A 115,343-nucleotide genomic window follows, 5' to 3' on the forward strand; every position below is an offset into this window, starting at 1 on the left:
CTGCCATGAAGGAACGAGCATCTTTGCTCAATCCAAGCTCATCGGACTCATCTACGAACGCATTTTCTTGTCCATTGAACAAGGAAATGTTGCAGTGCATACCAGAACCATTTACACCGAATAGCGGCTTAGCCATAAACGTTGCATGCAAGCCATGCTGACGAGCAATCGTCTTAACAACTAGCTTGAACGTTTGAATTTGGTCTGCTGCTTTAATTGCATTTGCATATTTGAAGTCAATCTCATGCTGTCCAGGAGCAACTTCATGGTGGGATGCTTCGATCTCGAAGCCCATCTCTTCAAGCTTCAATACGATCTCACGGCGACAGTTCTCACCAAGATCAGTAGGTGCAAGGTCGAAGTAACCACCTTGGTCATTCAGTTCCATCGTTGGATTGCCTTTTTCATCTGTCTTGAACAAGAAGAATTCTGGCTCAGGGCCAACGTTCATAGCTGTGTATCCTAATTGTTCTGCTTCTTTAAGCGCACGCTTCAAAATACCACGCGGACAACCAGCAAATGGCGTTCCATCTGGCATATAAACGTCACAAATTAGACGCGCTACACGATCTTCTTGTACCCAAGGGAAGATAACCCAAGTATCCAAATCTGGTACGAGATACATATCGGATTCTTCGATACGTACATAACCTTCGATAGAAGAACCATCGAACATCATCTTATTATCCAATGCTTTTGGAAGCTGGCTTACTGGGATCTCAACGTTCTTGATAGTCCCAAGCAAGTCTGTGAATTGAAGACGAATGAAACGAACATTTTGTTCTTTAGCAATCTGCAAAATATCTTCTCTTGAATAACCCACGTGGAACCTCTCCTTCACCTATACATTTTATTTCCTAAAGAAACGGGACAACTCGCCTTGAATAAGTGATACCTGCCCCGGTCTCTTGCCGGCTAATAATTGCTGTTTTAGCATCCGATGCAATTGAAGATCTGACAATTCTTTGCGTTTCGACTCGGAATCTTCACTTAGTACAGTTGCTTCAACTGAGCCCTTCGACATCGGATTCAAAACTTGTTTAATTCCTGCTATATTGACGCCTTTCTCTATCAATGCCTTAATTTCAAGCAAACGCTCTACATCATTAAACGAAAAAAGACGTTGGTTGCCTGAAGTTCTTGCTGGCAAGATCAACTCATGTTGTTCATAGTAACGAACCTGACGAGCCGTCAAATCCGTCAATTTCATGACGATACCGATTGGGAACAACGCCATATTTCTGCGAATTTCATCGCCCATCGCTCATCAACCTTCCTCATTCATTCATCACGAATTACCTTTATTTTACCGCTGGGAAACAAATGTGTCAACAGATGTTAGCAAAACTAACAAAGAAATTTCTTACATATGTTCCCGCCTCTATTTTAGCCGTTCAAAAATGCTATTAACAACTACTCGATTGTGAGCAAGTTACGGTCAATCATCGTTTGTACCGCGATCAAAGCACCGAGCTTGGCATGTGCATAAGTCAAGCCACCTTGCATGTACGCTGTATAAGGTTCACGAATCGGTGCGTCCGCTGACAATTCAAGACTTCCACCTTGCATAAATGTCCCCGCTGCCATGATAACTGGATGCTCATAACCTGGCATGTCCCATGGCTCCGGCACGACATGAGCATCTACTGCGGAAGCTTTTTGGATACCTTGTACAAATGCAATCAAGTGCTCTGCAGAATGGAAGCGAATCGCTTGAATGAGATCCGTGCGAGGAGCAGTCCACTTTGGCGATGTAAGGAATCCAAGCTTCTCAAATAATGCCGCCGCAAATACACTCCCGCGCACTGCTTGTCCAACAATACTTGGTGCAAGGAACAAGCCTTGATAAAGAGAACGAGTTGTTCCAAGCATTGCGCCGACCTCACTGCCGATACCCGGTGCAGTTAAGCGCTGTGCTGCTTTATCAACATAACACTTCTTGCCTACAATGTAGCCCCCTGTTGCAACGATACCGCCGCCAGGGTTTTTAATTAATGAACCTGCCATGATATCGACACCATGCTCAGTTGGCTCTGATTGCTCGGTAAATTCACCATAGCAGTTATCAACAAATACAATGACATCTGATTTGATTTGCTTGACTCGCCTCACCATTTCAGCAATTTGCTCTACTGTAAATGAGGCTCTCCATCCGTACCCACGAGAACGTTGAATCCCGATCACTTTCGTTTCAGGGCAAATTGCTTTCTCTACCGCTTCCCAATCAATATCATCTTGTTCATTAAGTGCTACTTCATCATAGAGAATGCCCCAGTCACGCAGTGAACCAGTGCCATCTCCTTCTTTGCCAATTACTTTGTGCAGTGTATCGTACGGCGTGCCGCTAATATATAATAACTGCTCACCTGGTCTAAGCACGGCAAATAGCGCCGTAGCAATGGTATGCGTTCCCGACACAAAGTGCGGCCGCACCAATCCTGCCTCAGCGCCAAAGACATCAGCATATACTTCATCCAACACTTCTCTGCCTCGATCATTGTATCCATAGCCTGTTGAGCCCGCGAAATGATAATCACTCACTCGATGCTTTTGAAACGCCTGAATGACTTTCCATTGATTGCGCTCAGCAATCTTCTCTATCCCGCGAACTTCTACTGCTATTTGATCTTCTACTAACTGTTCATAATGTTGTAACTGTGATGACAATTGCATAACATTAATTTCCCCTTGTTATCATTTAAACTTATTCATATATAAACATAATACGGAGCACATTGCGCTGTGCACCGTACACCAGGCGTTACAATTTCTCATCATATTTCAGATATATGTTATACATGAGCTATCGCAAGTTTACCTATGAATAACATAAGATGCAAGCTTATGTCCCTGAACTTCTGATTCTACTTTGTCTAATCGAACACGGAGATAAACTCCATCTTCATCGTGGTCCTGCTCCAGCACTTCACCTATACGGTAAACAAGAGCTATCAAATCACCGCGTTCCTCAGGGATGCAATAGGTAACTGTCTTCCCTACGAGCTGCTCTTGAACAGCTAATGTTACACGTTCCAAATCCTGCTTATCAAGCGCACTAATCAGCATATGCGTGCGGTCTTGGTGTAATAATTGCAGTCCTTCCTCCGAACAGAGATCCCGCTTATTATATAAAATAATTTCTTGTTTAGAGCCAGCGCCTAGCTGCTGTAAAATATCATTTACAACGCTCATTTGATCTTCTCTCATTTGACTAGAGGCATCTACAACATGCAAAATCAAATCCGCCTCGTTCACTTCCTCCAAAGTCGCTCGGAACGCTGCGACCAGATCATGCGGAAGATTTTGAATGAAACCAACGGTATCTGTCAGTACAATTTCCTTCCCATTGGACAGCCGCCAATTCCTCGAAGTCGGATCTAACGTAGCGAACAACTGATTCTCTACATACACATCAGCCGCTGTCAATTCACGCAGAAGAGTTGACTTACCAGCATTCGTATACCCGACCAAAGCCACTTGAATCACACCATTCTTCTTCCTACGCTCACGATGAAGAGTTCGATGCCGTACAACTTCTTTGAGCTGGCGCTTCAAATCGGTAATGCGATTACGGATATGTCTGCGATCGGTTTCCAACTTCGATTCACCGGGCCCTCTCGTACCGATTCCACCACCGAGGCGCGAGAGATTTTTTCCATGTCCAGATAGACGAGGCAATAAGTAAGATAGCTGTGCCAATTCAACTTGAATGATACCTTCCCTTGTTTTCGCGCGCTGGGCAAAAATATCTAATATGAGCTGGGTACGATCAATAATTTTTGCATCTAGCGTTTCTTCCAAGTTCCGTACTTGGGCACCCGATAAATCTTGATCGAAAATAGCGGTGTTGGCGCCAAGTTCATCCATAACTGCCCTTAGCTCTTGTACTTTCCCTTTGCCGATGAACCACTTCGGATCTCTCGTGTCTCTCGATTGCGTCATCGTCGTAAGTACGTCTACATCAGCTGTCTCTGCCAATTGCACAAGCTCTTCTAGTGAATAATATGGATCAATGCCACTTCGCTTCACTTCGTCTGTTATAAGACTTACAAGTACAGCGCGATGTATAGTCGTCGTTTGCGTATCATGAGTCGTTGTTCGCATTCGTATAAGGAATCTCCTTTTGAAGTCAATATCGATTCGTTATCAGTATACCTTATTTTCGCTCAACCATTAAATCATCGATCCTTAACGTCATTAGTTCTTGCTTGCTAGGCGACTGAACCGGGTACTGGTGCAGCAATCTTACCGCTTGATTGCGCATCGCCTTTTCCATCACGTTTCGTACATAACGAGCATTGCTAAAAATATGAGACGATTGTATTTTCTCTGTAATTATCATTTCCTTCAACTGTTCCAATGCTTGCGGCATGAGTACATAGTCCTGTTCTTTCGAAATGGACTCCGCAATTTGAATTAATTGATCAACCTGATAATCTGGGAAATCGATTTGAATGGGAAAGCGAGAAGGCAAACCTGAGTTTGTTTGCATAAACCAATCCATTTCATCGCGGTAACCAGCTAATATAAGCACGAACTGATTTTTATGATCTTCCATCGCTTTTACAAGACAATCAATACACTCTTTGCCAAAATCTTTTTCCCCACCGCGAGCTAAACTATATGCTTCATCAATAAACAATACGCCACCCATCGCCTTTTTAATTAAATCCCTTGTCTTTTGTGCGGAATGGCCTATATATTCCCCTACCAAGTCAGCTCGCTCGACCTCAAGCAGATGACCCTTGCTCAATATACCAAGCTTTTGGAACATCTTTGCCATTATACGCGCAACCGAAGTCTTACCTGTTCCTGGATTTCCTTTAAAAAGCATGTGGTAGACATGGGACGGGCTTAGCAGCCCTGCTTCCTGCCGTCTTTGATTCATTTGAATTACAGCGTACAACTCGAATGCAATATCTTTAATATGCTGCAATCCGATCAGACGATCGAACTCCTGACGCACCTCGCCAAAAGCACTGTGTTGAGACTGAGTAAGCATTGCCGCTTCAGCAAGTTCTGTTGTTGCAGGCGTCGACTCTGTTCGAGGTGCTGAAGTCTGCTCGTTCGGTCGCAGTACAATATTAATTTGGCGTGAAGGACGCGACTTAGCCATCGCCATCTGAGACGCTGAAGATACGTTACGCATCTGCACCCTATTCACCTCATTGTTATATGTTCAATTCGGGATCGACCACCATTTGTATGTATACAAGCGGTCACGTACTCAGCTTATTCGGCTAGACATGTCCATATGTTTATCACTACAGCCACAACCTGTCCCATTTCCATTTCGTATAAGCTAGACTTTCTCGCAAAGGGTGCCATATCGGTGATAACACCTTACTTTGAACCGTTTCCACTTCTATTGCAGCATACTGCAGCGACTCTGCTATTTCACGCGCTCTCGTTCCATGAAAATCATGAGTAATAATCGTGATACTATCCCACTGGTTATTCGAAAGGATTGTCTTGGAATATAATAAATTTTCTAAAGTGCTGGTGGACTGGTCCTCTTCTAACACACGTTCTTCAGGTATCCCTTGTTCGACCAAATATCGCTTACTACCTTCTGCCTCAGAATACATATCTTGCGATCCGCCTTTCCCGCCTGTAACGAGAATATATTCGAATCGCCCCTCTTGATACAATTTTACAGCTAAATCCAGTCTTTCTCTTAGCCCAGGGCTAGGGTTGGCTCCCCACATAGACGCACCAAGGACGATACCTACATCCGTTTTCTCGCCTGTCGACTCTCCACCTGCTTGCGCAATTTTATATTGCGTATACCCAAACCATACACAACCTACTAGTAAAAAAGTTGCGAGTAGAATCATCATTCGTTTAAACGTTTTTCTCCACAGATTTGGCCGATTACTCGAGTGTCTTGATTTCATCTTACGTCCTCCTGTTAGATCATCAGTTAAAGGTGTAGACAAAAAAGAGACACGCAGTCTTTCACTTATGCGTGCCTCTGTAAGCTTACTCATTTCAATTATTGTACTTTCAATAACATGCAAGGAAGTAGTTGCTGTTAAGCAACGAATCGTTGATTCATTCTATTCATCCCTGTTGTACCGGGAATAGATTGATTTCCTTCAGCAGGCGGTTGTTCCGGAATGATTTGCCCATCGGTAGCATTAGTACTTGGTGTTCCTTCGCCTTCTATAGGGTCAGTAACCTCACTGGAGCCACCGTTTGAACTACCATTTCCATTTCCGTTTCCATTATTGCCTTGGCCATTTCCATTGTTGCCGTCGTTATGACCATTGCCGTTCCCATTTCCATTGTTCTGTCCGTTGTTATTTCCACTATTGTTGCCATTGTTATTGCCATTGCCTTCGCCTGTTCCGGGTTCTTCACCTTCTCCACCAGTACCTGGCTGCTCTGGAACGATTGGCACTGTTGGATCAACAGGCGGCTGTTCTGGATCAACAGGTGGTACTACAGGCTGCTCTTCTGCCTCAATCGTGACAGATACTTCGCCGGACTTAGCCTCACCTTCAATGCTGCCTGAAGTGGCCACTACGTAGTACGTGTACGATTCACCAGGGAACACACCGATATCCTCTACACTGGTTAACTTAAGATCACCAAGCAACTTCACAAATTGCTGCTCTTTACTGGACTTGCGATACAATTGATAAACAACATCGTTTCCTGGGATTGCGCTCCAATTTAACGATACCGTCTTTGTATTTTCCGAGTAAGAAGCAGTTAGGCCAGATACAGTCGTTGGCTGCTTAGGTGGTTCTGGACGCTTCACATTGTCAGGTCTATGGAAAGAACCTGATTCTGTTCCTTTAAGCGCCTTGCTCATTACTTCTGAATATAGTTTAGCAGGTTGAGAAGAACTTCCTCTCAGCACATGATCACGGTCTGTACGGTCATAACCCATCCATACTGATGCTGTCCACTGAGGGGTATAGCCAACGAACCAGTAGTCACGAGCACCTGGTCCATCATAGCCTGGAATACCATGCTGAGCAGACCCTGTCTTACCAGCTACAGGTCGATCCATTTGCGCTGCTGTACCTGTACCACTGTTCACAACTTCCTGCATCATTTGTGTCATATAGTAAGATGTTTGTTCACTCATTACCTGTTCGGATTGAACCTTAAGCTTATAAACATCTTTACCTTTGCTATCCTTAACGAGCTTAATTGTATAGGCATCATAGTATTTACCGCCATTTGCAAACGCGTTGTATGCCCGCGCCATTTCAAGCGGGGATGTACCATGCGTCATTCCACCTAACGTCAAGGCCAAAGAATAATCATCTTTATGCAAATCAATACCTAGTTTTTGAGCGAACTCAAAGCCTTGCTTTAGGCCGATTTCATTCAACAACCAGACAGAAGGCAAGTTCGTTGAACGCTTCACCGCTGTCGTCATATCAATTGCACCAACATATTTGTTGCGACCGAGGTCAGTTGGGCAATAGTTGCCGAAGCATTGTTTGTCATCACGCAATATTGACCAAGGATACCAGTCCCCTGTATCAACAGCAGGGCCATATGTCGCAATTGGCTTCATCGTCGAACCTGGTTGACGTTTATCCGTAACACGGTTGCGACCTTTCTTCTCGTAATCACGACCACCCATCATCGCCATAATAGCACCATTGGAATGATCCGTAATAATCATAGAAGCTTGCGATTGAATTTCATCCTTACTCTTTTCAAAGTTGCTATCATCATTGAATTCATCATACATGACTTGCTGTGCATGAGCGTCCATCGTTGTGTAAATCGTATAGCCACCGCGATACAATTGATCCTCTGTAAGACCAGTCACCGTTTCCGCTTCTTGAACCATGTAATCAAGATAAGATTGGTACGCCGGATTCGTCTTGGATTTCTCTTGATTTTGCTTACCCACACTCGGATCATAATCAACTGCCGCAGCTTCCTTCATCTGTTCGTCCGTGATGTAGTTCTCATCTCGCATCAATTTCAAGACGACTTGTCTGCGCTGTTTCGATTGCTCCGGCTTCGAAATTGGATTGTAATGGGATGGCGCCTTAGGTATTGCCGCTAAGGTAGCAATTTCCCATAGCTTGAGATCATCTAGATTATCTTTACCAAAGTACGTCTTGGCCGCTGACTTGACACCATATGCACCTTTACCGAAGTAAATTCGGTTCAAATACATCGTCAAAATTTCTTCCTTCGTGTAATGATTCTCCAAAGATACTGCTATCGATACTTCCGTTGCTTTACGGAAGAACGTTTTGTCACTTGTTAAGAACATATTTTTAGCGAGCTGCTGAGTTATCGTACTACCACCCTCAACGAGACTGCCTGCCATAACATCTCGAACCATCGCACGACCGATCGACCACAAATCCACACCTTGGTGATTCATAAATCGCTTATCTTCCGTTGCAATAAAAGCTTGGGCCAGCAGGTCAGGAATATCCTTGCTCTCCACTACTTCACGGTTACTTACCTGATGGCCTAACTTAGCAATCTGTTTCCCGTTACGGTCTAATACAACAGAAGCTTCTGCCATTTTAAACAAGTCAGCTTCTTTATATTCTTTCATTAGCCGTTCACCATTTAACATGATAAACAAATATCCACCAACCGCACAAAAGATCGCGAAAGCAGTCGTGAAGAAGAACAACCACCACGTTTTCTTCCACGTCCACGATTTCTTTTTGCTAGCTGTCGGTTTTGGCTTTCTCGGTGATTGCGTTCGAGATAGCTTATCTTTATCTTGATTTGCCATTTCTTCCGACTCCCCTTACATCATTCTTGCGTCTCCAGCATATAGCAGCTCTGAAGCGCAACTTTATGTCTTTACCCTAGCAATGATTGTCTAGAAACATCTTGCACAACGGACAACGATTGGACGACAGACGAATAAAAGTTCCCTTCAATGAAACATGATACACGAAAATAAATATACTGTATAATCACGTACAAATGAAAAGTGCTGCTTTATCGTTCACCCACAGTCCATGCGCCCACATTCGCCCCAGTAATGAAAAGAACAACCCGTTGGGGTTGTTCTTAAGCACCACTATACATTTGACGTACTGTGCCTTTAAAAAGTTTCATTCCAAATGCTAGATCCATTTACTGTAAACAACATTAGTTGTCATTTTGTTGATCTTGCATTAGGGATACGTTACGCAGCGGCGTAAATGTTGAGATCGCATGCTTGTATACCATCTGCTGGCGACCGTCACTGTCAATAACGATTGTAAAGTTGTCAAATGCACGGATTACACCGCGAATTTGGAACCCGTTCGTTAAATAAACCGTTACAGGTATGCTTTCTTTACGAAGTTGATTTAGGAATGTATCTTGGATATTGATGGATTTGTTCATCGTCCGTACCCCCATATCATGAGATTGATTGTGTTGAAATATATTCAACCTGTTATCGAAACTTTCCTGCTAACAAACTGCAAATTTGTAAGAAATGTTCTTCTGCTTTATTTCCATCTGTCACATCTACCCAATGAATATCTTTCATACGGCGGAACCATGACAATTGGCGTTTAGCGAAGTGGCGCGTGTCTCTCTTTAACAATTCAACTGCCAATTCGTAGGATCGTTCACCAGCTAAATACGAGGCTATTTCTTTGTAGCCTAAGCCTTGCATAGCAACAAGTGAACGCTCATAGCCCGCATCCAGCAAACTTTCTACTTCTTGGACCAGTCCTTGTTCCAGCATTTCATCAACACGGGCCTCTATACGTTTATATAGCAGTGCCCTATCCATTGTCAAACCTATTATACATAATTCATAAGGAGAAACACGTTGCTGCCCCTCCAATTGCTCGGACATTGTGCGCCCAGTCATGTGAAATACTTCCAAAGATCTTATCACTCTTCGCGTATCGTTTGGGTGCAGACGCGCAGCAGAAGAAGGATCAATTGCTGCTAAACGGTCATGCAGTGCTTGTGCGCCAACCTGTTCGGCATACGCCGCCATTTCTGTCCGAAACGACTCATCTCCGCCACTTTCCGAAAATTCAAAGCCATACGCGACAGATTCGACATACAATCCAGTTCCACCAACGATAAACGGAAGCTTATTTCGTGATGAAATATCTTCGATCAAAGAAGTGCATCGTGTTTGGAATTCAGCAACAGAGAAGGAGTCATCAGGATTGTGAATATCCATCATATGATGTGGAATTCCTTCACGATCTTTCACTGCCAGTTTCGCCGTTCCGATGTCCATCCCTCGATATACCTGCATGCTGTCTCCAGATATAATCTCTGCATCAAACTTCTTTGCGATATCCAAGCTCAATCGTGTTTTACCAACAGCTGTTGGCCCGACCAATACAAGGAGAGGTGTTCGAGTATTACTTGTCGTTGTCAATTGCAATCACTCCATACGCTAGTTTAGAGCCCGTTTGTACCGTTTCTTCGAACCCGAGTCGCTTGAATTCTCCGCTATACTTTAACTCTTTCAAGACAATAGAGCGGCGAGCTACTCGTTTCGCCTCTTCGATAACGTCCTCCTGAAGAGCCTCGTGATTCGCTACATTTCGTAGCGGATCAATAGCTGCCGAAGTACGAACAGGTTTCCGGAACATCGGATCAAAGTATACGACGTCCACTGAACGATCAGGTAGGGACTTAAGTAAGTCCAAGTGATTGCTATGAATCATTTCAATACGACGCATCGCTTCGTTGACTACTTCCAACTCCGTCGTATAAGTTTGCAAACCCTCTCTCACAAGTGCATACATGGCCAACTCACTCTCACAAGCGATTACTCGGCCCGAAGCACCTGCTGCGACTGCAAATACAAGCGCGTCTGAGCCTAGCCCAGCCGTACAATCAAGAATGGTATCACCTGCTTGTACCTTCGCCGCTCGAATCATGACATCCTCTATCCCACTAAGATGTCGCTTAATTCGTAAATACGCCATGCTCGGATGATAGAATAAATCTGTTTTGCCAACCTGTGTGAAACGCACTTCATCATCGGTAAGGACAATGAATTGATCATCGCCAAGCCTCTTCATCATGCGAGGCAAAGACTGTTTTCTGCGTTCGACAAATGGGACTTCAATATGCTTCGCCAACTGCCGTGCCCGTTCTATCAAGGCATCCGAAGTCATATCCCCTGTCGTAATAATCATAGGTTCCTCCTCATTATAAACGGTTTTGAAACATAAACACAAATGATCATGCTGTTTGAAGAACCTAACTTCAACGTTATTACATAATTCGCTTGAACATTTTTTCCAAATCCGTAGTTGTAAATTTAACAATTATTGGTCGTCCGTGTGGACATGTATATGGTTGTATACATGCGCCAAGTTGGGCTAACAGGGCATTTACTTCAAGCTCTGTAATACGCTGATTAGCCTTAATCGAAGCTTTACAAGAACACATGATAGCTGCAGCTTCACGAATTTTCCCAATGTCAATAGCCTTCTCTTCAAGTACCCAATCGATCATTTCTTGAATAATAGCTTCCTCTTCCCCTTGCGGGAACCAGTAAGGGTGCGAACGCACTAAGAAGGTTTGTTGGCCGAAGGGCTCAAGGCCTATTCCGACTTGTTCTAACATGGGCATTCTTTCGAGAATCCGTTTGGCCTCATTCGGCGTAAACTCAATCGTTAAGGGAATTAACAATTCTTGTGATGCATCCTCCGGCTTCGCGAATTTCTCACGGAAACGCTCATAGTTCACACGTTCATGAGCAGCATGCTGATCAATAATATATAAACCCTCTTCATTACTGCATAATAAATACGTACCGTGTACTTGTCCAATATATTGAAGCGCCGGGACTGCTGGCAAAGACACCTCATCAGCCGGTAGTTGTGAGATGGCCTGATTCCAGCTAGCAGTCTGCGTACTAGGCTTACGATAAGCCTCTTTCGAACCTAGCGATGTTCCATCCCGATTAGACAGCTTATTTGAAGGATGAGCGGCGTTTCGCTTATACTCCGAACTGTCCCGTGACTCTCGCCACGTTTCGGACGAAGACGGTATATGCGAGCCGTTCGCTGCTGATCGCGAGCGCTGCTCATCATAATAGGACTTATTCACACCCAGATGCGCAGATGCTCCCTCATTCGCACTACCTGTATGACTCTTCGTGCCATTTTCCCTATCTCTTTTAGCCGCCTGCTGCAAATGTTCTTCGGCAGCTCTTGCACTTGCAGTATCGGGCAGTGTTCCTGTATATGATGCGTTTTTTAAAGCTTCAGGATGTGCAGCTTCATGGAAACTCCGCCGTATTTCCTGCATGCTACCCTGCTCATTGGCCGCAACAGGTTCACTACCCATTTGAGCATCAGCCACCAGTGATGCTTGCTGGGTCCCTTGCACTTGCATCTTCACCGTCGGCTCTGGCGGAGTAGACAAAGCTCCCATGCCTATCTGAGACTCATTGCCGTTCACATTCGAAGCAGTCCAATCCAAGCTAACTTGCTCAACCATCGTGCGAACTTTTGCCTTTGGAGGTGCTGCTAAAGGTATCAAGGGCTGTCCAAGCAACTGATCACGAATCTCTTGTTCAACGAATTGGACGAGCTCTGCTTCCTTACTGAAACGAACTTCCATTTTCGAAGGGTGAACATTGACATCAACCAATGTAGGATGCATCGCCACCTGCATCACGAGCAACGGGTAGCGATTAATGGGTAGCAAGGTGTGATAAGCACGAAGAACAGCCTGATTTAATGGAAAACTGCGTACATAGCGACCATTAACAAACCAAGACATTGCATTCCGATTAGATCTAGTAAGCTCAGGTTTACCTACATAACCCTCAAGTCGATAATCCAAATGTTCGGCTTCAATGCGAACCATTTGCTTAGCGGTATGCACCCCATAGATCGCGGCAATCACTTGCAGCAAGTCACCGTTCCCAACCGTCTGTAATAGCGAATTTCCATTATGTTTTAATGTAAATCCGATATTTGGATATGCAAGCGCCATTCGATACAAATAATCAGAAATATGACCAAGCTCAGTCTGGATCGATTTCATATATTTCAATCGTGCAGGGGTATTGTAGAACAGCTCTCGAATCGTAAACACGGTTCCTTGCATCGATTGCATATCCTCATTTACAATGCGCTGGCCGCCCTCAATCACGAAGCGTCGACCCAAGCCCGTCGTTTCAGACGACGTGACAACTTCCACTTTGGACACTGCCGCGATACTTGGCAATGCTTCTCCACGGAAGCCAAGACTGCGGATTGCAAACAGGTCCCGATTCGTACGGATTTTACTGGTTGCATGGCGCTCAAACGCCGTCTCCACATCTTCCGCTTGAATACCTGAGCCGTTATCCTTTACTTGAATAAGTTGAAGTCCGCCTTCCTCGACATTTACATCGATATGTTTTGCGCCAGCATCAATTGCATTTTCAACGAGCTCTTTGACAACGGATGCCGGACGCTCAACAACTTCCCCAGCTGCAATTTGGTTGGCCAATTGCTCGTCCATCACTTGGATAATACCCATATTTGTTCCCTCCCCGCAGTCTTATACTTTCATTACTCATATAACTAGCTACATATAACTACAAAGCACATCATCAGCATAAATGTACACATCATGCATTCGCGCTATTTACTATCGTTTAATCGCCTGACGTGCCTCACGCATAAGGGCATGCAGTTGATTCATCGCTTCAAGCGGTGTCAACTCCAGCACATCGACCTCACTCAATTTCTCAATAAGCTGACGATATTCGTGGTTATCTGACGATAGGGCAACTTCCTTGGAAACCGCAGATTCTCTTTCGAACGAAACAGTAGATTCATGTATTCTGTAAGCTTCATTCTTCGCCGTTGTCGCTGTCGAAACCGAAACTCCCTTAGATGAAGTAGAACGAACCGCCTCACTTCTTTCGCCAAACAAATCAAGCTGCTCAATAGCTGCTGCTTCATGATGAATAGGCACCTGCTGTTCCTTTTGCTCCTGCTCAGCGGTTTGATCATGATATTCAAAAACAGCATGATTTTCCTTAACCAAATGAGCCTGATTCGGCACATCTGATTCATAATCTGTTAGCAAATCATACGCCCGATCAATAATAGATTCAGGCAATCCTGCCAATTTGGCACAATAAATACCGTAACTTGTGCTCGCAGCTCCATCTACTAATTTGCGCAAAAATGTAACATCACTGCCACTCTCTTGTACAGCCATCGATACATTGCGCAGCTTGTCCAAATGGTCTGCAAGATGTGCGAGCTCATGGAAATGAGTCGATACAAGCGCTTTGCATCCAATATGATGATGAACATATTCAATAACCGCTTGCGCGATAGACATCCCTTCACTTGTTGAAGTTCCACGCCCAAGCTCATCAATAATGACAAGGCTGCGCTTCGTCGCCTTTGCAGTCATGACCTGAATGTCCATCATTTCAACCATGAACGTACTTTGACCGCCGATCAAATCATCTGCTGCACCAATACGGGTAAAGATACGGTCAACCAACGGTATCACCGCATATTCCGCTGGCACGAAGCATCCGATCTGAGCCATCACATGCAACAAAGCCACTTGACGCATATACGTACTCTTACCTGCCATGTTAGGTCCAGTAATAAGCAGCATAGAAGCTGTTTCATCACTTAATTGAGCATCATTCGCCATAAAGCCGCCTTGCTGCATGACTGCCTCAACGACAGGATGGCGGCCGTTCTTCACATCAAGATTATAGCCCTCATGAACTTGTGGCTTCACAAAACGCTGCTTCGCACTAACCGCCGCTAACGATTGATACACATCAAGTCGCGCAATCGCTTCAGCTAGATGCTGCAGTCTGCGAACATGACTATTGATTCGTTGGCGAAGCTCGCTGAATAGCTCATATTCCAAGCCAACCATTTTATCTTCCGCCTCAAGGATGAGCGCTTCCCGCTCCTTGAGCTCAGGAGTAACATATCTCTCGGCATTAGCTAACGTCTGCTTACGCTCATATCGCCCTTCTGGCAAAGAGGATAGATTGGACTTGGTCACCTCAATAAAGTAACCAAACACTTTATTGAAGCCTACTTTGAGTGACTTAATCCCTGTCACTTCACGCTCTTTGCGTTCCAGTTCGGCAATCCAGCGCTTGCCGTTAACACTAGCTTCACGAAGCTTGTCCAAGTAATCGTGATAACCATCTTTAATAAGGTTACCTTCACGAACGGAGATCGGAGGCTCGTCTTTAATCGCAGTCTCAATCCATTCCTTAATATCCGAACAAGGATCCATCGATTGAGCTAGCTGCTGCAATGTGTCCGAAGACGTCGTCATACAACGCTCCATCAAAGAGGGCACCCGTTCCAACGAAACCTTTAATGCCGTTAAATCTCTGCCATTTGCCGTACCGAATGCAATACGACCTACGAGGCGCTCCAAGTCGTAAACGGACGATAACTGCTCCCTTAGCTCTTCACGTGCAATAAAATCATTGTATAACGTCTCTACAGCTTCAAGACGTTGATCAATCGATTTTCGATTCAATAACGGCTTATCAATCCAGCGACGAAGCATACGACCGCCCATGGACGTTTCTGTGTGGTCGAGGAGCCATAGCAGTGACCCTTTCTTCGCTCTTTCTCGCACCGTCTCGGTTAATTCCAAATTACGTCGAGTAAATGGATCCAGAACGAGATATTGATCAGGCTCCAGTTCTTGAATCGTTGTAAATTGGCTCAAAGAACGCTTTTGTGTCTCATGCAAATACGACATCAGCAAACTTACAACCTTCTGTCGCTCTTTGTCCAAACGCGTCCACGCAGCTTCTCCAAACTGCTGCCGTGTCAATGTTTCATTCGTATCTTTCCATGCCGTGAACAACACTTGACGATTCCAAGTCATCGTCAGCGGCTTTACCGTTTCCAGCAAATGCTCATCGCCTATCATTTCACTAGGCACATATACGTTGACCTCATCAAGCAACCAATTGCCTTCCATAGGCGCAGAAGATACCGTAAGCTCACCTGTAGACAAGTCGCATGCAGCCCAAGCATGCTTGCCTTCCAATTCCGTAACGGCCAGCAAATAGCGATTGGCCTTCTCTTCAATCGTCTTGCCATCCATCACCGTACCCGGGGTCACAATACGAACAATCTCGCGACGTACAACTCCTTTCGCTTCGGATGGATCCTCTACCTGCTCGCATATTGCAACTTTGTAGCCTTTCTCAATCAAACGCTGAATATAGTTCTCTGCAGCATGATGAGGCACGCCGCACATCGGAATCTTCTCAGCAGATCCTCCTTCACGGCCAGTCAATGTTATCTCCAACTCTCTTGATGCCAGTAATGCATCATCAAAGAAGAGTTCATAAAAATCTCCTAGACGGAAAAATAAAAAGGCGTCTTTCGCCTGTTCCTTAACTTTTAAATATTGTTGAATCATTGGCGTGTATGTGGCCATCGTCAACCCCCATTGCCATTCTTAAAGTACTTTTTCTCATATAACAGTTATTGAATAATCTCTTTAACTTATCTAGTATAACAAAAAAAGCACAGGACCTCACCCCGTACTTTTCATCGTTTCGTCTATGACTTAAGCATGTATCCAACCAATCCTTACATCCGTATGTTCTTTCCAGGTCCATTCTTCCCGCAATCGTTGGATCAATTGAGACAACAATAATTGCTGCTTATCATCTGCGAACATTTTCAACTCAGTTATTCGATTAATGGCAAGATCTTTATAAACATGCCGCGAATCCTCGGTATAAGCAGCGACAATAGGATCACGCGCAGCTTCTCGGCCTGGCAGTTTCCAATAATGACGTACGATGACCTCAAATACATTCAGCAGCTCCGCACCTAAGGATGGATCAACAAGAAAGTTCCATAATGTTCGATATTCAAAGCCACCTGCGCCATTATGAGGGTGCTGACGAACATCGCCTAGTGTGCCATAACCCGTTCTTCGCCTATGTTCGCTCTTCTCCCGCCTCTGCTCTAGAAGAGAGCAAGGCAATGCTAAATAGGTGTCCAACGCACGAATAAGCTCTGAGGTGCACATTTTTCCTGCTACATGCAAGTGAGCCCCAATGGCAAATCGATTTAAGGGCTTCGATCCTGCCAAACATGCAATCTTTGAGCCATTCTCACGATCCATATTATTTAATGAACTCGAAGCTGTCCTCATCAATTTGCGGATCGCAGGCACTAACGCTGCAGCATAATCGACCGGCTGCGGACGAAGCTCCAAAATTGGATACATAACCTTTCCATCTATCCGTACTGCATCACATCCAATTTCACCAGCCAGATCAAAAAATCGAGAAGCTGGTATAATTTTTCGGCGTTCAGCATGGTACAAAATAAACTCTGCATCTAATCCAAATGATAAATCTAGTCTTTGCTGATTTTCATTGCCGCGCTCTTCACCTAATATCCGTGCATCTAATTGAATTCGCTCCTCATACGTCCTCCACACCCACTCAGGATCCCTCCGAGTAACTGGGGCTGCTCGTACAATAGAGTCACCCTCCTGCGGCTCATCCAATGCATAGCATCGCTGAATCGAGCTCGGGTCATTCTGCATAGATACCACACTTGCATCGCTTGTACTTTGAATGGTAACAGAGCACGTATCCCAACCAAGTGCATAGGCAGCCCGCTCTGCCATCCGTGCCAGCCTGCGATAAGGAGGATCAGACCATTTTGCGATAGGCCGATGCATGCCAATCATCTGCGGCATGCTGTGGCAGTGGGCTGCTGCTATAACCTCGCACTGATACACCCAAAATGTAACGGTGCGGATGTATTGAGAATCTTTAGTGCGGCACGAGTCATTCCACACCGCATCATAAGAAGTTGGCAAAGCAAATTGCCGCAGCCTTCTGACCATCGTTCCACTTTGCCATGGACGTGCATAGCGATTCAGCACGAGCGTTCTGCCCTGCGGATGAGCTGCATCCAATTGTTTCGAAATATCCGTATAGTTCCCTACAGTTCCTATAAGCCAATGGATTTCCATCTGATGCGCACGATCTTCCAAGCAGCTGAGCCTTTTGATGTTAATGCTAGAAGATCGATTAAGCTCCCACGGCAGCCAATTTGTTCGAAAAGTGGTCGTCTTCGCCACCGAATGAACCTCCTTTTCCTCCATACCTGAAAAAAAGCAGCTAATGCATCACATATTTAGAAAAAAAGAGGGCTCCCGCCCTCGTCGAACATGCTGCCTATGCATATAGTGATGTTGTACAGGAAACAAGAAGCCGCCGCATACGGCTGCGGCGAGCTTATGTTTCTTCATCCGGCAAATATGGCTCTAAATCTTCATAGTCATCACTTGAACTCGAACTACTAAAATCTAAATATTTGTCTTCCAGTTCGGATGCACCGTTTGGATTGACAACGACCCACACTTTCGTTTCAGCGACCATTTCTACAAGAAATTCCCGCTCGACACGAATAACAACACTTGTTCCACTTGAAGAAACTGTCGCTTCCACACAACTAGGTTCTTGTGTTGCTTCTGCCGCCACTTCTACCGTAGCTGCACGGTGATGTGGATCAACATAAGCTAACGATACAAGATCAGCATAAGATACCGTCTCTTTAGCAACATCGGTTTGTGAGTTATTATTGTAGGAATACCAGATGTTGATATCGTAAGTACCAATTACCTCAATGCCATCCCCCGCCCGCACCGCCTCATATTGATGGTTTATAATCCAAGCCCCCAATATGCTGGTCGGATTGTGAGGCGGAGTGACCGTATGTGTGACGACGGAGAACTTGCGACCTTTACCGCAAATCGCTTTCGTAATGATTTCACGGCTGTGGTTCTTATCTCGAATTGCCATCCTATGGACCTCCTCCATACAATCATTCTTTTAAAGTGTATGCAGGACATAGGCGAATGTTGATAAAATGACGCACACTAAAATTATTTTCCTTGTCCATCGCGGTCATCAGCCTTGTTGTTCAGGTCGTTACGCATGGTTGAACCATTGGTGAACTCCCTATTTTTCTATACACTTCCTTACACATAATATGATTTTCCCGCTCGTCACATGCAATCGAAATACCCTCACAGAGAAGCATATAACAGCATAAACAGTAAAAAAACCGATCCCTCAGGATCGGCATTTCTTTGTTTGCAAAATGAGCACCAACAGCCTGTTACCCTTCAACTGTCAGCTCTTTCTTATCTTTCTTTGCCACCTTTAAATACACCCTCAGTTCCCGGAATACTTGAAGAATTGCTGCACTAACTTCCAACTCCTCACGTGTCGTAGGCAATGGAAGTTCCCGAAATTGCGGTTCAAGGTCATTAAGCAAGCGTTCCGTCGTTCCCGTATATAAGGGATGCTTCACATCTTCGCTTAATTGCTCAAATAAGTTTGCTATGAGTTGATTGTATGGCATCGTCTGATAAATTTGCGACAGCAGCTGCATCAAGTTTTGAATACTGTCCAGCTGTGTCTTCCTCATATAGAAATACAGCAGCCATTTTTCTTCAATCATCTCTTCTTCTGAAGGCAGCAGTCGATTCTCCAGCGCCTTAGAGGCCGTTGCGATACCGCTCTCAATATTGGCAGCTGTATCGATCATTTCTTTGCCATCCCATACATAAGAAGCATCCCTTAAATTGCGGCTTATCTGCAAAAAGATAGCGGAGAAGCAGGCATCGACTTCTTTGCGAATTTCCCACAGTTTTTCGTGCTCTTTTGGCATGTAAGCCAAATTCACTAGTGTGGCCGCACCTAGACCGCAGCTAAGCAGCAGCACTTCATTCCAAAGAATATCAAGTGTCACTTGTCCTTCTGCAAAAAGATGAAATACAACGACAGCGCTCGTAACAATGCCTTGCTTGAAATTCAAACGCGCCACCAGTGGAAACGTTAACAATATGTACGCCGCCAGCACCCACAAGTGGAAGCCAAATATCCAAAATAAGCACGATGCAACGGCAAGGCTAACAATTGAAGCGAAAAACCTGGCAGAGGTTGAGCTGATACTTTTTTTACGAGTAACTTCAACAGCAAGTATGGCTAACGTCCCTGCACCAAGATGATTATCCAATCCAAGCAGATCAGCTACGATAATAGAGAGAATTGCTGCAATAGCAGTCTTAATGACGCGAAATCCTACGAATCCAAATAACATGATGTTCACCCTCTATCGCTTGGATCGTTTATGGTTAGTATGTGACTACACTTCATCATCATACCATGATAGTTAACAGGCTGTCCGCATCTAATAGCCCTTACATTCGCTTGCCATCATACTTATATTAGATAAATATAAGCACAAAATCATATAACTCACGAAATTTCCCAATCCTATATCTGCACAGTTCTTGCAAAGATTACTTACAAAATAGGCAAAACAAAAGCGTCCCTTTTCAGGAACGCCCATGCTGTATGTTAATTGTTAATTTGCCTCATTTAAGAAATAACTTCTGTTTCTTGAGACACCGCTTGGCTGCCAGCGCCATCATTCGCTTCCAACGTACTTGGCATGACAACTGAAGCAAGAATAATATCTTCTTGTGCGAGCAATGATACATGTTCAGGCCACGACACATCCTTCACAATTAACTTCCCGCTGATATCAAGCGTAGACACGTCTATTTCGATAGAAGCTGGTATGTGGTCAGGCAACCCTTCCACTTCCACACTTGTTTCTTGGATGTCCAGTATTCCGCCATTTTTGGTCCCTGGAGCAGTACCTATATATTCGAGCGGCACGCGTACTTTAATCGGCTTATTCTTATCTATCTTAATCAAATCCACATGCAGCCATTTCGTATCTTGCCGCTGTACCTCTTTTATCATAACAGGAATCGATTTATTGCCATCTACAGCTAAATGAATGACATCGGTTAAGCCCTTGCAGCGAACATAATTGATAAATTCTCTAGCATCAACACTAAGGGACGCGTTGTCTATTCCTTGCCCATATACAACTGCAGGCAATCGCCCTTGTTTCCGCAACCTGTTAGAGGATGAACCACCCTCAACTTTTCTGCATTCCGCTTTTAGTTGGAAAGACGTGCTTGTCGTGCTCATCATTAACAACCTCCTCGTCGGCAGTTCCTCACGTTCGACCATCTTATCGAGATCTACTATCGTGAGTGAAAATTGGTATACAAATATTTACCCAGTTCTATTGCGCTTATAACCGAACAAGAAGAAAATATTTCATTTACGATGAGCACGGTTCTATTTAAACATGTTTCATTCCATTTGCTACGCCGTACTCTTACTTATAATTCGCATTGCCAATAAGCCTTCGCTCCAAATAGGAAACAGCTTCATACATAATCGTAGCGACGATTGCAATCAGCACAAGAGAAGAGAGGACAAGCGTAAAGTTAAACACTTGGAATCCGTAAATGATTAAATAGCCAAGCCCTACTTTGGAGACGAGAAATTCGCCGACGATGACGCCAACCCAAGCAAGACCTACGTTTACCTTTAATGTAGATACAATGGAAGGAATCGTTGCGGGGAAAATAACTTTACGAAACACAACACTTTTACTGCCGCCAAATACTTTTACAACTTTCACATAGTTCGAATCAACCTCGCGGAATGCATTATATACAACCAGCGTCGTAATCAGTACGGTGATAGACAGTGTCGTGGCGACAATTGCCGTGAAACCAGGTCCGAAACCGACGATGAATAAAGGGCCTAAGGCAACTTTAGGCATACTATTGAACACGACCATATAAGGATCAAGTACATTCGCTAAGTACCGTGACCACCAAATGGCAACCGCCAACAAAGTACCGAATACAGTACCAAGTACAAAACCTACCAAAGTCTCTCCAACTGTCATCAATAAATGGGGCCATATACTGCCGTCCGCAAAGTCTTTCCACAGCTGTGCGCCTACTTTGGATGGATAACTGAATAGAAGCACATCAATCCACTTGAAACGACCAGCCAGTTCCCAACATACGAGCATCGCCGCCAGCAAACTAAACTGCGTGACCGTGACACGTGTTCGATGTGAGCGTTCTGATTTTTGATATTTGGCATACGTATCCTCCATCAATGCCTTTGCTTCCGGAGAATAGTTGATAGCTGATGTTTCCGCTCGCTCCCTTCTCATTTTCACATCCCTCCCGTCTGATTATCAGAGGCTTCAAGTTCCTTCCACAGCTCGTGGAACCAATCATTGAAACCTGCTTGCTCACGGGCAAAAAATGGTGTTGCAGAGCGAATCGGTTCCGGCACATCAAATACGCACCGAATGCTGCCTGGATTGCGATTCATCACAAATACACGATCACTGACAGCCAACGCCTCGGATAAATCATGCGTCACGAGAATTGCGGTCTTTTCATGCGCCTTTAACGTGTCTACAACAAGATCTTCAAGCTGCAGCTTCGTCTGATAATCAAGCGCCGAGAATGGTTCATCGAGCAGAAACAACTCTGGCTCGGTCGCCATCGTCCGAATAAGCGCGACACGTTGACGCATTCCGCCTGATAATTGATGCGGATAAAGTCGTTCGGTCCCTTCCAATCCCATGCCTTCAAGCATTCGCACAACGCGTGATCGACTAGCCTCATTCAGCTGATTTGTTAGCTCTAGACCCATACATGCATTGTCCAAAATGGTTCGCCATGGGAACAAGTAATCTTGCTGCAGCATGTAGCCTACTCGCGAGGAACTGCCCACGACAACTTCTCCATCTACAAATACTTTACCTCTAGTAGGAAATACGAGCCCCGCAATCAACGATAACAAGCTGGTTTTCCCGCATCCACTCGGACCTACAATGCTTACAAACTCACCAGGATATATTTTTAATGATACATCTTCTAATGCAAGCTGAGCCTCTCTCCCTGTTACATAAACATGCGAAACGTCTTTTATTTCTACCATTGCGTGCATGCAGCTGCCTCCTTTCGACTCATACTAAAAGTACACGGTCTCATTTCACTGTTTGCTTCGCCTGCTTTGCGAAACGGTTATTTACTAGGCTCTCAAGTGGAACATCCTGCTTCAATTCGCCAGCAGTCCGCAGCACATCATGCAAGTTGTTCCATTCCTCTTGTTCAATCACGCCATCTATAGCATAAGAGCCTTGCTCTTTATATCGCTTAACTGCATCGATAACGATTGTACGATCTGCATCTTTAAAATAAGGAAGAATCGTATCGGCAATATTCTCAGCAGAGTTATCAGCTACCCACCGTTGAGCCTGTTGCAATGCATTTGCGAACTTCTGCACTACGTCAGACTTCTCATCCAAATAACTGCCTTTAGCCATATATGCCGTATATGGTAAACGACCGCTTTCTACACCGAAGGAGGCGACAACCGTACCGCGCCCTTCTCGTTCGAATATCGAAGCTTGAGGCTCAAACAACTGTACATATTGCCCTGTACCCGATGCATACGCGGAGGCAATATTCGCAAAATCAACATTTTGTATCAAGTCTAAGTCCTTCTGAGGATCGATACCATGCTTGCGTAATGTAAACTCTCCAGCCATTTGCGGCATGCCGCCTTTACGCTGGCCAAGGAACTCACTTCCTTTTAACTCATTCCAGTCGAACGTCCCATCATGCTCTCTCGCCATTAAAAAGGTGCCATCTGTCTGCGTCAGCTGAGCAAAGTTGATAACTGGATTGTCTGCTCCCTGCTGATATACGTATATAGAAGTTTCCGAACCTACCAAAGCAATATCAATACCCCCGGACAGCAATGCCGTCATCGTCTTGTCTCCGCCGGCAGTCGTCTGCAGATCCACATCAATGCCCTGTTCAGCAAAAAAACCTTTAGCTAGTGCGACATACTGCGGAGCGTAAAAGATCGTGCGAGCTACTTCGCCTACTCGGACTTTTGGCTTACCGCTGTCATTGCCGCAAGCGGCAGCAAAGATGGACAGCATAAAAATGACAATCAAAGCACATGTATAGAATCGAAAGCGCAGCCGCATTGTCATAACCTCCTTCATCAGTTGCTTTATATAGTCATACAGCTTATGCAACTGCCGAAGTGATGGTTAATGCCTATAACATTTATCAGTCTCTAGGTCGCCTCGTCATATCACATAGCAAAAAGCCGTTCTGCTCGCATAACCCAAGCAGAACGGCTTCACTATAAACATCTACTTTCTACTTTCCATTATCAAATACGTCAAGAATTATCGTTTTATCGTTATGTTAACGACTCTTTACTAACATCGAAATAGCCTCTTGAATCACTTCATCTGGGTTCTCACCAGCTTCAAGCTGCTCTTGTACACACTTTGCCAAGTTTGCACCGATAACGAGTCCAATCGTTCTGTCCACAGCTGTACGTACCGCTGACAGTTGAGTAACAACATCGCGGCAATCCTCACCACGCTCTAACATACTAAGGACCCCTCGGATCTGACCTTCCACCCGCTTCAGTCGATTGCGTATCGCATCTTGATGTTCCATGTTCCAACACCTCCTGCTACCATTCATCTATATACATCAAATAAACAAATTCAGTCCAGCATCTTCCGCATCCCCTAGATAGGTAGCAACTCCGCCAAGTTCAACACCATCAATAAGCTCTTGACGGTCAATGCCCATCAATTCCATGCTCATCGTACAGGCTACGAACTTGACGCCTAGCTGTTGTGCATTGTGAATCATCGTCTCCAAATCATCCACATTGTTGCGCTTCATCACATTTTGAATCATTTTTGGTCCAATGCCAGCAAAATTCATTTTCGATAATGGAAGGCTGTCCGCACTTTTCGGCATCATCATGCCAAACATTTTACCAAACATATCTTTGTCCGTTTGAGCAGCGTGCTTCCGTTTCAGCATATTTAAACCCCAGAACGTAAAGAACATCGTCACTTGCTTGCCCATCGCCGCTGCTCCAGTAGCGATAATGAAGCTAGCGATTGCTTTATCCAGATCACCACTGAATACGACTAATGTGGCATTATTTTTCTCAGCAAGTTGTCCAGAGCTTGTTGCAAGGTGGTTTGGATTTATTGCCGCTGAGTCTGGCCTGGGACTTTGCCCTTTTTGTACATATACAACAAGTTCATGATTTGAATTTTCAGCATGCAGCATCGTATTTCCGGTCTTCTCCGTCCATTGTTTCACATCCGAAGCGAACCCTGGGTCAGTTGCTTTAATTTCAATCACATCACCCTCGTTCGCCCGCTCTACCGCCTGATAAAGCTGCACAATTGGCCCTGGACATTGTAAGCCTCTTGCGTCAATCATTTGCTTAGGTTCAGCAAATTGTCTAGATACAACAGCATTCTCTTCTTTTGGAGAGGAAACTTCCGAATTCGATCCTGATTGGTTCGATTGGTTTGCTTCTTTTTCTTTTCGCATATAACTATAGGTCTTATAGCCCCCATCGACGTTAAACACCTTGAAACCGTACTGCTCAAGCATTCTTGACGCGATATATCCTCGCAAACCCACTTGGCACGATACGTAAATCGGCTGATCTTTTGGCAACGTGTTATGAGCTTGACGCAGATCATTCAGCGGAATGTTCGTGGAACCCGGGATATTCCCTGCTTGTACTTCCAATGGCTCACGCACGTCAATAAGCATTGCTCCCGATGCTATCAAATCATCCACTTCATGCCATTGAACGGTATCCACGAGCTCGTCCATCATATTCGATGCGATATAACCCAACATATTAACAGGGTCTTTTGCAGAAGAATATGGTGGCGCATAGCACAACTCCAGATCAGAAAGATCATACACAGTTAGTCCACCGCGAATCGCTGTTGCCAAAACATCAATACGTTTATCTACACCATCTGCTCCGACACCTTGAGCGCCTAGTATACGACCATCTTCAGGCGAGAATATGAGCTTCAATGAAATAGCCGCTGCGCCTGGATAGTAGCCAGCATGTGATACAGGGTGAGTATGAACGACGCGATATGGAATGGAAAGGCGTTTCAGCGTCTTCTCATTGTTGCCTGTTGAAGCAACTGTAAGCTGGAATACTTTTGCAATGGAAGAACCATAAGCGCCCTCGTATCGAGCTGGACGACCTTGAATAATATCCGCCACAAGTCGTCCTTGGCGATTCGCCCCCCAAGCAAGCGGTACATAAGTCGGCTGTCCGTTCACACGGTCTTTTACTTCAATCGCATCCCCGAGTGCATAAATAGACGGATCGCTTGTTTGCAACTGCTCATTTACACGAATAGCACCGCGTTGTCCAAGCTCTAAGCCCGCTTCCTTAGCAAGGGCATTTTCTGGTTGAACACCAATTGCCAGTACAATCATGTCTGTGTCAACTCGTAGACCACTTTCGCAAACAACGGTCTTGCCTTCGTTTTCAAACGCGGAAACACCTTCGCCTAGCAACAGTTCTACTCCATGTGTGCGCATATGCTGATGTACAATCGCAGCCATTTCCTCATCGATTGGATTCATCACTTGATTGCCACGTTCAATCATCGTGACTTCCAATCCACGCTCACGCAGGTTTTCTGCCATCTCTACACCGATAAAACCACCGCCAATAACGACTGCTCTTTTCGGTTGTTGTTCATCCACATAAGCTTTAATTCGATCCGTATCTGGAATATTTCGCAGTGTAAACAACGCCTTGGTGTCCTCAATACCTGGAATATCCGGTCGAATCGGCTTCGCCCCTGGTGACAAAATAAGAATGTCATAAGGCTGTTCATAAACAGTACCATCTTGTACACGGCGTATTTGCAGCACTTTGCGATCACGATCAGTGCGCACAGCTTCGCTCCAATTTCGAATGTCCATCTGGAAGCGCTCGGACATGCCTTTTACAGTCTGAACGAGCAACTTGCTGCGCTGCTGAATCGCACCGCCTATATAATAAGGAAGCCCGCAGTTGGCAAAAGAAATATGCTCACCGCGTTCCAACAAAATGATATTGTCATTCTCATTCAAGCGTCGCAATCGTGCAGCTGCTGAAGCTCCTCCCGCTACTCCACCAACGATAACGATCGTACGTGCTTGATTCCTTTGTGGCTGATTCATAATTAAATCTCCTCTCACTACTACTCGATTTAATAAGCTTCATACCCCTAGGGGTATGTTTGTGTGTAAAAAAATATCTAGATACCTATAGGGGTATCCTAGCATCATTCACAGGCCATGTCAAATGCTGCGATTTGTTACATCCTGTTCACACACGTTACACCGCATTTCCTCGATTTTGTGATACGCTTTGAACAAGATAGTTAGACTAATCATGTACATGTACACGAGGAAGTGATTCCATGAGCATCATTCAAACCAATCAGCTGCGTCCTGAACTGCAATACGTATGGGAAGAAGCCCAATCTTTTGTAGATAGCAGTTACCCTGAATTAGGACATTCCGCTGATAGGATACAACAACGACTAGGGAGCATCATCACAGAACTTCATGAAACAGGCACGTACACACATACAACCGAAGAGCTTGAATATGGTGCAAAGATAGCTTGGCGTAACAGCAATCGCTGTATCGGAAGGCTGTTCTGGCAGTCCTTGACTGTATTTGATGCCCGACATCTTAATACACCAGAACAGTATGCCGAGGCTATGCTTACACATATCCGCTATGCTACAAATGAAGGCCGTATTCGCCCAACCGTGACTATTTTCCGACCTTCAAAGCCTAACAAGCCAGCTCCGATGCGCATCTTAAATTATCAGCTTATCCGCTATGCTGGATATGAGACAAATACAGGTGTTATCGGTGATCCTCACTCTGTCGCCTTAACGAAACAGTGTGAAGATCTCGGATGGGTCGGCAAGCAGACCAACTTCGATCTCTTGCCGATCGTACTGCAACAAGCAGGTGAATCACCAAAGTGGTTCGAGCTACCCGAGCAGGAGATTAAACAAGTGAAACTGCGCCATCCGTCCTATGATTGGTTCGCTGATCTTGAACTGCAATGGTATGGCGTTCCTCTTGTATCCAATATGCGGCTAGAAATCGGAGGTATTTCTTACGAAGCAGCTCCATTCAATGGGTGGTATATGGGAACCGAAATTGGCGCTCGTAATCTAGCTGATACGGATAGGTACAATATGCTGCCCGTTATTGCTGATTGCATGGGTCTGGATATGTCCTCACTTGCTACACTTTGGAAAGATCGAGCGCTTGTGGAGCTTAATGCCGCCGTACTCCACTCCTTCAAGGAAGATGGTGTTAGTATTGTAGATCATCATACAGCAGCATTGCAGTTCGCTCAGTTTGAGAAACGTGAGCAGGAACAAGGTCGGAACGTTACGGGAGACTGGACATGGCTCATCCCTCCCGTATCGCCCGCAACGACGCATATTTTCCATAAATCCTATGACAACACAAACATCCGTCCGAACTTCTTCTACATGGATGAAATAAATTAGGCCTGTGACAAGTGAGGATTCCAACTTTATGCTGAAAGGCATTGGAAGTTGGAATCCTCTTTATGTAAAAATGATCTTGATAAATCTTCCATCATTTTCTAAAATATAGAATGAAGGAGTGATTATATATTGTTGATTCCACGGCATCATCATGGCTCTGCTTTACTGAATCCGGACGATAATCAGTTGGTAGAAGCGTGCTTCCAACCCCTTATTCAGGCTTTCAAACAAGTACGGATTACCAATGGGGATGAAGCAGCATTTTATGAAGAGCTGACATTAGGTCAGCAAACTTTGTTTATGTTTCGAGTTTATTATGATCACGCAATTGTATCACGGGAAGATTTATACTGGTGGAGCGCTTATTTCTATGCTCAGCCTCGCAAATGGTCTGCACTGAAGCAAGGAATCGAATATTTCGATGCAAAGGAAATATTACGTATTTTCACAAACATCGAGAGCCTGCTTGCCACTAAAGCATATCCTCGACACCTAGATGACTTCATCTATACAATGAAAGATCTTGAGCTAGACTCTTCATTAATGACAGCCTTTGATGCCTACTACATTGATTTCCAACACTACGCTGTTTTGGCAATCCAACATGCAGCTCAATATATTCGCAGCAACCAGAACGACTTTGTACAACTTACATCTGATTGATATATTGCTTGGTACCAGTATAATTAAAAAACGCCATGACCGTGTTGGTCATGGCGTATTGATTTATATGAAATGCGATGCAATTGTCCATTCGCAACCTATCAAACGATTGGATTACAATTACAGCTTATAGATATCTTTTGTCTTAGCTGTTAAATAATCAACAAGATATTGCGGATTTAATGGCTCACCTGTCATTTTCTCAATTATTTCTGCAGGCGTCAGTAAGGAACCATATTGATACACATGCTCTGTGAACCAATCTTTAATCGGCAGCAGATCACCTGCTTCAATCTTCGCATCTACATCTGGCATTTCTTGACGCAGCGTGTTCATCATTTGCGCGCCGTACATGTTGCCAAGGGAATAGGATGGGAAATAACCCAATCCACCGAACGACCAGTGCACATCTTGCAGCACCCCTTCTCCATCATGAGAAGGACGAATGCCCAAGTAGCTCTCATACTTGCTGTTCCAAGCTTCTGGAAGATCATCTACCGACAAGTTGTCGTTGATTAGCATTTTCTCAAGCTCATAGCGAATGATAATATGTACATTGTACGTAACCTCATCCGCTTCAATACGAATTAAAGATGGTTCAACACGATTGATCGCGCAATAGAACTGCTCAACATCAACATTGCCTAGCTGCTCAGGGTATCTGCGCTGCAACTCGCCATAGTAGCGTTTCCAGAACTCACGGCTGCGGCCCACGATATTTTCCCATAGACGGGATTGAGACTCGTGGATACCCATGGAGGTACCTGTAGCCAATGAAGTACGAGCCAGTTCAGGGCTGATATTCTGCTCATACAATGCGTGTCCGCCTTCATGCAAGGAACTAAATACCGCACTTGTCACATCATTTTCCAAATATTTAGTCGTGATACGAATATCCTGAGTGTTCAGTCCGATCATAAATGGATGTGCACTCTCATCTAGTCTGCCTGCCTCGAAATCGTATCCAATTTCTCCAAGTAAATACGAACTGAAATCCTTCTGTGTTTCGATGTCATAAGCCACTTGCAGGAAGCTCGCATCTGGTTTGTTATTCGATTGCTGTACTTCATGTACTAGCGGTACAAGCTTATCCTTGAGTTGACCAAAAATGCTATCCAGCTGAGCTGTCGTCAAATTCGGCTCGTACATATCAAGAAGCGTGTCATAGCGAGTATCTTTGACTCCCCAATAATCGATGAACTGCTGCGTCATGGAAATAATATTTTTCAAGTACGGCTTAAACAGCTCAAAGTCACCTTTGTCCTTTGCTTCTTCCCAGATCGTTTCTGCTTTGGATGTCAGGACAACATATTCTTCATACAACGCTGGCGGTATCAGCTTGCTGCGGTTATATTCTTTACGAGCGTCTTTGACCATCTTCTTCATCGGTGCATCAAGGGAATCGAACTGCGCTTCCAATTGATCCAAGCACGCACCCATCTCCTCGGAAACAGAGAGTTTGAACACTTCAGATGAAATCTTACCTATTGCTTCTGAACGAAGCTCTGCACCTTTGCGAGGCGCTCCTGTGCGCAAATCCCATTGCATGAGTGAAACAGCCTCACTATATGCTTTCATCTTCGAAATGATATCCAAAAATTGCTGTTCTACTACTGATAGCGTTGTCATTTCCATCCACTCCCTGTTGTAATTGGCTACCTCTTGATGATACGCCCTACACCATATATAATCAACAAGCAAAAGGACAAGAACAACATCATTCATTCGTCTATGTAGGATGTTACATTTACATAGCTATATGATTTAGAAAGGAGCGTTTGTCGCTATGGACTTGCAATTTACTGAACCAGCGCTCCAAGCCATCAAGAATCGCGGAGTCGACGAACACGCAGTCATCAAGCTAGCCTATGATACCGAGGGCTGTGGTTGTGCAGTCAATGGTGTGCCGGCCCTATGGATTATGAAAGAGGAAGACGTAAGCTCCTCTGATGAGCTTATTAGCTCCAATGCACCGTACCGGATTATCATCCATCGTCAGCATGCTGTATTTTATGAAGATTACTTAACTCTGGATTTAACAGCTGACAAGTCATTCCGCCTGTTTGGCAGAGGACAAACCTATTCGAACCATGTACGCTGCGAAGACAAACGTCTTCGCTGAATAAAAGGGGGAATTGATTTGACAAACCAACAACCACTTACTAACACATCTCAGGAATCATCTGCTACGAACTTAACCAATATCTTGGCTTATAATGAAGAGTTCGTTAACCGACATGAGTATGAGCAGTATTTGACGGACAAGTATCCTGACAAGAAAATGGTCATTTTCACATGTATGGATACTCGCCTGGTTGAATTGCTGCCAAAGGCAATGAATCTACGCAACGGCGATGTCAAAATCATTAAAAATGCAGGGGCTATTATTTCTCAGCCGTTCGGCTCTGTCGTGCGCAGTGTACTCGTTGCGATTTATGAGCTAGAAGCAAACGAAGTCGTTGTAGTTGGACATTATGAGTGTGGTATGACAGGCTTGAATTCAGAGCGTATCGTGGAAAAAGCGAAGCAACGCGGTGTAGATGATCTGGTTCTAGATACACTCACCAATTCCGGAATTAAGCTGCATCACTGGCTGCGTGGCTTTGATAATGTGCAAGAAGGCGTATTGAACAGTGTTCGCATTTTGCGTAACCATCCACTGCTGCCTGGCGATATTCCTGTACATGGAATGATCATTGATCCGACAACAGGAAAGCTAGATCTCGTTGCAGATGGATATGAATATTTAGAGCAGAAATCCAAAGGATTCCATTCCAATCACGACTTGGACGACACTACTTGCACTACACGCTAATATACTTTCAAAGCATGAACTGGTAAGGGGTTGTTCGCAGCCCCTTTTTCTGGTACTCTTAATCGTAATTATTACTCTTAATATCTTCTCGAAAAGGAGGCCATATCGGTTGATATCATCCACAAAGCAAAATGATAGCCCTGCCGCCCATCCTTCTCATACCTTGCCACAACTACCGCTACTACTCCCATTTCTACTATTGCTCACTCTAGCAGGTGTACTGGCTGCACAGCCGCTCGCAGCAAATACCGAACTTTGGCGCACATTTACAACCGTGTTCGTCAGCATTTTACTTGAAGCAATGCCATTTCTTCTATTGGGTATCATTATATCCTCACTCGTCCATGTATTTATCGCTCCAGACTTCTTTCGTAACATTGCTGTCAAGTGGCCACGGCCACTACTTATTATATTCGCCGCACTAGGCGGTATCCTGCTCCCAATCTGTGAATGCGGAATGATTCCTGTCGTACGAAAATTTATGCAAAAAGGCCTTCCTCCCGCAGCTGCCGTAACTTATATGTGCGCAGCACCAATCCTGAATCCGATTGTATACGCTTCAACAGCCACTGCATTTCCAAGTGCCCCCTGGATGGCCGTCGGACGTATGGCTGTAGCTTTTTTCGTCGTCCTAACAATAGGATGGATCGTATCCCTGATCGTACGCCGCAGTCATTCTTTTTTGCTCTTACAAATAGATTCATATAGAGAGACAAGCACTCATCATACTGGGAATCAACCTTTCCTCCCACTCTCTATCAAATTAAGACACGCAACTGAGCATATGGGCAAAGAGTGGATGGAGACTACTGTCTATTTAACGTTCGGCGCATGTATAACAGCCTTGTTTCAGACCTCATTTCCACGCAGCTTACTTGTTGATGCACCATGGATGAATCCCGCTCTAGAACACGTTGGGCTAATAACCCTTGCTTATTTGCTATCACTCTGTTCTACGTCAGACGCCTTTATCGCTGCTTCGTTTACAAGCGTGCTTGCACCAGCTTCCTTACTAACTTTTCTTGTGTTTGGTCCCATGATGGATCTAAAAACAACACTCATGATGATGACCGTGTTTCGGAAACGCTTTATTTTATTGCTCGCGTTCGTATTGCTCATCTTTGTACCGTTGTTTGCAACTTTGTTTATCTCCATCGTTTTGTAGCGCACTGAAATGTTATTAACCAATGTATAAACCTTTTTGGAATTTTAATTAGGAACATAAAGGAGTGACAACGATTGAATGAGGATCGCACTTCACGGACAGATGAGCGCATGATGAGGCTGTTTTGTGCATGTTTGTTACTTGGATGGAGTCTTATGATCGTATACATGACAAGACAACAACTCATGCCGCTGTATGTAGCACCGAGGATGGAATGGCTCGTAAAAGGCTCAGCACTCGTCTGCTACATCCTTGGCATTTTTCAAGTATATATGGCTGTCGTTCCAACCAAACATAACGATCCAACTGCCTGTAATTGCGCATCTATAGAAACAAAGCATAATCGCGGATTTGCAAGCTCCTTGTCCTCTTGTTCAGCTGCAATTACGCTGTTGCTGCCTTTCATCTTGACCGTTGTTTGGCCGCCAATGCCACTGTCTAGCCAGACTGCTGCTCTTAAAGGTGTTCAATTCACACCATCTACCTCACTTAAGCAATGGACTTCTGGCCCTACCTCATCGCTTCCAGCGTCGGAGGAGAACACAACACCTTCGGATCAAACATCCGAGTCACCGCCATCAAGCTCTAAAGTTCCTATATTTGAAGCGGATGAATTCACGCAAATGTATGCAGATTTAGCTAAACAGTTATACAACAAAGATGTAATTGTTGTCACTGAAGAAAAATATATGGAAATTATTTTGACGTTAGATTTATATAAAGAGCAATTCGCAGGCAAGCGTATCCGAATACCTGGATTCGTATATCAAGACAAAGAAATGGAAAAAGGAAGATTTGCTATCGCCCGCTTCTCCATGCAATGCTGTACCGCTGATGCGTCACCATTCGGCATATTATCTGTCAACAACACGAAACAAACGATCAAAGCGGATAATTGGGTGGAGGGAGAAGGCGTGCTCACGATAGCGAAGCATGAAAATAATCAAGTTATGCTGCTAAATGTTGATTCACTTCGTTCGATACCAGCCAAAGAAGATCCTTACGTTTATCCAGATTTCAATTTTGGTTCGTAAATTAATTGAAAAAGGGTGCTCCCGTCAACCTAGACGAGATCGCACCCTTTTCTATTGCCGTCTATAATCGAAGCATCTCCTGCAGCTCAACATACAATTGTTCAGCATCCATCTGCTCACCGATTAAGACGATGACATCGTCGATATCTCCTTGCGGTCTGATAGGGATAAACTCTGTCTGCCTATACGCAAATTGAAACATGTACCGCTTCGTGGTATCACTAAACGTTACAATTCCTTTAGCCCGATAGACATGCTGCGGCAGTCCCTTCAGCCATTGTTCAAATGTATGACTGTCAACAGCAGATGGCAGTGCACGTGTCCAAACGGTTACATGCGCATGTGAAGATTGATGATGCGTATGTGCTTCACAACCAACATCGTGACCATTATCTTCTTGGCAGGAACAAGGTTGAGGAGTCGCAACAGTCTGTTCTGATTGGTCAGAAATGTTACGCAACTCATCACTCAACGCCATGCTGCGCTGCCACAACTCGGGCTTCACTTGTGCTTGTTCTGCATAAACAATCGTCGCTTCCTTGTTCCATTGCTTTAATTGCTGCTCTACTCGCTGAATATCATGTTCTTGTACGAGATCGCATTTGTTCACAATTAGCAAATTCGCAGCCCGAATCTGCTCTTGCAGCAAATGCATCATCTTGCGGCTTGGTTTGCTAACCGAAGCAGCATCGTCTATCCAATGTGACAGTTGCAGTACATCTACCAATGTCACAATATGTGTCAGTTGAACTGGAGCGTAGAGAGAAACATCCGTTAACGCATCTACTAGCTCCATAGGCTCCGCAATGCCTGTACATTCCACGTAAACCACATCAGGCTGATGCTCCTGAACAAGCTCCAGCAACTTCATGCCAAAGTCGCCGCGAATTGAGCAGCATATGCAGCCACCAAGCAACTCTTCCATGTTTACTTCCTCGGGAAGCAGTTGTCCATCCAAATTCACATCCCCGGCTTCATTCATAATGACCGCAGGTTTCATCCCTTGCTGCAAACATTGCTGTGTCCACTGCTGCAGAAGCGTCGTCTTGCCGCTTCCTAAAAATCCAGCCAAAATAACAACCGGTATATCATGACGCTCACTAGAGGAAGTCATTAAGTCCATTATTGAATGATTATGTGTCATATAACTCTCTCTTTCTCTATTGCAGTCTTCAACTTATAGTTGTGCCGCTGTCCACCGTTCATCATGGGCGGTGATGAAGGAATTTGTCTCCAATTGTTACGTAATAGCCACCATATCGGAACTAACATCAGTATAAATACAATAGAAACCCAAAAAGCTGCTTGAATGCGGTTTACCGTCACTACAGTTCCTTCAACGGAAGTATACCCCAACATGACAATTGCGGAATAAATAGCTATGGAACAAGCACTTAACAGTTGTTTCAGCCAACTGGACAGGGCAGATCCTTGAGCAACATTTTCATTTGCCAGACACACCATATTCATATGATTGCCCGGCGTCGTTACGAAGCTTATACCAACGCTGCGAATGAACATCGCACCGATAATCGAAACTACCGAGGCAGAACCATCCATGTAAGCTAATAATATTGATCCACAGAGCATCAGCAAAAATCCTGTGAACAGGAGCCTCAATGGCCCTACCACATCATACAATCTCCCTACTATTGGTGCAAGCAAGACCATCACGAATGAGGGGAACAACATAATCCATCCGCTCTCTGCCGCATTCCGTCCTTGTACATCCATCAAATAGAACGGCATCAAGTATGTGCCTGCATATAGCGCTAGCGTTACGACTCCATTCCATAACATCGTAAGCATCCATAGCCGATACTTGAATAATGGCCAATGAAGTAAAGGTCGCTTATCCACTGCACTAATATGTACAAGCCGTACTAACATTCCTCCTCCTGCCACAGCAACCATACCATAAATCCATCCTCCCCCAAACCAATGATGTATTTGGCTTAAACCAATGATTACACATGCGCTTCCCGTGCCAGCCAGAACGAATTGTCGCAATGGGAAAGGAGCATGAGAGATGGTTACAGACGGTCGTGAGATCTGGCTAAGGCAACATAGCATAAAAACACTGAGCAATCCCGAGAACATAAATAAACTTGACCAACCAAACTGTACGTACAACCATCCACTTATAACAGGCCCAACAGCAGGGCCCAGCATTGCCGCCATTGACCACCAGCCCATAGCTAATGCTCTTTTTTCCTCTGAGATATATTGATAGATCATTGAAACCGTTAACGGCGTAATCACGCCCGCACATAGTCCCGACACAATACGGATGACCACAATGGATCCCCAATCCGTTAACATACTGCCAATTGCTGAAGCAATCGCAGATAGAGTGGTTGCAATCACCAGTACTCCGCGTATTCCCCACCGTTCTATTGCGTAGCCAGACAACGTCATCGATACTCCGGCAGCTGCCATAAATCCAATTAAGGACCACTGAGCATGATCGACGGTTAAGCCCCAATGGGCCTTCCAGATCGGAATCATGATCGTATATCCGCTTATCCCATACATCGACATGAACACGCCCAGTAGAGAACATAACAAAAGAGAAATTTCTAATATTTTTCTGTTATGTATAAAAATCCGCCCCTTTTCAACTTAATCTCTACTTTTATGATTAAAATACTTGCCTATTAGATTTTTTTTCTTATAATGTAGTTGTTCCCATCTCGCACGGCACGTTCAGTGAGGTACATGTATGGATGAACGATATCAACTTCGAATTAGGAAGGAGTTCCTGATATGTTAAATACGTTATCCTATGGTTTGTTGGGCTTGTTAGCCAAAGAGCCGTGTTCTGGGTATGATTTAATGCTACGTATTCAACCATTCTGGCAAGCGAAACATAGTCAAATCTATCCATTGCTCGCCAAGCTGGAACGTGAGAACTACGTACAATATGAACGCATTGAGCAAAGAGACAAGCCTGATAAGAAAGTGTACACGATAACCGATTTGGGACGTGAAGCTGTTATGGAGTGGCTTGGCGAACCGCCAGCCGAAACCGCTTTCCGTGACGAACTAAGCCTAAAAGCCAATTGCATCTGGATGACTGACCGCAATACAGCAGCCCCTCTATTCCTCGCTCGCATGAAGCAGCTAGAGACCAAGATTGCCTATTACGAAAAGTTATTGACTCGCATCCCTGAAGAAGAGCGTCATATTCGTTCCAAACATTTTGGAGATTATATTTTGTTGAATCGTGCGATTTCTCTCGCAGAAGGTCAAATCGAGTGGTGTAAATGGGTTATTCAAATGCTTGAGGACGGACAAGAAGTGTAAACAAGCGAATAGCTGAAGTAAGATACAACCGCAGATTATCCCACCGGACGCTGCGGTTGTTATTATTGCTGTCTTTGTTGCATCGCAGCGTGTCGAGCTGCAATAACTTCAGAACGATCTCTAAGACTGTGTCGATGAATGAGTTCTTCACTCCAGATAGGAGGTTCCAACTTCCATTCGAGCGATTCGCTGAGGCACTGTACTTTACACTGCTTCAAAAGACGTTCATCTGAGATAGGTAGATTCATCACTTCAAAAACTTCGGTATGATCCGATAGTTTACTTTGCTCAGCAGCTTTCTTAACTTTCTCGACGCGTTGATCAATTTGCAACAATAGCCTTTCCTTATCCAAGCCGATGGAACTCCAATTTAAATCTTTGGCATCACTTTGAACGAGAGTCAGCATTTTAAGAGCCCCTCTGCTATTTCCTCTTCGCTCATGGTATAGGCCAACGGCTATTCTTACGAGTGCTAGCCATAATGTTCGTTTATCAGCAGCTGTCTCGGCCTTCCACATTTCTTCCATAATTTCATGGCACTCGAACCAATCACGTGTAACGTGAAACTCTATTAAATAACGAACATAATTGTGATTATACATGCGGCACCAGCTTCCTACAGAGCATTATTTCTACCTATATTCAACTTCCATGATTATTGTAACAATTACTTATGTTTTTTGAAACCTTTCGTGACTTCATCCGTAAACAATCAATAGGGAAAATAAAATTATATTATTCATCTTTCGAGGAGGCAATTATGCGTAAATTAATGGTAGCTTTCATGGCTATTACACTTCTATTCGCCGTAACGGCACCTGGCATCGTTGACGCTAAGAAACGTGGTGGCGGTTTCAGCTCTGGGGTTAAGAAATATAACCCAGCGCCTACGAAGAACGATTCTGGCGTATCTTCTACGAACAAAGCAAATCAGCCAACCAACAAAGCAACAACGACAACTCCACCTAAGACATCTAAGCCTAGCTTTGGCGGCAGCTTCCTTAAAGGGATGATGATCGGTGGACTCGCAGGGATGTTGTTCGGTGGATTGTTCGGTGACTTGGGAATGTTGGGTAACATTCTAGGTCTTATGGTCAACGTATTTGCAATCGTGCTTCTATTCATGGTTGCATCCATCATATTCCGCAAGTGGCGCGACCAGCGTAAAGCTCGTTCTTCACACGGAGGATACAACTAATGACACTACGATTGTCTATGGACGAACTTGTTAATGCAGTGTGTCTCAATATGGCAATGCGCCGACAAGTTCAACCTTCAGATGTCGAGGTAGAATTATGCTGGGATGAAGAATACGGCTTTACCGCTCAAGTATGGATTCAAGGACGGCAGCAATATTTAGTAGAAATGAATCTACTAGAAGCAATTGAGCAGTATGCGCATCAGCATTACGGTCATCGCGTATTTCGTTCTGACATTCAGCTAAATGTCAATGATGAAGAGATGTGGGCTGACGTTAACGTCTCCGCTTAATTATCACTACAACAACTGCATTTTATGAATCACAAAGCGGCTTTCTACGATGTTACCATCGATAGAAAGCCGCTTTTTTCATTGCTGTTTTATGGCAAGAATGACGTAAAATCCGCTTCTATTAAATATTTTTAATCAAAAACGGTAATTTTGTTACAACATTGTCTTCTCTTTTTAAGGTTGGTTTAATGTTGACTGTTTATTATAAAGTCATAGGTAACATATACGTTGTAATGGAGGTACATTCTATGTTGAAGAAAACCGTATATATTGAATTTCAAGATCGCCAAATCCCAGTGTTTTGCACAACTATTTCACATAAGAACACATTCTCTCTACTTAAAGATGCATTGAATCGTAAGCTATTCACAGGCAAACGTGCCATTAAGAAATGTCTTGATTCACTTATCAGTATTGAGATTGTTGGCTCAGAAGCTATCTTACACTCCAAGTGGGAAAATGACACACTTGCTTTATCTTTGTACTAAGTAGAACTAATCAGTATTTAACTAACGGCCCCGACTAATGAGTCTGTCACACTCTGAAGCTCACTTTCCATTGAGTGCAACGACACGGAGTGGTTTGCCCGGCAACAGCGTAATAACCGAGATTGTTTCGCTATCTATGTTCCACCAAGCGATGTACGGGTCTTTATTTACGCCTGACAGAAGAATGTAATTGTTAACCCAACTATGAATACGAATAGAAGAATGGCGCATTGCTCCTTCAAGAGTGATGCGCTTTCTTATTTGACCGTCTACCATCCCTCGTATCTCAAGCGCACTATCATCTGCACAGTGGATGAGCAATTGCTCAGGATAATCTCGTGAAGTTACGATTTGATCAGGCCCTTCCCCAGTATGAATGAGTCGAGAAGGAACGTGCAGTGAATTTAAGTTCCACATACGCAATGAATTTTCCATCGCACTGCATGCATACAGTAATCTATTATCAACACTTATACCTGTGTCTGCCACTAATGCTCCAGCTGGAATCGTATGTGTGATCTCTCCAGTTGCAATATCTAATATTTTCATCGTCGACGATGTATGGCTCGTAAATAGTATCCTTCTTCCATCTCGTAGCGAGCACATTTGATGAGGTATAAAGCCGATACCAAATGGTCCGCTGACATGTACCTTTTTTTCTCTTAAAGCAATTAAACGTAATTGTTGTGAGGATGCTACCATTCCTGCAAAGCAACTTTCCTCAGATTGTGTTGTAAATGGTATAATGCTATCAAAGGGATAGCTCTCGTCTGCTGACACATATCGTTCAACCTGTTTAGTTGAAAGTAATAATTGTATCCACTGCCTCCCACCCTGCTCCATTAGCGTTAACGTATTTCCTCGGTCCTCTCTTACTAAACCAATTAGTCTGCCTTGCTTCCATTCCCAGCGCCAAACTTGTTTTAAGTTCTCGTCTAAGAGAACAACAACATTAGGCTCGCATAATACAGCGAATTGAGCCATACGAATCACCTGTATCATCAAAGTAGCTGTGCACGATCATTCCAACCCTAATTTACTTCCTGACTCCTCTATCTTCAGCACTTCGCAAGCTAGTTTTACCCAAGCGTCGTCATTTCCATACCATGATGGACCATTCGGCATAAGATATTGCAACGTGCTTTTATGCTTTGCAATCAACTCTGGTTGTTTACATGCATGTGACTCATTTATCAACAACAAGTCGAACGGATATTGGCGTATAACCGATATTGCCTCTTCCAATAATGGTATGTCTCTCTGTATATACCCCATCCTTATAAGGATAACTGGCTTATCCTTCCTTAAATCATCTGAAAATCTATGAATGCGTTTCTGCAATGTTTGATAATAGAGCTCATAGTTATACAAAGGAGGCTCTCCCTCAACAACAGGAAAGTCATGAAAGGAATGGCAATCCCATTTTCGATCTACTACATGGTAATAAAGTCCATTATCAGTGATGCCGAGAATATCCAAGTTGTCTCTTTCCATAAACGAAGAGAAATTGGACTGAATAAGTGAAGCTGTCAAACTTGCATCAGGCATTCCGAACCAATCTAGTGGATAAGAAGCTTGCCGCAAACCTAAACGTCTTATTTGATAAGCTACCGAACAACTTCCTCCTAAACCGATTACAACGCGATTATAACTAGATAAGTCTCTCAATATCCGTCCCTCTTCCTCTGTACTGTATACGCAATTCGAACGACAAGCGAATGTGTACAACGTGGCCATATTAGAAAAGGGGATGAGCCTAATGCCCCTCCCCTCTCCAAGCTTACTAAAATAAATCTATCGATTAGTTAGAAACAGCTACAGCACTAAAACTTTCTGGACCTGTGCGAGTGGCGAGATTTATGCCACTTCCAAGTACGTAAGCAGTATAGATTGGGAAGCTAGGAGTGGTTGGTACGTTGAAGTCAGTAGCTGAAACTGTAAATGTAAGTGTATCTAGAGCGTTGACTGGCAAAGCAGTAGTTGCCGAATAGATTTGAGTTGTATCCCGGAAAATTAGAATTGTGACAGTACCTAATACAGCAAGCAAAGTTGTTACTGCAACAGTTGCGCTTAACTCTACTCGAGTACCAGTAGTAGCAGTTGCTAAGTTGATCCCCAATGTTCCAAACAAGGCAGGAGCAGCAGTTAGCGGAACTGCAATCGAACCTGCATAACTCGCATTTTGCGAAATTTGACCATCTACAAAGGTAGACATTGGCTTCACCTCCACTATTACTATATGTAAATCTTCAACTCTCGCTTGGACCAATGATAGATTCTTCAAAATTAGACGGCAAAATATTCTTGACACGATACATTTTGTATCATAAAGTACAACTATCAGCTACATAATTCCCCATATCTGACTAATCTAATAAACGAAGGAGTATCCCATATGACGATCGGAGAAAGATTGCGACGCCTGCGTATTTCTCGCAAGCTATCGCAAGAGGAAGTAGCAAGATATATTGGCGTGACTCGCTCGGCCTACAGCCATTACGAAATTAATAGCCGACAGCCCGTCTATGATACAGTTCGTAAACTATCGACTTTATTTGACGTATCGATTGATTATCTTATAAATTCTGACCTGCAAGACCACGAGCCTCAAGAAACAAAAAGACTGCTTCAACTATGGCAAGCCATGGATGAGCAGTCACGCGAGCAAACTCTTCATATGATGCATGCTATGAAACAATCAAATTCAAAATTATAAGTCGTACACAGGAAGTTCAATATGAAACGTACTTCCTTGACCATATGCACTTTGCGCCCATATCCGACCATGATGAAGCTCTACAATTTCTTTGGCAATTGACAGACCTAATCCACTACCGCCTACTGCTGAATTTCGAGACTTATCTCTTTTGTAAAAGCGATCAAAAATATAGGGCAAGTCTTCCGCATCAATCCCAACCCCTGTATCGTTAATTGAAATATGGATACAAGATTTAGATACCACATATTGAAAGCGTATGCTTATCTTTCCTCCGGTTGGGGTAAATTTGACAGCATTGTATATTATATTATCAAATACTTGTGTCATTCTGTCTAAGTCCATTCTAAGATTTAAACTTACCGGAGGGGCATCTCGATACGTCAGATTGTAACAAGCAAACAGCAGTCCCCTTGCACGCAATTCTAATTCATACTGTTCTTCAATATGGGAAATAAAACGCTCCAAACGCACATCTACCATTTCTACGTTGACCTGACGAGCCTCCAACTTAGATAATTCGAATAAATCCTCAATCAAATGATTTAAGCTATTCACTTTGTTAAGCATCAGTTTCATATATTTTTTTTGTTCGTCAGGCTCAACAATAACATCGTCGTAGAGTGCCTCCAAATATCCTCTAATTAATGTCATAGGGGTTCGCAAGTCATGAGATATATTCGATAACAAATGTCTACGTGAACGTTCCATACGTTCTAGCTCTTCATTTTTGGATTCTAAACTTTCATTCATCCGCACTAATTCTGAAGTACGATGTTCAATCCTCGTTTCAAGTCCAGCATTAAGCTCTCGTAATTCATAGTAGAGAGATTCCACATCCCCCATTGCCTTGGATATGCGTCTAGACAGCATTATAGATTGCATAAATACGCAAACAACAAGTCCAAATGGAGCCAGATCACGAATAGGAGCAATCCCTTGGTAGTATAAAATATCATTAAAAATAAGAACCGCAAAAATGATAAATCCTAATAATGTAATCGTGGCCCCCGTACGCTGACTCTGAATTGCGCGAACCGTAACGATAATTGAAAAAACAACCGCGAAAACAATATAGATTTGGTACATAATAAGAATCGATGTGAAGAATAATGGAGATAGAGTCAAGGTGATGAGTAAAAATACAAAACCAAACCCAATCAATGTGTAGTAGTATTTTTGAAGTGTTTCTTCCTTAAATAAATAATGGACAAAGCTGACACCTGCCATTACAGCAATCGTCATTAGACAATAATCCAGTCTAATGACACCCGTCCATCGATACCATGAGGTCCAATACATAAGCATTACATCACCTAAAGTGAGCATTCTTACAGCAATAGCGATGCAAAGCAGACCAAAAAAGAATGTAAACTTTTCTCTACGCCGTCCCATAAACATTCCAAACTGATACAAACCAATAATAAGTAAACATCCGAAAATAAGCGAATCCTTCGCTGTCTCTAGCTTGCTTTTACGGGTCATTTGATTCACAGTTCCAATCTCTGGCGCAACAGAGATCCCACCCTTATGATGAGCAAAATTTGCTACCTGTATGACGATGTCCAATTTTTCTTTTGGCGCAGGAATCATAATTAATCGATTTCTAAAAGAAGGAACTGCTTCTTCAGCGTTATTTGCCACTACACCTTCTTTTATGTACAGCTTACCGTTGATCCAAATATTATAGGAGCTGAATGTGCCTGGCATCCATAAGCCAAGAAGCACTTCAGATGGGTTCTTAAATATTTGTATTCGATATGATGCGTAGCCTGCACCACTTAGCGGCACTCCGTTCAGTTCAACTTGATTCCACAACTTGGGGACAGAGACATAGTGCTGGTCACTCCCTGCAGCAAACATTTCTGGTGTACGCAGCTCATTCCAATTAAACTCCCATTTCCCATTAAGAGTTACGGACCCGTCTCTTTCAAAATTCCAAGCTTTCAAATTCAATACACCATATTGTACTTGTGGTGCAATTTTGGAATGCGAGATATCTCCTATAAGTTGAAGCACAATGACAACCAATACCGCTAAAGCTACAAATGCATGAAAGGATAGCTTTTTAATGCGGAAACACCCCCAGTACACTTACTCGCTGCAATATATATCAATGCTTGGCTTATTCGACAACTGCACTCACTTACTGTGTTGTCATCTTCTACCATTGTTCGCTATAATATGAGATGTGGAGGTGAATAGCCAAGATGAGTGATGCTAAAATACTTGTAGTAGATGATGAAGCTGAGATTACAGAGCTAATATCCTTGTATTTAAGGCGGGAAGGATTCCAAGTCGTAATTGCTGATAATGGCTATGACGCACTACAGCTCGCCGCTGAAATGAAGCCCGATCTTATTATACTTGATATTTTGCTAAAATCGTTAGATGGGATTGAAGTTTGTAAAGAAATTAGAAAGACTTCAAACGTCCCGATCCTCTTCATCAGTTGTAAAAGCGATGATGTTGATATTATTTTAGGTCTGACCATTGGCGGAGATGACTACATAACGAAACCATTTAGTCCAAGCCAATTAGTTGCGCGAGTAAAGGCCCATCTTCGACGTACGACTTTGCATAAATCAGCAGAAAGCAACAGCACCCTGCTTGCCTACCCCGGCTTAGAAATCGATCTCAATAGTCATACTGTCAAAACAAATGGACGTCTCATCTCTCTGTCATCCAAAGAGTTTGATCTGCTTTCTCACTTAGCTCAAACCCCAAATAAGGTTTTTCGTTTGGAACAATTGTACCAGCTAATTTGGAATTCAGAAAGCTTTGGCGATACAAGAACGTTAATGGTTCATATCAGCAATCTTCGTAAAAAAATAGAACCCGATCCCACCAACCCGCGATATATTGTAACGGTTAGAGGTGTAGGCTACAAATTCCTTGCGAATGAGTAGCTTTTTTATCTATGTTTCACCTTTCCTTATCTCACAGTAGAATGAACCCCTTCTTTTGTAGTACAATAAGATTTAGTGATTTTTTTGATGACAAGGAAGGAAGACTGGATATGCTATACATGGAGCAAAATTGGAAAGACTACGAGTTAATAGATACTGGAAACGGTGAGAAATTGGAGCGTTGGGGCGATGTCGTCCTGCGTCGTCCTGACCCTCAAATTATTTGGCCAATCTCAAATGAGAATCATCAGTGGAAAAATGTACACGGACACTATTATCGCAGCTCAGCCGGTGGTGGACAGTGGGATATGAAAAAACCAGTCCCTGAGCGCTGGTCGATTCAATACCGTGATTTGAAATTCCATATTAAGCCGACTAGCTTTAAACACACAGGACTATTCCCTGAACAAGCGGTAAACTGGGCATGGATGATGGATAAAATAGCAAATGCGAACCGTCCCATTAAAGTACTTAATTTGTTCGCCTATACAGGCGGAGCTACTTTAGCGTGCGCTTCTGCCGGAGCAGAAGTATGTCATGTCGACGCCGCTAAAGGTATGGTTCAGTGGGCAAAAGAAAATGCTCAGCTTTCTGGCCTTGCCGACCGTCCTATTCGCTTTATTACTGATGATGTATTTAAATTCGTACAACGCGAGCAGCGTCGTGGTAATAAATACGATGCGATTATTATGGACCCGCCTTCTTATGGGCGCGGACCTAATGGGGAAACTTGGAAACTAGAAGAAAGCCTCTATCCATTCTTGGAATTCTGTACGACAATTATGTCTGACAATCCTTTGTTCATGTTGATTAACTCCTATACGACAGGTCTTTCCCCTACTGTATTGGATAATTTGTTAACAATGACGATGAAAAAGCGTTATGAAGGAAAAATTACATGTGGTGAGATTGGTTTGCCGATTACGAACTCCGGCATGGTGCTGCCTTGCGGTATATTAGGACGTTGGGAGTCATCATAATGAGTGACTCCTACCCATCTGTCCCAGTTCTATTTGAGGATAATCATATTCTTGTTGTAGAAAAGCCTGTGAACATACTGTCACAGGCTGACTCTACTCAAGATGTAGATATGCTCACCATACTTAAACATGATGTGAAAACTCGCTATAACAAGCCTGGCAATGTGTATATGGGGCTCGTTCATCGACTAGATCGTCCTGTGGGCGGAGCAATGGTATTTGCCAAAACGTCCAAAGCAGCTTCTCGCCTGTCCGATACCGTGCGCAAGCATGAATTAGACAAGCAGTATGTGACGGTCGTACATGGCCGTCCTGCCTCTCCATTTGGGAGCCTAACACACTATTTGTTGAAGGACACTCGCACCAACAACGTACGTGCTGTATCCGCTCATACACCAGGTGCCAAAGAAGCTCGTTTAGACTACGAAGTGCTAGAACACCAAAAAGGCTTGTCCCTGATACGCATTCAGCTTCATACAGGCAGATCGCATCAAATTCGAGTTCAAATGCAAACAATTGGCTGTCCGCTATACGGAGATCAACGATATGGCGCTAGTGTGAACAAGCCTGGCCAACAAATTGCCTTGTGGTCCTACAAATTAGCGTTTACTCATCCAACATTGAAAGAACAGATGAGCTTCACTTGCAGTCCTCCACAAGTTTATCCGTGGGATATGTGGGGATGTTTGCAGCGCTAGTACACAATTACGCGTCATACTTTGTACAAATAATAGGTTGCGGCGGCTGTGCTTATATCACAGCTACTGCAACCTATTATTTGTTTCTTTGAAGTTGAAGAAATATCATAATGTTAATGAAGTGTACCTGCTTGCTTACAAAAAGCATTGTATATACTAGATTTGAATATAAGGCATGATAGTAAATGTATAAGGGACAGAGCTTCAAGCTGCTATTCTCAGGATGTCAAAATTACTTATGGGCGGATTCCGGCAAAGTAGAAGCTAGTACGCTAGTCAACTCCGCTGGTTGTTTCTTCGTTGAATTCGTGAGCTGATCGATCGGTGATTGAGTGAGCTTATGGAGTAGTAGCAATAATAGTTGTTGATTGTGTGATGAAATTCGACTTAATAGTTCATTCCAGTAAGATTCACGGGCAGCCAAACCTCTGTCCATCTCTTGTTCCCCGAACGAAGTTAAACTGACCCATACGATACGTCGATCTTCTTGATCGCGTTCGCGGCTGATTAATGCATTCTTCTCCATACGGTCTAACAATGTCGTTACTGCTGCTGCTGTCGTTTCTAGATAAGGAATTAAAGCAGAGGGCTTTAGCCGCTTATGCTCCGCTACCTTTTCCAATACAATAAGTTGACTGTCCGTCAAACTAGGGGCTAACGCCTCGTCCATAACGTTGCGATAATCTTTTGTTAATTTAGACCATACTTTCGCAAAATCGTGAGCATGCATTCGACCACCCTCTCCAACACTGTCCCGTTCCTCCAAAAACAACTAAATTATACCACAGTTGTCATTCATGGTCACGTTCCCTTTCACATATGTTTACAAATGCAATAAATCACAACCATACTTTACAATGTCAAACTTGTCATATCGTTCACACTGTGCCTAATACCTTCATACAATAAAGTAGGCAATCTCATTTCTCAAAATGAAAGGAGCATGAGGATGGATACGTGGAAACTGGACTTATTTAACCGCGCAGTACGTGCCGGAATTATAAAAGACCCACAATGGCAAGACCGATTGGATGAACCGGTACCACTGTGGGTCGTGTTGGAGTTAACTATGAAATTGAATGAACTGTTAGACCCGCCTCATAAACCATATGACTGATCCAGAGCCGTTCTATTCATGCTGGGGAGGATGGAGTGCAAATACATCGATCACCTGCTCATCCTTCTCCAATGGTAGCAGTACTTTACCTATAGACTTTCGATCCATTAGCGGAGCCCGCTCAGTTAACACCGATAGCGTACGACCACTATTGGTTAATGCTATGATCGGATAAGCATCTTTGCTGAAGAAAGCGCCCATAACAACTGAACCATTTGGTTTTACACGTTTGCCTTCCTTGAACTCAAAGCTAGCCATCCCTTTGCCGCCTCGACCTTGTTGGACATAATCCAGCAGCAAAGAGCGCTTGCCCCAACCCAAATCGGTTAAGACCGTAATTTCCCCTTCATCTCCATGCACACTAAGCGCAGTTGCAACACAATCATCATCCTTCAGTTGGATGCCACGCACACCAGCAGCAGCTCGACCCATTGGATTGATTTCATTTTCTGCAAAACGAATGGACATGCCTTGCTTCGTAACAAGAAGCAAATCATTGGACATATCTGAGCCATAAACATGAATAATCTCATCATGGTCGGCCACTTTACATGCAACGACAGCAGCACTTCGATTTGTTTCATACTCTTTTATTAGCGTACGCTTTACTTGACCTCGCTTCGTAACGAATACGAGAGATTGCGATTCATCTTCGAACGACTTGACAGGAATCACACCGACTACTCGATCCTCTTTGGCAATTGGAATCACGTTGACAATGGCTGTTCCATTATCTTTCCACTTAAACTCAGGCACAAGGTGTACGGGAAGTGAGAAGTACTGGCCACGTTGTGTAAACAACAATAATCGGTCAAGTGTGTTCACTTCAAACACATGCCTGATTTGGTCCCCTTCCTTCACACCAGAAGCGTTCCATTCTCCGCCAGAACGATTAAATGAAAGCATATTTGTACGCTTTACATATCCATCATTAGAAACCGTTACGATTACATCTTCGGAATTAACCATAACTTCAAGATTGACTTTTATCTCCTCAATTTCGCCTTGTACAACTGAACGACGATCGATGCCGAAGCGATTGCGGATATCCGTCATTTCTTTCTTAATGACTTGCAGCAGCTTGCGCTCGTTACTTAAAATAAGTTGGAGCTCTGCTGCCTTTTTCTTAATTTCATCAAGTTCTTTCGTTAATGACGTTAATTCTAAATTCGTTAAACGATACAACTGAAGGGTTAGGATTGCATCTGCTTGACGTTCTGTGAATCCGAATTGGTTAACGAGATTAAGTTGCGCATCCTGACGATTTTTCGATGCTTTAATCGTTGCGATGACTTCGTCTAAAATGTTTAGCGCCTTAACTAAACCTTCTAATACGTGCGAACGATCTAACGCTTTATTCAAATCATATTGTGTTCGTGCGGTTACCACTTCACGCTGATGTTGAATATAAGCTTTCAATATTTGAATAATGCCAAGCTGCTGTGGTGCTTTATTCACGATCGCAACCATATTGAAGTTATAAGTCACTTGTAGATCCGTCTTCTTGAACAAATAGTTCAGAATACCTTGCGCATCCGCTTCTTTCTTCAGCTCAACCACAATCTTCAATCCATCGCGGCCACTCTCGTCCCGAACTTCAGCGATCCCATCTACTTTCTTTTCCAAGCGAATGTTTTCCATCGCTGTAACAAGACGAGACTTTACAACTTGATATGGAATTTCCGTGATAACGATTTGTTGCTTTCCGCCACGCAAATCTTCGATTTCGGTCTTCGAGCGAATGTAAATCCGCCCTTTACCAGTCCGATATGCTTCACGTATTCCTTCTTCGCCCATAATAATGCCACCGGTAGGGAAATCAGGACCTTGAACGATCTGCATGACTTCATCTAGTTCCATGAAGGGCTTATCTATAAGGGCAACACAAGCATCGATAATTTCACGCAAACTATGCGTAGGTATCTCGGTAGCAAATCCTGATGAAATACCGCTGACACCATTTACGAGCAAGTTCGGAAAGCGTGCCGGCAGAACGGACGGTTCTTCCGTCGTATTGTCAAAATTCGGTCGGAAAGGAACCGTATCTTTATCAAGATCACGAAGCAATTCATTCGCAATTGGTGACAGCCTAGCCTCTGTATAACGCATTGCTGCTGCAGGATCATCATCTAGTGAACCCCAGTTACCATGTCCGTCTACAAGCACATGCGACATCTTCCAAGGCTGTGCCATGCGAACCATGCCGTCATAAATGGAGGAATCTCCGTGTGGGTGATAATTACCCATTACATCACCGACGGTTTTCGCAGATTTGCGATAAGGCTTATCAGACGTGTTTCCAGACTCATACATAGAAAATAAAATACGCCGTTGAACTGGCTTCAAGCCATCCCGAACATCTGGAATGGCTCTGTCTTGAATAATGTATTTGGAGTATCTACCGAATCGGTCACCGACTACGTCTTCAAGAAACGCAGGCTTAAACTGTTCCGATACGCTCATCTATAATCACCCTTCTATTCTTCGAACTCTGTAAAGTCCACGTTCTCTACAATCCAACGCTTTCGCGGCTCGACCTTATCTCCCATTAGCGTCGACACACGACGCTCCGCCTTAGCAGCATCCTCAATCTGTACCTGTAACAACGTGCGTGTTTCCGGATCCATCGTCGTTTCCCACAGTTGATCGGGATTCATCTCACCGAGTCCTTTATAGCGCTGAATTTCAGCTTGTGAACCTAACTGTTTCAAGTAATTGTTCAGTTGTACATCTGTCCATGCGTATCTAACAGAAGTGTGCTTCCCTTTTTTGTGAGTTATCTTGAACAGTGGCGGTTGAGCAATGTAAACTCGTCCCGCGTCAATTAATGGTTTCATATAACGATAGAAGAATGTCAGCAGCAATACTTGGATATGCGCCCCATCCGTATCAGCATCGGTCATAATGATGATTTTGGAATAGTTGCATTCGTCCAGCTCAAACTCTGAACCAACGCCTGCGCCGATTGCGTGAATGATAGTCCGGTACTCGTCATTTTTAAGAATATCCGCGAGCTTGGACTTCTCTGGGTTCATCGGCTTACCTTTAAGCGGCAGGATTGCTTGCGTCTTGGAATCACGCCCTTGCTTCGCAGATCCACCTGCTGAATCACCCTCGACGATAAACAACTCATTACGAGTAGAGTCTTTGGATTGTGCTGGTGTTAGCTTGCCATTTAAATTCGTGCTCTCGCTGCGCTTCCTGCCAGATCGTACTTCTTCTCTCGCTTTGCGCGCAGCTTCTCTAGCCTTAGAAGCTTGAACAGCCTTCTTAACTAACGATTGAGCAATTTGAGGATTCTCTTCCAAGAAGATTTGCATCTGCTCCGTTACGACCGCATCTACGACGCCACGTGCAGAAGCACTGCCTAGTTGGTCTTTTGTCTGCCCGACAAATTCCACATCGGACATTTTCACGCTAACGACTGCCATCATGCCTTCACGCAAATCATTACCCTCGAGATTTTTATCTTTTTCCTTCAACATGCTGATTTTACGAGCATATTCATTCATTACCCGCGTATATGCCGTTTTGAAGCCAGTCTCGTGTGTACCGCCACCTCTTGTTGAAATGGAGTTAACGAACGACGCAATCGTTTCTGTATATCCATCATTGTATTGCATCGCGATTTCGACTTCGATCTCGTCTCTTTCACCTGTGAAGTGAATCACTTCGTGAAGTACACTTTTGTTCTCATTTAAGTACTGTACGAATTCACTTGCACCGCCAGCATAACGGAACTGCTCCTGCTTACCAGAACGCTCATCCTTCACATTGACTTCCAAACCAGAATTCAGGAAGGCTATTTCCTGCAAACGCTCGCTCAATGTATCAAAATTCAGATGGATATTACCATGAAACACTTTCGTATCAGGCTTAAAAGTTACCTTCGTACCTGTGCGATTCGTGTTACCACCGACTTCCAATCCTGTAACAGGTTCACCCACATGCTCAATTCCAGCGGCATCCGTCCATGACTCGAAGCGTTGGCGATGAATCTTGCCGTCTCGATAAATTTCTACTTGCAACCATTCTGATAAAGCATTCGTAACCGAGGCACCAACCCCGTGCAAGCCCCCGGATTTCTTATATCCTGCTCCACCGAACTTTCCACCTGCATGCAAGATTGTAAATACGACCTGTGGAGTCGGTACACCTGTCTTATGTATTCCCGTTGGAATACCACGTCCATTGTCTCGTACAGTCACGGAATTATCCGCGTGTATGGTGACATCTATAACAGAGCAGTATTTGGCAAGATGCTCATCGACGGCATTGTCCACGATTTCCCAAATAAGATGATGAAGACCCGAGGAGCTTGTACTTCCAATGTACATCCCCGGTCTCTTACGTACCGCTACAAGCCCTTCGAGCACTTGAATGTCGTCAGCGCCATATTCCATTATCGTGCCTGCACCTTGCTGCTCAGGCTTTCCGCCGAACATATCGACTTGGTCGACCATTCATGCTCCCCCTTTGTTTAAACTAATGATGATTATCGAATTTCCGAAATCAAAAGAAAATCTGTCGCACCCAGACGTCTACGACAACGTCTCCAGCCTCTCGGCAGCCGTCAGGATGCAAACAGATGTTTCGCTTTCTTAACTATTTTAATTCATCATGTCCTGTTTCGTAAAGACACGGAAAGCAATAAACAGTGCACAAATCGCCCATATGCTTAGTACAGCCAATGAAAACGGAAGTGTCATGCCGTCTACTGGCGTTGGAGTTCCTGCCAAATAATCCGTTAATTTCAAATTAATCATAAACAAATATTTTGCAGTTGGCCACGACGAGGCCATGTTATACAAGATTGTACCTGCAATAAGTGTCGCCATTAACGTCACAATACTGGCAGCCGTGCTGCGGACCAGTACAGATATCATAAATCCAAGTGCAGCAACAACAATGCTAGCAAACCAGATCAGGCCGCATTGCATTAGAACATATAGCCATGCTGGCACGATATGAACATCATTGTAATCCACGCTCGTCCCCGATACATCAAAACCTGTAAATAATGGTGTCGTCCAGCCTCCATATCCAAAGACAGCGCCTGAAATGACATAAGAGAGCAGTGCTGTCACAAATACAATGATGCCCGTGAACATCATGAGCACTAGCCATTTACTCATTAGTATTTTCCATCTTCTCACAGGCCTAGTAAGCAGCATCTTAATCGTGCCTGTAGAACGCTCGGAAGATACGATATCACTGGCAATTGCCATGACAAGCAGCGGTATAAATAGGTTCACCGAATTGTCCATAAATGTACGTGTAAACGTTACACCATTGGGCTCTTTCGGATTAACATCATGATCTAGATAATATTGAAGCTGCTGCAATATTATTTTTCTGAACTTTTTCCATTCTTCAGGTATTCGGTCACTGCCCAGTGAGTTCTGCAAATCTGTAATTTGCTGCGTAAGTTCTCTACGCCAGTCCTGATCGAATTTCTCAAGGCTATTTTGAGCCACTTTCATTTGCGCATATGTAAAAACAGGTATAAGTATAAGTAGGATGAGAAGAACGACATAGAAGCGTCGTTTTTTCAATACTTTTATCGTTTCATTTTGAATAAGCGCCAACATATTATTCGATGTGCCCCCCTTCTGTCATTTCTAAGAAGAGCTGCTCCAACGTAGGCATTACACGCTGAATGCCACTCACATGAACACCATGCTCCAGCAACAGTCGATTCAAGTCAGCAATATGATCAGGGTGCGTATCTGTCAAAACACGACTCTCTGGTAAACCTATCAAAATAGACTCATCGATGATTGCATCTTTTTCATTTACGATACGAGTGAATCCACTCTGCTCCAAAATCGTTGTAGCCTGTCCTATATCTGATACAAACCATATCACATATTGATTTCTACCATGTAGAAGATTATCAACATCATCTACCGCGAGTACTTTTCCATTGCTAATAATGGCAACACGATCACACATTAACTGAATTTCACTAAGCAAATGACTTGATACAAATACAGCCATTCCACTTTCGGCTAACACTCGGATAAATTGGCGCAACTCCTTAATACCTAGAGGATCCAATCCATTTGTCGGCTCATCGAGAATAAGCAACTTCGGTCTAACTAGCAATGCTTGAGCTATCCCGAGACGCTGACGCATACCTAGGGAGTAGGTCTTTACTTTGTCATGGATTCGTTTGGACATTCCCACGATAGCTACTACTTCTTCAATCCGCTTTTCATCTACATCAGGTACCATCCGTGCAAACTGCTCTAAATTTTCCCAACCCGTTAAAAAGTTATACATTTCAGGGTTTTCAACAATGGCTCCAACGAAGCGAAGTGCTTTCTCAGGCTCTTTATTTACATCGTAGCCGCATACTTGAATTCTTCCTTCTGTCGGTTTAATGAGATCCACCAACATACGTATCGTTGTTGTCTTCCCCGCACCGTTCGGACCAAGAAAGCCAAATATTTCGCCTTCGTGTACGTCAAACGACACATTATGTATAATCCACTTCTTGCCCACACGCTTCTTCAATTGCTGTACGGACAAGACAGGAATGGACTGCTCCGTCATATGACCACCTCCTGTTTACATGACTAATGAGTCACTACGCTCAAATCGTTACCTTATTTGATACTTTGCACCACTCGTGTAGCAATCGCCTCGTATCCTGCTCCATTCGGATGAAAATGATCAGAAGCCAAATATTTTCCTATATTCCGCTCAAATAAATCTTGTGTCGGAATCATAATCATATTTGCATCTTTATTTATGGCATTAAACATCGTTTCATTCCATTGCTGCACGACTTCATTGCCATCTTGATGCATTTCTTTCAAATCAGAAAATGGATTGTACAATCCCACATATACGATAAGCGCCGATTCATTCCATTTTCGAATCTGTTGAAGCACTTGAATCGCATCATTGGTTCCCTTCTCTACTTTTGCCTTAAGAGATTCTGCGGTCAACGGATTGTTGCTTGCCTGATCATCACGTGCACTCTGAAATAAATCATTGCCGCCTATCGTTAGAAAAATAACGTTCGCTTGCTTCAATGTATTACCGACAGACTGCTGTTTCAAACGTTCAACAAGCTGATCCGCACGCTGTCCATTAATAGCTAAATTATTGACGAGTGTAACAGGCTTGCTTTGTTCCTTAGACAGCTGAGCGATAGCACGACGAACATAACCTTGACCCGTCTCATCTCCTGTTCCACGCGTTAAAGAGTCACCTAAGGAGACAATGTTTATTTCTTTTTCCACACGCTCTGTTTCAACAACTGGTACCTGAGACTCAGGTTTCTCCGTAAATGGTATGGATGCAGGAGCAACGATATCTGCGACCCCCAAACCAAAGCCTAGGAGAAATAACAACGTCGTCGCTATCCCCCCTGCCATAATAACCGACCAAAGCCGAGATTGTTTTCGTTTCAAAAATACCCCTCGTTTCTTCGTTCAAATCAAACCCGATATGCAAGCATATAAGCACTGAATAACAACTCCGAATACGATTACAACGCTTCATATCGATATTTTTCCAATCAATATCTTTACATTACCTATTTCCTTGAAACAATGCAAACATAACCAGTTCGTTCCATTTGACAAAAAGCATGCTTTTTCTGCATTTTTCGTCTAATATGTCGAGCGAAATTCAGGACTTTTTTCTATATAAATAGGAATATAATCCATGTACACTGGTCAATTCTCACATTAAAATAGGAAGTATTACCTCATAGACATGCACATCTTAGAATCGTACTCAGTTAGATGCAGTTCACTTCATCCTGGAAAGGAGGTTCTGCGCTTTCCTTCATGCCTCACTGTTTTAACTCTATCATCGAACTATAACCCCATAATTGAAGGAGGATTTTATTTGAGTACAACTTCCTACCGCAAAACATTAGCCACATTTATGAGCTTAACGCTAACTGCAAGTCTTTTGTTTCCAACTTTTGCAGCAGCTGAGCAAGCAGGGCAACCTTCCAAGCAGTCAGAAATTGATATTATTAAAAACTTAAAAGTAACGTCCAAGCTACCAAAGGATACTAAGTTCTCAAAATTAGAACCCCAAAACTATTTGCCTCATGCATATTCCGAAAGCAATCAACCAATCACTGTTATCGTAGAACTTCATACAGAACCATTAAAAGTTCAACAAACTCAACAAAATCCTGGGATTTTATCGAGTGGCGAAGAAACAATTCAACAATTGCAACTTGAACAAACACAATTTAAATATGCGCTCCAATCCGAGTTAAACGGTAAAATTAATCGACAATTCACACAAGTTTTCAATGGCTTTGCAGTCGAGATCAATGGCCAGCAAGTGAATGACTTGCTTAAACTACCAGGTGTAAAAGCTATCTATCCAAACCAGACCTTCTATTCTTTGCCAATCCAAGATGACGCGAACGTGAACCCATTTATGGATGATTCGTCTAAGCATATTGGTGCCCCAGTGTATTGGAATGCTGGTGTGACAGGTAAAAACATTAAGGTCGGCGTACTTGATACCGGGGTTGATTACAATCACCCAAGTTTAAAAGATGCCTATAAAGGCGGATATGATACTATCGACAATGATAACGATCCTTACGAAACAAAACCTAATCCGGCGAAACCACCAAGAAACGGTAGAAACGTGGAAACCTCTCATGGTACACATGTCGCTGGAACGATTGTAGGCCGAGGAAATCCAGATGTCCCTAACTTTAATAAAGGTTGGGTACGAGGTGTTGCTCCAGAAGCCGATCTTTATGCTTATCGCGTACTTGGTGAATATGGTAGCGGTACAACTGCTTCTGTTATTGCGGGGATTGAGCGAGCAGTACAAGATGGTATGGACGTTCTGAATCTATCCTTAGGCTCACCTACTAACTTCGAATATACAGCAGATTCCGTAGCGGCTAACAATGCTGCTATTGTAGGAGTCCCTGTCGTTATTTCGAACGGAAACTCAGGTCCTAACGGTTATACCGTTGGTAGCCCAGGTGGTGCACATCAAGCAATATCTGTAGGTGCTTCCACTCCTCCATTACCAGCTGCTAATTTCCATGGAGTTGGTACAACCGCTATTCACGGTAATATTGCTACATATGAGAAGTTCTTACAAGAGAATCAAGAACTTGAAGTCGTATTCGCTGGCCTTGGTAAAGTTTCTGATTTTAAAGATAAGGATGTAAAAGGCAAATTGGTTCTCATCTCCCGTGGAGAGATTACATTTGCTGAAAAAGCGCTTAATGCTACAGCTGCGGGTGCTGCTGCCGTTCTTATTCATAACAATACTGATGGAGAGCTGAGCCCATCTGTACCTGATCCAAAAGCGGCTCCTACATTCGGTATTACTAAGAAAGATGGAGAAGCGATTAAAGCCAAGCTCTCTGCTGGAACAACAAAGCTAAAATACCAAACGATCACGGAACAGGACCTAGTCGCTGGCTTTAGTTCACGCGGCCCTGCTTTGCCGGGATATGCTATTAAACCTGATATTCTCGCACCTGGCGTAGCGATTCGTTCCTCTGTCCCAGCCTTTGACGGCAAATACGAAAAAGCTTATGAAGATAACAACGGCACAAGTATGGCTGCTCCTCACATCGCTGGTGTCGTAGCTCTATTACAGGAAAAAGCCAAGAAGGAACAAAAAGAATTAAATCCAGATCTGATCAAGTCACTCATTACGAATAATGCAGTTTCTGTCAAAACGCGCGAAGGCCAAACCTATGATATTGCCTCTCAAGGTGCAGGTCGTGTGGACCTTCCTAGAATATTAAAAGCAGAAGCTGTTGCTTTAGTAGGCTACACAACAGATGCAACAAAAGATTATATACCTGATGATTATTCCACTGGTAGTGTTTCATTTGGCCAAATAAATATCAGTGCAACATCTGAAAAGCAAGTTACCCTTAAAGATATTGCCAAAAAAAATCAAGTCTATGATGTTTCTGTGGAAAAAATTAGCGGTTCTCCAGATGTTACAGTAACTCCCGACCAAACACAGGTGAACCTTTCAGCTGGCGATCAAGCTTCATTTAAACTTACGCTGAATGTGCCTGCTAAGGCTGCTAAAGGTGTATATGAAGGGGCCATATTACTAAAAGAGACAACAAGTAATCATACCCTACGTCTTCCATACAGCGCTTATGTTGGTGACGATTATGTTCTGCCGTCAGTACCAAGTGTCACTCCTTCTAACCTGTTCTTCTCTCCAAATGGAGATGGATTGCAAGATTTTATTGATGTTGAATATGGAGTTAAAGAAAAAGTAAATCAATTAGCCATCAGTGTAGTTGATGGTGTTTACAAAGAGCTAGGTACGGTACTAGAGTCAAATGGCAGCGTCAATAAAGGATATTATGAATTCAGCAAATGGAATGGAACAGTGAAGAAAGACAATGCATCCATTTCACTTCAAGATGGTTTCTATTATTTGGTACCTAAAGTCGATTCCAAGCTTTTACTCAATGCTAGAAATGGAATTATTGTCGATAATACAGCACCAGACTATACATTAAAAAAGGAAATCGGAATAATTCAAGGAAAACCAACTCATGGTACGATTAGTGGTACAATCGACAACGATTTACTAATCGATCTGCTGTCTGCAACACAACCACTCGATAAGATCATAGGTGTACAAGTAGCAGCAATAAATCCAGATGGTAGTGCGAGCTTTATTACTGGCAAGGTTTTAAACAATGGTGATTTCACTGTAGATGTTCCATTAAAGTATGGCGAGAATGTGCTTGGGTTATTTGTACATGATATAGCTGGAAACGGACAGACTGAACCACAAATTATTGAATTTGATTATGAGCCTAACTCACCAGCTGTAGGAGCCGTTTCATCTGCTTCTGAAGTTAAGCTTGGAGATACTTTCCGTGTAGATGTAAAGGTTACAGCTACAGAAGCTGTTTATGCTGCTAACTTTAGCGTCTTGTACGATAAAAAGTTTGAGTTGGAACTTAGTAATATTCAGCAAAGTGTAACGTTGGCTACCTACCAACAGCAACATAATCCTGGTGTTCCGTTAGCGATTAATTCAAACATAGTTGATTTTGGTCCTAATAAGAAGAGACTCGATTATGCAGTAAGCCTTTCTAATGGGGCTGCTAAAGGCGTCGATAATCTAGTCAGCCTAACTTTCAAAGCAAAAGAAGCTGGCACTTATTTATTTGATGTCCAAAACATTAAGTTGTTAAGTTCAGCTAATAAAGTAGAGACTGTTGTGCCTTATGCACCTATCTTAATAAAAGTAGTCAAACCTGCCCCTCCTGTTACCAACCCTGGCGGCTATTGGGGAGTCCCTGCTGGACCATCAGGCATTAAACTTAAAGCAGGTACTTTAACAGAATCAACCAAAGACAGCAAGAAAAACGGTGTCTTAGCGGTAGAAGATAACGTAATTAAAGCTCAATTGGACAACAAAGATGTGAAGCAAGTTCAACTAGATGTATCTGACTTAGACTTCACGAAATATGAGCAAGTTGAGCTTCAACTCTCTAGCTCGATTGCTAAAGCGTTGGTTGATTCCAAGAAAACATTGCGCGTAAATGGAACTACGTTAGACATTCAGGCTTCCAATGAAACACTTAGCGAACTTGCAGATAAAGACGGCATTAAGTTCATTGTGTCTCAAAAGAACAATGCTTCCACATCTGCTATCGCTGGTGTGAATCAATCTGCACCAACTTTGAAGATTTCAACAAACAAGAAAACATGGAAAACATCTTTGCTTGTCGGTCTCAAAATTGATGCTGCAGTGGCAAAAGATCCGCGTAAAGTAGGCGTTTACGACGCAACTTACAGCGACAAACTATCTTACTTGAATGCTGGTCTTAAGCCAGCAACAGGTTATCTACATGTTAATGTAGATAAGTCTGGCGCTATCTTCACATTAGGTTCTTATGAAAAATCTTTCTCCGATCTTGCAAAGCATTGGGCAAAAGACCGCATCGAAGTGCTTGCGGCTCACCATTTGATCGCTGGTAAAACAACGCCTAACACATTCAAGCCGAACGACAACGTAAATCAAGCTGAGTGGCTGTCCTTGCTGGATCGTTTGCTTGGCACATCATTGAAGTGGAACGATCGTGCGAAAGAAAAAGGCGCATTTACGAATCTGACTCGCGAACAAGTTACTGTATTGCTTGTTCAAGCGTTGAAAGCTGATCTCAAATCAACTACGAAAAAGCTTACTTTCAAAGACAGCAACAAAATCAGCGTTGATGCTCAAGCTGCAGTCGCCTATGCGGTAGAACAAGGTTTCATCCGCGGCACAGACAAAAATCTATTCAATCCTAAAGCACTTGTAACACGTGCTGAAGCTGCTGCTATTCTCCATCGTGTATTGGAGCATTTGCAGCACCAGCATAAGTAATTTAAACGCAGCATTACGGAAGAGGCTGTTCCTACCGTAGAATTTCTACGAGGAGCAGCCTCTTTTCTTCCCCAATTAACAACTCTAATAACACCATATTACTGTCCATATCCACTTATCACTAAAAAGATACATTCATCCTACCCGCAGCAATTCAATTTATCATTATATTCGAATTAACACTATACACATATGAATCACCTACAGCTATTTTTATTTTATTAAAAATTATGGTTCATCACTTATAGATTGGGGTAATTTGTATTGCCGAACTCTGATAGCTTGTACTTACGCCATTTAACTCCCACTGCAAAAGCCTCATCCATTAATCAATTATCTTGAACAAGACAATAGGAGGCCTTATTTATGAATCAAATGAAAGACAAATGGTATCTGAAACTATTAAGCATAAGCTTATGTATTGGAATCCTACTGCCCCCATCCAACCTATCTGCCTATGAACATCCGCGAGTCCCGCTAACCGACCTATCATTAGAACCCAAAAGTTATGTAACGAACTACGATAAAACAAGCAGTACGCCAATTACCGTTCTTGTTGAATTACATAGTGATCCATTGAAAGTGTATGAAATCAAAGCGAGCAATGGACTTGCCGCACGTTCGCAATCTTATACCCAACAAATAATAAGCGAACAAGCTGTTTTCAAACAATCACTGTTCAAAAGTTCGCAAGCACAAATTAAACATCAATATGCACAAGTTTTTAATGGTGTCTCCATTCAACTCCCACAGCATGAAGTGGAACAATTACTGCAGCTCCCTCATGTGAAAGCTATTTACCCCAATCAAACGTTTCACGAAGTCCCATTAACGTTCACTGTGCCAACAGCTAACTTGCAAAACTCGGTACCTGATACAACGTTAAGTCAAGACATTATTGGACTCTCCGCGCTTTGGGAATTAGGTTACAAAGGGAAAGGAATACGTGTCGGCATCATTGATTCCGGCGTTGATTATCGCCATCCAAGCTTAGCAAGCTCCTATCGAGGAGGATATGATTTCGTTGATAACGATAACGATCCGATGGAAACGCTACCTCACCCTGACCTAACAGCTGAAGAAAATGCTAAATATGCGACGGTTCATGGAACATTTGTAGCTGGCGTATTGGTTGGCCGTGGGAGCCCAAGCACACCAAATGGTCCGTACGGTTCTGTTCGTGGAGTTGCACCTGAAGCAGAACTCTATGCTTATCGCGTGCTTGGCCCATACAAAAAAGGCACGACCGAACAGATCGTTGCAGCAATTGAACAAGCAGTAAAAGACGACATGGACATCATCAATCTATCATTAAGCGGCGAAAGCAATTCACAGTATACGGCAGATACAGTCGCTTTAAACAATGCTGCCATGGCAGGTGTTATAGCGGTAACCTCAAATGGCAATCGCGGCCCTAATGAGTATAGTGTCACTCACCCTACTGGTGCGCATCAAGCAATTGCTGTTGGGGCTTCCACGAGTACAAGCATCGCTCAGCAGCAGGTTGCAGCATTTAGCTCTCGTGGACCATCTTTGCCAGATTACGAGATCAAACCTGATCTTGTAGCTCCTGGCACGAAGATTCGTTCAACGGTCCCTTCATGGGATGGGGACTATTCCAATGCCTACAAAGAAACGAATGGAACGAGTATGGCTGCTCCGCATGTCGCTGGTACCGCAGCGCTGCTCTTGAATAAAGCAGAAATGGAAGGCAACGACTTTGAACCAGGAGAAATCAAATCCCTACTTATGAATAATGCAGTACCGCTCTCAGATTCAGCTGGAAAACGCTACAAGGTCTATGACCAAGGAGCAGGCCGGTTATCTATTCCAAACATACTGAAAGCTGAAGCCGTTGCCCTAATACAAGCAGCGACCGATGTTACGAAAAACAATCGACCCGATGACTATTACACAGGCAGCCTTTCTTTTGGACAAGTTATCCCTGGTGCTAACGTACAGCGTGAACTAATACTTAACGATATTGTAGATAAAGATCAAATGTATAACATGACTGTCCAGTATGATGAGCCTAATCAACCTATAGCCGTCCATCACAAGATTGCTGCTGATCAAGTGAAGGACACGTCAGTTGGCACTGTCTCAGCAAATGACACATTCATCCCATTACGCGCTGGAGAACAGGCAGCCATTTCTATTCAACTGCATGTACCTCCATCTGCAAACGAAGGAAGTCACTTTGGACACATTATCCTCACAGAAACGACAAGCGGACACATCTTGCGAATCCCCTTCAGTGTGCATATTGGAGACAAGTATTCAGTACCACCAATTTTTTCGCTTAAAATGACACCAAATACATTAAACACGACCCAGCAGACAGCAAATATTGAGTACAGCGTTCGCGAATCCATACAACATTTGAATTTGAGTGTTCAACATGCAGTATATGGTGACATGGGCTCTATCCAAAAACGAGTGGGCATTACGAAACGCGGGCACTACGAAGTACGTAATTGGGACGGAAAGGTAATAAAAGACGGTAACAAGGTCCATTTACCAGACGGTGAGTATACAATCATTCCTACTGTAGGAGCTCATCGAATACCGATCAATACAACAACGGTCTCATTTACGATAGATTGGGGCATTATCGCATTACAACAAAGATCTCACTCCTAATTCAATGTAAAACTTCCAACACGTAAAAGAAGCTGCCCCTCACCCAGTATATGGGGTAGGACAGCTTCTTATCTTATAAGACTCAACTATGCCATGGTAATTAACGACGTTCAGCACATGATTACATGTATTTAAATTGCGCTGCTACTAAACCATAATACGTACCTTGTTTGTCCATCAGTTGATCATGCGTGCCTTGTTCTTGGATAACACCTTGATTCAGTACAATTATACGGTCGCAATCTCGAATCGTAGACAAACGATGAGCGATGATAAAGGATGTTCGCCCTTTGAGCAACGTCTTCAATGCATTTTGAATTTTAATTTCCGTATCGGTATCAATGCTTGCTGTTGCCTCATCCAAAATAAGAATTCTCGGATCTGCGAGCAACGCTCTAGCAAACGACAACAACTGCCGCTGTCCCATAGAAAGAGCAGTACCACGCTCTTGCACTTCTGTATCATAGCCCATTGGCAGTTGCTCAATAAACTCATGAGCATGAACAGACCTTGCAGCTGCTTCTACTTCCTCATCTGTTGCATCTAGTCGCCCAAAGCGAATGTTGTCGCGAATCGTACCTGAGAATATAAACGTATCCTGCATAACAATACCAATCTGCGTTCGCAAGCTGTTCAGTTGCACATCTCGAATATCATGGCCGTCAACCAGCACGCGTCCCTCAGTTGGGTCATAGAAACGACTGATTAAGCTGATAATGGTCGTTTTCCCTGAACCTGTATGGCCAACAAGTGCAATGGATTGCCCCGCTTCTACATCAAATGAAATCTTACGAATCGCAGGTCTACCAGCTTCATATTCGAACACAACGTTATCGAGCTGGATGTCTCCCTTAACAACAGGAAGCTGCTTCGATTCTTTGTTTTCATCAATATTTGGCTTTTCGTCCATAAACTCAAATATACGCTCAGAAGAAGCCATAGCAATTAACATTTGGGAATACATCATGCCAAGACGGTTAATTGGCTCCCAGAAGTTACCTACATATTGAGCAAATGCAAACAATACCCCAACTGTAATAACTCCAACTTGGATTAAATGAGAACCATACCAGAACAAAATAAATCCACCAATTGCGCTCGTAACCTCGATAATCGGACTGAATGTTTGATTCATCATGGAAGCACGGTCGAAAGAAGCTTTATTGACGCGATTCATTTTATCAAAAAATTTCATATTCTCTTGTTCTTGCGCATAAGCTTGCGTCACTCGCATCCCTTGAATGGCTTCATTTAAATGAGAATTAATGCGAGATTGTTTAATTCGAACATCCTGCCAAGCCATGCGGATATGACGGCGCAAGCGAGTAGACACAACGAACATTATGGGTACTGTAATCATAACCGCAATTGCCAATTTCACATTCAAGAACATTAGTATAATGACGATTCCTACCAATTGGAACAAATCAACTAAAACGTTTATGGCCCCATTGGTAAACAAATCTTGCAAGGAGTTCACATCATTCGTAATACGTACAAGTACAGAACCTGCGGGACGCTTATCATAAAAACGGAAAGACAACGTCTGTATATGCTTGAACAAATCAGCACGCAAATCATAAATAATGCGTTGTCCAATCATACTCATGAACTTAATGCGATATGTATTTGCAGCCCATTGTACAATGTACAAGCCAAGTACAGTACCAGCCACAATATAAAGCATTCTTAAGGATGGATCTATATTTTGGGGCGCAATGGCCGAGTCAATCGCATAACTAATGAGAAACGGTATGGACAGCTTCGTCAGCGTGTCTATTATGATGAGTACGATTAGTGCAGGCAGCAGCTGACGCCGGTACGGCCGCATATACGCGAACAGCCTGCGCATTTGAGTCCAGTTAAACGGTTTCTCAATAAGCTCATCATCCGGATAAAAAAATCGCGAAGGTTGTTGTTTCACCTCATTGGCATGTGCTGCTGATTCATGCTCTGTAGATGATGCATTTGCTGTGGTCCTCATGAGCTCACCTCACTATAAACCCCTTGTTTCGCAAGGTTTAAATAATCTGCATATTGAATATGATACGTGTCTTGATACATACCATGTTGCTGAATAAGCTCCTCATGTGTTCCACGCTGAACAACCTTGCCTTTATCCAAAATGAGAATTTCATCAGCATGTCGCAGTGAAGAAATACGATGGGCAATAATAAATACGGTACGACCTTTCATCACTTCTTGGAAGCCTGCCTGTATCGAATGCTCTGTCTCCATATCGACAGCACTCGTTGCATCATCCAGCACTAAAATTTTAGGGTCACATAACAATGCACGTGCTATCGCAATACGCTGCTTTTGACCGCCTGATAACCCAAGTCCACGTTCCCCAACTAGCGTATCATAGCCTAATGGAAGCTCCATAATAAAATCATGCGCTTGAGCCAGCTTCGCAACGCGAATAATCTCGTCCATACTCACATCATTGCGGCTATAAGCGATGTTATTTCGTATCGTTGAAGAGAATAAGAACGTCTCTTGAAATACGATTGCAACTTGGCTGCGCAAACTCGTAATTTCAATGTCTTTGATGTTTCTACCGTCTAGCGTTATAGCTCCCTCATTCACATCATAAGCTCGCATAAGAAGCTGAATAATGGTAGATTTGCCAGCCCCCGTGCCTCCCATCAAGCCGATTACTTTACCAGGGGTAGCATCGAAATCAATTTGGCTCACAGCCTCTGCTTCTTCCTCATATTTGAAGGAGACATTGTTGAATACGACATGACCTTCCACCTTATTGTTATCCAACACATAAGGAGTATCACTGTTTTGGATGTCGATATGGGAGTTTAACAGTTCCAATATGCGCTCGCCAGAAGACTTCGCTTGCGTATAGTTGTTAATATGAAACCCAATTCCCCACATCGGGCCGATGATATACCATATCATACTGAAAAATGCGACTAGTTCCCCGAGCGACAACTGTTTCTTTATTACCATCGTTCCACCTACAGTAAGAAGCAGAACCACACATAATAAGGATAGAAGCTCCATTACCGGAAAATATCCGCCCCACAGGTTTGCTGCGCGAAGCTGATTGTTTTTGTACGCCTCATTGCGGCTTGAGAATTTATCCACTTCGTGCTTTTCTCGCGCGAATGATTTTACCGTACGCATACCTGTTATGTTTTCTTGAACTGCTGTGTTCAGCTCACTAAACGTCTGACGCATTTCTTGAAAGGCAGGATGAATTTTGGCTTGGAACTTGGATACCGTAAATACCAGTATCGGCATCGTAACCATTGTAATCAAAGTGAGCTTCCAATTGAGTGACATCATCATCGCAGCTCCGAATACTACCATTAAGAACAAATTCAATAATTGCGCAAAGCCGAATCCAATAAACAATCGTATTCCTTCCAAATCAGCAGTTAGCCTTGACATTAAATCTCCAGTACGCGCTTTGTCATAGTACCGATAAGATAGCGTTTGCAACTTCTCATAAGAAGCATTTCGCATCTCATAGGCAACATGGTTAGCTACTCTCCCTCCTAAAAATCCGTGCAGAAACTGCATCGAACCTTTTAGCAACACGACGAGAACGACTGCTCCAGCCAACCAAGGGACCCAATGAAACTGTTCCTTTCCAATGACGTCATCGATAAGGATGCGCAGTAAGTTAGGATAAACAAGACCAAGCGCCGTTGCTACAACTAAGCATAACAGTGATCCCAGTATCATTTTCCTTTGTGACCAATAGTACGGACGTAATTGACCAAAAATATTCATGGCAACCTCCCTCCTCCTACTCCTGTGTTATGTATTATCGGAGTTTAACACCAGCTTGTAGCAACAGCAAAACGCGCATTATCGCAAATTTAAGCGGAATGTGCGATATTGAGAGATTTTGCATATATATACCCATATATTTCTTTTAATTCATTGTATTTTCTCAGATAATATCCATATTCCTTCGTTATGCACAAACTGCCCCGATATATCGGGGCAGTAGCTAGAGCCATTCATATCAAATAAATATAAGAATGACAGAAAACATATTTTTATACGCTCATTTCTCGCTGGTGATTCACTTGCTGAACTTGCTGAATCGCATCTTGAAGCACTTCTATCGAGATCGTATCGGACGTAACCGAGCGCAATCGATTATAGTGTGCGTGCCATACTTCTCTCGCTTCATTTTCTAGTTGACTGATTTCTTCGTGGAAGCAAGATGTTATATGCGAAATGAGCAGCTGTTGCATGTTGTGCACCTCAATCTTCATGGCCTCCATGCACATCACTTCTAAATGCTGCTTCAAGCTATCACGCCCACCCGCTTCAAAGAAATGCTTCGCGTTTTTATACCATTTACGCAGCTCTTTGACTTCCATTTGGAGTTGAGGCAGCTTGGCTTCCACATGAGGTGTAGTCCAAGAAGCCAATCGAGGCCACTCGTAAACATATCCTTCGAACCTAGCCATCATAAAGGAGGAAGCATCTCCAATATGCTGAACGATAAGCCGCTTCGCATGCTGTTCTAAGCGCAAGCTGGTAGCCAATACTTCATTCGTTAGCTCTACTTCCAGATGACGTCTCCAATCTTGGAATGCGAGCCGCAATGCCAAATCAAGGTCGGACTGATCAGCTCGCAATGATGCAGGATTGAAGGCATACGCAAATCCGTCATTGAAACGATATTGAATGCGCTGACGTACGTGATACAGCAGCTCTTCACATTCTTGCGTCATGGATCGGCTTTCATCGGTGTCGGCCAATAAACTCAATTGGTGTTCAACCTCAGACCAAGATTGAGCAATTTGTTGTTGCTGCTGTTCCCGATCTGCCGCATTAGATAACACTGCCCGCTCCAAAGCTTGAAGCTGCGCATGTGCACGCTGAATGTCAGCATAAGCTCGCTCCATACTCATTGCAGCTAGTTCATTCACTGCGAATGACATAAACCGCTCCTCAAACGCTTCAAAGCCAGCTGCTCGAATTTGGGCTCTATTGTCTGCCAATTTACCTTCAAGCGCACGCAAACTGGATACTGCATTCAATCTTGGCGAACGAATTCCAAATTCCAGCAACCTGCCTTCTACATAGGTCATAACACTTTCCAACTCGTCCTTACTTGCGGCGAGATCTGCTGCATTGACGATAAAGAACATTTTATCCATTTCGAATGCATCTTTAACTCGACCAAGCTGCGTTAGAAATTGTCGATCCGCCTGAGAGAATGCATGGTTATAATAAGTCACAAACAAGATCATGTCCGCATTTTTGATATACTCAAAGGCTACTCCTGTATGCCGCGCATTAATAGAATCTGCACCAGGGGTATCCACGAATACGAAACCTTGTCGTGTCCATTCACAGTCATACATATATTCAATATGTTCAACAAAAGCAGAACGAGATTCATCTGCTACATAAGACCGATATTCTGCTTCCTCAACAAGTATTTCTTTGCCTATATGCTCTTTAACATGAACATACCCTGTCGAAATAGCTTGAATAAAGCTGTAATGCGGGCGTCCAGAAGGATGCAGCATGTCAGGATTCCAACGCGATAATGAAGCGATAGCTTCTTCTAATGAATAATGAACTGCGTTAGCATCACCCATTTGTACCAAAGCATAGCGCATATCTTCCAAAAGTCGCTGTTCACTCTTCAATCGAATCAAGGCAGTACCATGAGGCCGCTCTGCGGTTGGTGCCGTGATTGTATTAATCGCTGCTGTCGTTGGATTAGGCGAAACAGGCAGGGCATTAGCACCAATAAGCGCGTTAGCAAACGATGATTTACCTGCACTAAATGCTCCAAACAACGCAACTGTAAAGCGGTTATTGGCGAGCCGCTCTGCTTTGTTGCGATAGTCAGCTGCGAGCGCGGTCATCGATTCGATACGTTCCAATTGCTTTGAAGTTGAGCGCAACGCTTCTACTGCAGCAGCAATACCGCTCCGCACGTTAGCTGGTTCCAATACCGAGTCAGCGGAAAGTGCTTCCCCCTCTGCACCATCAGCCTGTGGGTTCATCTCCGTGCTGACAGATGTAATATACATTTCATCTGTATTTGCCATCTGCTCTAACGCTTGATCCACACTACCCTGAGCCTGTTGCTCATCAAATTCATTCCGTCTCGCTTCGACTATCTTACAAGCTTGCTCCCTAACAGAATGAATTACGTGCTGAAGCGATTTCAAATCATCTTTTTCTTTATTATCTTTACTGTCATGATTCAGCTGAGCTTGCAGTTGATTCACGTTTAGCTTTACTTCGTTTAAACGAGCTTCCAATTGATGCAGTGCAGCGAGTTGCTGTTTCATATGTTCAAACTGACTCTCTTGCTGATGAATCAATCCAGAATCTCTGTCGCTTATTTGCTCAAATAATTGATCAGAGCCTGCGAGCACCGTGCGCCGTACTGCTGCCTTCATCTCTTCAGCACGAGATTGGCAGTAATTCATCGTGTACTCGCCGCTGCCTACAGAAGATTCCTGTACATGCTGTTTGAGCATATCAGTTGTAAATTGAGGAAGCTTATCCTCCAGCGTTTGAACCGATAGGCGCTCATCCACTCCTGCTTCACGAGCAAGCGTGCGATACATAGGCAACAAATGCGCATATACATGTGCACGCAGTTCCTCATTCCATTTTGCAGCAAGCTGCTCCAGACGGCGCTCCCGCTCCGCTTCTGTCTTTCCTGCAGTAAAGAGGAGTCCTACCTTGAAACCAGGCTTGCGACTGTCCAAATATTGTTGTGCTGCATCACGAAGCACAGCAGGAGTTAAGTTCGCGTCACGTAGAAGTCGTATTAGCGCTTGCATCCATTCACTTTGCTGTTTTGTGTTCTGACCTCGCAATTGCTCCAATTGGGATGCTGCGGCATCATACTCCCCTTGCAACGCCTGTACAGCTTCCTTGCCGCCAACTTGCTCTTCCCATTGCTCTCGTGCCTCTGCTATCGGCTGACTAGCCCACGCCTCATATTCTTTCACAATCTCTTGAGAGGCCCTTACAGCTCCAACTTGCACAAATGGTGCTCGATGTTCGACCAGCAAGCTGAGCGCCGTTTGCGCTGCCATCCACTCATTGCACGGATGCTCAGGCTGGCGCATCGAAACATAATAAATAGCTGCTGGAGCAATATTCCACGCTTGCAAAGCAGACTCTACACTATCACGGTAGCTTTTAAATGACAGCTCTTGTTCACGATGTTTATCAATTTGATTCACAATCCATATAAGCGGTTTGCCCGCGTCAGCAACTTTTTTGGCAAAAGTAAAATTCAACTCAGATTGCACATGATTATAGTCCGTCACATAAACGACAACATCAGCCAAGTGTAGAGCTGATTCTGTTGCTGCCCGGTGAGTGTCATCCGTAGAATCAACACCAGGCGTATCAAGCAATACAGCTCCCTGACGGAGCCACTCTACCTCTTCAAACAGAACAATCCGTTCGATCTGGTCTCCATCTCGGCAAGCAGCCTGCAGCTGCGCTAGAGGAATCTGCTCCGCGGAGGTTCCGCCCTCTGCATTATGGCGATATATCTCGGCACGACTTGTTCCATACCGCACCTCAACAATATTGGCACTTGTCGGTATCGGACTGGACGGAAGCAATGCTCGACCACTTAGCCGGTTAATTACGGTTGACTTGCCTGCTGAGAAATGACCACACATCGCAATGTATAAAGATTGCTCCCGCCATTTAGCAGCTACTTCTTTCATTTTAGATGATCCAGCAGAATTTCCAGCTGCCTCTAACTGAACAGCTAGCTCTTCCAATTGTTTATCGAAGCTTATTGAATCTGTACCTGAATGTACTACGGATTGAAGCGTTTCTGAGATGCGATCCCTGTTATGCACAATACCCATTCCCCCATCTATAAGCTCCATGACTTTTAGCAAGACATGGTAAATCGATTTTTTGCATGAAAAAACCGAGTATGCTCGGCTTTTCATGTTGCCTACAAACTCGGTTATTAGTGTACCATATTTTGTTCTTCAGGGAGAAGAATTTCAAACTGTTTAGCATGCTGTAGAATAATAATGCCTTGATGCTTGTCGCGCATGACAACTACATTATTTTTCTGCTTCATCCGATCCACATATTGTTCAGGCACACTGCCTGCTCCATACACCGTTACGCCGTCCACTTCGATTTCCTCATCGTCTTGGACAGGTTGTTCCAGCAACTTCAAGTATATATCCGAGAATTGTTCGAAGCTATCCGTATATACTGAGATGCACTTCATTTCGATCGCCACCTATCCGTGTAAATAGTATATTACTCATTCTTTCTTCATTTAGCTGCTTTCATACGCCTTTTGCCAAATTTACATATCTCTAGCAACGGACATACTTCACAGCGCGGGGACTGAGCTTTGCAGTGATATCTTCCAAAAAAAATAAGTCTATGATGCGTATCCGTCCATTCCTGCTTCGGGATTTTTCGCATAAGTTTCTTTTCAACTTCCAACACACTATCTTCATCATTAGCAAGGCCTAAGCGCTTAGATACACGCTCAACATGTGTGTCAACTGCAATCGCAGGCACACCGAAAGCATTCGAGACTACGACATTCGCAGTCTTACGCCCTACTCCTGGCAATGTTGTTAATTGGTCGTGCTGACGCGGAACTTCACCATCATAACTCTCTAGTAGCATATGGCACAGTTTCTGAATGTTCTTCGCTTTATTTCGAAATAATCCAATTCGTCTAATATCCTGTTCCAATTCATCTAGAGGCACTGCAATATAGTCTTCTGGTCGCTTGTATTTGCGGAACAAATCAATCGTGACCTTGTTGACCATCTCATCGGTACATTGCGCAGAGAGCAAAACCGCAATCGTCAACTCAAATGGATTGGAATGAGTTAATTCACAATGCGCATCCGGGAACATTTCCCCAAACGTATCCAATATGCGGCGCACACGTGCGCTGGTAGCCATTTAAATCCCTCTCTTCTTTTCTTACCCAAGAATATATTATATCATGCTACAAGCTCTTATGGCTAGTAAATGTCGCATAACGTCAATAAAAAGTCAAAAGAACTTGGCCTATGATGACCAAGCTCTTTCGTCCGTTAAACTAGTTTTTCTCTACTTCAACGACTTTGCCATTCATAAGATAAATTGTAATACTATCACCATTTTTAAATGAAGACCAATTTAGTGTCTGACCTTTACTATGAACAAGCGCTTCTGGCAAAACAACGAGGCGAGGCTGCGTACCGCTCACGCTGGAACGTTGTACAAACAATTCCTTCGTATTCGCATCATATTTCCAGAAGTTATGCTTCTCACCTTGCATCACTTTCAAGACGGTAGCATTATTGGCGTCTTTACGAATCTCGATACGTTCTCCCACTTGTAACGCCGATGGATTATTAGTTGTCGTACCATTGGCTGCAATTATGGTCACACCATTATTTATTGGATGAGTGGACGTTTGACCTTTGTAATCTTTGACCGTAACGATGCCTGCATTCACATCAACTGATTCAACACGACCTGTATTTACTGCTACTTTGCGCAATTCTACCAAGCTGCGTCCATTAAAGACGGCATTGACAACGTCATCTGTACGCAAGTCAGATACGGAAAGCTTTTCATTGTTTAATCCGTATACTGGAACCGACAATACAGAATGCTCCTCAACCTGTCGACTTGTATCACGTAATGTTACGCGACCTGTGGATGTATTTGCCGCTGCTACTTCGAACTGCTTGTAGGAACGCACCGACATAGACATCGCACTCGACTGATCTTGCGACAATACGACAGTCACTTCATTTCCAGGTTTAACGTCAGCTAACGTCGCTCCACTTTTTCCGTATACATCAACAACGAATAAGTTAGTCGAGTATGGAAGCGTAATGATCTGCTCGTTAGCAAGCTTCAATGTAATAGTACGAGAAGATGTGCTGACATTGACAATCGTGCCTTCGTATTTATGAGCAAATGACACAAGAAGCACTTTGTCGCCAGTAAACTGAATGTTTACTTTGCGCTTGCCATTCAACATTGGAATAACAGCTGCTCCAATAATGCTATTACCATCCAACTCATATTTCGTATCATCCGTTAAATAGAAGCTCTTAACACCGATATTGTCGGCAATAACCGTCAGTAATTTTTTCTCAGCATTATAGTATTCTACCTGAGCACCGATAAGCGTCTCTACTTTACGACTAAGTACCTCAATACGAGTAACCTTATCTTCACCGTCAATTGTTAATTTAACACGGTCTCCATACTCTCCAGCAAGCAAGTTATCCACACTTGTTTGCTTCATACCATTAATGACAACTTCAACATTGCGAGCGATCATCTTCGCTTCCAGCCTATTGTCGTCCTTCAAAATGGTAATGCTCGTCTTAGCTGGCCCCATCGCTTGAATCTTACCGTCAATCGTATAGGAAGGCGAACTATTTAACGTGATTCCAGTAATGACACTATTTTTAACTGTATACGTAATCGGATCGTTCACTTTCAAATCTTCAAACTTAAACAGCTGATTCGCATAACTAACGACAGCCTGCTCATCTACTCGGAACGTTTCGCTTGCACCATTTTCAAGCTTAACCGTCACATTGCGAGTTGTTTTATTAATTTCAGTAATTGTACCTTTAGCAGACTTATTGACAGGACCTGATTTGACTTGAATTTCAAGCACACGACGATCTTCAGAGAACGTTTCACGCATAAGAGTCAATTCTAAATCCGCTGTCAGTTTGTCCACTGTGATTGTATTTCCGCTCGCATCTTTCAAGATCGTGTTTTGCTCATATTTTACCTGTTGCAAGTCTTCGCTTCCTGCTACTTTCAAATAGAGCTTATTCTCAGATGGCACCACATATTTCAACGTAGCTTGTACATTTTCCACTTGAGGCGCTGCATCTAGCAATTCTACATAAGCTGCATTGTTAGCTTCTCCGATAACACGAACTTTTGTATAAGCTGGAATATCTTTAGGCGCAATAGGCTTAGCATTGCTATAATATACCGTTTTCGCATCGACACGATAGTTAACCCATTGATTGTCTTGATTAAACAAACGAATGGAGTTATCTGTGATACCACCAGAAATACCATGGTATTCATTTGCATATTGAATATCAAGAACGCTCTCACCACGACTGAAGAAAGAGGCGATTTGCGCACGAGTTACTATATCTTTCGGAAGGAAGCGATTTTTGTCCATACCATTCGCAAGCTTTAAATGTGTGGCCACATTCACATAGCCCAGCGCATTAGCAGAAATATCACCGTTATCTGCAAATGTTGTTGCTTGTTTCATCGCTTCTTGAGCATCAGTATCTTTACCCATTGCTCGAACAAGGATTTTAGTAACCCATTCACGTGTAGCTTTTTGCTCCCCCCAAGTTCCTTTTGCTTTCGGGTCAAGCGCTGCTACTTCCTCGGTCTTATTAATCAATCCCTTTTGAATTGCCAATGCTGCATACGGCTTAAAATGATTACCTACTTTAATACCTTCTGGGAGCACAACCTCATCAGCATTCGGCAGCTCACTCTTCACATTCATATATTGAAGTGCTATCGTAATTGCTTCTTGTTGGGTAACAGGATCATCCGGACGGAACTTGCCATTATATCCTTTCAAAATACCAAGTGCTGCTAGTTTATGTATATGAGCTTCACCCCAATGCCCAGACTTCAAGTCTGAAAACATGGGACTGAAACCAGTCGTATTTGCTTTAGTCGCAGTTGAAGTAGCCTCAGCTGCAAATGCTGCAGGAACGGTTGACATCGTTAACGATAAAGCCAGTATCGCACTTGTAGCAATGCGGATTGGCTTACGAGTTTGATTTACCATGACGCATCTCCTTAATCACCTAATTATCTAAAATCGTCCAAATGTGTACTTATTCGACAACAACAGGGGCATCTCCTGCCCCTGTTGTTGATTGTCATACTTATTTAACTATCTATTAAACATCACTCTACGGTCGCTTGATTGGGTGTTCCAATGTCACATGCCCCATCAAACTCTCTGTTGCTTGACCATCTACTAAAATATCAATGGCTTTAACATCTTCAAACTGGAACAAGGTTTGTGTCAAAGCATCAAGAGCAAATTGCTCTCCGCCTGAACCAAGGTTTGCTCCTTCAGGGATATGAATGTCAATTGTTAATGTACCGTTATCGAACTTGTGAGACTTGAATTGAATTTGCTCCCACAATGCATACGTATTAGGCACGTCCGTTTTTTGCAATGCCGCTAATACAGCGTCAAATCTTTCCTTGTCATTCGTATAAGAGAACGATTTATCGTATGATTTCAATTCCATCAACTGATCATCAGAAATATATACTTTAATCGTCTGTTCTTTTTTCTCTGGTTTCGGTGTTTCCTCTGGCTTCTGCTCAGGCTGTACAGGAGTCTTCTCACCAGGTGTTGGTGTAGGATTCTGACCTGTCGTCGCTGGCGGTTCTGCCGGAGCAGGTGCAGTCGACTGATTGCCACAAGCAGATACAATACTCATTGCGAGCACTAGTGTAGCTAGAATGATCCATTTCCCACGTTTCATATAACATGACCTCCTTCTATACCATAATAAACGTTTCAACATATGCTCAGGTTGCAAATTTATTAAGAAGAACTATTTTACATTGAGATAATCTTTAATACCCTTAACAATTTGCCCTGCCACTCGGTTTTGGAATTCGGCGCTGAACATCTTCTGCTCATCGCTTACATTCGTCAGGAAGCCAAGCTCTAGCAATATACCAGGCATTGTCGTGTTGCGAATAACATGGAAGTTACCTTTCTTTACGCCGCGATCACGCATATCCGCACCATTCATGATGTGTTTATGCATCACCTCAGCAAAAGCTTTGCTTTCTGGACGATAATAGTACGTCTCGACACCATTTACACTAGGAACGGCGATACTGTTGCCATGGAATGAAATGAATAAGTCAGCTTTTAGATCATTTGCAATCTTAACGCGATCCTTAAGCTCAAGGAATCTATCCTCTTCACGAGTCATTACCACATGGAAACGACTGTCCTTGCGAAGGATCTCTGCTGTCTTCTTCGCCATTTGCAAGTTGAAATCCTTCTCGTAACGTTTCTTGACACTTACAGCACCCGAATCATGCGCCCCGTGCCCTGCATCAAGTACGACCACATACTTGCCATCTGGACGTGTTGGTTTCGAAGGATCAACTGGCGGTTTCACAGAGCCGCCATCGCCACCATTTGTTCCTCCACCGTTATTATTACCTTGACCTGTATCATGCTCAAGAGTTATCGATACCAAACCTTGAGCAGATGTGCTCACGCGATAACTAAGAGCTTGTGTCGCATCAATGACAAAGCGAACCGTGTTCGGAGAATTGCTGAAGAGCGAGAATCGAACTTGCTTCACATCTGGATAATCGGAGATTGAGAATGTGCCTTGTCCCATATGATCCTCGAACCCAAACTTCTCCCTAAACTGTTCTGAAAAGTTTGCTTTAGGAAAGTCTATAACGATGCGCTCTGGATTACTCATCGTCATAATCTTAGGTGTAACTTCTCGATCCAGAGCAACATGTAACGTGTTCTCATAGAAATTCATATCAATGACTTCAGTATCATTTGAGCCCGGTTTACCAGTCGAAGTGCCATCTTCGCCTTCACCTGGACTCGTTGGAGGTTCAGGAACTTCACTGCCACTTCCATCAGAGGTGAACAAATACACGGACTTCGTTTCGTGTTCCCAATCAACTACTAATCCAAACGTTTCACCAATAAACCGAAGCGGAACTAGGGTTGTCCCATTTACAGCCTTAGGAGCTACAGCAAGGTCAATCACTTGACCATTCACATATCCCTTTTTATGACCAATTTCCAAAGTAATATCTTTGTAGTTGTCAGAGATACGGACCTTCTGCTCCTTTCCACCTTCCCAATTGACACGGTAACCCAACTCTTCTGATACAATACGAATAGGAACCATTACCACGCCATTAATGATTTGAATCGATTCTGTCGTATGTAAGGAACTCCCATTCAAGTACAAACTTGGCGCTGCTTGCGCCTGTGTCCAGCTAGGAAATACTAGACACATTACCATAACCAAGAACAAACTAACACATAACTTTCTTTCTCGCTGCATCTTCACCTCTACATCCTTTCAGGTTGTTCTGTCTCTTTGAACTTATGAGAACAATTTCAAAGATACAGACGTAAGCTTAGACGTGAAATAATGCAAAAAGTTGCGAGAATTTAATAAGTGGTATTATCATACAACTCACTAGATTTCATTGTTAAATGCTGGTTTGTGATCCAAGCGTTAGGATCACGTTCTGTAATGAATATCGTATTTTAACCTGCATATAATGCAAACATCGTCCTCAGTCTCTCCACATCGAATGGATTAACATTTTTCAATAGTTCATCCATAACAATAATAGAAGGCGCACCTAAAAAAGCCTGCACCAAAATAACCCGCCGCTGCATGACTACGGATAAGCTATTCATTCTACGCCTTCTTATATCAACTAAACGGAATAATCTTATTCTTCAATTTCTTGTGCTTCCCATCATTCTTGCAACCCAATCCGTCATCGCGATCATCCTCTAATGAGGGAATTCAGTCCAATAATCATTAATATCCGATTGTAGATGCACTTCAATTTTCTGACCTTTTTCCATCCTATGTCCAATTATTAATACAAGGCTTCCTTTTCCTTTAGCGGAAATCGCCCAGCTGTATAGTTCATTTTCTACAGTGATTGTTCTAGATCCTTTTTTACTTAATGTCACCTGCTCACCCTCTGCCAATAGCATCTTCAAATGCTCGGATACAGGACCCACCCTTTGTGTTATCCAGAACTGCAAATACGATTTCATCAAATAACTTGCTGTAGCCTTCATCTTCGAGCAGTTCTTTCCACCATCCAGCCACCTCAACTGGATTGTTGCTGAATACACCACAGCCGTACGCTCCAAGAATCAAGTATTTATCTCCTCTGTTCGCGAAAATAGCCAAAGCAAGACGCATCCGATTCTTCATCACCCGCTTAGCTTCGTTGCTATCTTCGCCTTTTAATAACACTTGTCCGTAGTTAACGGCAGGCAGTGTCAATACAGAAGCTGTTACCGGCTGCTCCAGCAATTTAAACCGCTCATCTCGAAAAAATACAGCATCGGGAGAATAGATAGCATAGTCGGTATACATCATTGTATTGCAAGCACGGTTAGCCAAATAATACTCCTCATTACGTAGTTGAGTTCGATATAGGCCACTGGAAGCAGCCAGACTCTCCTCCTGCGCCATAGCACCGTTCAGGAATCCACCCCCAGGATTCTTCGCACTTGCGAAGTTAAGTACCCCCACTCCACTAATCCCTCTGTTAGCAAAGTCTAGTATGGATTTTACCGTAGCCTCTCTAGCAACACGCTGTTCCGCTCGTTTCCCTTCTGCCAGAGGTTCACAACCACGCACCATTGTCATTCCCTGCTCGGGTGTGATAAGAATACTGTTATCCTCTGAATATTTCTGCAGACTAGAGAACTCTACCTTCTGTCCCTTTATTTCATAATATCCCTGCTTCATATAACGAAGCGTATCCTGTGCAATTTGCTTGCGACTCATTTTACTCCCCTTCCTTCTCTAATAACTGATCCCTCACCTTAGTCAAAGCAAACCCTAGTAAGTTCGTTCCTCTCCATTTCATTGGGTTGTTTACGGCGGGATCTCCTTGAACCATTCCAATACCCCAAATCCGATCCGTCGGACTAGCTTCTACCAATATTCTATTTTTCGTCGTTTTCAAATAACGCCACAGCTCTAAATTTTGTGAGAACTTTGCATAGTTGCCCCGCTTTACAATGTCATAACAGTTACGATCCCATATATCCTTATCGAAGTTTCTTACCGCACGGCCGTAGGCTTTCATTTCCTTTGGGTGCTTAGCATTCATAATCTTCTCCAGCATTTCATCATCGTGAAACAACCTTGCCTTCTCGGCCATCATGAACTGCTCGGTACAGCTGTATGACAGGCCATCGACAGTGAACGAACACTTCCGCCACTGACTGAAGCAGCTTTGATTGATACTGCCGTTAGCAGGAGCCCTATGTCCCCAGAAAAATAAATACTTATATTTATTGCCCGCCTGATAGGACTTCTGCAGCTCTTCTAAAGAGTAAATCATTTTATCCCCTCACGATTTCTCCGGAACAACCGTGATGGACGGTGCCCGGCATTTTCGGTATAGTGATCCGTTTCTTCCACGAGATGAGCGACTTTACGGCGAAATGCCGCCTTCAGCAATTCTTTGTCTAGAATTACCTCATACACTTGCTGCAAGTTCGTTAAGGTGAACAGCTTCGGCATTAGATGCAGCGCAATATCCGTATACTCTACCTTCCCCCGCAGACGCTCAATGGCATAACTAATGATTTTGGCATGATCGAAAGCCAAGCCTTCATTCGAGACAATTGTATATTCCATAGCAGATGCAGCTTCCGTCGATGTCATCGTGCACTCCACCACGGATGTTAGCGTCACATCATGACCAGTAAGCTTTAACTCATACTGCTTCGTCTTAATAAATCCATCATCCAAAAGCTCCTTCTGCTCCTTCAATAAACGGAATTTTACGCTGAACCATGAAGCTTTATCTGCATCGTCCCCAGCCTTAACCTGTACCTTTGAGCTATCTATAAGCGCCATATAGGAACAGCTCATAACCCATGTACGCGGATCACGCCCCGGCTCGCTGAATGTGTACAATTGCTCCAAGTAGACATTGTCCACATTCGTCTCTTCCTTCAATTCACGCAGCGCTGCCTGTTCCGTCGTCTCCGTAGGACGAACAAAGCCACCTGGCAGTGCCCATTTGCCCAGATAAGGATGCCCGCCACGCTGAATAAGCAAGATTCGCAGCTCTTTCTTCGGCAGCTTGCGGTAGTTACTCTCTTCTGAGTCCGTAACGGTGAAAATCGCCATATCCGTCGCAACAGAGGGGCGTTCATAATCACCCGCTCGGTATTGCTTCAAAAACTCTTGCTCGGTAAATCCGTTCATATCCCTTTGTTCCATATCGCCACCACCTGTTAGTATCTTTTAGTTATTATCAATTTGTTAATATCAAAATACACGATTATCCACATCTTGTAAAGGCTAATTCTCTTACTTCAATAAATCTTCAACGTAAAATAACAATGGTTCTACAGAATCTCCAATCCTAACAGGGTCACTTCACTTATAAGTCTCGCAGCTTCAACCATAGATAATTGAGCCACTGAAGTCACCTTGTTGTTATCTAATTCTGAATAGATTAAACTCTCCATATAGTTGAACAGTACACATGAGCACTCTCTTTGTCGGCCTTTCATCAACAACTCGAAAGCACCTTCTATAACTCGCTCCTCAATTAATGGAGATGATGATATAAACAAAAAAACCGCATTTTATGCGGTTTTTAATGTCCCTATGTTCTTGTCACCCAAAATTAAGCTTGAACAGGATAAGCCAAACGAGCTTGATGCGATTCTTCATATGCCCCAATCTTGTCATCGTGCTTCAGCGTCAAACCGATATCATCCAAGCCTTGCAGCAAAAATTGACGACGATGCTCATCTAGATCAAAGGAATAAGAAAGACCATACTCATCTGCAATCGACTTGTTTTCCAAATCGACTTGTAGTTGATAGCCTTCATGCTTATCCGCACGTTGGAATAACTCCTCTACCTGTTCCTCTGAAAGCTTAATAGGAAGAATACCATTTTTGAAGCAGTTGTTATAAAAAATATCTGCAAACGATGGTGCAATTACACAACGGAATCCGAAATCCAAAATCGCCCATGGAGCATGCTCACGTGAAGAACCACATCCAAAGTTTGCTCTCGACAGCAACACCGATGCGCCTTGATAGCGTGGTTTATTCAGATTAAACGATTCAATCGTATTTCCTTGCTCATCAAATCTCCACTCAAAGAACAAGAATTGGCCGAAGCCGCTGCGTTCAATTCGCTTCAGAAATTGCTTAGGGATAATAGCATCTGTATCAACATTGACTCGGTCTACAGGAGCAACGAGCCCTGTTAGTTTCATAAATGGTTGCATCTGTTCGTCCTCCTCTACTAGTTCAACACTTCTGCTTTGAATTCCCAACTACGTACATCAAAGAAGCGACCCTTAATCGCAGCAGCTGCTGCCATCGCTGGGGATACAAGATGCGTACGTCCACCACGACCTTGACGACCTTCAAAGTTACGGTTCGACGTGGATGCGCAACGCTGACCTGGCTGAAGCACGTCAGGGTTCATCGCCAAGCACATACTGCAACCCGCTTCACGCCATTCAAATCCTGCTTCCGTAAAGATACGGTCAAGACCTTCACGTTCCGCCTGCATTTTAACGCGTCCTGAGCCTGGTACAACGATTGCAGTTACGCGATCACTAACCGTATGACCTTTAGCCACAGCAGCAGCCGCACGTAAGTCTTCTATACGTCCATTTGTACATGATCCGATGAATACATAATCAATTTCAATATCTGTCATTGGTGTACCTGGCGTAAGCGCCATATATTCCAAAGCCTTCTCAGATGCTTTACGCTCGTTCTCTGTCTCAAAGTCAGCAGGGTTTGGAACAGCAGCAGTAATGTCTGTACCCATACCTGGACTCGTTCCCCAAGTTACTTGCGGAATCAACGATTCAACATCGAACTCGATGACAACATCATAATAAGCTCCCTCGTCGGTTACAAAATGTCTCCAGCGCTCAACTGCTGCATCGTAAGCCTCGTCTTGCGGCACATATTGACGACCACGCAAATAATTGAAAGTTGTCTCATCTGGCGCAATAAGACCAGCGCGCGCGCCGCCCTCAATGGACATGTTGCAAACCGTCATACGCTCTTCCATCGTAAGCTCACGAATGGCATCACCTGTATATTCAATGACGTATCCAGTCGCAAAGTCTGTTCCGTATTTAGCAATAACTCCGAGAATCATATCCTTAGCCGTTACACCTGCATTGCGCTTGCCTACAAAGCGAATTTCCATCGTCTTTGACGTAGCTTGCTGTAAGCATTGCGTTGCCAATACGTGCTCCACTTCGCTCGTTCCGATACCAAACGCCAACGCACCAAAAGCACCGTGCGTAGAAGTATGACTGTCGCCACAAACGATGGTCTTGCCAGGATGCGTCAAACCAATCTCAGGTCCCATTACGTGAACAACACCTTGATCAATGTCATTCAAGTCAAACAAACGGACGCCGAAATCAGCACAGTTCTGTGAAAGAGTATCAATTTGCTGCTTGGAAATTGGGTCTGTAATGTTGAAACGATCTTTCGTTGGAACGTTATGATCCATCGTCGCATAAGTCAAGTCTGGACGACGAACTGGGCGACCACTCAAACGCAATCCTTCAAATGCTTGCGGGGAAGTAACCTCATGAACGAGATGCAAGTCGATATATAGAATGCTAGGCTTTCCTGTTTCTTGTACAATGACATGCTGATCCCAAATTTTCTCGTATAGCGTCTTCTTTGACATGTTTCCTCACCTCATCAAGTGATATGCAGCTTTTTTCTCTTTACGTTTATCTGTGAATCAGATGCGTTCGTCCCGCATTGACTACACCAATCTATTTATCTTGGGACTCAATATACCATTTCCTTCTTAATTGTTCCAAGATATAATATCTATAATATTGATAGGTTTAGGCTATAAAGAGGAGGACTCACGGTGGAAATAAGACAATTACAATACGCCATCCAAATTGCGGAGGAGCGTAATTTCTCACGCGCAGCGGAAAAACTTCATATTGCGCAGCCTTCATTGAGTCAACAACTATCTAAGCTCGAGAAGGAAATAGGCGTCCTACTGTTCCAACGGACGACCAATTCCGTAGAGCTCACACATGCTGGAACGGTATTCGTTGAACGTGCGCAAGCGATTATTGACTCCTTGGAGCAGCTCAAAAAAGAAATGTTTGATATTTCACAAACGAAAGCCGGAAAGGTCACGATAGGCACGATGCCTATTACAGGCTCTCATCTGCTACCGCATGTGCTTCCATCTTTCCATCGAAGATATCCTGATATTGAACTAGTACTTACAGAGGAACCTTCGACTTCCAATCTAGTGAAATTGACAGCACAAGGAAAAAATGACCTTTGCTTGCTATCGCTTCCCTTGTCGGATCCATCACTCGAATATGAACCTATATTGGAAGAAGAAATCGTACTTGCCGTACCGAGAAATCACCGATTAGCTACGGCGACTATTTCTGAATCATCAACGGGAATACCACTTGCAGATGTTAAAGATGAGCCTTTTATCTTTTTAAAGCGAGGACAAGGTTTTCGACAGATTACGATGGATTTATGCAGTCAAGCTGGCTTCGAGCCGCAGATCGTGTTCGAGAGCAGCAATATTGAAACCGTGCAATCTCTAGTGGCTACCGGAATGGGCGTCGCGCTTGTTCCGGCTTTCATTGCGACAGCACCACGTAGTGAGTTCGTTCCGCAATACGTCGCACTTGAAGGACAGCCTTCTCGTACGCTCGTACTTGCCTATCGGAGCGGCAGATATATGTCTAAGGCAGCAGAAGCATTTAAGGAAACGCTGCAAGATACGTTGAGCGCTCAATTTAGCAGTCGTGTTCGCGCAGCTACAACGAATACCTATAAGCCATAAAGCAACTTTAGACGATTCCAGCATGTTTTTTCTCTACAAATCAGTGATATAGTCGCGTATTCTTATTCAACATCACTTTTCTATATAAACGACTATATACGCAACTACCTGAGGAAAGGCTCTCCCTCCCTCAGGTAGTTTAAAGTTGAAACGGTGGCTGTGTTCGTTAACCTTGCTACGAATTAGCTTGCCCACCTATATTTTAGCTGTAAGTGATTATGTCTACTTTTGCAATCGATATAGACTTTCACGTCTATCCTCGAACACTGGAATACGGCTGCGGACCTCTTGTACCAATGAAATCGTGAGTTCGCCATGAACGAAACGCTCCTGGTCATCTCCTTCTGCAATCAGCTCACCCCACGGATCAATAATCGTGGAATGACCGAAGAAAGAAGTTGGCTTGCCATCCGACCCGATACTCGTCCCCATCCGATTGCAGGCAACTACATACATTTGGTTCTCAATCGCACGTGCTGTCAGCAAGGTTTTCCAATGATGAAGACGCGGATTAGGCCACTGAGCAGGGACAAATAGTACTTCAATATGCTGTAAAGCCAAGCTGCGGATATATTCTGGGAAACGTAAATCATAGCAAATGATAATACCGCACTTTACTCCATCTAATTCGAATATACCTAGCTCATCCCCGCTATGTAAGTAAACATGTTCATCCATTAATTTGAATAAATGTGCTTTATCATAGGAATGAACCAATTTGCCCTCTTTGTTAACAATGTAAGACCGATTACGAATTTGTCCGTCTTCTTTTATTGCTACAGATCCCCCAACAATATGAACACGATGCAAGGATGCCAATTCTGATAACAGCTTCAATGTTTGCTTTCCACCCTCGTCTGCCAACTCATGCACACGGTCAAGCGCATAGCCTGTATTCCACATTTCAGGAAGAACAATAACATCAGGCTGATGAGCTGCAACTGACGCTTCAATCTGCTTTATTACTTCGTCAACATTGCGTTCTGGCTCCCCAATTCGAATATTCATTTGAATGGCGCATACGTTCCACGTCTTGTTCATCGACGACCCTCCAAAATGTGTAGTTTCTACCATCATACCCTTTCATGGAAACACGTCAAGGTGGGTACAGTAAGGAAAGCAGTTTCCAAGTACAATTTGATGTTTTTTGGATGTTTTCGCCACTAGCCACTATAGATCTATTGTTAGGAGTTGACGTATGAATTTTTCAGCTACGCAAGTCAAACTTTTACGCAACATATGCGCCTTACTATGCGCTGTCCTGCTTGTCATCATGCCGAATGTCGCTGGTGCGATTCCAAAAAATCAGCACACGATGCAGACATCAGTTGCTGCTCCTGCTGTCTCACCTGAAGGGGCATCTCAACCTCTTCCGCAAGTTCAACTATTTGATATGCAGCAAGAACGGATCGTAAAGACATTGCCTAACACGCCTGCCGTTCAAGCAGAAGCAGCAAAATGGCTTCAATCAGTTACAGGCCTATCGCCACAATTAAATATAGGAAGCAAGTGCGGCTACATCGTCCGCATCGCACTAGCTAATCCATTCCAGGTGAAACTACCTAGGATTGATTTTCAAACAAATGATGTGTTTCTTATTTATTGTCCTGACAAGAAGCCTTTGTTACTCGTATTTACACCTGAGCGGAAACCGTTTCTACTCGAATTTAAACATAATGTCCAACCATTTATGGAAGAGCTGATGAAGCCGATGCTTCCGGGAGCAGAACAACAATAATGGTTATAATGAACAGCTTCAAAATTGGGGTTTGCTAATTTGATCAAAAAGGCTGTACACACTAGGAAAAACATGCTAAATTATCGACTTAAGGCAAGTATTATAAGCCTTATCGCTGAAGCTAACATTGCACATTTACGTGCATAAGCATGGCATGTCAAATCATATTCCGGAGTGTGAGAGAAAGAATGACCATGAGCTCTAAAAGTTCCTTTCCTATCGTTCCTGCGTCGCGCATGCAGCATTTGCCGACGCAGTTTTTTGCACAGTTGGTTAAAAAAGCGAATGCACGCATGTCTGAAGGCCATGATGTCATTAATCTAGGGCAAGGCAATCCTGACCTTCCCACGCCTGATCATATTGTTCAAGCAATGAAGACAGCGGTAGAGAAGCCTATTTATCATCGCTACCCACCGTTCAGTGGCTTTTCTTTTTTGAAAGAAGCTGTTGCTAAACGATACCTCGAAGATTATCAAGTTAAACTTGATCCTGAGACTGAAGTAGCCGTTTTATTTGGTGGAAAGACAGGGCTTGTAGAAATTAGTCAAATTCTACTCAATCCAGGCGATGTATGTTTAGTGCCCGATCCAGGGTACCCAGATTATTGGTCTGGCGTAGCCTTAGCTGGAGCTGAAATGGCTATGATGCCATTAACAGAAGCCAATGACTTCTTGCCAGATTATGATGCAATCTCAAGCGATGCATTAAAGCGGGCTAAGTTGATGTTTTTGAACTACCCAAACAATCCGACATCAGCGATTGCAAATGCAGCCTTTTATGAACAAACCGTGGAGTTTGCTCAACGCAACCAAATTGTTGTGGCGAGTGACTTTGCTTATGGTGCAATCGGCTTTGATGGTCATACACCAATTAGCTTCCTTCAAACACCTGGTGCAAAAGAAGTCGGTATTGAATTCTACACCATGTCCAAAACGTATAACATGGCTGGATGGCGTGTAGCATTTGCTGTCGGTAATGCAGAACTCATTAGACTAATCAACCTAATGCAAGATCATATGTATGTCAGCTTGTTCGGAGCTGTTCAAGATGCTGCTGCTGCTGCTCTTAGCGGATCACAACAATGCGTAGATGATCTTGTACACACGTATGAAACGCGCCGCAATACGCTTTTCGATGCGATGAAATCAATAGGTTGGGAAGTTACACCATCACCGGGTTCCTTTTTTGCATGGCTGCCTGTACCTTCTGGCTATAGTTCTGCTGCCTTTGCCGATTTATTGCTGGAACAAGCAAATGTCGTTGTAGCTCCTGGTATTGGCTTTGGTACACATGGCGAAGGATATGTACGCCTCGGCCTACTCGCTGATCATTCACGCTTACAGGAAGCTATCGACCGTATAGGCAAACTAAATTTATTTGGTTAATGAAACGATAATTTCTGCATGAATCATATATTTTTTGATGCTGACCAATCTTAATATTGTTAGCTCTAATCGCGCAAACTGATTATAATCACGATGCAGACATTTCACTCCTTTACAGCGATGTAATCTCATGGTAAACTACTGAGAAATTAAAGCAGTGGAAAGTGCAAGTAATCTAATCTTGAAACGCGATGACAGGACCAGTACACGAGCATAGGCACGATTAGAGAGCGGGAGCCACCGGCTGAAAGCCCCGCCGTAGCCCCTCGTCGAAACCTACCCTTGAGCGGTCAGCATGGATTCCTATCGCAATGGCAATACGCCATCTCATGTGGAGTGACATGTATGCGATAAGTCCTGACCTGAACGGAACTCCTCCGTTATTGGATAAAGCAGGAAGATTTCCGGTTTGTTATTTAGACTACATAACATTCGGTTTCTTCAACTAAGGTGGTACCGCGGAAGCCAAGACTTTCGTCCTTTATTGGACGAGAGTCTTTTTTGTTTTCTAGTGGCAGATGTCGCAGATTCTTGAATGACATCCGGATACTACTACCTCTGCTCAGGTAACGCGTCAGATCAGATGTAGATAGCTTGTACCTATTCCTTGCCAACCTAAAGAATTATTGAAGGTGAATCCGATGAATCAACGTATTGTCGTCAAAATAGGCAGCAGCTCATTAACGTCCGAACAAGGCGGATTGGATCGCAGCAAAATTGCCTTCTTTGCCAATGAGCTCCTTTCCATCATAGCGAATGGACACCAAATCGTTCTTGTCACATCCGGTGCAGTTGCAGCAGGGTTTACACGAATCGGCTACAGTACTCGTCCAAAACAACTTCACGAGAAGCAGGCAGCTGCTGCTGTCGGTCAAGCGCTTCTCATGCAAGCGTATCAAGAACAATTTAATTCACAAGGCGTTACTGCCGCACAAATTTTACTTACGAGACAGGACTTTGCGAATCGTAAACGCGGGCATAATGCATGGATGACCATTGAAGAGCTAATCAAACAAGGCGTCATTCCTATCGTCAACGAAAATGATACCGTTTCTGTGGATGAGCTGAAGTTCGGTGATAATGATACATTGTCAGCACTTGTGGCTAATCTCGTACATGCAAACCAGCTCGTTATTATTACAGATACAGATGGACTATATACAGCAGACCCACGCAAGGATTCGAATGCTAAAAAGTTTGAACATATTGAAATGATCACTGAAGAAATCTATAGCTATGCTGGTGGCGCTGGAAGCACAGTCGGTACAGGCGGAATGCGCTCTAAATTGGATGCTGCTAAAATCGCAATGCGAGGCGGTGTTAAAGCATTCGTTGGAAGCGTTCAACAAGATGGTGATTTGAGGCGCGCGGTAGAGGGAGTCGGTACAGGCACATACTTTGCAACAAAGCAAAATGGCCTCCCTGTTAAGAAACAATGGCTCGGCTTCCACTCTACTCCGCTCGGAACGATTGTCGTCGATGGAGGTGCAGAGCAAGCACTGCTAGGAAAAGGCTCCAGCTTGCTCCCTGTAGGCGTCCATCTCGTTCAAGGAGACTTTCACGCAGGGGATGTTGTTGAAGTAACCGGAATCGACGGTAAAGTCATTGGTCGTGGAATCGTCAATTATGAACATGACCAACTCATGCAAGTTGCTGGCTGCACAACTGCTGATGTATTAAAAAAACTAAACGTACCCCGGATTGAAGTCATCCATAGAGATGAATGGGTTACATTGCGATAAGTATGCTTCTTTATCAGGATTACCGGGTGTCCTAATTATCATTGTTAATCAGGCTACTAAATCATAAAGAAACAACTGTAAGAGGAGGAACCAGAGATGAGTGAAGTGAGAAATAAGGCACTGCTTGCCAAGCAAGCGGCCGTTGTTACGAATCGGTTATCGACAGAGGATAAAAATAATGCCTTACTGCACATGGCCGACCAACTCATTACGGAACAACAATCGATTATCGAAGCAAACAAACTCGATTTGGAACGTGGCAGAACAAATGGAATCAGCACATCGCTGCTCGACCGACTTGCACTCAACGAGGAGCGCATTGCTGACATTGCACAAGGTCTTCGCCTGATTGTAGATCTGCAAGATCCTGTTGGTGATGTGCTGCATGCATTCGAACGCCCTAATGGCTTGAAGATCGAGCAAATACGCGTACCACTAGGTGTCATCGGCATGATTTACGAAGCTCGTCCCAATGTGACAGTCGACGCTGCAGGACTTTGCCTTAAAACAGGAAATACTGTAGTACTCCGTGGTGGATCAGCTGCCCTTGAAACGAACAAACGCATCGTGGCTGTACTTCATCAAGCATTACGCGAAACAGCAATTCCTGAAAATGCATTGCAATATATTGAAGACGCAGATCGAGCTTCTGTAGATGAAATGTTGACCTTAAATGGCATCTTAGATGTGGTCATCCCTCGCGGAGGTGCCTCATTAATTCAAAATGTTGTGCGTAATGCTACTGTACCTGTTATTGAAACAGGTGCTGGCATCTGTCACACGTTCATTGATGCTAGTGCAGAAGCTGAAATGGCTCACCAAATCGCCTACAATGCCAAAGTTCAGCGTCCATCCGTTTGTAACTCTATGGAGACGCTGCTCATCCATCGTGACTATGCTGTGGAACAGACGCAGAAGCTGCTGCAAGCCTTTCAAGAGCGTGATGTAGAACTGCGAGGTTGCCCGCGTACCCAACAACTAGTTGAACATATCACGCTTGCAACCGATCAAGATTACCGAACCGAATATAACGATTATATTCTTAACGTTCGCATCGTCGATTCTCTAGAAGAAGCACTACTGCATATCACTCAATTTGGTACGAAGCATTCCGAATGCATTGTAACGGAAAATGATGAGCATGCATCACGCTTCTTACAAGAAGTTGATGCAGCTGCTGTATACCATAATGCATCTACTCGCTTTACAGATGGTTTCGAATTCGGCTTCGGTGCTGAAATCGGAATCAGTACCCAGAAGCTGCATGCTCGTGGACCAATGGGTCTTCCTGCATTGACATCCAGTAAGTACAGAATAAGCGGAACTGGACAGATTAGAGGTTAATCTCAAGCGTAATTGGTCATATGTGCCGCCACCCGTCATCCCTTCCTCAACCTTGGACAACATGAGGATTGAATGACGGGTTACTTGTATACGTGTAAGCTGCACGTTACACAAGCACACTACACGATGCACTGCAATAATACTAGCAACAATTAACAGACAGATACATGTTTATTCACGTGATGCCGATCAACCTACAAATAGATAACGAATCAATAAGTGACTGCGCACACATATTTGATATAGGAGGTTTCCATACCATGAACCAATCCACTGTAAATGCAATGACAAGCAAGAAAGCACTAACCTACTGCTTCTTTGGTGCAGGATCCCAAGCAGAAGCGATTGTCCGCGGCATGCTGAAGCAATCCATAACGGCTCCTAGCCAGATCCAAATGATTAATCGTAGCAACCAAGAACGTTTAACTGAGCTTCGTCAACGCTATCATATCCAAGCCGACAACGATATCGATACGAAACGCCGCTGGCTCAGCGAAGCGGACATTATTATTTTGGCGATGAAACCAAAAGATGTACGAGAAGCATGCCATGAATTGCGCTCTCTTTTGCGTAAAGACTGCCTCGTCATCTCGGTCATCGCTGGACTTTCCATTGATTCTCTCCAGCGGATGCTCGGTTCGATCGCGGTTGTACGCACCATGCCGAATACGTCCAGCACAATTGGGCTTGGTGCGACAGGTGTAAGCTACTCTTCCGAGGTAACTGCTGAGCAGCGTGAGATTGCAATAAATCTATTACAAGCGATTGGCATTGTCGCTGAAGTAGAAGAAGTTTCAATTGATGCAATAACAGGGGTTTCCGGAAGTGGCCCTGCTTATGTATACTATTTAATGGAAGCCATGATTGAAGCAGGCATCCAAGAAGGACTAGAGCCTGAGCAAGCCCATGATTTAGTCGTACAGACTGTTCGCGGTGCTGCTGAAATGGTACGACTTACGGGCGAATCGCCTGCCGAATTGCGACGTAAAGTGTGTTCACCTGGCGGAGCAACACTAGCAGCTCTCACTATTATGGATCAAAACGGTGTCGGAGAGGCGGTGAAATCGGCAGTACATCGCGCTCGAACTCGTGCCGCTGAAATGGGCGCAGAGATTGGGAGGGAGATACATTGAGTGAAACTTGCGTAGCAACGTACCGCTTATATGATGATCGTGCCGATTTTCATAAGAAAGCAGAAAGTATTGCAGTTGGATTAACGTTGGGCAGTTGGACTGACATTCCAGAAACGAAGAAGGCCTCGATGCAGAAGCATCTTGGCCGTGTCGTTGATGTACATATTCACGATAGCGATATACCTGGTGAACGCTATGCTGATGTTCGCATCGCTTACCCAGATGTGAACTTTAGTCGTGATATTCCAGCAATGCTCGTAACTGTATTTGGCAAGTTATCGATGGATGGTCGTGTTAAGCTGCTTGATCTGGATTGGTCAACTTCGTTCCAACAAGCCTTTGCTGGACCAAAATTCGGAATTGAAGGCATTCGAGAACAGCTTGGCGTATACAATCGCCCCCTGCTCATGAGCATTTTCAAGTCCGTTATCGGTCATGATCTTGATGCATTGCGCGAGCAATTCTATCAACAAGCATTAGGCGGCGTCGATCTGATCAAGGATGACGAAATTCTATTTGAGAATCCGCTAACGCCCATTCAAGACCGAGTTAAAATCTGTCTAGAGGCCGCTAAACAAGCAGAAGAAGCAACAGGCAAGAAGCTGCTCTACGCTGCTAACTTGACAGGTCCGACTTTTGAACTGCGTGATCAAGCACGACGTGCGATTGATGCAGGTGCGAATGCATTGCTGTTTAATGTACTTAGCTATGGATATGATGCCCTGCACGGGTTGGCTTCTGATCCTGAAATATCCGTTCCGATTATGGCACATCCCGCTCTTGCAGGTGCTTTGTACCCATCGCCACACTATGGAATATCAGCACGCTTATTGCTAGGAAAGCTGCTTCGTCTAGCTGGAGCTGACTTTGTACTGTTCCCTTCACCTTATGGATCAGTGACGATGCCCAAGGAAGATACGCAAGGCATTCGCGAAGCTTGTACAGACACGTCTCGCCCAATGAAGCAAAGCTTCCCTGTCCCTTCGGCAGGCATTCACCCAGGCCTCGTTCCACTCATCATTCGCGACTACGGCCTCGATGTTGTCGTCAATGCAGGAGGCGGTGTTCATGGACACCCGCTCGGTGCTATTGGAGGCGGCCAAGCATTCGTGCAAGCTATCGATGCAGTCCTGCAAGGGACAAGCCTGAAAGAGTACGCTCTGAATCATGAAGCACTTCATCATGCGATTCAAATATGGGGGACAAAAGAGTGAACACCATGAAAAAGAAAGTCATCTTTTGTGATTTCGATGGAACGATTACGGCTAATGACAACATCGTAGCGCTTATCAAGCACTTTAATCCGGAAGGATGGCGGGACATCGTTGAGGATGTACTAGCAGAACGCATCACAATCCGCGATGGTGTCGGTCAAATGTTCGCCCTGCTGCCTGCTTCTATGAAAGAACAGGTTGTTCACCAAGCGATTGACCAAGCTGTTATTCGCCCTGGCTTTAAGGAGTTTCTAACATTCTGCAAACAAAATGAGATTGAGTTTTATGTGACAAGCGGCGGAATTGACTTCTTTGTCTATCCGTTGCTAGAACCATTCGATATTCCGCACGATCATATTTATTGCAATGGCAGCGACTTCAGCGGTGAATGTATTCGAATCACATGGCCGCACGCATGCCAAGAACCATGTACGAATGATTGCGGAATGTGCAAAACTACCATCGTTCGTCAATTCCCTGCTGAGCAGTATGAACGAATCGTAATTGGTGACAGCGTTACTGACTTTGCCGCAGCAAAGCTAGTGGAATTCGTGTATGCTCGTGCACAGCTTGTTGATAAATGTGAAGAGCTTGGACTTGCTCATGCGACATTCGATACGTTCTATGATATTATCGAGCATTTGTCTGGATCTATTGTTTCCCGAACTTCATAAATAACTTCATCATTCTACTTGAGACACGAAGGGAGCCCTGTGCATTGATCACTCTATCAGCCGAACAGAAACAGCACGCTTTCCAACAGCTCCGCTCCATTAAGGAACAATTCGCTGCACGTCATTGGTTTCCTGGTACAAGCGGCAATCTATCCGTTAGAGTTGGAGATATAACAGATGGGCAGTTTCAATTTGCAATTACAGCAAGCGGCAAGGATAAATCGGTTCATACACCTGAGGACTATTTGCTCGTCGACGAGAATGGTGTGCCTACAGATGCTACTTCATTGAAGCCAAGCGCAGAGACGCTCATTCATTGCGAAATCTATCGTTTAACTGGCTGTGGTGCCATTTTTCATGTGCACACGGTATTTAACAATATCGTATCTGAAGTGTATGGTGATCAAGGTTTTGTTCCCGTAAAAGCAGTAGAATTAATTAAGGCATTTAACATTTGGGAAGAGAATGCCCGTATCGAAATACCGATCGTACCTAATTACGCACATATTCCGAGTATCGTTCCAGAGGTTACTAAAAGTTTAAATCCTAGTATTCCTGGAATTGTACTGCGCAATCATGGTATTTATGCGTGGGGCGCAAACAGCTTTGAAGCAAAGCGCCACCTTGAAGCATTTGAATTCCTGTTTGAGTATGTGTATCGAATGGACCTGCTTCGCCGCTAGTTCATAACTCGAAAACTCGAATTTGAAAATTACATAAAAAATCCCGCTCCACTGTTCAAAGTGAAGCGGGATTTTTTAATTCGCAAACTCTTTAAACATAAACTCCCATTAATCTTTATTGGTGTCTTTATTCTTCATCTTCCAACAATTTGATTTCAACAGTATTAGAATAATACGAAAACTCCCTACTCTCAGTAGCAACCACGACTTTGGCAATGACTAATGCCGTATTTGAAATAGCGCGATCTATATAATGGGTCACTTTCGACTTATACTTTACACGGATGGTCTTATTCGGCTCCACATTCAGTATCGTGATCCCTTTCGTTAAAAAGCTTCCTTCCCAAGCTGCTCCATCTACGGTTAGTGTATCCGGCACAAGCATTAAATTGGAAGGCAGCTGATCCGTCACATTCAGCGACAAAGTCCTATTACCTGTATTTTGAATCGTTAAGGTGTAAGAAATAGAGTCTCCCACCGTTGCAGATTTAGTCGAGGCTGACTTTGCAACCACTAGTGAAGGATCATACAACTGAATACTAGCTGGGATTATAGCTACTTGACCTGAAATGATCGCTTCATCCACCCAACGATAGTCGTATGAAATATCGCCACCTATCACCAAATTGCTTCCATCACTCAACGGAATGATTCGTATTTGGAAACGAACAATGATTCTCTCGCCTTTCTTTAATTGTTGAATGACAAATCCAGTAAATGGATTTCCATCTAACACTATGCCATTTACAGTCAAACTGCCAACAATGAATGCGCCGCTTGAGTTCATGTTTAATTTCACAAGAACATTGAAGAGATCATCATCTGAAATATTTTCAATGACATATTGCAGGCTTAGGACATCTCCTACAAACACATGTTGAGGTATGCTATGAGGATCTAAATATATACTTAACTTCTTTTTGCGATCTGGATCAATCGGTGGTGGCGGCGGAATCGGCGGACCTGGTTCTGCGGTAATCGTAACAATGTTGGAAGAGACAGTGCCTTGGATCTGCTCAGCCACATACCTAACCGATGCTTGATTCGCTAGGGTCCTATTAACCTGATAGGAAATAAGCTTTGCTTTAAATACGACAGTGATCGTGCTTCCTGCTTCGAGGCTTCCTATTCGAATACCAGCAGATAAGTCGTACCGATTCGGATCTGGCAATCCATTGATAGTGACGCTGCCTGGAATCCACTGCAAGCCACTCGGCAGCAAATCAATGACAAACAAGTTATAAAGCGCATGTGCCAATATATTTGTAACGGTAATCGTGTACCCTACTTCTGAGCCTACTTGAATAATAGACGCCGAGGCAGATTTCCTAACGATAAGCGGCTCTGACACAATAATTAGCTCTGCTTGTGCCGTATATGTGCTGACTGCTTTACGACCGCTTGGCAAATCTATAGTGAACAATGCTCCTACTTCATTTAACAACCTTCCTGAACTCGGCTTTGCAATTACACGCACATCAAATCGTACCTTCACGATTTGCCCCATCGTAAATGGATTCCAGGATATGCCCGTTTCTGGTGATTCACCTAACCGACGTTCTCCATTAACAATCAAACTGCCCGGAATATATTCAACTTCAGTTGGCAGTTTATCGAAGATCAGCAGGTCTCCAGATAAAGGTCCATTATGAGCCGCGTTGATTTGATAAGTAAACCAACTGCCCACCATTACGGCAGACACTTCTGCCTGCTTCGACAATTGTACAGCAGATGGGAATAATTCCAGGTATATCATATTGGAGCTGATCAGCTCTTGTTCGCCACTCGCTTGATACGACAGGTCTGCTTGTGTGCTTGTGGTCTCTCGTTGTGGCACATAAGTAATCAAAACAGAATATTGAATCACAATTTTCTCACCTGGATTGATTGCAGCAAGCACAATGGCGTAAGGTGTCGCAAGTGGTTGTTCAACTCCCTGAATAATTACAGTACCCGGAATAAATCGGCAATACTCAGCCAATATATTTGTCAAAACCGCTTGTCTTATCGTTCTGGTCGAGTTATTCGTCAAAATAATAGTAAACTGAATACCTTCACCAGCAATTGCATCCGAAACATCCGCTAGCTTCACTAGGCTGACGACAGAGTCATAGACGGGGACGGCCACCTGATTAGACATGGTTTGGAATATGACCGTTCTCCCGCTATAAGGCTCAAATTGTATCGTAGCTGCCGCCTCATTCGTCAGCCTGTCGAGGGGGGGAGCGATGTTACTTCAACTTGGAATGTGACTGTCGTCGATGTTCCCGGAGCAACGTTGTTCAGTGTAATCCCTGTCTGAGGATTAGAAGCTGGTGATGGTACTCCATCAATCACAACACTGCCTGGAACAAATGTGCCTCCTTCTGCGATTGGGTCAGTTAATACCGTGGAGGCACCTATATTGCCATCATTACGTGCCACAAGTGTATAAGTTACAGTATCCCCTACCGTCGCCTCACTCTGGCTTATGGTTTTGGTCACCGTAATAATCGCTTGAACTATAGCAACCGTTACGGTATTAGAAACGGATGTCCCTGTGAATGTGCCAGATGTAAAGCTTACCGTAGCTTGATTCGATAAAGTAGGCGGATTCGGCAAGGAAACGACACGCACTTGGAACCTAACCGTTTCTGTCTGTCCTGGTGCAATGGTATTAAGATCCATTCCCGAAGTAGGCTGACTGTCAGGCACACTTACACCATTTACCGTGACACTTCCTGAGATAAACACACTGCCTATTGGAACTGGATCAAAGACAACCGCATTATTTACGGTTTCAATGCCATTATTCGTTACTGTGATCGTATAGGTCACAACATCATTAAATACGGCAACGGCTACATCAGCTGATTTTCCGATGGTAACATCGGGCGATGAAACGGGAACGGTTACTGAATTCGATTGGATGGCCCCACTTATGGTACGTCCCGAAGGCAACGAATACGTATAATCAACATCCGCCTGATTAATCAGCTGTTGAGACGGCGGTAGCGATACGATATTGATTTGGAAAGTAACGTTCACAGATCCACTTGCCCCAATCGTACCGATGGCAAATCCCGTGTTTGGATTGGCACTAGGCTGAGCAGCTCCATTTATCGTAACCGTGCCTGGGACAAACACGCTGCCTACCGGCGTTGAATCCGTGAATACAGCAGTTGCAGGTGTATTTCCAGTATTTGAAACAACAATTGTATACTGCAAAGTATCCCCTACCGTTGCTACTGTGCGTGATGCACTCTTTAAGGCAGCAATTTTTGCTTCGAATACTGGAACGGAGACTGGATTGGATGGGACGGTCGCGCTGTAGGAGCCAAGCGAAAATGATGCACTAGCTGTATTATCAACGGATTGTGTTGGCGGTAATGCAATAACGCTTAATTGATAGGTCACTGTAGCCGTTGCGCTTACCTCTATCACCCCAACAAATACGCCTGTCGCTGGATTTGCGGATGGCACAGCATTCCCATTCACCGTAACGCTTTCTGCTACAAAGCTTGCTCCTATCGGTAATGGATCATTGACGATAACATTCGTAACAGGTTCAATGCTTGTATTCGTAAGCAGAACCCTGTACGTAATTGTATCTCCTATCGTTGCTTCCGTTGTGGTTGTACTTTTCACTACATCAAGGTTCGGCAGGAATACAGGTATCGTTACCGTGTTGGATACTATATTCCCGCTCTTAGGTCTTCCATCTGGGAGTTGGAAGGAATAAGCGACCGACGCTTGATTGCTCATGCTTCCACCAACTGGTATGGCTACAACATTAACTTGGAACGTAACGGTTACACTTACATTCGGATCACTTGCTACTTGAATACCTAGAGTCGGATTAGCTCCCGCCACTGGGACACCATTCACCGTTACACTATTTTGAATAAATATGGCATTTGTCGGAACGGGATCGGTCACGACAGCGCTCGCTGTAATATTGCCTGTATTCGTTACTACAACTGTATAAGTTACCGTGTCTCCTACACTTGCCGCAGCATGATTTGCGCTTTTCACTGCCTCTAACGTCGCTTCGAATACAGGTATGCTGAGCGGATCGGCCACCGTAGAACCTGTAAATGTTCCGCGTGTAAAGGTTACCGTTGGCTGTGTGGTCACGTTTGGCGGAATTGGCACTGAATTAACTTGTAGCTGATAACTAACGATTACAGACTGACCTGAATTAAGCGTTCCTATAGGGATACCAGCTGAAGGATTGGCTCCAGGTACTGGTGCTCCATTTACGGTCACACTATCTGGTACGAATGAAGTTCCAGCAGGAATTGGCTCTGTAATGACAACAGCCGTAAGTCCTTCAAATCCATTATTCGTAGCCGTGATTGAGTACCTAATGATGTCCCCGATTGACACACTCGTTTGATTAGCCGACTGAGTAAGCGAAACATCTGGAACGGAGACAGGGACATTTACGATATTCGATGCAGCACTACCATTCAATGTTCTTCCGTCAGGTAATGTATACGTAAATGCTGATGTTGCTTGGTTGGATAGTATAGGAGGTGTTGGCTGCGAGACGATGTTCACTTGGAACGTTACAGGTACACTTGCATTGGCTGCGAGACTGCCAATACTGAATCCAGCTTGTGGATCAGCACCAGGTATCGGTGTTCCACCTACAAGGACTGTATTCGGTACAAATACTGCCCCATTTGGAATGGGATCCGTAATTGCAATATTCGCTGCAATGTTGCCAGTATTGCTAACTTGAATCGTATACGTAAATGTATCTCCAATCGTTGCATTCGATAATTCAGAGCTCTTTACTAAAGCTAGAACAGGCTGATATGCAGCAATCACTACTGTGTTAGAGGTGGAAGTTCCTGTGAATGTTCCCGAAGTGAAGGATGCTGTAGCTTGATTCACGAAAGTCGGCGGAACAGGGACAGCATTCACATTTGCTTGGAACGCAACCAACACGGTTGTGCTTGATCCAATTGTCCCCAGACTGATGCCTGTTTGTGGATCTGCGCCTGCAATAGGTATTCCATTTATCGTTACACTGTTCGGCACAAAGGATGCCCCATCAGGTATTTGATCGGTCAAACTTACATCGGTTACAGGTGCCACACCCGTATTCGTAAGGTTAATAGAATAGGTAATCGTATCCCCTACACCTACGGAGGTATAGTTGGCTTCTTTGGCCAAAGTCAAATTCGGTGATGAGACGGGGATCGTAAGGGTATTGGATGTCAGAGAACCTGTTAGGGTACGGCCATCTGGAGCGAAATAAGAATAGCCTACTGTCGCCTGATTGACCAGCTCTTGTGGTGAAGGAAGTGACGTTACATTTATTTTGAAAGACACACTCGCCGAACCGCCTGCCTCAATAGTGCCAAGCGGAATCCCCGTTGCTGGATTCAACCCTGGACGTGGTTCGCCATTCACAATAACACTGTTGGCCAACAGTACAGCACCAGGAGGTACATTATCAATTAATGTTCCGATGACATTTATATTACCCGAATTCGCAACAACGATCGTATACGTAACGATATCTCCAACTGTTGCGACTGTCTGATTGGCCTGTTTAACAGCTCCAAGTATCGGCTGAAATACTGCAATAGTTAGGGAATTAGACCATGATGAACCTGTAAATGTTCCAGATGTGTAGCTCACCGTCGCCTGATCCGTCAACACTTGAGATGTAGGGAGTGCAGTCACGTTAGCACTAAAGCTAATCGTAACCGTCTGATTCGGCACAATGATCCCTAACGTTATTCCCGTGACTGGATTCTCACCTAGTCTTGGAAACCCATCTACAAGGACACTATCCGTAACAAAGGTAGATCCCGGTGCAATCGGATCAACAAGGATAGCGTTCGTCACATTTTGTATGCCACTATTTCGAACCGTAAAGCTATAGACCACTTCGTCACCAACGACAACCGCTGTAACATTCGACGCCTTCGTCACCCTGACATCTGGAGAGGATACAGGAATCGTAACGGTATTTGTAATTTGCGAACGAGAAACGATACGGCCTGAAGGCAACATAAACGAATAGTCTATAGCAGCACTATTGCTAATTGTCTGAGTCGCTGGCAAGGAAATCACATTCAATTGGAAAGTTAACACAACCACGGTGCTCGGTGCCACCGAACCAATATTGACACCAGTAGCGATATTTGCACCCGCTATCGGAACACTATTAATGGTTACCGTATTCGGCACAAAAATCGTGCCTTCAGGTATTGGATCGGTCACGATTGTGTTAGCAGGCACATCACCGCTGTTGCTAACAGTAAGCGTATACGTGATCGTGTCCCCAACTGTAGCATTTGAAATATTAGCAGATTTGGTCCCCTGTATGATCGCATCGTAAATAGGTACGGAACTCGTATTCGAGGTAGAGCTTCCTGTAAAAGTCCCCGATGTAAAGCTGACAGAAGCCGTATTCGTTAGGAACGGAGGCTCCGGCAGCGAAGTAACTAGAACCTGAAATGACACATTTAACGTCTGTCCAGGCACAATCGTGCCTACATTAATACCGTTCTCAGGATTAGCAGTTGGACGACTGGCAGCACCTACAATTACACTTCCCTGTACAAAGGTTGACCCTGTAGCAATCGTATCACTTACAATCGCATTCGTAACATTTTCAAAACCGTCATTTGTAATGGCTAACGTATACATTAAAATATCATTCACAGTCGCTTCTACTGCATTAACGTTTTTCGCAATAGATACATTTGGAGCGGACACCGGAATGGATAGTGGATTGGACACAATGCTCTTATTTATCGCTCTGCCTGAAGGAAGTTGATAGTTATAAGCAATTGTCGCTTGGTTATTCAACGTTTGTGGGGATGGCAGTGACGTAACATTAACTTGGAACGTTACGGTAATCGTTTCCCCGGCATTGATTGTACCAAGCGGGATTCCAGCAGCCGGATTGGCATCTGGTTGGGCTATACCCGAAATAATAACCGTATTAGGCACGAAAGTTGTTCCTGAAGGAATCGTATCTGTTAAAATGGCGCTGGCTGCATAATTGCCTGCATTCGCTACTGCAAAGGAATAAGTAATGGTATCCCCTACCGTTGCTCTTGTTAGATTGGCGCTCTTAGCAGCGGTAACAATCGGCTCATATACCGGAATCGATAGTGCATTCGAGGCCGATGTTCCAGAGAATGTCCCCGATGTATAGGATACGATCGCTTGCGTAGTCAACACCGCAGGTGATGGCAGCGTATCTACTCTTACTTGAAACGTAACGGAAATAGACTGCCCTGGCGTGATAACACCTATCGGGATACCAGTCCGTGGGTCCTCAGCGGGGGCTGGGACACCGTTGACGACAACACTGCCTGCAATAAAGGACGTTCCTACTGCCAACTGATCGGACGCTATAACTGCGTCAATATTACCAATGCCTGAATTGGTTGTGTTTATCGTATACGTAATAATGTCGCCTATGGTCACATCCGGCAAATTAGCAATGAGCGCCACTCCAACGTTAGGAGACGATACTGGAATTGTTGACGTATTCGACTGGACAGATCCAGTCAAAGTCCGTCCATCTGGAAGCAGGTAGCTGTATGAAACGCTTGCCTGATTGGATAAAATTTGCGGAGTCGGTAATGAAGCTACATTCACTTGGAACGTAACGATAGCACTGCCACCCGGATTGATAATGCCTGCTGATATCCCCGTCCCCGGAGCACTTCCTGGCTGAGGAATTCCATTTACGGCGACACTATTCGGAATAAATGCTGTACCCGCAGGAATGGTATCTGTCACGGTAGCCGTCGCTGCATAATTCCCCGTATTTTGAATGGTAACTGTATACGTAATGGTGTCTCCTACCGTAGCTCGTGACTCACTTCCTTGCTTCGCGACGCTTATAATAGGCTGGAATACAGCAATGCTGACGGTATTAGAGGTTGATGTGCCTGTAAATGTGCCGGCAGTAAATAGTACCGTGCTTTGATTTAACAATGTGCCACTTGGCTGTGGTATCGAGTCTATACTAACTTGAAACGTAACAGGTATCGTCTGACCAGGAGCAATCGTTCCAACTGATAGCCCAGATGATGGATCTGTTCCTAGACGTGACACACCATTCACAGTGACACTGTTCGGTACAAATGTCGAACCACTTGCAAAAGTGTCCGTCAAAACGGCATTTGTTACATTGTCCACGCCTTGATTTCTTACATTTACCGTGTACAGAATAATATCGCCGATTGCAGCAACGGTACGACTTGTTTGTTTGACGACAGATACGTTTGGTGCAGAGACGGGAATTGAAACTGTATTGGAAGTGGCGGTACGCGTTATGGTCCGACCACTCGGAGGTTGGAACGTGTAGCTAACAGATGCTTGATTATTTAACTGTTGTGATAGAGGTACTGAAACGACATTGACTTGAAAGGTGACCGTGGATGAAGCTCCTGCGGCAATCGACCCTACTGGAATTCCAACAGTAGGACTAGCACCGGTTTGCGTGACTCCATTAACGGTCACGCTGTTGGGAACGAACACCGAGCCACTAGGAATATTATCGGTGAGCACAACCGTCGAGGCAATATTGCCCGTATTGGATAGCTGCACGGTGTAAGTAAGCGTGTTTCCAACTTGTGCAACAGTCTGATTAACGGATTTGACCCCTGTTACTGTTGAATTGTATATCGGTAATACTAACAAATTAGATGTTGACGTACCTGAGAACGTCCCTGACGTAAAGCTTAGGGTCGCCTGGTTGTTCCAATTGCTAGGCGCCGAAGGCAGTGAATCGACCCGGAACTGAAAGGCGACTGGTATCGTTTGGGCTGCTGCTATAGTGCCTATTGCAATACCTGTATTCGGATTTGCTAAAGGCTGAGGAACTCCGGCAATCGTTACACTGCCTGCTACAAATGAACCTGAAGAAGGAACTGGATCAATAAGCACAGCATTGGTCACACTGGAAATGCCGATATTCGTTACATTTACCATAAACGTAACAACGTCTCCTACGACTGCATCCGTTACATTTGTACTTTTGACAACATTTACGTTGGGTGCGGATACCGGGATCGACAATGTATTTGATTGGGACGCGCCGCTTATCGTTCTACCGTCTGGCGGTTGGAACGTATAAGCAGCAGAAGCTTGGTTGGTCAGCTGCTGGGGTGTCGGTACTTGAGTTACGTTTACATCGAAGCTCACGTTAACCGTACCGTTAGGGGGTACGTTCCCCGAATTGATACCTGACACTGGATTCCCTCCTGGAACCGGCACACCTCCAACCCTTACACTGTTCGGCACAAATACAGAACCGTTAGGGATAGGATCGGTCACCGTTACATTGGCACTAATGCTTCCTGTATTTTGAACTGCAATGTTATAGGTAATCGTATCGCCTACTGTTGCAGCGGTAGAACTCCCTGTTTTCACTAGATTGATAACCGGCGCTAATACAGGCACACTGCTTACATTGGATACAGAAGAACCTGAGACGGTAGTTCCTCCAGTTATACTTTGAAAGGAGTAACTAACTACCGCCTGATTATTTTCTTGGAAGCCAGTTGGGACTGATCCAACTTTAATGGTGAATTGAATGGTGTTCGTACTTCCTGGAGTCAAGGTTCCGAGTGTAATGCCTGAGCTCAAGTTCGGGTTGATCAATATTGTCCCATTCAATCTAACGCTATTGGCAACAAGTGTTGTACCTGAAGGAATTAGATCCGTAAATACCGCGCTGGTCGCATTTAATGAGCCTGTATTCGTAATAACAACCGTGTACGTGATGTTGTCTCCGACTACAGCAAAGGTAGATGAGGTCGATTTGGTTAGATTTACTTGCGGTGAATTAATGTTAATTTGAAGGGCATTGGCATTTACTAGATATGCATCACCTGAGGAAGTTAGTTGCAATACTGCACTTGTTTGATTGTTGCTTAGCGTAGAGGAAACATCGACATTTGTAATATCCCAGCCTTGTCTGCCACCTGAAATATTGGTTCCGGGTGCGCCATTTACCGCATTTCTTGTACCAAAAGTTCCGCTCGTATCCAAGGTGCCATCGTCTTTATTAATTTGGGAAGCAAAAAAGTTGTTCGCAAAATTGTTTGGTCCGCTCAATATCGTTAAATTGCTAGTATTGGGTCCAAACTTGGCCTGATCCCCAGTTCTATTCGCATCTCCCTCTTGGGCACTAAACAGCGCTCTTCCTGAAACCGCACCCGACGTTGGTGTAGCAAATCCCGTTATCGAGGTAGATACAGCAGAACCTCCAGAGCTAATGTACAAGGAGCCTACACGAAGAGACATATTGCGAAATGGAAGTGTTGGGTTCAAATAAACAACTGCAAGTGTCCAGCCCGCATGATTGGACGTATCATCTGGAACTACGATCGTACCGACTACATTTCCTACTGTGTAAGTGCCTGCACCTGTACTGCTAATGATAGATGTTATATTCGCTGATCTGACATAACCGAGAATGCCGGTAGCCATCGTCACACTTTGCGCAGTCGCGCTGTCTGGTTGTATGTTGAAAGATGTGCCTGCTGGTGTTCGTAAAGTAACGGGATTGTTAATATTCGCTGTCAAGTTGACATTACCGTTAACATAAGTGCCACCCCAGATTAACTCCGCGTACAACACAGTACTTCCCGACGGAATGACTAACACAGCGGCAGCGCTATTTAATGTGTAGTTTGATGTCGTACCCGAAGGATACGAGCCAAATTTTAAAGACGTGTCGACGGTTGTGAAGGCGCCTATGCTATCTAGCGTCCCCGGTACGCCCACCGTATCTGATCGACTAAGGCCGAGCGTGTTCCCTGTAAATGTGATGGCGCCTCTCTGATTATCACTATACCTGACAACAAAAGCCATCCCTTCACCGCCCTGTCGTTATTCGTTCCCATTCTATGAAAAGACAAGAAACGAATATGACAATTTCCTCTTGCAGCCATCAAATTATCATAATTGGTTTAAATATACGGTTAGATTGTCCATTACACCTTTAAACCTTTTTCATACAATATTAGTAACGTATTAAGGAGGGTTAACATGTCTCAAGATGTAGTTTCTCTGCAAATTTATGCGCAAATAAGCAGCCCAGAAGAGAAGAAGCTGCTGGACGACCTGCATCAACACCTCATTCGCCATGTGGTGGGGCTGAACTTATCTGGATTTGCATCCGTCACTTTGCAAAATGTTGCAGACCAAAAGGATGCAAACTTGTCCCCTAATAAAACGAACAAATAAAACTTAAAGCCCGCTGCGATAAACTGGCAGCGGGCTTCATTATGAACGACCGTTTCCACGAAACTTCTGTGTAAAGTTACGGGCATCCTCAACGGTACGTATTTTGTTACGACTCCATTCCAATAGAATGCGATCAATGTAACGGAAATGTACTTTTCCGGCAAATACAGCTTCCTTCAATGCCATAAGGATAATCGGTTCCGAATAATGATCATCGTCAATCCAGCCAGCAATCGTCTCACATTCCATTGGCGATAAAGGTCTTCCGAATTCCTTTTCAAAGATGTCAAACAAGTTAGGCTTATTATCCTCTGCCCGCTCTCCAGTCTGCTGTCTTTGACGTTGGCGTTCCTCTCGGATATCTTCAGTAAGCATGACGGCAAGCTTCTCCCATAAACCTTCTAGATTGTAGCGCTCTCCCTGTACTTGGGTAATGAGATCAAAATGTTCATCGATCGACAAAAAACCTTCTTTCATAAGACGCTGCAATGATCCAATCACTACAGATTCGTTAGAACTCATTCGCTCTTTTATTTCATCAATCGTTGGGAACTCCTTGAACTCATTTTGTTTAAAATCCATCAAGTGAATAAGCAGCATCACTTCAATGTCTAATAATTGAAGACGTTTATAATGAGTGAACAAAATATTAGGAATCGATAGTTGACCATTTTGCATTTGGCGGGCGATTCCCTTTGCATAAGCTCGCCATACATCATCCGCACTCACACGATCCCCTCCTGTATCTTAATCAAAAGTACTTAATTAAATTATTAACTTCAAAAGCAGTAGACCTTATGAATCTCCACGATTGTCCTATTGTCTCATAATTTTCTCTTTTTTGTAATGGAAAAGACAATACATCCCGTACCACAAAAGTAGTACGGGATGTATGTATTCATCTTATTAGGATGTTCTGTTATGGATACAAACGATATAGCGTACGTGGGAATGCAATCGTCTCACGAACATGATCCAGGCCACAGATCCAAGCGACCGTGCGCTCCAATCCAAGACCGAAACCAGAGTGAGGAACTGTTCCATATTTACGAAGATCCATGTACCATTGGTAAGCTTCTGTGGACAATTCATGTTCACTGAAACGTTCTTCCATAAGTGCAGGATCGTCGATACGCTGGGATCCACCGATAATTTCTCCGTATCCTTCTGGTGCGATCATGTCTGCACAGAGCACAACATCAGGACGATTAGGATCTGGCTTCATATAGAATGCCTTAATTGTCGTTGGATAATGCGTGATAAACACTGGTGTCTCATATTTCTCAGCGATAGCTGTTTCGTGAGGAGCACCGAAATCTTCACCCCATGGAATATCAAAGCCATTGTCTTGTAAGAATTGAATGGCCTCATCATATGTGATGCGTGGGAATGGAGCAACAACTTTTTCAAGTTTGGAAACGTCACGTCCCAACGTCTCTAATTCCGCACGACAGTTTTTCAATACAGACTGAACAACAAAGGAGACAAATTGCTCCTGAACACGAAGGTTCTCTTCATGATCAACGAATGCCATCTCTGGCTCGATCATCCAGAACTCGATCAAGTGACGACGAGTCTTCGACTTCTCTGCACGGAACGTTGGACCGAAGGAATACACTTTTCCTAAAGCCATAGCCGCTGCTTCCATATAAAGCTGACCACTTTGTGTCAAGAAAGCATCCTCTTCGAAATATTTCGTATGGAACAGATTTGTTGTACCTTCACAAGAAGAAGGTGTTAAGATTGGCGGATCTACAAGAGAAAAACCGCGCTCATCGAAAAATCGCTGAATCGCACGAATAATTTCCGCACGAACCGTTAGAATTGCACGCTGCTTCGGTGCACGAATCCAAAGGTGGCGATGATCCATCAAGAAGTCAACACCATGCTCCTTGGGCGTAATCGGATATTCTTCCGTAATCTGAATAATTTCGATGCCCGTTACTGTCATCTCGAATCCAGATTTGGAGCGCTCTTCAGCACGAATCGTTCCTGTTACGTACATGGAACTTTCTTGTGTTAGGCTCTTTGCCGCTTCCCATACTTCCTCTGGCAGGTCACTGCGTACTGCTACACCTTGAATATAGCCAGTTCCGTCACGCAGCTGCAAAAATTGAATCTTGCCGCTGGAGCGCTTGTTATGAAGCCAGCACCCGATGCGGACTTCTTCGCCCACATGACGGCTAACTTCACGAATGACACATGTAGTTGCCATTGTCTTCGTTCTCTCCCTTGTTATGCTTATGCATTATGCGTTTTATTTCGCGTTGTTAGCAAGACGATACGTATCACGAGCAATCATGAGCTCTTCGTTCGTAGGAACGACGAGTACCGCAACTTTAGAGTTCGCTGTAGAAATGTAGCGAGGCTCTTTAGAGCGGATTTTATTTAACTCTTGGTCAATTTCAACGCCCAAGAATGTCAATTTCTCACAGATGCGTTGGCGAAGTACAGCAGAGTTCTCACCTACACCAGCTGTAAATACGATTACGTCTGCTCCGTCCATAGCCGCTGCATAAGCACCGATATATTTGCGGATGCGGTATTCATACATGTCGAATGCCAAAGTAGCATTCGGTTCACCAGCTTCCATGCCTTCCGTAATTTCACGCATATCACTGGATGTACCAGAGATTGCTTGAAGACCACTATGCTTGTTAAGCATGGAGTTTACTTCGTTAACTGTAAGATCTTCTTTGCTCATCGTGAATGGCACGATTGCAGGGTCCAAGTCACCAGAACGCGTACCCATCATCAAACCTTCAAGCGGTGTCATTCCCATCGTAGTATCGACAGATTTACCACCTTGAACAGCCGTCAAGCTGCCGCCATTACCGATATGGCAAGTAATAATCTTCAAGTCTTCAAGCGGACGACCTACTACAGCCGCAGCTTGCTTACTTACATAATCATGAGATGTACCGTGGAAACCATAACGGCGAATCTTATGCTTCTTGTAAAGTACTTGTGGAATCGCGTACATATAAGATCTTGCTGGCATCGTTTGGTGGAATGCCGTATCAAATACACATACTTGCGGAACATTTGGCATATTCGACTCTGCTGCCTTAATACCCATCATACACGCTGGGTTATGAAGCGGTGCCAAGTCAAATAGGCGACGAATTTCTGCTTTAACTTCAGAAGTAACAAGTACGGATCCTTTGAAAGTTTCACCGCCGTGAACGACACGATGTCCGACAGCTTCGATCTCATCGATGGACTTCACTACTCCTACTTCTGCATCAGTCAACTTGTCCAACACTTTGCGGATCGCTGTCGTGTGGTCAAGGATTTCACTTACTTCGGACATCTCGTCCGCATGATGAGGCTCATGAACGAGAATAGATGAGTCCATGCCAATACGCTCAACGCGACCAGTCGCTAGAGCTGTTTCACTTGACATATCATATACTTGGTATTTCAACGACGAGCTTCCTGCGTTAATTACGAGAATTTTCATACTCTATCCCCATCCTTGTCATACTTGAAAAATCCAGCGCCAGTCTTAACGCCTAGTTGATTTGCACGCACCATTTTCTTCAACAACACGGACGGACGATACTTGATATCCCCGAACTCACGGAACATACGCTCCATCGCTGCCAATACCGAATCAAGTCCAAAGTGATCAGCCATTTCAAGTGGACCATATTGGAAATTATAACCGATCTTCATCGCATTGTCGATGTCTTCAGGCGTTGCAACACCTTCTTGAAGTACGTGAAGTGCTTCGTTAATAAGCACACAAATAAGCCGTGTAGTTACGAAACCAGGCGATTCATAAACCATTACGCCCTTTTTCTGAACAACTTCTTCCACAAAACGTTTCGTTTCGGAGAAAGTTTCTTCAGACGTTTTCAAACCACGGATAATTTCGACCAAATCAATTTTGGATACCGGATAAATAAAGTGCATGCCGATAACACGTCCAGGATATTTCGTCGTGCTAGCCAGCTCAGTAAGGGATAATGTAGAAGTATTGCTCGCTAATATAATGTTACTTGGACAGACGCGATCAAGCTCAGCAAATACAGCTTTCTTTGCATCAAGATCTTCAGAAATGGTCTCGATAACCATATCGCAAGAACTTAGTTCTGCCAAGTGAGTAACCTTATCGATGCGGGACAAGATCAGTTTTTTTTCTGCTTGGGTGATTGCCCATTTCTCTAACTGCTTGTCCAAGCTCAGTTCGATCATGGAATAAGCATGGTCTAATTTTTCTGGCGTTTGCTCAACAAGCAATACGTCTAGACCTTTAACAGCAAGCATTTCTGCTATGCCTTGGCCCATTGTACCGCCGCCAATGACGCCTATCTTTTTGAAAAACATGGTCTCTTCCACCTTTCATGTTGCTATGCTCTCCCGATATTGTACCCGAAGGACAGGCATCGTTATCAGCATAAATAGCATAGGTAACTAACCATATCTTATCATTTTTCATGTATATGAAGTGAAAAAACCAGTGATTTTCACACTGGTATTTTCTTACTGTCACAAAATAGACACCTAAATGCATTGCCATCAAGTCTTTCGTCCTGTAAAAGCGGCAAAATGGCTTGATCAAACACATCTTTATACTGTTCCAATTGTTCACGAACTTTACTATGCAATTGTTCTAAAATGCGATTCATTTCCACAGTTAATTTTTCATTAGACACATGCTTCAAACGTACAATCCCTAGCTCCGTGAGCCCCGCATTAACCATCGTTTCTACAATGTTCAATGCTTGATCAAAATCTCCCTGAGAACCGGTAGAGCGGTCTCCGTAGAACATTTCTTCAGCGACGGCACCGCCTAAAGCAATCATAATTTGCTCTTCCAAAAAAGGCTTTGTATAAATATAACGGTCCTGCTGCGGTTGATGTCGCACATAGCCAAGCGCTTGACCACGCGGACTTAGTGAAATTTGGGATACACTTCCGGGGCGAACTGCCTCGGCAGCAATTGCATGCCCAAGTTCGTGTACAGCTACACGGAATCGTTCATCTTGCGCTGTTTCACGATCCGTTTTCTCACCCATCATTACTTTATCAATCGCTTGCGTAAGATGCTTCATTTGAATCTGCTCGTCAGCTTCACGCATGGCATAAATCGCCCCTTCGTTAAGGACGCTTTCCAACTGTGCGCCAGAGAAACCGAATGTTTCTTCTGCAATACGCTCTAGCATGACATTATCAGCCATCGGTTTATTCTTCGCATGCAGCTGTAAAATGTGTATACGGCCATTTTTGTCAGGCAGATCGACTTGAATATGGCGGTCAAAGCGACCAGGACGCAATAAAGCTGAATCCAGCATTTCTTTACGGTTTGTTGCTGCTATAATTAAAATTTGTGGATTTTCATTTCCGTATAAACCATCCATTTCAGTCAAGAGCTGATTCAACGTCTGGTCGTATTCTCGCTGCTGACCGCCATCTCGCTTGCCACCAATAACATCGATTTCATCGATAAAAATGACGGCACTTTCTTTCTTCAACTTTTTAGCCTGTTGGCGCGCTTCTTTGAAAAGTTCGCGAATACGACCTGCACCAACGCCAACGTACATCTCGACAAACTCACTTCCTGATGCACCTAGAAATACGGCATCGGCATAGTTGGCAGCAGCCTTTGCCATTAAGGTTTTCCCTGTTCCGGGAGGACCTGTTAACAGTAGGCCTTTAAGTGGACGAATGCCGAACTTGCGAATATCCTCTCTTTTTACAAGGAAGTCTAACGCTTCAATGAGCTCTTGTTTGGCACGATCCTGCCCGCCAATGTCATTAAAACTTAAAGATTTATCAGTCAGTGTCCCCGACTTCGTTCGAGAAGCATTTCCTTCATATCTGCCCATTACTTGACCTCTGCGTTTAGCAACGATGGCCAATAAGCTGATTACAGTCATAGCAAATACAACAGGCCACACATTAACGCCAATGTAAGCCAAAAGCGCTATTAACGGAATTAATACGCCAACTCCGATCTCAAGCCATCGTTTTGTTCGATTGTTCATTTGGCCACACCCCCATAGACTCTCCATTGAGCGGCAGCAACATAACTTTGCTTCCTTTTCCCTTCTCTGCTGTCAGCGTCACATATACATATTCTTTATCCATTTCTGTCTTCACAGCAACTCCGCTTCCCTCGGCTAGTTTGTTCAATTGAACAGGGATATCGCCGTAGTTGCGATGTGCCATTGCTTCCGTCACTGGAAACAGCGCTTGAGACCACCAACGCTCAAGCTCTGGAGTTGAATGCTCATTATTTATTTTTATAGAAATATTACGCTTCTTCGATTCTTTGTCAGCTTGCCGCTTCACTTCTTGTACGACTGTACGAACATCCGCACCCGGCTCTAGTTCGATTTCTATTGAGACTTGTTTAGGATCCCATACTACTTTTGCTTGCTGAACTTTATCTATTTGCTGAATGGTTGAATGCAATGGTGTTTCAATCATTTGATGACGATAAAAAGACCAACCGCCGAACAAAACAATCGAACTGACCGCCATTGTTGCAACCAAGGCTACCCAACGTTTATTTTGCATGATCTTCACTCCTTAATAGGGATTAAGCTAAATCTTCGACGGTATTACTTTATAGAGTATATATTGAAGTATATCATATCGATATATCATTACTTGAATGTAATGATTGGATCTTCGGTCCCAAAACCTTTTGTCAAAATATATCTGAAATCGTTTACAATAGTCGAACTTTGGTTTATACTTCATCTTACCAATGTAATAGATTGACAATGAAATCGATCACATTACATATTTCCTCAAATTTCAACACGAATTCCCACACCTATGATTACAAAACTCTCATTTATATGTTCCATTCACTTTTACATTCGTTATTTTCAATGCCCATTTTCACTACTAGTATTGTTGCACACGGTATAAGCTCACATTGAGTTTATATATATTTATTACACCTATACATAGGGGAGTTGATAGCGGTAAACCGAGAGAAAACCATATTTTATCGCCAAGTTTGTAGAGGAGGTCCTGACGTACTGTTTCGGACGAAGAAGTATTTGTAATTTCCAATTAGAAACTCACATTTTAGGAGGTAATTCATGATGCAATTACGTTTATCCAGCCCTATACTTAGCAAACTTTTGGTCGCTACGGGTGTTACAGTGTTAGTGACTGCGTGCACGCTTATGTTCGCTGATAAAGTTAGCGCTCACGGTTATGTTCTAGATCCAAAGAGCCGTACTAGCCTGTGTGCTACAGGCGTCAACACAAACTGTGGTGCTGTTCAATATGAACCACAAAGCCTTGAAGGACCTAAAGGATTCCCAGCAGCTGGCCCTGCAGATGGCAAGATTGCAAGTGCTGCAGATCCTAGATTCTCTAATATGGACGCTCAATCCGCTACACGTTGGTCCAAAGTCAATTTGACTGGCGGTCCAACAACATTTGCTTGGAAAAAGACAGCTAACCATGCAACAACAAACTGGAAGTACTACCTTACAAAACCTAACTGGAATCAGAATGCTGCATTGACTCGTGATTCCTTCAACTTGACTCCTTTCTGTACAGCTGAAGGCGGCGGCAAACAACCACCAAAAGATTTCTCTCACAGCTGTAACGTCCCTACAGATCGCACTGGGTACCATGTAATCCTTGCTGTTTGGGAAATCGCTGATACACCAAACGCATTCTATAACGTTATCGATGTAAACTTCGGTGGACAAGCACCAACAGACACTGTTGCTCCAACTGCACCTACAAGCTTAAGCGCTGCTGGCACAACGACAACTAGCGTTTCCCTTGCTTGGAATGCTGCTTCTGACAATGTTGGTGTGACTGGCTACCAAATTTTTAACGGCTCTACTTTGATCGCTACTGTATCTGGTTCTACATTGAACTACACAGCTGCTGGATTGACATCCAATACGGCTTACACGTTTACGGTTAAAGCTGTCGATGCTGCTGGCAATGTATCTGTAGCTAGCAATGCTGTAAGTGCTACAACTGCACCTGTTGCTAATGATACTACTGCTCCTACTGCACCAACTTATTTGCACAAAATGACTGTTACTGCTAACAACGTATCCTTGATGTGGACAGAGTCCACTGACAACGTTGGTGTAACTGGCTACCAAATCTACAATGGCAATACACTAGTTGCAACGGTTCCTGGAACTGCAATCGAGTACAACGTAACAGGTCTAACTGCTAATACAGCATACTCTTTCAAAGTTCGTGCGATCGATGCTGCTGGCAACGTTTCCGCTGACAGCAACATTTTGACTGTAACTACTGCTGACACAGGAACTGAAAATCCAGGCACTGCTCCTGCATGGGCTGCTAACACTGCTTATGCTGTAGGAGCGGAAGTAACTTTCAACAATGTTACTTATGTTTGCCGCCTTGCTCATACTTCCCTTAATGGCTGGGAGCCAACAAACACTCCAGCATTGTGGCAAGTAAAATAATTATCTACAAGTAGTTTCGAGTATCGAAGGAGGGCTGAATAATCAGCTCTCCTTTTTCACAGCAAAAAAGCGTAAACATTCACATACATGAACGCTTACGCTCTTGGTTATTGATTTGGCATTGGAGATCCTTCACCAATGCGTTGACCGTTATCGAATCGGAAGAAGTGATAAAAATGGCGGTTCGTCCCTTCTTCATCTTTCCGATAGACGAACGCTTGGTATACAAACACTCTATCTTTGATACCAGGCTTTATTTGCTTAATTTCCGCATCTGGATAACTAGTCAAGATTTGATTCGCGATATAAGCTTTATCTACCCCATCAGCTGCTCGCTTCACATCTACCTTTTCCTTGCCTACCCAAACAATTTGGTCAGTATTCGATGCATCTTTCCCATGAATCACATAGGTTGTATCATACCAAACAAACTTATCTACTTCATCAACACTCACAAGTTGAATCGCTTCATTCGCCCTTTGAATCGCGGCAGCTTCTTTGGCATCTTCCTCACGATTCACCGAATTTAAGAAGTATACAAGGAGACTAATAACCATCACCAATGCTAGCAATACACCAGACACAACCCAACGCCAACGCGGATTACGATCGCGTCGTGGCCGACTTCTAGTCATATGAAGATCCATCTACTGCCTCCTAGCGTTCAAGCAAGTTTCGGAAGCATTGTTCCGCTTCATGCTTAATACGCTCTTCATCCATTGTCAAGCACTCACCATTCTTAACAACTTGGTTCCCGTCAACCCATACGTGCTGAACATCTTTAGCGCTCGCGGAGTATACCATATGAGATACGAGATCCGTATGAGGATATAAATGCGGCTGATCAATGTTAACCGCGATAAAGTCCGCTTTCATCCCAACTTGCAACAAACCTACATCGTTCATATGAAGTGTCTGAGCTCCGTTTACCGTAGCCATTCTCATTGCATCTGCAGCAGGAACAGCGGTTGGATCACCAGATACCCCTTTATGTATAAGGGCAGCTAGTCGCATTTCTTCGAACATGTCTAGGTTGTTATTGCTCGCAGCACCATCGGTACCTAGAGATACGACAACTCCAGCTCGCTGCAAATCAACGACACGTGCAACACCGCTTGCCAATTTGAGATTACTTCCTGGATTATGAGATACACCAACATTGTACTTCGCCAAGGTTGCGATTTCTTCGTCATTCAAATGTACGCCATGTGCTATAAAGGAAGGACGGCTAAACAATCCAAGCTTCTCCAAATGAGCTACTGGACGAAGTCCATATTCTTTTACATTTTGCTCAACTTCTGCTGCTGTTTCAGACATATGTGTATGCAGCATCAAATCTAACTCGTGAGCAGCCTCTACGAACTTTTCAATGAATGCCGGCGGGCATGTATATGGAGCATGCGGTGCAAGCAAAGTCGTAATTCTACCATTTGCTTGTCCATTCCAGTCTTTCGCAAATTGAACAGCCTCATTCAACTTCATGCGCTGTACGTCTTCACTGCACAATCCAATCGCACCACGCATCAAGGCAGCGCGAATGCCGGATTCTTCACTGACTTTTGCAACTTGGTCCATATGATCATACATATCGACGAATAGCGTAGTACCGCCTTTAAGCATTTCGATAACAGATAAAGCTGTACCCCAATAAACATCGTTGCCCGTAAATTTAGCTTCCATAGGCCACATCTTTTCCTGCAACCAGCTCTGGAGAACCATATCATCACCGTAGCCACGAAGCAGCGACATAGCAGCATGACCATGCGTATTAATTAAGCCCGGCATGAAAAACAGGCCTTTGCCATCTATATATTCTGCTTCACCTTGTTCATAAGCTTCAGGCAGTGTTTCACCGATATAGACGATCCGATCTTGTTCTACCACCATGTAGCCTTTAATTGTAGTTTGAGCTGCGTCCTCTTGCAATTGTGCAAATAGTCCGTTACGTATGATCAATCGTTGTGTCATTCGGTACAACGTCCTTTCCTTCATTAGGTAAATAGTAAGCTAAGCTGAACAAATCTGTTGAGAAGTCAGCTGTATGCACACGAACATGTGCAGGCACCTTTAAAATAACTGGAGCAAAGTTCAAAATCGCCTCTACACCAGCCTCAACAAAGCGATCAGCTACCTGCTGCGCTTCTAATGCAGGTACGGTAATGATGCCAATACGAATGTTATTTGCCTCAACTCGCTCTTTCAGTTCCTCCATTGGCTGAACCTCTAGTTCACGAATAGCAGTCTCTATCTTCGCTGGAAATGCATCAAATACGGCAACGATTTTCATATTGTCATTTAAAAAACCAGAATAGTTGCACAATGCTTGTCCAAGTTTACCTGCTCCAACTAGAGCAACATTAATTTGTTGATCCAGCTTAAGTATATGTCGAATCTGCTCAATTAGATAAGAGACGTCATATCCGATACCTTTCCGACCAAAATCTCCGAAATAGGCTAAA

General features: G+C 43.8%; 90 protein-coding genes (2 of these 90 running past the window's edge). 28 read left to right on the forward strand and 62 right to left on the reverse strand.

The genetic code is table 11. The features are described from left to right. From glnA to NQ117_RS04050, 21 genes are all read right to left on the reverse strand, one after another. Positions 1 to 823: the 5' portion of a type I glutamate--ammonia ligase gene (glnA, locus tag NQ117_RS03950; protein ID WP_258276697.1), read on the reverse strand. The gene continues 506 nt to the left of window position 1, outside the view; the window shows 823 of its 1,329 coding nt (coding positions 1-823); the start codon lies at positions 821 to 823; its stop codon lies beyond the left edge, outside the window. Positions 824 to 850: 27 nt separating this feature from the next. Further along, on the reverse strand, positions 851 to 1,261 hold the full coding sequence (locus NQ117_RS03955) for a MerR family transcriptional regulator (protein ID WP_258276698.1): 411 nt from the start codon (positions 1,259 to 1,261) through the stop codon (positions 851 to 853). Between the two features lie 152 nt (positions 1,262 to 1,413). Further along, positions 1,414 to 2,673 carry a methionine gamma-lyase family protein gene (locus NQ117_RS03960; protein WP_258276699.1) on the reverse strand — a complete coding sequence of 420 codons (1,260 nt, stop codon included), beginning with the start codon at positions 2,671 to 2,673 and terminating at the stop codon, positions 1,414 to 1,416. Positions 2,674 to 2,814: 141 nt separating this feature from the next. Beyond that, entirely contained in the window at positions 2,815 to 4,104 is a 1,290-nt protein-coding gene (gene hflX / locus NQ117_RS03965; protein ID WP_258276700.1) for a GTPase HflX, read from the reverse strand. A gap of 52 nt (positions 4,105 to 4,156) precedes the next feature. Further along, positions 4,157 to 5,149, reverse strand: coding sequence for an AAA family ATPase (locus NQ117_RS03970; protein ID WP_258276701.1), 993 nt, complete (start codon positions 5,147 to 5,149; stop codon positions 4,157 to 4,159). Positions 5,150 to 5,264: 115 nt separating this feature from the next. Then, positions 5,265 to 5,897 (reverse strand): YdcF family protein, encoded by a 633-nt coding sequence (locus tag NQ117_RS03975; RefSeq protein WP_258276702.1) that lies wholly within the window; start codon positions 5,895 to 5,897, stop codon positions 5,265 to 5,267. A 137-nt stretch (positions 5,898 to 6,034) separates the two neighbouring features. Continuing rightward, complete coding sequence (locus NQ117_RS03980) at positions 6,035 to 8,734, reverse strand: transglycosylase domain-containing protein (RefSeq protein ID WP_258276703.1); 2,700 nt, start codon at positions 8,732 to 8,734, stop codon at positions 6,035 to 6,037. A gap of 365 nt (positions 8,735 to 9,099) precedes the next feature. Beyond that, positions 9,100 to 9,339, reverse strand: coding sequence for an RNA chaperone Hfq (gene hfq, locus NQ117_RS03985; RefSeq protein ID WP_028593637.1), 240 nt, complete (start codon positions 9,337 to 9,339; stop codon positions 9,100 to 9,102). A gap of 52 nt (positions 9,340 to 9,391) precedes the next feature. Beyond that, entirely contained in the window at positions 9,392 to 10,345 is a 954-nt protein-coding gene (gene miaA, locus NQ117_RS03990; RefSeq protein WP_258276704.1) for a tRNA (adenosine(37)-N6)-dimethylallyltransferase MiaA, read from the reverse strand. Beyond that, positions 10,329 to 11,114: a class I SAM-dependent methyltransferase gene (locus NQ117_RS03995; RefSeq protein ID WP_258276705.1), complete on the reverse strand. Its 786-nt coding sequence runs from the start codon at positions 11,112 to 11,114 to the stop codon at positions 10,329 to 10,331. Before NQ117_RS03995 ends, miaA begins: the two co-directional genes overlap by 17 nt. Before the next feature lie 79 nt (positions 11,115 to 11,193). Further along, positions 11,194 to 13,458, reverse strand: coding sequence for a DNA mismatch repair endonuclease MutL (gene mutL, locus NQ117_RS04000; protein ID WP_258276706.1), 2,265 nt, complete (start codon positions 13,456 to 13,458; stop codon positions 11,194 to 11,196). Between the two features lie 111 nt (positions 13,459 to 13,569). Further along, positions 13,570 to 16,377 carry a DNA mismatch repair protein MutS gene (gene mutS, locus NQ117_RS04005; protein ID WP_258276707.1) on the reverse strand — a complete coding sequence of 936 codons (2,808 nt, stop codon included), beginning with the start codon at positions 16,375 to 16,377 and terminating at the stop codon, positions 13,570 to 13,572. A 132-nt stretch (positions 16,378 to 16,509) separates the two neighbouring features. Then, positions 16,510 to 18,048: a putative amidoligase domain-containing protein gene (locus NQ117_RS04010; protein WP_258276708.1), complete on the reverse strand. Its 1,539-nt coding sequence runs from the start codon at positions 18,046 to 18,048 to the stop codon at positions 16,510 to 16,512. Between the two features lie 157 nt (positions 18,049 to 18,205). Next, positions 18,206 to 18,772 carry an outer spore coat protein CotE gene (gene cotE, locus NQ117_RS04015; RefSeq protein ID WP_258276709.1) on the reverse strand — a complete coding sequence of 189 codons (567 nt, stop codon included), beginning with the start codon at positions 18,770 to 18,772 and terminating at the stop codon, positions 18,206 to 18,208. Between the two features lie 319 nt (positions 18,773 to 19,091). Further along, complete coding sequence (locus tag NQ117_RS04020; protein WP_258276710.1) at positions 19,092 to 20,078, reverse strand: aromatic acid exporter family protein; 987 nt, start codon at positions 20,076 to 20,078, stop codon at positions 19,092 to 19,094. 281 nt (positions 20,079 to 20,359) lie between these two features. Continuing rightward, positions 20,360 to 20,986: a 50S ribosomal protein L25 gene (locus NQ117_RS04025; protein WP_258276711.1), complete on the reverse strand. Its 627-nt coding sequence runs from the start codon at positions 20,984 to 20,986 to the stop codon at positions 20,360 to 20,362. A 190-nt stretch (positions 20,987 to 21,176) separates the two neighbouring features. Continuing rightward, on the reverse strand, positions 21,177 to 22,034 hold the full coding sequence (locus tag NQ117_RS04030) for an ABC transporter permease (RefSeq protein ID WP_258276712.1): 858 nt from the start codon (positions 22,032 to 22,034) through the stop codon (positions 21,177 to 21,179). A gap of 2 nt (positions 22,035 to 22,036) precedes the next feature. After that, positions 22,037 to 22,822 (reverse strand): ABC transporter ATP-binding protein, encoded by a 786-nt coding sequence (locus tag NQ117_RS04035; protein WP_258276713.1) that lies wholly within the window; start codon positions 22,820 to 22,822, stop codon positions 22,037 to 22,039. A 40-nt stretch (positions 22,823 to 22,862) separates the two neighbouring features. Further along, positions 22,863 to 23,873 (reverse strand): ABC transporter substrate-binding protein, encoded by a 1,011-nt coding sequence (locus tag NQ117_RS04040; protein WP_258276714.1) that lies wholly within the window; start codon positions 23,871 to 23,873, stop codon positions 22,863 to 22,865. 226 nt (positions 23,874 to 24,099) lie between these two features. Beyond that, the gene (locus NQ117_RS04045; RefSeq protein ID WP_258276715.1) at positions 24,100 to 24,360 is read right to left on the reverse strand and encodes a metal-sensitive transcriptional regulator; all 261 of its coding nucleotides are present in this window, start codon (positions 24,358 to 24,360) and stop codon (positions 24,100 to 24,102) included. Between the two features lie 36 nt (positions 24,361 to 24,396). Next, positions 24,397 to 26,919, reverse strand: coding sequence for a CoA-disulfide reductase (locus tag NQ117_RS04050; protein ID WP_258276716.1), 2,523 nt, complete (start codon positions 26,917 to 26,919; stop codon positions 24,397 to 24,399). 242 nt (positions 26,920 to 27,161) lie between these two features. Here NQ117_RS04050 and NQ117_RS04055 point away from each other — a divergent pair, with 242 nt between their 5' ends. Together NQ117_RS04055 and NQ117_RS04060 are read left to right on the forward strand one after the other, a co-directional pair. Then, positions 27,162 to 28,280 (forward strand): nitric oxide synthase oxygenase, encoded by a 1,119-nt coding sequence (locus NQ117_RS04055; protein ID WP_258276717.1) that lies wholly within the window; start codon positions 27,162 to 27,164, stop codon positions 28,278 to 28,280. A 129-nt stretch (positions 28,281 to 28,409) separates the two neighbouring features. Further along, positions 28,410 to 28,943, forward strand: coding sequence for a hypothetical protein (locus tag NQ117_RS04060; protein ID WP_258276718.1), 534 nt, complete (start codon positions 28,410 to 28,412; stop codon positions 28,941 to 28,943). 120 nt (positions 28,944 to 29,063) lie between these two features. Here the strand turns inward: NQ117_RS04060 and NQ117_RS04065 are convergent, their stop codons facing one another. Beyond that, positions 29,064 to 30,572 (reverse strand): carboxypeptidase M32, encoded by a 1,509-nt coding sequence (locus NQ117_RS04065; RefSeq protein WP_258276719.1) that lies wholly within the window; start codon positions 30,570 to 30,572, stop codon positions 29,064 to 29,066. Positions 30,573 to 30,729: 157 nt separating this feature from the next. On the opposite strand from NQ117_RS04065, the gene NQ117_RS04070 reads away from it, so the two are divergent. The 4 genes from NQ117_RS04070 to NQ117_RS04085 all read left to right on the forward strand — a co-directional run bounded on the left by NQ117_RS04070 (position 30,730) and on the right by NQ117_RS04085 (position 33,957). Beyond that, on the forward strand, positions 30,730 to 31,065 hold the full coding sequence (locus tag NQ117_RS04070) for an iron-sulfur cluster biosynthesis family protein (protein WP_258276720.1): 336 nt from the start codon (positions 30,730 to 30,732) through the stop codon (positions 31,063 to 31,065). An 18-nt stretch (positions 31,066 to 31,083) separates the two neighbouring features. After that, the gene (locus NQ117_RS04075; RefSeq protein ID WP_258276721.1) at positions 31,084 to 31,758 is read left to right on the forward strand and encodes a beta-class carbonic anhydrase; all 675 of its coding nucleotides are present in this window, start codon (positions 31,084 to 31,086) and stop codon (positions 31,756 to 31,758) included. A 109-nt stretch (positions 31,759 to 31,867) separates the two neighbouring features. Then, complete coding sequence (locus NQ117_RS04080) at positions 31,868 to 32,923, forward strand: permease (RefSeq protein ID WP_258276722.1); 1,056 nt, start codon at positions 31,868 to 31,870, stop codon at positions 32,921 to 32,923. A gap of 74 nt (positions 32,924 to 32,997) precedes the next feature. Next, positions 32,998 to 33,957 carry a TIGR03943 family putative permease subunit gene (locus NQ117_RS04085; RefSeq protein WP_258276723.1) on the forward strand — a complete coding sequence of 320 codons (960 nt, stop codon included), beginning with the start codon at positions 32,998 to 33,000 and terminating at the stop codon, positions 33,955 to 33,957. Between the two features lie 61 nt (positions 33,958 to 34,018). Here NQ117_RS04085 and NQ117_RS04090 read toward each other — a convergent pair whose 3' ends face one another. Both NQ117_RS04090 and NQ117_RS04095 read right to left on the reverse strand, forming a co-directional pair. Continuing rightward, on the reverse strand, positions 34,019 to 35,101 hold the full coding sequence (locus tag NQ117_RS04090) for a CobW family GTP-binding protein (protein WP_258276724.1): 1,083 nt from the start codon (positions 35,099 to 35,101) through the stop codon (positions 34,019 to 34,021). Beyond that, the gene (locus tag NQ117_RS04095) at positions 35,098 to 36,504 is read right to left on the reverse strand and encodes an MFS transporter (RefSeq protein ID WP_258278162.1); all 1,407 of its coding nucleotides are present in this window, start codon (positions 36,502 to 36,504) and stop codon (positions 35,098 to 35,100) included. Before NQ117_RS04095 ends, NQ117_RS04090 begins: the two co-directional genes overlap by 4 nt. Positions 36,505 to 36,723: 219 nt before the next feature. Here NQ117_RS04095 and NQ117_RS04100 point away from each other — a divergent pair, with 219 nt between their 5' ends. After that, complete coding sequence (locus NQ117_RS04100) at positions 36,724 to 37,263, forward strand: PadR family transcriptional regulator (RefSeq protein WP_258276725.1); 540 nt, start codon at positions 36,724 to 36,726, stop codon at positions 37,261 to 37,263. A gap of 62 nt (positions 37,264 to 37,325) precedes the next feature. On the opposite strand, the gene NQ117_RS04105 is transcribed toward NQ117_RS04100, so the two are convergent. After that, positions 37,326 to 37,865, reverse strand: coding sequence for a DUF309 domain-containing protein (locus tag NQ117_RS04105; RefSeq protein WP_258276726.1), 540 nt, complete (start codon positions 37,863 to 37,865; stop codon positions 37,326 to 37,328). 158 nt (positions 37,866 to 38,023) lie between these two features. On the opposite strand from NQ117_RS04105, the gene NQ117_RS04110 reads away from it, so the two are divergent. From NQ117_RS04110 to NQ117_RS04120, 3 genes are all read left to right on the forward strand, one after another. Next, the gene (locus NQ117_RS04110; RefSeq protein ID WP_258276727.1) at positions 38,024 to 38,461 is read left to right on the forward strand and encodes a hypothetical protein; all 438 of its coding nucleotides are present in this window, start codon (positions 38,024 to 38,026) and stop codon (positions 38,459 to 38,461) included. Further along, positions 38,461 to 38,754 carry a YxcD family protein gene (locus NQ117_RS04115; RefSeq protein WP_258276728.1) on the forward strand — a complete coding sequence of 98 codons (294 nt, stop codon included), beginning with the start codon at positions 38,461 to 38,463 and terminating at the stop codon, positions 38,752 to 38,754. Before NQ117_RS04110 ends, NQ117_RS04115 begins: the two co-directional genes overlap by 1 nt. Before the next feature lie 248 nt (positions 38,755 to 39,002). Further along, positions 39,003 to 39,242 (forward strand): 3-dehydroquinate dehydratase, encoded by a 240-nt coding sequence (locus NQ117_RS04120; RefSeq protein ID WP_258276729.1) that lies wholly within the window; start codon positions 39,003 to 39,005, stop codon positions 39,240 to 39,242. 60 nt (positions 39,243 to 39,302) lie between these two features. Here NQ117_RS04120 and NQ117_RS04125 read toward each other — a convergent pair whose 3' ends face one another. From NQ117_RS04125 to NQ117_RS04135, 3 genes are all read right to left on the reverse strand, one after another. Further along, positions 39,303 to 40,226: a WD40 repeat domain-containing protein gene (locus NQ117_RS04125; RefSeq protein WP_258276730.1), complete on the reverse strand. Its 924-nt coding sequence runs from the start codon at positions 40,224 to 40,226 to the stop codon at positions 39,303 to 39,305. Between the two features lie 36 nt (positions 40,227 to 40,262). Beyond that, positions 40,263 to 40,910, reverse strand: coding sequence for a papain-like cysteine peptidase (locus tag NQ117_RS04130; protein WP_258276731.1), 648 nt, complete (start codon positions 40,908 to 40,910; stop codon positions 40,263 to 40,265). Between the two features lie 133 nt (positions 40,911 to 41,043). Further along, positions 41,044 to 41,457, reverse strand: coding sequence for a hypothetical protein (locus NQ117_RS04135; protein ID WP_258276732.1), 414 nt, complete (start codon positions 41,455 to 41,457; stop codon positions 41,044 to 41,046). A 180-nt stretch (positions 41,458 to 41,637) separates the two neighbouring features. Between NQ117_RS04135 and NQ117_RS04140 the strand changes: the two genes are divergently transcribed. After that, positions 41,638 to 41,958: a helix-turn-helix domain-containing protein gene (locus NQ117_RS04140; protein WP_258276733.1), complete on the forward strand. Its 321-nt coding sequence runs from the start codon at positions 41,638 to 41,640 to the stop codon at positions 41,956 to 41,958. On the opposite strand, the gene NQ117_RS04145 is transcribed toward NQ117_RS04140, so the two are convergent. After that, a complete protein-coding gene (locus NQ117_RS04145) occupies positions 41,953 to 44,052 on the reverse strand; it encodes a sensor histidine kinase (protein WP_258276734.1) in 2,100 nt (699 codons plus the stop codon). The genes NQ117_RS04140 and NQ117_RS04145 overlap by 6 nt on opposite strands. A gap of 116 nt (positions 44,053 to 44,168) precedes the next feature. Between NQ117_RS04145 and NQ117_RS04150 the strand changes: the two genes are divergently transcribed. From NQ117_RS04150 to NQ117_RS04160, 3 genes are all read left to right on the forward strand, one after another. After that, positions 44,169 to 44,867 carry a response regulator transcription factor gene (locus NQ117_RS04150; protein WP_258276735.1) on the forward strand — a complete coding sequence of 233 codons (699 nt, stop codon included), beginning with the start codon at positions 44,169 to 44,171 and terminating at the stop codon, positions 44,865 to 44,867. 110 nt (positions 44,868 to 44,977) lie between these two features. Further along, positions 44,978 to 45,847: a class I SAM-dependent methyltransferase gene (locus NQ117_RS04155; RefSeq protein WP_258276736.1), complete on the forward strand. Its 870-nt coding sequence runs from the start codon at positions 44,978 to 44,980 to the stop codon at positions 45,845 to 45,847. Beyond that, positions 45,847 to 46,545: an RluA family pseudouridine synthase gene (locus NQ117_RS04160; protein WP_258276737.1), complete on the forward strand. Its 699-nt coding sequence runs from the start codon at positions 45,847 to 45,849 to the stop codon at positions 46,543 to 46,545. Before NQ117_RS04155 ends, NQ117_RS04160 begins: the two co-directional genes overlap by 1 nt. Positions 46,546 to 46,777: 232 nt before the next feature. Here NQ117_RS04160 and NQ117_RS04165 read toward each other — a convergent pair whose 3' ends face one another. Beyond that, complete coding sequence (locus tag NQ117_RS04165) at positions 46,778 to 47,275, reverse strand: MarR family winged helix-turn-helix transcriptional regulator (protein ID WP_258276738.1); 498 nt, start codon at positions 47,273 to 47,275, stop codon at positions 46,778 to 46,780. A gap of 219 nt (positions 47,276 to 47,494) precedes the next feature. Between NQ117_RS04165 and NQ117_RS04170 the strand changes: the two genes are divergently transcribed. Beyond that, on the forward strand, positions 47,495 to 47,662 hold the full coding sequence (locus NQ117_RS04170; RefSeq protein WP_169449346.1) for a hypothetical protein: 168 nt from the start codon (positions 47,495 to 47,497) through the stop codon (positions 47,660 to 47,662). 12 nt (positions 47,663 to 47,674) lie between these two features. Here the strand turns inward: NQ117_RS04170 and parC are convergent, their stop codons facing one another. The 5 genes from parC to NQ117_RS04195 all read right to left on the reverse strand — a co-directional run bounded on the left by parC (position 47,675) and on the right by NQ117_RS04195 (position 55,086). Continuing rightward, on the reverse strand, positions 47,675 to 50,125 hold the full coding sequence (parC, locus tag NQ117_RS04175; protein ID WP_258276739.1) for a DNA topoisomerase IV subunit A: 2,451 nt from the start codon (positions 50,123 to 50,125) through the stop codon (positions 47,675 to 47,677). Between the two features lie 14 nt (positions 50,126 to 50,139). After that, on the reverse strand, positions 50,140 to 52,125 hold the full coding sequence (parE, locus tag NQ117_RS04180; RefSeq protein WP_309137847.1) for a DNA topoisomerase IV subunit B: 1,986 nt from the start codon (positions 52,123 to 52,125) through the stop codon (positions 50,140 to 50,142). 147 nt (positions 52,126 to 52,272) lie between these two features. Beyond that, a complete protein-coding gene (locus NQ117_RS04185) occupies positions 52,273 to 53,253 on the reverse strand; it encodes an ABC transporter permease (protein ID WP_258276740.1) in 981 nt (326 codons plus the stop codon). A gap of 1 nt (position 53,254) precedes the next feature. Then, positions 53,255 to 54,220: an ABC transporter ATP-binding protein gene (locus tag NQ117_RS04190; RefSeq protein ID WP_258276741.1), complete on the reverse strand. Its 966-nt coding sequence runs from the start codon at positions 54,218 to 54,220 to the stop codon at positions 53,255 to 53,257. A 53-nt stretch (positions 54,221 to 54,273) separates the two neighbouring features. Then, the gene (locus NQ117_RS04195; protein ID WP_258276742.1) at positions 54,274 to 55,086 is read right to left on the reverse strand and encodes a GDSL-type esterase/lipase family protein; all 813 of its coding nucleotides are present in this window, start codon (positions 55,084 to 55,086) and stop codon (positions 54,274 to 54,276) included. Positions 55,087 to 55,528: 442 nt separating this feature from the next. Here NQ117_RS04195 and NQ117_RS24015 point away from each other — a divergent pair, with 442 nt between their 5' ends. Both NQ117_RS24015 and NQ117_RS04215 read left to right on the forward strand, forming a co-directional pair. Next, positions 55,529 to 60,031, forward strand: coding sequence for a S8 family serine peptidase (locus NQ117_RS24015; RefSeq protein WP_309137848.1), 4,503 nt, complete (start codon positions 55,529 to 55,531; stop codon positions 60,029 to 60,031). Between the two features lie 366 nt (positions 60,032 to 60,397). Then, positions 60,398 to 62,674 (forward strand): S8 family serine peptidase, encoded by a 2,277-nt coding sequence (locus NQ117_RS04215; protein ID WP_258276743.1) that lies wholly within the window; start codon positions 60,398 to 60,400, stop codon positions 62,672 to 62,674. Between the two features lie 121 nt (positions 62,675 to 62,795). Here NQ117_RS04215 and NQ117_RS04220 read toward each other — a convergent pair whose 3' ends face one another. The 15 genes from NQ117_RS04220 to leuC form a co-directional block, all read right to left on the reverse strand. Further along, positions 62,796 to 64,658 carry an ABC transporter ATP-binding protein gene (locus NQ117_RS04220; RefSeq protein ID WP_258276744.1) on the reverse strand — a complete coding sequence of 621 codons (1,863 nt, stop codon included), beginning with the start codon at positions 64,656 to 64,658 and terminating at the stop codon, positions 62,796 to 62,798. Continuing rightward, entirely contained in the window at positions 64,655 to 66,427 is a 1,773-nt protein-coding gene (locus NQ117_RS04225; RefSeq protein WP_258276745.1) for an ABC transporter ATP-binding protein, read from the reverse strand. Before NQ117_RS04225 ends, NQ117_RS04220 begins: the two co-directional genes overlap by 4 nt. A 272-nt stretch (positions 66,428 to 66,699) precedes the next feature. Next, positions 66,700 to 70,512 (reverse strand): dynamin family protein, encoded by a 3,813-nt coding sequence (locus NQ117_RS04230; RefSeq protein WP_258276746.1) that lies wholly within the window; start codon positions 70,510 to 70,512, stop codon positions 66,700 to 66,702. A 116-nt stretch (positions 70,513 to 70,628) separates the two neighbouring features. Beyond that, positions 70,629 to 70,901 carry a hypothetical protein gene (locus NQ117_RS04235; RefSeq protein ID WP_028593596.1) on the reverse strand — a complete coding sequence of 91 codons (273 nt, stop codon included), beginning with the start codon at positions 70,899 to 70,901 and terminating at the stop codon, positions 70,629 to 70,631. Positions 70,902 to 70,948: 47 nt separating this feature from the next. Continuing rightward, positions 70,949 to 71,599, reverse strand: coding sequence for an endonuclease III (gene nth, locus NQ117_RS04240; protein WP_258276747.1), 651 nt, complete (start codon positions 71,597 to 71,599; stop codon positions 70,949 to 70,951). Between the two features lie 139 nt (positions 71,600 to 71,738). Beyond that, complete coding sequence (locus NQ117_RS04245; protein WP_258276748.1) at positions 71,739 to 74,486, reverse strand: S-layer homology domain-containing protein; 2,748 nt, start codon at positions 74,484 to 74,486, stop codon at positions 71,739 to 71,741. Between the two features lie 127 nt (positions 74,487 to 74,613). Further along, the gene (locus NQ117_RS04250; protein ID WP_258276749.1) at positions 74,614 to 75,201 is read right to left on the reverse strand and encodes a GerMN domain-containing protein; all 588 of its coding nucleotides are present in this window, start codon (positions 75,199 to 75,201) and stop codon (positions 74,614 to 74,616) included. A 72-nt stretch (positions 75,202 to 75,273) separates the two neighbouring features. After that, positions 75,274 to 76,776, reverse strand: coding sequence for an N-acetylmuramoyl-L-alanine amidase family protein (locus tag NQ117_RS04255; protein ID WP_258278165.1), 1,503 nt, complete (start codon positions 76,774 to 76,776; stop codon positions 75,274 to 75,276). A 209-nt stretch (positions 76,777 to 76,985) separates the two neighbouring features. Beyond that, positions 76,986 to 77,141 carry a P-loop NTPase family protein gene (locus tag NQ117_RS04260; protein ID WP_258276750.1) on the reverse strand — a complete coding sequence of 52 codons (156 nt, stop codon included), beginning with the start codon at positions 77,139 to 77,141 and terminating at the stop codon, positions 76,986 to 76,988. A gap of 99 nt (positions 77,142 to 77,240) precedes the next feature. Next, positions 77,241 to 77,426 carry a hypothetical protein gene (locus NQ117_RS04265; RefSeq protein ID WP_258276751.1) on the reverse strand — a complete coding sequence of 62 codons (186 nt, stop codon included), beginning with the start codon at positions 77,424 to 77,426 and terminating at the stop codon, positions 77,241 to 77,243. 4 nt (positions 77,427 to 77,430) lie between these two features. Next, positions 77,431 to 78,258 carry a TIGR02452 family protein gene (locus NQ117_RS04270; RefSeq protein ID WP_258276752.1) on the reverse strand — a complete coding sequence of 276 codons (828 nt, stop codon included), beginning with the start codon at positions 78,256 to 78,258 and terminating at the stop codon, positions 77,431 to 77,433. A gap of 1 nt (position 78,259) precedes the next feature. After that, positions 78,260 to 78,820 carry a riboflavin biosynthesis intermediates N-glycosidase gene (locus NQ117_RS04275; RefSeq protein WP_258276753.1) on the reverse strand — a complete coding sequence of 187 codons (561 nt, stop codon included), beginning with the start codon at positions 78,818 to 78,820 and terminating at the stop codon, positions 78,260 to 78,262. Further along, on the reverse strand, positions 78,817 to 79,710 hold the full coding sequence (locus NQ117_RS04280) for an NUDIX hydrolase (protein ID WP_258276754.1): 894 nt from the start codon (positions 79,708 to 79,710) through the stop codon (positions 78,817 to 78,819). Before NQ117_RS04280 ends, NQ117_RS04275 begins: the two co-directional genes overlap by 4 nt. 412 nt (positions 79,711 to 80,122) lie before the next feature. Beyond that, positions 80,123 to 80,737, reverse strand: a complete 615-nt coding sequence (gene leuD, locus NQ117_RS04285) for a 3-isopropylmalate dehydratase small subunit (protein ID WP_258276755.1) — start codon at positions 80,735 to 80,737, stop codon at positions 80,123 to 80,125. Positions 80,738 to 80,754: 17 nt separating this feature from the next. Next, positions 80,755 to 82,176 (reverse strand): 3-isopropylmalate dehydratase large subunit, encoded by a 1,422-nt coding sequence (gene leuC, locus NQ117_RS04290; RefSeq protein WP_258276756.1) that lies wholly within the window; start codon positions 82,174 to 82,176, stop codon positions 80,755 to 80,757. Between the two features lie 192 nt (positions 82,177 to 82,368). Between leuC and NQ117_RS04295 the strand changes: the two genes are divergently transcribed. Beyond that, entirely contained in the window at positions 82,369 to 83,322 is a 954-nt protein-coding gene (locus NQ117_RS04295; RefSeq protein WP_258276757.1) for a LysR family transcriptional regulator, read from the forward strand. 222 nt (positions 83,323 to 83,544) lie between these two features. Here NQ117_RS04295 and NQ117_RS04300 read toward each other — a convergent pair whose 3' ends face one another. Continuing rightward, complete coding sequence (locus tag NQ117_RS04300) at positions 83,545 to 84,363, reverse strand: carbon-nitrogen family hydrolase (RefSeq protein ID WP_258276758.1); 819 nt, start codon at positions 84,361 to 84,363, stop codon at positions 83,545 to 83,547. A 157-nt stretch (positions 84,364 to 84,520) separates the two neighbouring features. Between NQ117_RS04300 and NQ117_RS04305 the strand changes: the two genes are divergently transcribed. The 8 genes from NQ117_RS04305 (at position 84,521) to mtnB (ending at position 93,235) form a co-directional block, all read left to right on the forward strand. After that, complete coding sequence (locus tag NQ117_RS04305) at positions 84,521 to 85,060, forward strand: type IV secretion system protein VirB6 (RefSeq protein ID WP_258276759.1); 540 nt, start codon at positions 84,521 to 84,523, stop codon at positions 85,058 to 85,060. A 188-nt stretch (positions 85,061 to 85,248) separates the two neighbouring features. Then, on the forward strand, positions 85,249 to 86,445 hold the full coding sequence (locus tag NQ117_RS04310) for a pyridoxal phosphate-dependent aminotransferase (protein ID WP_258276760.1): 1,197 nt from the start codon (positions 85,249 to 85,251) through the stop codon (positions 86,443 to 86,445). Positions 86,446 to 87,086: 641 nt separating this feature from the next. Continuing rightward, entirely contained in the window at positions 87,087 to 88,187 is a 1,101-nt protein-coding gene (proB, locus tag NQ117_RS04315) for a glutamate 5-kinase (RefSeq protein WP_258276761.1), read from the forward strand. 96 nt (positions 88,188 to 88,283) lie between these two features. Then, positions 88,284 to 89,531, forward strand: a complete 1,248-nt coding sequence (locus NQ117_RS04320; RefSeq protein WP_258276762.1) for a glutamate-5-semialdehyde dehydrogenase — start codon at positions 88,284 to 88,286, stop codon at positions 89,529 to 89,531. A 260-nt stretch (positions 89,532 to 89,791) separates the two neighbouring features. Further along, positions 89,792 to 90,664 carry a pyrroline-5-carboxylate reductase gene (gene proC, locus NQ117_RS04325; RefSeq protein ID WP_258276763.1) on the forward strand — a complete coding sequence of 291 codons (873 nt, stop codon included), beginning with the start codon at positions 89,792 to 89,794 and terminating at the stop codon, positions 90,662 to 90,664. Beyond that, positions 90,661 to 91,878: a 2,3-diketo-5-methylthiopentyl-1-phosphate enolase gene (locus tag NQ117_RS04330; RefSeq protein WP_258276764.1), complete on the forward strand. Its 1,218-nt coding sequence runs from the start codon at positions 90,661 to 90,663 to the stop codon at positions 91,876 to 91,878. Before proC ends, NQ117_RS04330 begins: the two co-directional genes overlap by 4 nt. After that, positions 91,875 to 92,552 (forward strand): 2-hydroxy-3-keto-5-methylthiopentenyl-1-phosphate phosphatase, encoded by a 678-nt coding sequence (locus NQ117_RS04335; RefSeq protein ID WP_258276765.1) that lies wholly within the window; start codon positions 91,875 to 91,877, stop codon positions 92,550 to 92,552. The genes NQ117_RS04330 and NQ117_RS04335 overlap by 4 nt, the downstream gene beginning before the upstream one ends. A gap of 44 nt (positions 92,553 to 92,596) precedes the next feature. Next, positions 92,597 to 93,235, forward strand: coding sequence for a methylthioribulose 1-phosphate dehydratase (mtnB, locus tag NQ117_RS04340; protein WP_258276766.1), 639 nt, complete (start codon positions 92,597 to 92,599; stop codon positions 93,233 to 93,235). A 127-nt stretch (positions 93,236 to 93,362) separates the two neighbouring features. Here mtnB and NQ117_RS04345 read toward each other — a convergent pair whose 3' ends face one another. Together NQ117_RS04345 and NQ117_RS04350 are read right to left on the reverse strand one after the other, a co-directional pair. Then, positions 93,363 to 95,375 carry a DUF7507 domain-containing protein gene (locus NQ117_RS04345; protein WP_258276767.1) on the reverse strand — a complete coding sequence of 671 codons (2,013 nt, stop codon included), beginning with the start codon at positions 95,373 to 95,375 and terminating at the stop codon, positions 93,363 to 93,365. Between the two features lie 65 nt (positions 95,376 to 95,440). Continuing rightward, the gene (locus tag NQ117_RS04350; RefSeq protein WP_258276768.1) at positions 95,441 to 104,077 is read right to left on the reverse strand and encodes a beta strand repeat-containing protein; all 8,637 of its coding nucleotides are present in this window, start codon (positions 104,075 to 104,077) and stop codon (positions 95,441 to 95,443) included. Positions 104,078 to 104,254: 177 nt separating this feature from the next. On the opposite strand from NQ117_RS04350, the gene NQ117_RS04355 reads away from it, so the two are divergent. Continuing rightward, positions 104,255 to 104,452, forward strand: a complete 198-nt coding sequence (locus tag NQ117_RS04355) for a hypothetical protein (protein ID WP_258276769.1) — start codon at positions 104,255 to 104,257, stop codon at positions 104,450 to 104,452. 39 nt (positions 104,453 to 104,491) lie between these two features. Here NQ117_RS04355 and NQ117_RS04360 read toward each other — a convergent pair whose 3' ends face one another. The 6 genes from NQ117_RS04360 to NQ117_RS04385 all read right to left on the reverse strand — a co-directional run bounded on the left by NQ117_RS04360 (position 104,492) and on the right by NQ117_RS04385 (position 110,980). Then, on the reverse strand, positions 104,492 to 105,181 hold the full coding sequence (locus NQ117_RS04360) for a DnaD domain-containing protein (protein ID WP_258276770.1): 690 nt from the start codon (positions 105,179 to 105,181) through the stop codon (positions 104,492 to 104,494). A gap of 190 nt (positions 105,182 to 105,371) precedes the next feature. Further along, positions 105,372 to 106,667: an asparagine--tRNA ligase gene (gene asnS, locus NQ117_RS04365; RefSeq protein WP_258276771.1), complete on the reverse strand. Its 1,296-nt coding sequence runs from the start codon at positions 106,665 to 106,667 to the stop codon at positions 105,372 to 105,374. Between the two features lie 42 nt (positions 106,668 to 106,709). Then, positions 106,710 to 107,915 (reverse strand): acetate/propionate family kinase, encoded by a 1,206-nt coding sequence (locus NQ117_RS04370; protein ID WP_258276772.1) that lies wholly within the window; start codon positions 107,913 to 107,915, stop codon positions 106,710 to 106,712. Beyond that, positions 107,912 to 108,784 carry a 3-hydroxyacyl-CoA dehydrogenase family protein gene (locus NQ117_RS04375; RefSeq protein WP_258276773.1) on the reverse strand — a complete coding sequence of 291 codons (873 nt, stop codon included), beginning with the start codon at positions 108,782 to 108,784 and terminating at the stop codon, positions 107,912 to 107,914. The genes NQ117_RS04370 and NQ117_RS04375 overlap by 4 nt, the downstream gene beginning before the upstream one ends. A 140-nt stretch (positions 108,785 to 108,924) precedes the next feature. Next, the gene (locus NQ117_RS04380) at positions 108,925 to 110,445 is read right to left on the reverse strand and encodes an AAA family ATPase (RefSeq protein WP_258276774.1); all 1,521 of its coding nucleotides are present in this window, start codon (positions 110,443 to 110,445) and stop codon (positions 108,925 to 108,927) included. Continuing rightward, complete coding sequence (locus tag NQ117_RS04385; RefSeq protein WP_258276775.1) at positions 110,417 to 110,980, reverse strand: quinolinate synthase; 564 nt, start codon at positions 110,978 to 110,980, stop codon at positions 110,417 to 110,419. Before NQ117_RS04385 ends, NQ117_RS04380 begins: the two co-directional genes overlap by 29 nt. A 536-nt stretch (positions 110,981 to 111,516) precedes the next feature. Here NQ117_RS04385 and NQ117_RS04390 point away from each other — a divergent pair. Continuing rightward, on the forward strand, positions 111,517 to 112,884 hold the full coding sequence (locus tag NQ117_RS04390; protein ID WP_258276776.1) for a lytic polysaccharide monooxygenase: 1,368 nt from the start codon (positions 111,517 to 111,519) through the stop codon (positions 112,882 to 112,884). 107 nt (positions 112,885 to 112,991) lie between these two features. Here the strand turns inward: NQ117_RS04390 and NQ117_RS04395 are convergent, their stop codons facing one another. The 3 genes in view from NQ117_RS04395 to NQ117_RS04405 are tightly spaced (at most 10 nt apart) and all read right to left on the reverse strand, a layout consistent with a single transcriptional unit that may run on beyond the window. Beyond that, positions 112,992 to 113,531, reverse strand: a complete 540-nt coding sequence (locus NQ117_RS04395; RefSeq protein ID WP_258276777.1) for a cell wall elongation regulator TseB-like domain-containing protein — start codon at positions 113,529 to 113,531, stop codon at positions 112,992 to 112,994. Positions 113,532 to 113,541: 10 nt separating this feature from the next. Then, the gene (locus NQ117_RS04400; protein ID WP_258276778.1) at positions 113,542 to 114,852 is read right to left on the reverse strand and encodes an amidohydrolase; all 1,311 of its coding nucleotides are present in this window, start codon (positions 114,850 to 114,852) and stop codon (positions 113,542 to 113,544) included. After that, positions 114,827 to 115,343, reverse strand: the 3' portion of a protein-coding gene (locus tag NQ117_RS04405) for a redox-sensing transcriptional repressor Rex (protein WP_258276779.1). It continues 152 nt past the right edge of the window; the window shows 517 of its 669 coding nt (coding positions 153-669); its start codon lies beyond the right edge, outside the window; its stop codon occupies positions 114,827 to 114,829. Before NQ117_RS04405 ends, NQ117_RS04400 begins: the two co-directional genes overlap by 26 nt.

The organism is Paenibacillus sp. SC116, assembly GCF_024733555.1.
Lineage (GTDB): Bacteria > Bacillota > Bacilli > Paenibacillales > Paenibacillaceae > Paenibacillus_B.

Coding starts and splice junctions, on each gene's coding strand:
- NQ117_RS03955 (WP_258276698.1), bottom strand. CDS start 1,261: ATGGGCGATGAAATTCGCAGAAATATGGCGTTGTTCCCAATCGGTATC.
- NQ117_RS03960 (WP_258276699.1), bottom strand. CDS start 2,673: ATGCAATTGTCATCACAGTTACAACATTATGAACAGTTAGTAGAAGAT.
- hflX (WP_258276700.1), bottom strand. CDS start 4,104: ATGCGAACAACGACTCATGATACGCAAACGACGACTATACATCGCGCT.
- NQ117_RS03970 (WP_258276701.1), bottom strand. CDS start 5,149: ATGCGTAACGTATCTTCAGCGTCTCAGATGGCGATGGCTAAGTCGCGT.
- NQ117_RS03975 (WP_258276702.1), bottom strand. CDS start 5,897: ATGAAATCAAGACACTCGAGTAATCGGCCAAATCTGTGGAGAAAAACG.
- NQ117_RS03980 (WP_258276703.1), bottom strand. CDS start 8,734: ATGGCAAATCAAGATAAAGATAAGCTATCTCGAACGCAATCACCGAGA.
- hfq (WP_028593637.1), bottom strand. CDS start 9,339: ATGAACAAATCCATCAATATCCAAGATACATTCCTAAATCAACTTCGT.
- NQ117_RS03995 (WP_258276705.1), bottom strand. CDS start 11,114: ATGATTATTACGACAGGGGATATGACTTCGGATGCCTTGATAGAACGG.
- mutL (WP_258276706.1), bottom strand. CDS start 13,458: ATGGGTATTATCCAAGTGATGGACGAGCAATTGGCCAACCAAATTGCA.
- mutS (WP_258276707.1), bottom strand. CDS start 16,377: ATGGCCACATACACGCCAATGATTCAACAATATTTAAAAGTTAAGGAA.
- cotE (WP_258276709.1), bottom strand. CDS start 18,772: ATGGCAATTCGAGATAAGAACCACAGCCGTGAAATCATTACGAAAGCG.
- NQ117_RS04020 (WP_258276710.1), bottom strand. CDS start 20,078: ATGTTATTTGGATTCGTAGGATTTCGCGTCATTAAGACTGCTATTGCA.
- NQ117_RS04025 (WP_258276711.1), bottom strand. CDS start 20,986: ATGATGAGCACGACAAGCACGTCTTTCCAACTAAAAGCGGAATGCAGA.
- NQ117_RS04030 (WP_258276712.1), bottom strand. CDS start 22,034: ATGAGAAGGGAGCGAGCGGAAACATCAGCTATCAACTATTCTCCGGAA.
- NQ117_RS04035 (WP_258276713.1), bottom strand. CDS start 22,822: ATGCACGCAATGGTAGAAATAAAAGACGTTTCGCATGTTTATGTAACA.
- NQ117_RS04040 (WP_258276714.1), bottom strand. CDS start 23,873: ATGCGGCTGCGCTTTCGATTCTATACATGTGCTTTGATTGTCATTTTT.
- NQ117_RS04045 (WP_258276715.1), bottom strand. CDS start 24,360: ATGGAACATCAAGATGCGATACGCAATCGACTGAAGCGGGTGGAAGGT.
- NQ117_RS04050 (WP_258276716.1), bottom strand. CDS start 26,919: ATGAATCAGCCACAAAGGAATCAAGCACGTACGATCGTTATCGTTGGT.
- NQ117_RS04055 (WP_258276717.1), top strand. CDS start 27,162: ATGAGCATCATTCAAACCAATCAGCTGCGTCCTGAACTGCAATACGTA.
- NQ117_RS04065 (WP_258276719.1), bottom strand. CDS start 30,572: ATGACAACGCTATCAGTAGTAGAACAGCAATTTTTGGATATCATTTCG.
- NQ117_RS04070 (WP_258276720.1), top strand. CDS start 30,730: ATGGACTTGCAATTTACTGAACCAGCGCTCCAAGCCATCAAGAATCGC.
- NQ117_RS04090 (WP_258276724.1), bottom strand. CDS start 35,101: ATGACACATAATCATTCAATAATGGACTTAATGACTTCCTCTAGTGAG.
- NQ117_RS04100 (WP_258276725.1), top strand. CDS start 36,724: ATGTTAAATACGTTATCCTATGGTTTGTTGGGCTTGTTAGCCAAAGAG.
- NQ117_RS04105 (WP_258276726.1), bottom strand. CDS start 37,865: ATGTATAATCACAATTATGTTCGTTATTTAATAGAGTTTCACGTTACA.
- NQ117_RS04110 (WP_258276727.1), top strand. CDS start 38,024: ATGCGTAAATTAATGGTAGCTTTCATGGCTATTACACTTCTATTCGCC.
- NQ117_RS04115 (WP_258276728.1), top strand. CDS start 38,461: ATGACACTACGATTGTCTATGGACGAACTTGTTAATGCAGTGTGTCTC.
- NQ117_RS04120 (WP_258276729.1), top strand. CDS start 39,003: ATGTTGAAGAAAACCGTATATATTGAATTTCAAGATCGCCAAATCCCA.
- NQ117_RS04125 (WP_258276730.1), bottom strand. CDS start 40,226: ATGGCTCAATTCGCTGTATTATGCGAGCCTAATGTTGTTGTTCTCTTA.
- NQ117_RS04135 (WP_258276732.1), bottom strand. CDS start 41,457: ATGTCTACCTTTGTAGATGGTCAAATTTCGCAAAATGCGAGTTATGCA.
- NQ117_RS04140 (WP_258276733.1), top strand. CDS start 41,638: ATGACGATCGGAGAAAGATTGCGACGCCTGCGTATTTCTCGCAAGCTA.
- NQ117_RS04150 (WP_258276735.1), top strand. CDS start 44,169: ATGAGTGATGCTAAAATACTTGTAGTAGATGATGAAGCTGAGATTACA.
- NQ117_RS04155 (WP_258276736.1), top strand. CDS start 44,978: ATGCTATACATGGAGCAAAATTGGAAAGACTACGAGTTAATAGATACT.
- NQ117_RS04160 (WP_258276737.1), top strand. CDS start 45,847: ATGAGTGACTCCTACCCATCTGTCCCAGTTCTATTTGAGGATAATCAT.
- NQ117_RS04165 (WP_258276738.1), bottom strand. CDS start 47,275: ATGCATGCTCACGATTTTGCGAAAGTATGGTCTAAATTAACAAAAGAT.
- NQ117_RS04170 (WP_169449346.1), top strand. CDS start 47,495: ATGGATACGTGGAAACTGGACTTATTTAACCGCGCAGTACGTGCCGGA.
- parC (WP_258276739.1), bottom strand. CDS start 50,125: ATGAGCGTATCGGAACAGTTTAAGCCTGCGTTTCTTGAAGACGTAGTC.
- parE (WP_309137847.1), bottom strand. CDS start 52,125: ATGGTCGACCAAGTCGATATGTTCGGCGGAAAGCCTGAGCAGCAAGGT.
- NQ117_RS04185 (WP_258276740.1), bottom strand. CDS start 53,253: ATGTTGGCGCTTATTCAAAATGAAACGATAAAAGTATTGAAAAAACGA.
- NQ117_RS04190 (WP_258276741.1), bottom strand. CDS start 54,220: ATGACGGAGCAGTCCATTCCTGTCTTGTCCGTACAGCAATTGAAGAAG.
- NQ117_RS04215 (WP_258276743.1), top strand. CDS start 60,398: ATGAATCAAATGAAAGACAAATGGTATCTGAAACTATTAAGCATAAGC.
- NQ117_RS04220 (WP_258276744.1), bottom strand. CDS start 64,658: ATGAGGACCACAGCAAATGCATCATCTACAGAGCATGAATCAGCAGCA.
- NQ117_RS04225 (WP_258276745.1), bottom strand. CDS start 66,427: ATGAATATTTTTGGTCAATTACGTCCGTACTATTGGTCACAAAGGAAA.
- NQ117_RS04235 (WP_028593596.1), bottom strand. CDS start 70,901: ATGAAGTGCATCTCAGTATATACGGATAGCTTCGAACAATTCTCGGAT.
- nth (WP_258276747.1), bottom strand. CDS start 71,599: ATGGCTACCAGCGCACGTGTGCGCCGCATATTGGATACGTTTGGGGAA.
- NQ117_RS04245 (WP_258276748.1), bottom strand. CDS start 74,486: ATGGTAAATCAAACTCGTAAGCCAATCCGCATTGCTACAAGTGCGATA.
- NQ117_RS04250 (WP_258276749.1), bottom strand. CDS start 75,201: ATGAAACGTGGGAAATGGATCATTCTAGCTACACTAGTGCTCGCAATG.
- NQ117_RS04255 (WP_258278165.1), bottom strand. CDS start 76,776: ATGCAGCGAGAAAGAAAGTTATGTGTTAGTTTGTTCTTGGTTATGGTA.
- NQ117_RS04260 (WP_258276750.1), bottom strand. CDS start 77,141: ATGAATAGCTTATCCGTAGTCATGCAGCGGCGGGTTATTTTGGTGCAG.
- NQ117_RS04270 (WP_258276752.1), bottom strand. CDS start 78,258: ATGAGTCGCAAGCAAATTGCACAGGATACGCTTCGTTATATGAAGCAG.
- NQ117_RS04275 (WP_258276753.1), bottom strand. CDS start 78,820: ATGATTTACTCTTTAGAAGAGCTGCAGAAGTCCTATCAGGCGGGCAAT.
- NQ117_RS04280 (WP_258276754.1), bottom strand. CDS start 79,710: ATGGAACAAAGGGATATGAACGGATTTACCGAGCAAGAGTTTTTGAAG.
- leuD (WP_258276755.1), bottom strand. CDS start 80,737: ATGCAACCATTTATGAAACTAACAGGGCTCGTTGCTCCTGTAGACCGA.
- leuC (WP_258276756.1), bottom strand. CDS start 82,176: ATGTCAAAGAAGACGCTATACGAGAAAATTTGGGATCAGCATGTCATT.
- NQ117_RS04300 (WP_258276758.1), bottom strand. CDS start 84,363: ATGAACAAGACGTGGAACGTATGCGCCATTCAAATGAATATTCGAATT.
- NQ117_RS04305 (WP_258276759.1), top strand. CDS start 84,521: ATGAATTTTTCAGCTACGCAAGTCAAACTTTTACGCAACATATGCGCC.
- NQ117_RS04310 (WP_258276760.1), top strand. CDS start 85,249: ATGACCATGAGCTCTAAAAGTTCCTTTCCTATCGTTCCTGCGTCGCGC.
- proB (WP_258276761.1), top strand. CDS start 87,087: ATGAATCAACGTATTGTCGTCAAAATAGGCAGCAGCTCATTAACGTCC.
- NQ117_RS04320 (WP_258276762.1), top strand. CDS start 88,284: ATGAGTGAAGTGAGAAATAAGGCACTGCTTGCCAAGCAAGCGGCCGTT.
- proC (WP_258276763.1), top strand. CDS start 89,792: ATGAACCAATCCACTGTAAATGCAATGACAAGCAAGAAAGCACTAACC.
- NQ117_RS04345 (WP_258276767.1), bottom strand. CDS start 95,375: ATGTCTAATCAGGTGGCCGTCCCCGTCTATGACTCTGTCGTCAGCCTA.
- NQ117_RS04350 (WP_258276768.1), bottom strand. CDS start 104,077: ATGGCTTTTGTTGTCAGGTATAGTGATAATCAGAGAGGCGCCATCACA.
- NQ117_RS04355 (WP_258276769.1), top strand. CDS start 104,255: ATGTCTCAAGATGTAGTTTCTCTGCAAATTTATGCGCAAATAAGCAGC.
- asnS (WP_258276771.1), bottom strand. CDS start 106,667: ATGGCAACTACATGTGTCATTCGTGAAGTTAGCCGTCATGTGGGCGAA.
- NQ117_RS04370 (WP_258276772.1), bottom strand. CDS start 107,915: ATGAAAATTCTCGTAATTAACGCAGGAAGCTCGTCGTTGAAATACCAA.
- NQ117_RS04375 (WP_258276773.1), bottom strand. CDS start 108,784: ATGTTTTTCAAAAAGATAGGCGTCATTGGCGGCGGTACAATGGGCCAA.
- NQ117_RS04380 (WP_258276774.1), bottom strand. CDS start 110,445: ATGAACAATCGAACAAAACGATGGCTTGAGATCGGAGTTGGCGTATTA.
- NQ117_RS04385 (WP_258276775.1), bottom strand. CDS start 110,980: ATGCAAAATAAACGTTGGGTAGCCTTGGTTGCAACAATGGCGGTCAGT.
- NQ117_RS04390 (WP_258276776.1), top strand. CDS start 111,517: ATGATGCAATTACGTTTATCCAGCCCTATACTTAGCAAACTTTTGGTC.
- NQ117_RS04395 (WP_258276777.1), bottom strand. CDS start 113,531: ATGGATCTTCATATGACTAGAAGTCGGCCACGACGCGATCGTAATCCG.
- NQ117_RS04400 (WP_258276778.1), bottom strand. CDS start 114,852: ATGACACAACGATTGATCATACGTAACGGACTATTTGCACAATTGCAA.